We start from the raw sequence: 99,719 nt of genomic DNA, 5'->3' as shown, positions 1-99,719 counted from the left end.
CCGCCGTACCCCAGTAGGCGGTGGGCACGAAGCGCAGGGCTCCCAGTAGGAGCACCGGAGGGCGTCTTATGATGGTCCCGTAGCCGGACAGGCTCTGGGCCGAGTTGAGGCCGTGGGCCTGGCCTCGGGTGTCGGGCATGAAGAGGACGCCTGCCAGGAACACCATCGTGCCCAGCGCCGCCCCGGCCAGCCCCAGGACGCGGAAGCCGTGCCCCTCGAGGATCAGCCCGGAGAGGGAGTTGCCGGCGGCCCCGCCGAGGGTGGGACCGGTGAAGATGAGGGCCGCCGCCAGCCCCAGGTAGTGGGGCGGGACAGTGGCCAGGGTGTATGAATCGGCCCCCAGGTAGTAGGCACCGCCGGCGAACCCGGCGTAGACACTCAGCCCCAACAGAGCCACTGGCGAGCCGGTCAGGAACACCAGGCTGACCACCGGCAGGCCCGACAGCCCCAGCAGCACCACGCGCCTCTGGCCCAACGCGTCGCTCAGGGCACCACTGACGAAGGCGGCCACCCCGGCGGAGAGCAGCCGCGCCGACACCAGCAGGGAGGCGAAATCCGGCGCGCGCCCCAGGACGTCCTCATTGTAGACCGGCAGGAGGCTGCGGCCGGGAGCGGCCGAAAGGTCTCCGAAGAAGAACAGGGCCAGCAGGATGGCGAACGGCCGCAGCCAAGCTGATTGCGTCTGGGCGAACTCAAGCAGTCGGCGCGCCCGCCCGCCGAGGGCGCGACTCATCACCCTATCCTGCATTGCTGGCCTGCATGTTGCCTTTGGCTCTATTGAGGCGGCTGCAACTCGTACCAGAAGTCCGCCAGGAAGCCCTGAGCATCCACCTGGAAGACCTGCTCAATGATCTCGGGCTCGCCCTCGGTACAACGCCAGGAGTAGACGGTAGCCCGCCCGGTCACGGCGGCGGGGATGAACTCCGAGTCTGGTTCCTCTTGGCAGTACTTGATCATCGCCTCGGTGGGAGTCCGGCTGGTGTCGGCCTTCTCCTGGCAGGGCAAGTTCGCCCCTACGGTGCAGGCGTAGACCATGCCGTCCATGCAGCGCCACAATGAATTCTGGGCGATGGGTGGGGGTGGAGTCCCCGTCAACCCCAGCGCGGACTGGAGGCCTTGGGCCACGGAATCTGGGACCTCAGGACCGGTGTAGCGCTCATCTGGTGCGTCAATGGTACCCACCGCGGCGCAATACTCGAACGGATCGGTGAAGGTAACCTCGGCGGCTGCGGTGGGCTGCCCTGTGTGTAGGGTAGCGCTGGCTTCACCCGCCGCCGGGGCGGGCGTCGCCGCGCACGCCGACAGGGCCAGTGCCGCTACCAGTGCGGCAAGTGTCAGTAGGCAACGGTGGTTCCTCATATTGACCTTCCTCGGGCGGACCGCTCTTGCATGGCCCATGCTCATGACTGACGGCTAGCTCCGTCCACAGACGGACCTGCGCGCAGAGAAGCTACCGCCTGAACGGTTCCCCGTCAACCGGGCGGCGAGCGATCGCGTCTCAGGCTTCCGTCCGCACGAACCACTGAGCAGAGAGCGTGCCCGCGCACTCCCCAGTCCCCTACGCTGAAGGCGCCGTCCTCGCATCATGCTTCCTCCCCGTCATGCAATACCTTTCCGCATGACGCTTGAGGAAGCGAGCTGTCTCTAGACAGACGTCGCCCTCATCGTGGGCAATGTGGCAGGATCGGAATCCTGAGCTGTGGTATGCTGGGGCCTGGTGAGGCCAACCACAAGAAGAGAAGAGCTGGCTAGTGGAGCACCATACCTGATCTGTAGGATAGGAGGTGGCTTCAGACAGTATCAACATTAGCCTGGCCGAGCCGGGCTGGGCTGCTCTTCGCGGCCGCTGGGGGCACAGTGGCCCGCGATCTACCGGTGGGGTGAGACACGCTGGAGTCACTCCCGTGCGAGACGAACAGGCGCATCTGGAACGGCGACCGTCACGCCCGGGGCGACGAGGTTGGCGACGACCTTCTGCCCTACGCGGCTGCTGCCGGAGGATCATATGTACGTGACTCTGCTGTTCGACGTCGAGGACCTGGTGGATCCGCGCAGCGACGACGTTGTCCTCCGGGTCGCCGACATCTTCACTCAGGAGGACGCTCCTGGCACGATGATGATCGTGGGAGAGAAGGCACGCCTATGGGAGCGACGAGGCCGGCGCGACCTGATCGAGGCCATGCGGCCGCACGACGTGGGCCTGCACACCAACTACCACTCTGTGCATCCCACCGTGGCCGAGTACCTGGAGGGCAAGGGTTGGGAGGAGGGCATCGAGGAAGTGGTGCGGCGGGAGCGCAGCGGGGTGGAGGACCTGACTCGCATCCTAGGCCGGCAGCCTTCCTGCTGGGGCCGGGCCGGCTCCACCTGGGGGCCTCAGGTCGCCCCGGCCCTGCGGCGCTTAGGAGTGCCCTCGATGATGTACTCCTACACCCACCTGGGCGATGCTCGCTACCACGTACATCGCTTCTGCGGCACCCTCTCTTACTACTGGTACTTCGGCGGGTACGACCAGGTCTTCTGCGATGACGAGGCCTATGCCCGGGCGTGGGAGGAGCTGCTGAGGCACCTGGACCGCGAGGCGACTGCGGGCGTCCCCTGGCTGGGCCTGTTCGTCTGCCACCCGGTGACCGTGCGAGCCGAGGTGTTCTGGGACTTCCTCAACTACAACCGGGGCATGAACACCCCGGAGGGCGAATGGCGAATGCCCCCCTATCGGGGGGAGGAGGAGTGGCAGAGGGCCCAGCGCAATCTGCGCCGCTTCGCCAGGGACATCCGGGGCCTGCCCGGGGTGCAGCTGAAGACGGTGAGGGAGGTGAACCAGCTGGTGGCTCCCGAGCCCACCCTGATCCAGCCCAGTGATCTCCTGGATGCGGCCCGCACGGCCGCGGAAGATGGGGAGATCCGAGCCAGTGGGAGGCTGATGTCGCCGGCCGAGGCCCTGTATCTGTGGGCCGTCTGGCTGAACTCGGGTCGCCCGGAGGGTTCCCTCCCCTTCCGGTACGTGGAAGGCCCCATCGAGGAGCCGCCCCAACTGCCCGTGCCGGCAGTAGTGAAGGCGGATCAGGTGGTGGCCGCGGCGGCAGCGGTGGTGCACTCGGTGGAGGGGAGTGGGCGACTGCCGGGCCAGGTGAGGGTGGGGCAGCTGGAGGTGGGCATCGGCACCTTGTACCGGGCTCTAGCCAGCTTACGCGTGCGGCCTTCTGCGGACCGGGTGGAGCTGCTTCCCGGGCCTCAGGTGCCGGCGGTGGGGGAGACGCTGGCGCAGGAGGTGCGCCAGGGAGTCCCCGGGTGGATGCATAAGCCGGACCTGGATGTGAGCACCCACGCCGCCTACGCCCGGCTTCAGTCCTGGACCCTCAAGCCGGTGGCGCTGCGGTAGAGCCGTCTCACCGCAGAGACCGCCGAGTACGCAGAGAGGAACGCGAAAGGGCGAGCGTGTCCGCGCTCGCCATGAGTAACGGGCCTGGCGCCGCTCATGAGCACGGTCGGGTCAGCCCGGGCGTCCTCACAGCCCCGGAGCATGGCGTACTCGCTTGGGCCGACGTTACAGGGCCTCGGCGGCAGGACCGCCGTGGCCTGGGAGGGAATCAGGCTGCCGCGAGTGGGGGTCGGGTTCTGTGTTACCGGGGACCAGCCAGGATAGGAGGGGGAAATGGCGGTGCTTCTGGCGTTACTGGGGAGCGGGCGGGCGGCCGGCTACACTGCCGGGCTTCTAGACGCTGCCGTTGAGGGCGCGGCGGAGGTGAGTGGCGTGGCGGTAGAGCGGGCCCACCTGCGCCGCTACCGGTTCGGACCTTGCACCAGTTGCTTCTCCTGCATCCGCGCCCCCGGCTCCGGCTGTGTCCTGGACGATGACATGGGCCGACGAGGGGAGGGTGAGCTCTATCGCAAGGTGCTGGGCGCGCACGCCCTTCTTCTGGTGGATGCGGTGCACCTGTGGGGCCCTACGGCCTACGCTCATCTGTTCTTCGAGCGCCTGTACCCCACGCTGTGGACGGGCGAGCTCAACGGCATGCCCTTCGCCTCCATCTCCTGCGCCGGCAACCAGGGGATGCAGCTCCTGGCGCGGGAGGAGATCTGCAAGTGGGCCCGGGGGAAGGGCATGCGCTACGTGGGCGGGCTGGCGGAGCACGCGGTGGACTACCAAGCCGCGTTGGATCGGGCTCGGGAGCTGGGAAGCAAGCTGGCCCGGGCGGCGCTGGAAGACGAGCGCGGGCGCCGACCGTTCGGGGACGAGGTGGAGCGCTTCCTGGCCTACGCCGGGGAGCCCTTCGATCTGGCTCGGGCCTACCTAGAGAACCTGACCGGCGGCACTATGGACGCCAGCCAGAGCCTGCCGCTGTTGGGCCTCAGGAACGGTGCCTTCCCGGACGGTTCCGCGGCGGCGTCGGACGCCCACAAGGCTCAGGGCCACCTGGAAGCGGCGCTGGATGCCTACAAGAGCGGGGACCAGGCTACCTGCCTCAGGCGCCTGGCGGCGGCGTCATCGGCCTGGACCAGCGCCACCTGGCACGCCCTGCTGGAGGAGCGGGTGGTGGGAGCGGTCCAGCCTAGCGCCTACAAGCCGCCGGTGGAGGAGCCCTAGCGCGACATCCGCCTCCCACGGCGAGCCAGCACGCGACCGCTCTGCCTACGAGCGCGCTCTAGAGTTGCCGCCCTCGAATGGTGACCCGGCGCGGTGAGAGGCCAATTCTCGAAGGCCACACGGAGGAGTGTGGTGATCACCGCGTGCTATCCACCAGCCTCCCGGCGGCGTCGTAGAGCTCAGCGTCGTCGCCCTTGTTGTTCCACATGTTTCTGTCGGTCCAGAACAGACCATCGGGTGGATCCGGCGTGGCCCCTTCCCCGCTATAGACCTTGACGGTCGCCCCGGCGGGCAACACGTAGCCGCGGGGGAAGCGATACGTCTGCTCTTCGTCGCCGCGCACGACGCTCTCCAGCCGCCATCCGGTCAGGTCCACCGGCTCGGCGCCCGTGTTGGTGATGGCCACGTACTCGGGCTTCCCGCCACCGGCGTACTCGGAGATGACCACAGACGCCGCTCCAGCTGCGGGCTGAGCAGCGGCAGTCGCTGCAGGCAGGGCCCACAGACCACGACGGGCCTCACGAGCCTCGTGGGCAGCGGCCTCGAGTCGCTCCTGGTGCTTGACGTCGGGCGGATAGCTCACTGCCGAAGCGTATCCCAGGCGACACAGCTCCTCGTTCACCATCACCCCGGTGCCGAGCCACACATAGCGGAGGAGCCGTCCGTGGACGTCTCGATTGCTGGTGTCGGACTCCAGGTAGACCACCTGACTCCCGACCAGCTCGGCATTGGCGTCGGCAGCAGCGCCCCCTTCGGAACCGGGGTCGGTCCCCTCGGGGGCGTCTATGCCGATGTAGCGTACCGTCTCCGGCGCGCCCGCGATGAGGACGCGGATCGTGTCGCCATCAAGTACCTCGATCACTTGTGCCGCGGTCATGCCTGCTAGAGCGTCCGGGATGGGCGTGTTGGTTGGCAGTGGCTGGGGAGCGGAAGTCATGAGGGCCGGCGTGGCAGTGGTGGCGGGTGATGCGGTAGGGCTCGGGGCACAAGCGGCGAGGGCTATGGCGACGGTAGCCAGCGCGATGGCCACGGGGAGTAGTAGGAGAGAGCACCCCCTCAGGCTGCAGCCCCGTCGGGTGCTGTAAGACCAGCCCCTGCCCCGGTAGCTGGCGCTGATCCCGGACTTGGACACATTAACCCCCAGGCGCCCACCGACGCGTATCCGGGGCGCCTGATAGCGGAAGCCTTTGCTGGTAAAGCGCAACCGCCCCCTGGTCACAGAGACGGTGCCACGACGACGTGCCATGGTTCGTCTCCTCAGTTGGTGTGGGCGGAAGTATAAAGGAGGGCAAAGCAGGTCGTCCAGTGTGTTCGGCCGCGGCCCAGACCTCGAACGCTGCTCGGGCTTCAGCGCCCAGCGGCGAGTACTCGGCCCCCGAGCGTGTCCGTCTCACGTCCACCGGCGCGGACATCCCCTCGACAGCCCCGGCCGGCGCCGATGGGGACCTAGTCGCAGGGGCACCCGCTGACCACTGAGCCGTCGTCAGGGCCGGGCGCGGCCGGGTCGGTCTGTCCTCCGCCTTGCCTGGTTGCGGCTACGTGTGTGACCTCCAGCCTTACCCCCGCTTGAACTCCTCCCGATCTATCTCCTCAATCCGATACCCCAGGCCCACCTTGCCGAAGGTCTCCGTACACACCTTGCCGTCCACTGGCCACAGAGCGTGGGGATGTAACCTGGCCTCGGGTTCGCTCCAGGCGGGCCGGAACTGCCGCGAGTTGGCCTCCACTCCCATCATGGTGTCCAGCCGGGCGGCCAGTCCCACCGAGTGGATGAGGGAGAGACCGGTGTTGGTGAGGTCCTGGACCATGTAGGGCACGTTCTGCTCTTCGGCCTTGGCGGCGCATAGTAAGGCGTGAGAGTGACACTTGCAGGTCTTGAGGGCGACGCCGGTCCAGTTGAGCTCCAAGGCCAGGTCGAAGTCCTCGACGGTCATCAGGCTCTCGTCCACGATCACCGGCTTCAGCGCGGCGATGGGCGACATGTCGAAGCGGTGCCGGTTCAGGTCGCGTTCGGTGGGCTGCTCCACGTAGAGCAGGGCATCGAAGGCGGACGGCCTGCGCTCCCGCAGCTTGCGCAGGAACTCCACCACGTACTCCGGGCTCTCCGCCTGCTCATTCATGTCGGCGGACAGGTGGAGCTCGCTGACGCCTAGTCTACTCTGGACCTCGCGGGCCACCTGCTCCACCGCCAGGGTCCGTTCCAGGTCCCACGCCAGGTCGGTGCCGCAGAGTTTCACCTTGAGGCAGATGAGGCGGTCGTGCTCGATCCAGTCGTCCAGGGAGTTGGGGAGGCCGTCCTGGGGGTCGCTGTCGTCCACCTCGCTTCGGCGCAGCTTGTCCGCCCCGCCCACCAGGTGGAAGACGGGTATCCAGGGCTTATATCCCGGCTGGAGGTACTGCTCCAGGTATCTGCCCTGGAACTGTGGCCCCAGGTAGCGACTGAGGTCGGGCATGAAGTCGGGGCCGTAACCGTGGTAGGTGTCTATGCCGTTGACCATGCCGAAGGCATCGTGGATAGCTGCATCGAGAGGCGATAGCGAGATGAGGGCGGCCAGGTAGGGCATGTCCTCGTTCAGGCCCACGGTGGCGCAGGCCTTGCTCGAAAGAGAAGCCAGCTCGCCCTCCAGGTCGCCGAAGACGTCCAGCGGATGCCCAGACGGGTTGGTGTCGGTGGCCAGGCGGCAGAACTCCCGCATCAGTTGCACCATGGCGTCGGAGCGCATCTGATCGGTGGCCTGGCTGACGGGCCAGCTCCACTGCACGCCGATGGGGATAGCGCCCCAGCCATAGGCAGAGCGCCCGGCGCCGTTCTCCACCCGCACCCGCACATGGGGGATGAAGCCGCGCTGAGGTCTCGACGGCCTGTCCGAGCTACGGGTGGCGGCCCCGAACTTGAGCGTGGCTCGCGCCGGCGGCATCTCCACCAGGAACAGCTCGGCCTCTCTGACGCTAACGTCGGTCTTCCTCATGGCAGGCTCCTCTACTCGTCGGCGCCGTATTCCAGCACGACGCCCAATGCCTGATCCGGACGGTCAATGAGCAGGTCGGCCGCTTCCCTCGCCTGGTCCACCGGGAAGCGGTGGGTCAGCAGCGGCTCCACCCTCAGCCTACCGGTGGCCTGCAGGTGCAGTAGAGCCTCCAGGTTGTTCTGGGCGTCCCAGCGGACGAAGCGACGGGGGTAGTGCAAGCCCTGGGCGTACCAATCGCCCTCTCGACTGCCCGGGCCCCGGCCGTACACCCAGCGTAGGTCTATCTCCTTGATGTGGGGGCTGGCATCGGGCGGGGCGTCGGAGAAGTCCACGTTCACGGCGCCTCCGATCATGAGCACCACTCCGCTGTAGCGCACCGTCCTCACGGCCAGGTGGTTCACCGCCTTGTTGCGCCCGCCCACGCAGACGGCCACGTAGTCGGCCCCCAGCCCGCCCGTGAGAGCGGCCACCTCTGCCGCCAGGTCGCCTGTGTTGGCGTCTACCACCAGCTCGGCACCCAGGGCGGCGGCTTTCTGCCGCCGCAGGGGGTACAGGTCGGTGCCAATCGCTCGTCCGCCGCAGGAGTAGACGAGCTGGGTCAGGATCTGGCCCAGGACTCCCAGCCCGATCACCGCCATAGTCTCGCCGGGCCCCAGCCCGGCTCGGCGGATGCAGTGGAGAGCGGTGAGACCCACGTTGCAGGTGGCGGCCTCCGCCGGCGTGACGCCTTCCGGCACCCGGGCCATAGCATTCTTGGGGACGTAGCCGTACTCGGCGTGGTGCCCAAATCCAGCTCCAGCGCAGGCGACCACGTCTCCCACGGAGTACAGGTCCTTCAGGTCGTGGGACAGTTCTACAATGCGGCCGCAGGACTGGTAGGACATGGGACGTTCCTGGAGGGGTTCCTCCGGTGCCTGGCCGGCCTCGATGGCCCGCCTCATCTGGCGTACCCCGCCCAGCTCGGAACCCTCGCCGAACACGGAACAGATCGTCTGCACGATGGCTCCGCTGCCCTCGAGCCGGGGCATGGGGGCCTCTTTGACGTAGACTTGACCGCGGTTGTTGCGGAACACCTGCTTCATCAGGGTCTCCTCAATGTCCTCAACGTCCGGGCTGTCTCTCCGATGGTTCGGCCGCGCGTGCAGCCCGGGCCAGCCGGTCGAGACGATACGCGGCGGCGAAGGACGCCCCGTCGTAGCCCGGATCGTCCAGACGCAGGTCAGTCAGTGGCACGTAGTGGCCGCCGCTACGGAGCGACTCCCGGGCCGCCATGGCCGTCAGTTCCGGCTCGAGGAGGTCCCTGACCGAGAAGGGCGCTGGTGCCTCGCCGGCATAGTAGGGCAGCAGAGCCTCGAGCAGTGAGTTGTAGCCACCGGTGCCGCCCACGGTGAACTGGCTGATTGATCGGTTGCTGACGACGAGGGCGGCGCAGGGCAGGTGACGCTCGGTGCGTCCTACGGAGAGCAGCCCACGCCGGCCATCGGGCCAGCGCACCTCCACCTGCATCTGCTCGCTCGCCGTGCCAAGGGTCCGCACCCCGTGCACGCCCGGGCCCATGATAGCGACGAGGCCGGCATAGGCGTGAATGGCATAGTTGAACTCATCCACTCCGTTGGCCAGGAAGGCCACATGGGGCTCGCCTCGCTCTTCGACGTCTTGGGACAGATAGTCGCGTGCCTGGCGGGCGAAGCGGGCGGAGGATCCACCGCTGATCCGGGCGCCCTGGCGCTCCCAATCAAGCAGCGTGTACGCATCCCGGAGGTTACCTACGATGGGCTTGTCGATGAGGACGGCCTTGCCTGCCTGGACGAAGGGTTGAGCCCGCGACACATGCACGTCCCAGTTGACGCTGTGGATGATGGCTAGGTCCACGTCATCGACCATCTGCTCTGGCGAACCATGGACCCTGGGTATGGAGAAGCGCTCCGCGAACCTGGCAGCGTGGCCTTCAGGCCAGACCGTTCCTCCGTCGAAGACACCGACGAGTTGGTGTCCCAGCTCACGCAAGATGGGCACCCAGTTCTCCGGGTGCGAGGTATCGAGGTCTACGAGACCCACGCGCAGTGCTTTCATGTCTTGCTCAGCTCCTGCCTCTATGGATACGAACCTGCGCCGATGGCGCATTGCAGACAGCGACCGTGGCCCGGTTGGGCAGGCCACGGTCGCGCATGGGCTCAGGGCCACGCCGGGTGGCTAGGCGAGCGCCTCGTCAATGGCCGCCTGGAACTCGGCCTGGGCCGCCGCTAGCGCTTCCTCCACGCTCACCAGCCCCAGGGCGGAAGCTTGCCGATGAGGAGCGCAGATGACTTTGCCCTCCTGCCAGTAGTGCGTAGCGTCGCCGTTGAGCTCACCATAGGGCAGGTGCAGCTCGCTAAACTCCCTGATGGTCTCGTCAACTTCCCAATAGGGCATGGCAGAGAGCCTACCCGGAACGTTGTTGGTGACCGAGCAGTAGAATCCCTGTGGTTCCGGGCCGATAAGCCATAGCAGCCACTTCGCTACCGGATCAAGCGCCGGGCGGTTCTTGAATACACCCCAGCAAGCACCAGTAGAGAGAACGACTTGCCTCTTGTACTTAAGTGTGGGGCACAAGCCAAAATCGATCTCGGGCGCCTGGTTCCTTGTGTTCGTGGCGATCAGGGCGGTGCTAGCGTGACTCAGAATCTGCTTGCCGGTGATCCAGTAGTCGGTCGCCGCCACTCCGGATGCCTCAGCCTCGGAGCCGACTGCTCCCTCCTTGGGCACCCAGCCGTTTTGGAACATGTCCGCCTCGAACTTCCAGGTGTCGTAGGCGGCATCGGTGTCCAGCTGTACCTTGGTGAAGTCCTCGTTGAACAGGCGTCCGCCGGCCTGCCAGAGGGTGGTGATCATCTCGGTGTCCCAGGCGATAGTGCTGAGGTTGGTGAGGAAGTAGTCCTTGGTCTTGGCGGCCGCTCCATAGGCACGCATGTCATCCCAGGTGGCGGGCGGCGTATTCACGTCCAGCCCGACCTCCTCGAAGAGGCCCTTGTTGTAGAGACGCCCGTAGTAGTAGATGAAGCAGGGGAACATCAGGCGCTCCCCCTCCCAGGTGAGACCCTCGATCAGGTCGCCGGACATGTCGTCCCAGATCTCGGCTGGGATCATGTCGTCCAGGGGCATGAGCACGCCGTTGGTGCCGAAGAGAGACATGGTGTCAATGTTGACGTAGGCCATGTCGGGCGCTTCGCCGGCAGCGTAGGCGGTGAGCATCTTCTCCCGCCGGCCACCCCAGGGCAGTATTTCGATGTTGACCTCGATGTCCGGATACTCAGCGTTGAACTTCTCCAGCAAAGGATTCCAGATCTGGGCCATGTCGTCTTCGGTCATGGGGAATTCCCACATCCTGACCGTACCGCTGACCGCGGCGGCTGCCGGGGCTTTCTCCTCGGGGACGGCAGTAGCCTCGGGCACAGTAACGGCGGCGGGGGTGGCTCCGGCGCAGGCGGCCAGGACGGTGGCCCCGGTCATCAGGGCGCCAGTCTGCAAGAGAGATCGTCGGCTCCACAACTTGCTGGTGCGCATCTCCTTCCTCCTCGAACGTAGACGGAATGACCCAAGTCTGCAAGCTACCACGAACGGTTGGGAAGCGGGTCAGGCATATTGTAGCGTATTGGCCAGCTGCGTCAATGCCCGATGACAGGCCAGTATTGTAGGGACGAGCCCTGGTGCGAGAATCCCGGAGCGAGACTCCGCCGCACCGGCTCTGCAGCCGGCTGGCACAGCGAGACGCTGGCATCGCGGCGGGCTCGTCCCTCCCGAGGGGTTCCCCTGGCCCCCTAGATACCATCTTCAGTGTGAGCGCGGCGGAGGGGTGGGAGGAGCCATGGCACACGCCGCCCTGGCCAGCCTACCAGGGAATGCCCTTCTCCTTACTGGTCGAGCGCGACGAGGAGCTGTGGCTGGTTGGCGTAGGAACGGGCTGGGAGCGGCGTCTGCTGGCGCTACCCCAGGAGTACTACTGGACCCTGGAAGAGGTGGCTGTGTCGCCGGATGGGACGCGGCTGGCCTACTCCGTCCCCAACCGGTTCGGGCCTACCCTGTGGAGCGGGCAGGTCGGCGTCTTGGATCTGGACACCGGGGCCGACGGTAGGCCGGAGTGGGTCTCCCAGACCGGGTGGGTGACGAACCTGTCAGGCCATGTCAGTCGGAATACCCCGGGATGTACTGGTAAGGTACGGCCCAGGCCGCGTTCTGGATGAGCAGGCCCTCGTCGGGGTCTTCGGGCAGCCGGGGCTGGGGGTAATCCCTCCAGCTCCCGCCCTCCAGCGGCTCCTTGTACCCATCCTCTCGCAGACGACCTACGAGCCGCCTCCGCATCTCCTCCAGGGCCTCGTGGCAGAACACCAGGCCAGCGCGGTTGCGGGTCTCCTGCGGGTCCTGGATCCGATCGAAGAGGAAGTGACGCCGGTCGGGGACGGAGTAGAAGTACTTCCAGCGCCGGTCCAGGGCCATGTAAAGGCCCAGAGCGCGTCTTTGGTACTGGCTGTAGATGGTACGGTCGGCATAGCGCCCCGCAGCAACCTCCGCCAGGTCTACCCCATCCAAGCTAAGTCCATCAGCGGTTAGGCCGGCGGCCTCCAAGAGAGTGGGGAAGACGTCCACCAGGCTCACCGGTGTGTCACAGCACCGGCCCGGGGAGAACCGGGCCCGATAGCGGGCGACCAGGGGCACTCTGGCGGCGGCATCGAGCATGCTGCGCTTGCCGAAGCAGCCATAGTCGCCCAGGAACTCGCCATGATCGGAGGCGAACAGGATGATGGTGTCGTTCAGGCGATCCGTCTCCTCCAGGGTGGCGATGATCCGGCCCACCTGGTGGTCGACGAAGGAGACGCAAGCGTAGTAGTACGCTTTCATGGTCCGCAGGAGGTTCAGGTCCCTCCCCGCGTCACGGTACTTATACCGGTTCTGGTATCTGTTGGCGTAGGTGTGCAGGCTTTCGTCGTTCAAGGTGCTCTTGGGCAGCGGCATGAGCGCTGCCCGATAGAGCTTGTTCCAGGGAGTGGGGGGCGAGAAGGGCGGGTGCGGATGTATGAAGCTGACGAAGAGGAAGAAGGGCTGGCTGGCCTCGGCGCGGCGGAGGAAGTCCACCGCCCGATCCCCCACCCATTGAGTGCCGTGCAGGTGAGCCGGCATCTGGGCCGGTTGGGGGATGTAGTACATCTCTCCCCGCTGGCCGAAGGGGTCGTAGACGTGACCAAACCCATGGGCCTGGAGGAACTGGAGGTAGTCATCGTCCTCCACCCGGGCCCGCAGTTCCTCCTGGTGCTCGCGAGAGTGGAAGCCTCGGAGGGCCTGGGAGTCGGGGGTGAAGTGCATCTTGCCGATGCCGTGGGTGCGATAGCCGGCCTCGCTCAGGACGTCCATAAGAGAGGGGCGATCGTCGGGCATGGGGTCGGAGTTGTCCACGCAGCCGGTGCGATGGGGGTACTGCCCGTAGATCAGCGAGCAGCGGGCAGAGACGCACACGGGTGAAGGAGTGTAGGCAGAGGAGAAGATCACACCCTCCCTCGCCAGGCGGTCCAGGTGCGGAGTGCGGATGACTGGGTTGCCGGACGCCCCCAGCGCGTCGGCACGTTGCTGGTCGGTGAGGAGCAAGAGCAGGTTGGGTCGGCCCACGGGTCTCACCTCCTAAGCCAAGGACGTCGAGCCCCAAGTTAGCCCCAGTAGGACTCTGCGGCAATTGGCGCGGGGGCCAGGGTGCTGGCCTCTGGCAGGTGCTCGATCTACGTTTGGTGTGATTGGCCCATTGGCTCCCCTGCGTCTGCCGAAGAGGGGACCGAGAGGACCGCGCCTGTCGTCAAGCGCACCGAGGATGGGGCCAAGAAGGGGGCTAATGACCTAACCTCGCCGTCGGAACGGGTACAGGGGGCCGGCCTCTGATCAGAGACCGGCCAGCTCCATGTGCGATGCGCCCTACCGCGGGCGGCTCTACTCTACCCGATGCGGTTCCACCGAGCACCTCAGGGCCAGCTCTGTGTCCAGGTATGGGCTGACACGAGCCTCGGTACGGCGCAGGAAGTCCGCCGCCCGATCCAGCTCCAAGTTGGACAGGGCCGGCTTGCCCGCGGCGCGCACCTGGTAGGCGCCCACCAGGTGGAGGAGGAACTGAGCGTGATGGGAGAGCAGCTCCAGGGAACGCCGGTAGACCCGGTCGGGCTCGGCCTTACGGCGGTCCGTCAGGTCCTCCAGGACCCCCCTCAGGTAGGACTCCGCCTCCACCAGCGCCGGGCCACCGCAGTGGGAGAAGGGTGGCTGGCGCCGGTGCGGATCCTCGGTGGCGAGCATCTCCTCGGTGCGGCTGAGGTAGGCGTCCGCCAGGTCAGCATGCGGGCCGAAGGCAGCTTCCAGGTAGCCGCGTCTGAGTTCCTCCCAGGCGACGTCCGGGTTCCAGAGGGCATCGGCGAGGACGGTCATGGCCAGCCCCGAGGGGTAGAAGTTGCGGAAGGACTGGCAGCTGATGATCCCATCCAGCCCCAGGTCCTTCAGCTTCTGCAGGTCCTGGTAGTAGATGCGGGCGATGCCGGTGTCGGTGAGTTGCTGCCAGTTGGCCCACATGAGGTGGTAGTCGAAGTCGAAGCTGTCGCCCTGGAACGCCTTCCGCCAGTCGGCCAGGCGCTGGATGAAGTAGGCGTTGTTCCGGGAGGCCGAGAACTGGTTCAGAGGCGGCCGGGTCCATTCCTGGCCGTCGTCGCAGTCGGGATCGGGGAGAGCGTGGCCGTAGCAGCGGCTGATGGGGGCGAACATCATGATGGCGTTGCCCCGGCTCTCGTCTATCTCCACCTGCTCCGGTGGCCAGAGGAGCTCGAAGTAGCAGAGGAAGACGAACCGGGTATCGGGGGCCCGCTCGGCCAGCTTCTCCGACAGGGCGTTGATGATCCGGGCGTACCAGTCGGAGATGGTGAGGGGACGGCAGTTCTCGCACTCGCACTTGTTGTTGGGGGCGTCGGAGAGCCACACGTGCACCACGTCTAGCTCGGGGTGCTCCTCGGCGTACCGCACTACATTGTCCACGAAGCGGTCGAGGGCAGGTTGGTGGCTGTAGCAGAGTTCGGTGTTGATGGGGATGCCCTGGAAGAGCTTGCGTTCACCGTTCACTTCGGCCAGGAAGCGCCGGTACTGCTCGGGCACTTCGGCGTCGTCGGCCTTGACCCACCCGGAGCGAGGCATGTCGAAGGCGGCGCTGGTCCAGCTGTGGCCTACCCGGTGGAAGACGAGGCCGCGGCGCTTCATGGCGGCGATCACTCTCTCGTCCAGGGTCAGGGCCTGCGCTTCGCTGATGGGGTGACCGCGATACAGGGGGTTGTAGGAATGTTCGTACCAACGGTTGTAGAAGTACTGGCTAGAGAAGAACTGGAGGAAGATAGTGTTCATGCGCTTCTTGGCCGCCCAGTCTACCATGCCCAGGGCGTGCTTCACCGAGGGCGCGCCCTCGATGCACAGGCCCCGATGGCGGTAGCGGGGCTCCTCGACCAGCGGCTCCTCGGGTAGGTCGATCTCCTCCCGCTCAGGTACGACCTCCCCGCTGCGTCCGGGCCGGACGTAGCGCACCCCCTGCCTCTCCAGGAAGGCATACACGCCGAACAGGACGCTGCGGGCATTGCGACCGACGATGAAAAGGCCACCGTCCTGGGCCCACACGGCGAAGCCGTCGTCCCAAGGGGCCGGCGCCATCGGACCGGTGGGGGGCTCGGGCATGGTGTTGCACACTCCCAACCAGGCGGTCCCGGCAGCCGGCCCGACCTCTCTGGTCGGCCCTACGTCCCACTCGTCGCCGGTCATTCTCTCCACGTATCGCGCAAGCTGCCGAGCAGCATGGGACAGGGTCCGATCGTCCTCGCCCGAGCCCGATCGCATCCACCGTACCTGAGTCACACTCATAGTCAGTCTCCTTATCAGGTTACAGGTTCCAGGGGACAGGTTACAGGGCAATGAGCGGCCGCTCTATCCCTATTCCCTGTAACCTATTCCCTGTAACCTATTCCCTGTAACCTGCTCTCCGTATCTTCTCGATGGCGGTGGCAATGTCCTCCATGTCCTTCTCCGTGCCCAGGAGCAGGTTCTGGGTGAGCCAGCAGCTCTCCTGAGCGCAGACGCGCTCGGTCACCGGGCACCGCTCGATGTTGGTCTCCAGCGAGGCCACCGGCACCCCGGTCAGCTCCCCCAGAGTGCGGGAAGCGTTGATAATGGCGTTCATGTGATAGAGGGGATTGTAGCCGGCCGAAGCGGGCACTCCCTCGGCGACCAAAGCCCGCAGGAACTCGGCCCGGGGGCGGCCACCAAACTCGGAGGCGTCGTACCGGAAGATGAACAGGTGGTAGGCGTGATGGGTAACGCGCTCGTCCCGCTTGGTGGGCCGAATTCCCGGAATTCGCTCTAGCATATCGGAGAGGAGGGCAGCGTTTCTCTCCCTCACTGCCAACTGCTCTTCGGCCCGGGTCATCTGCGCCAGCAGGATGACGGCCTGCCAGGTGCTCATCCGGGCGTTGCCTCCCAGCACCTCGTGCTGGTACCAGGCGCCCTGGCGCACCCGCCCCACGTTGCGATAGGACCAGACCTGGTCCATGAGCCGCTCGTCGTTGCCCAGGATGGCCCCCCCTTCGCCGGCGGTGATGTTCTTGCTGGACTGGAAGGAGAAGGTGCCCAAGTCGCCGATGGCACCCACGCGCCGGCCTTTCCAGGCGGCCAGGTGGGCCTGGGCGCAGTCCTCGATGACGGTGAGGTTCGCCTCTCGGGCTAGGTCCAGGACGGCATCCATGTCCGCCGGGCCGCCGCCGATGTGGACGGGGATGATGGCCTTGGTGCGCTCGGTGACGAGAGTCCGGGCGCTCCGGGCATCTATCTGGTAGGTGTCCGGCTCGATGTCGGCGAAGACGGGGATGGCCCCGACGGTGAGGACGGCGGAGGCGGTGGCCACGAAGGTGTAGGGGGTGACGATGACCTCATCGCCGTAGGTGACGCCAGCGCCGCGCAGGGCGACCTCGATGGCGACGGTGCCGTTGGCCACGGAGATGCATTGCTTGGCGTCCTGCATGGCGGCGAACTTCTCTTCGAACTCGGCGATGATCTCGCTGCCGATGCCCCACTTGCCGCTGCGTAGGGCGCGCAGCAGGGCCTGCTCTTCCGCCTCATCCCACACGGGCCAAGTGGGGAAGGAGTCCTGTCGTACGGGCGTGCCGCCGTCGAGTGCCAGACGCTCTTGACTAGCCATAGAGGAAGCCTCCTGATGGTTGATGCTTTGCTCTGGACGCCCCGGGACGGCCGTGGTGTGTGCGGCACGATAGCCCCCGCCCAGTCGCCCTCGGAACTCCAGGGGCCATGGTGAGGTTGACTCCCACATCCGCCTGGACACTATACCAGGGGAATCCCGCTTGTGGTAGTGTGACATCTCACGGCGGAGATCGCCGAGACCGCGGAGAAGGAGCAGGGAAAGGAAGGAGCGCATTCAGGCCGCCCCCTCTACGTTGTCTCCGCGAGCTTCGCGTGAGATCTCTCTGACCTCATGCGTGGAGCGGGGCGAGCGGGGCCGGCTGCCCCTCTCTAGCCGGCAGGTCTGTCCCCTGCGGGCGCAGCGGTCGGGCGCGTCTGTACCGGGGGCAGGCACGGTTCTGCGGCATCCTACGGGCTCACGCCCCTCTCCCGCAGCAGCCGGGCGAAGTTGCCTCCCAGGATGAGGCGCTTGGCCTCGATGGGCACCCTGGCGTAGAGGATTGGCCCCAGGCCCCAGCCAATAGGATTCCACGACAGGTCCGAGCCAAACAGCAGGCGCTCTGGTCCCACGTCCTCCACCCATTGCGCCGTGGACTCGTACCCGAGCAGCGGGCAGGTCCCTACGTAGAGGTTGTCCACCTGGGACACGACCGGACGGGCTTCGGGTGCTGTGTGCCCGGTCATGAAGGTGGCGTCGGGGTAGCGGCGGCACAGATAAAGAAGGCGGTCCGTGTCTCCCCAGTGGTGGTTGAGGACGAAAGCCCGGTGCCGGTGGGCGAGGGCGCAGGCCACTTCCACCTTGTCGCCTTGGGTGTCGTAGCTGGCCAGATAAGGATGGATCTTGATGCCCAGCATCCCCATCCCCAGCCCTCGGCGGAACTCCCGCTCCATCTCGTCAACGGTGCGATTGGGATTCAGGGTGACCAGCCCCCGGAACCGGTCGGGGTAGGAGCGCATGGCCTGTGCCACCAGGTCGTTGCCGTAGACCTCGTCGCTGTTCAGGCCGGCGTTGGCGAAGATGAGGCTGCTTGCCACCCCCAGCCGATCCATCTCCTGAATGAGGTCCTCAGGCGAGGCGTCGGGGATGTGTAGGCGGGAATGGCGTCCCAGGTGTCCGTGGGCGCAGAGGAAGCCTTGGCCCCGAAGAGATCCGCCGTGCCGGGCGATGGCGTGCAATTCGTCCACTGGATCAGGGAAGGTGACCTCGACCTCGGGCAGGGGAGACTTGCGACTCCAGGAGAGCAGCCGGCGCAAGTTGCCGCCGGCGATGGCGGCCAGATCCTCGGGGCAGATGTCGGAGAAGATCAACTGGCCGAGAGTCGCTCCCGGGTCGCGCTCGGGAAGGTCGGAGCCGAAGAGCAAGCGGTGCACTCCCCACTCCCGGGCTACGAACTCCACCAGGTGGTGCAGCCAGAGTGCCGACATGTCAATGTGGAGGTTGGGGCAGGCGTCCAGGGCTTGGTACACCGTGCGTAGGGTGCGCAATATGCGCGTCTCGGTCACGATCACCGGCAGGTCAGGGAAGGCCCGGCAGAGGCGGACCACGCCCGGCCAGTCGGTCTGGTCGGGAGGCGAGCCGGCCACCATGTCGCTGGGGCAGATGAAGAGCGGCACCCGTCGTTCGGCCAGGGGCCCGAGCATCTCGTCTACGCCCCAGTCGTCTAGGGTGAGACGGTACTGGCGGGGGTACAGGAAGAGAGCGCGCACCCCGCGCTCCTCCATCTCGGCTACTAGGTCAGCTGCGGGGGGCAGCTCCCGGCTGCGCGGGGGCAGCCCGGCCCAGGCCGGGTGCAGCCGCGGCTGCCCTTCGACCAGGCGCATCACCTGCTCGTTGCCGTCCACCGGGTGATACTCACGGGCCAGGCTGGAGGTCACCAGGGCCTCATGGATGCCGTAGTGATCCAGGGCCCGGAGCAGCTCCTCCGGGGCGATGGGCTCACGTCCGGTCCAGCGGTTGAAGCGACCTACACGGCAGTTGGCGTCGAAGTAGCGCACCGAGTTCCACCCCCGGGTGATACTCAGGATGGCGCTGCGGCGGGATGACGGGGCGCTCCTCCCCGGCTGCGCCGCCGCTGGCCGGCGGCCTAGAGCAGCTCCTCGGCATTAGCCTTGATCTTGGCAATGGCCTCGGCCACGTCGTCCATGTCCTGTTTCGAGCCCAGGAACATGTTCTGGCCCATCCAGATGGTCTCCTCCCGGCAGAGGCGTTCCGCCTCCGGGCAGTGGACCTGGTTGTAGTCTATCTCGCGCCCGTAGTATCCCCCTTTGACCGGGAAGCCGGAGGGCAAGGCTGTCTCCGCCTCCAAGAAGATGGGGTGCTGGTACACGGTCTTGAGATACCCCAGGCTGTTGGGGATGCCCTCGGCTGCCAGTGCCTGGCTGAACCTCTCCCGCGAGAGGCCCTTGAAGCCCTCGCCCGTGTACTGGAAAGTGAGGATGTGGTAGACATTCCGGGTGACGTACGGGTCCACCCGCAGGGGCCGCACTCCCTCGATGTCATCGAGCAGGGTGTTGAGGTAGTCGCCGTTGCGGGAGCGCCGCTGGGCTTGGTCCTCGAGCTTGGCCAGTTGGGAGAGGAGCAAGGCCCCCTCGATCTCGTTGGCCCGGTCGTTGCCGGCCAGGACGGGGAAGCGCACTTCCCAACCCTTGGGCAGCTCGGACTCCACTGAGCCGGCGCGTACGGCGCCCCGCCAGAAGTCGTGGTAGAGGATGGACCAGCCGATGAGCTCGGAGCTGTCGGTGATGATGATGCCCGCCTCGCCAGCGGCCAGGTTCTTGCCCGACATCAGGCTGAAGGCCCCGGCGTCGCCGATGGTGCCTAGCCCCTTGTCCTTCCACTTGCCCCCATGGGCATGGGAGCAGTCCTCCAGGACCAGGAGGTCGTGCTTGCGGGCCACCTCCATGATGGAGTCCATGTCGCAGGCCAGCCCGCCAAAGTGCACTGGGATAATGGCTCGGGTGCGGTCGGTGATGGCCTCCTCGATCAGGGCAGGGTTGATGTTGTAGGTGCGGGGGTCTATGTCCACGAAGATGGGGATAGCTCCGACTTGGAGCACGGCCGTGGCGGTGGCCATGAAGGTGTAAGGCGGGACGATCACCTCGTCGCCCGGGGCGATCTTCATGGCCCGCAGGGCTATCTCCAGGGCGGCCGTGCCGGAGGACACGGTGAGGCCGTACTGGGCGCCCTGGTACTGGGCGAACTTCTGCTCGAACTCGGCCACCTTGGTGCCGCCCAGGCGGCCCCAGCGGCCGCTGCGGATCACCTCGGACACGGCCTGCACGTCGCCCTCGTCCACCTCGGGCCACCTGGGCCAGGGAGCGGTTCGTACCGGGGTACCGCCGTTGATTGCCAGTCTTGCCATGTTATGCCTCCGATGTCGTAACGGAAGAAGTACCGGGAGTGCCGGGAGATGCAGCGGGGGCTGAAGCCCCCGGCTACCTAGGCCAAGCCCGCCCTTCGGCGGGCTCACTCACTAGCCGGCCGGAGGGCCGGCTTTGCAGCTCTAGCACGTGGCTTCAGCCCGTGCGGGCCGTCGCTAACCGATGAACTGAGCCAACGCCTGCCCCACCATCTCGCCCGCCTCGGGGGCCAGGGGGCCAGGATAGCCATAGTACTTGTGGGCCCACTCCACCTCGTAGCCGCCCTTGGCGTAGCTCGAGGCCGTAGGGATGTAGCCGATGTCGGCGTTGGCGTAGGCCACCACCATGGCCCGCTTGCCTCCCTGGCGAGCTCGCCGCTTCGCCTCCAGCCCGAACTCCACGAACAGCTCCCCCGGGCTGGTCACGAGTAGGATGTCGCCCAGCCGCAGGCACTCGGCTTCGACGGTGACTTCGCCCTGCAGCAAGCCCGAGCACACTCCGCCGATGGTCAGGTCGGCCCAGTAGACCATGGCCCGGTGCATCTTCGCCCTGATGGCCTCGCCTGCGGCCTCGGCCGTCGCTGCGGCGGACGCATGCTCGCGCCGGAAGCTCAGCAGCTGCCCGTACGGTGGCGGGGCCATGAGGGGCAGGGCCAGAGTGGTGGACTGCACGGCCGGCTCACCGACTTCGATGGGCGTTCCGCCACCTCGTATGAGCTCTGCTGCGGCCCGGGCCAGCTTGGCCCCAGAGCCGTCCACCGCCTCGAAGGAGTGGCGATGGGCCGGGTTGATGTCGCCACAGGGGCCCTGCACGAACATGGCCGGCGCGCCGATGAGTTCCTCGAGTTGGCGGCAGGCGGCGCCAGGGTAGTCGGCGGAGATGAGGCGGTTGTCGGCGTCCATGACCACGGCGTGGCAGGTGAAGTGCATAAGCGCGCCCTTCACCCGGCCTGTGGCGTCCTGGAACCAGACGGCGGACAGCTCTTCGTCCACGGGGCCGTTCTCCGGATCGCGCCGGTTGATGGCCACGTCGGGCACGTCCACCGAGGCGAAGTGCACGCTGACCTCAGTGAGGCCGGCCTGAGCAGCCTGCACCGCTGACACGGCCTGGGCCGGGAAGCCTTCCAGCCAGTCGAGGGCCAGGTCGCCGCAGCCCTGGAGGAAGACGCTGGCCGGGCCGGCGTGGGTGTGGGTGGCGGCCAGGATGATGCGCTCGGGGGCGATGCCGGCGGCCTGGGCGATGGCGTCTTTGACTTGGCGGGTGTACTCGATGCCGAAGCCGAGGGTGTCGGCCACGATGAGGGCGGCCTGGTCCACGCCCTGGCCCAGGACGAGGGCTCGGCAGAAGAGGGGGTCGTGCACGCCCTCGGCGGGCCCGAGCCGGGCCAGGTAGCCGGTGAGGGTGGTGCCTGCGGGTGGGGTGATGTCGGTCTTGGCGAAGCCAGCGAGCATGGGACGGGCTCCAGAAAGGGATGGGGCTAGTCTACCCCTTGATGCCGCTCATGACCACGCCCTGGACGAAGTACTTCTGGGCGAAGATGTATAGGGCGATGATGGGGACGACGCTGAGGGTGGCTCCGGCCATGAGAAGGGCCCAGTTGGTGGTGTATTGCCCTCGGAAGAAAGCAAGTCCGACCGGCAGGGTCAGTTTCCTGTAGGTAGTAAGATACACAACCGGCTCTAGCAAGCTGTTCCAACTGCCCATGAAGGTGAACACGGCTAAGGTGGCTAAAGCCGGCTTGGCCAGCGGCATCATGATGTTCCAGTAGATGCGGAAGCGGGTGCAGCCGTCCACGATGGCGGCGTCTTCCAGTTCCATGGGAATGGTCATGAAGAACTGGCGCAGCAGGAACGTACCGAAGGCGGAGCCGAAAAAGCTGGGGATCACCAGAGGCAGGTGTGTATCCAGCCACCCGAAGGATCGGAAGAGGATGAACTGGGGGATGAGGGTCACCTGGCCGGGGATCATCATGCAGCCCAGCCAAGTGAGGAACATCACCTCCCGGCCCGGAAAACGGAGCCGGGCAAAGGCATACGCTGCCAGGGAGGCCGAAAGGATCTGTCCCAGGACGGTCAACACGGCGATCTTGAGGCTGTTGTAGGTGAACCAAGTGAAGGGCATGGCCTTGGTCACCTCAATGTAGTTGCTCCACAGAGGCGTCTTGGGGAGCCAGCGCGGCGGGAAAATGAAGATCTCGGGCTGAGCCTTGAGTGAGCTCAGTACCATCCAGATGAAGGGTAAGGCCATGATCAGGCTGGCCAGGATCAGGAACCCGTGCACCACCACCGGCCGGAGCACCTTGCGCAGCGTCTCCCAGGCCGAAGGTCCCTTGAGTGTCGCTCGTGGTCCGAGTTGGGCACGGGCGGTCATCGGCATGGTCCTCCTCTAGCCATAGAACACCCAGGCCTTCTGTAGGCGGAATTGGATCAGAGTCAGCACCATGATGATGAAGAAGAGGACATAGGCCAGGGCGCAGCCGAACCCCATGTGCAGCCACTGGAAGGCCTGGACGTAGATATACCAGGAGAGCGTGGTGGTGGAGTAAGCCGGCCCACCCTGAGTGAGAATGTAAGTTTGCTCGAAGACCTGCAGCGAGCCCATCACCGTGGTTACCACTACGAAGAAGATCGTGGGAGTCATGAGGGGCAGGGTAACGTGCAGATGACGGCGCCAGCGGGTAGCGCCGTCAATGGCGGCCGCTTCGCAGAGCTCGGCAGGTACCCCCTGAAGCCCGGCCAGGTAGATGACCATGGTGTAGCCGAGGCCCTTCCACACGCTCATGATAACGATGGAAATCATGGCGGTCCTGGGGCTCGCCAGCCACATAGGCCCCTTGATGCCCACCAGCGCCAGGAAGTAGTTGATGGCGCCAAACTCGGGATTGTACAGCCAGAACCACACCAGGGCTACCGCCACCGTGGAGGTGACTACGGGGAGGAAGAACACACTGCGATAGATGCTTATGGCACGGGCCCGCTGGTTCATGAAGATGGCCACCAGCAGCGGCAGAATGACTCCAGGAGCCAGGTAAAGAATCGTGTACTGGAATGTGTTGCGGACCGTCCTCCAGAACAGAGGCATCTGAGCCATCTGACCGTAGTTGCCCAGTCCCACCCAGGTGGGAGAGGTGAACAGGTCCCACTTGGTGAAGCCGAGGATGAAGGCGGCCAGCACCGGACCGGCGATGAAGACGAAGAAGCCGATCATAGTGGGCAGGAGGAACGGCAGCGCCGCCAGCAATTGGCTGAGCCCGCGGCGGCGGCCCTCAGCGCCAGGCGAACGAGTGAGGGCCCCGAGAGGGGCTGGCCCTGTTGCCACTAACTACCTCCAGTCGCCTAGGTAGGCATAGGGGCCCTTGGGGTCGAAGCCGACCCCAAGGGTAGTAGGTGCCGCCAATCAATCGGGCCACTCGATGCTTGCTAGCACCTGGTCGACGCCCACACAGGCCGCCTGCACCGACTCCTCAACTGAGCGCTCGCCTAGAAAGGCTAGGTCGAGTTCATTGCGCATGATCGTCGCGCGCCACTCCATCCACTGAGGTCCGTAATCTGAAGTAGAGTCAGGTGCCATGTCTAGAAGTGCCCTCAGACCACTCGGACTACCTGGGCGATCCAGAAACGCGGGCGACTCCGCTGCCTTGCGAAGGAAAGGCACGCAGCCCAGTGGCAGTTCGCCCATGCGCATCTGATTCTCCTCGGAGACCCAATACTCGACCAGCTTCCAGGCCGCTTCCTTGTTCGTGCTTGCCTTGTAAATCCCTAGGCTGTCTGGGCCGTCGCCCATCTTGCGGCTCACCTTGCCTTTGGGGATGTAGGTCACGTCCCATGCAAAGTCCGCCTCCCTCCACGTATCGCAATCCCAACTGCCCGAAACGGCCATCGCCACAACTTGAGAAGCAAAGGTGCCCTGGGCGAAGCCCTTCTTGGTTGCGGGCGAGGGCGCAACCTTGTGCGTTTGGATAGTATCGACGGACCACTGTATTGACTCGATCGCTACGGGCTCGGTTATAGTGCAGCGCCGATAGTCGTCGCTCACGACCGAGCCACCATTGGCCTTGATCATCGGGTCAAGCAGCATGTCGGTGACGAGCGGGTCCATGCCCCACTGTACCGTCTTGCCGCCCTCAACCTTGGTAAGCGTCTGTGCAGCATTGAGCATATCATCATAGGTCCAGGTGTCGTCGGGGTACGCGGCACCCACTGCATCGAAGATATCCTTGTTGTAGAAGAGCAGAGCCCCGACCCAACGGACTGGGAAGGCATAGAGGTCGCCGTGCAGCATGCTCGGGTATCGCAGACCGTTGAGATGCATCTCCATGTAGTAGTCGTCGGTATTGAGAGTAGCGTCGATGAAAGGCTGAAGGTTGAGGGCTATCCCCTGGTTGGCATGATCCCAGCCGTAAGCGATGCTTTCGCTATAGACATCAGGGAGGTCGCCCGATGCGGCGAGCGTCTGGAACTTCGTCCAATACTCGTCCCACGGTGGAGCCTCGAACTTGACCTTGATGGTCGGGTTATGGTCCATGAACGCCGGCAGAGTGATCTCGTTGATCTCCTTGGTGTTGCCAATACCGCCCTCCCAAGCCATCAGTCTCAGCGCGATCGCTTCTGCCGCCGCCGCCGGCTCGCCTGCGGCGGGAGTCTCAGCGGCGGTGCCAGTCGTCGACACCGTGCTCGTGGTGCCCGAGCAAGCCGTCATCAGGGCTGCTCCTCCCCCGATGGCCAGCATCCCACGAAGTGCCTGTCTCCGCGTCAGTCTGATAGTGCCCATCTCCGACCTCCTCCTCGCACAAGATGCGACGTCCAGTCGCGGTGTCTATCGGCGACCCTATCGGTGTCGGTGCTGCAGCCAACTCCGACTCTCCTGCAGCGCATCACAGTGACTGGCCGGCCCTGTTGAGCACGGCCATGTAGTCACGGCCACGGCTCACCAGATCTGGCGGCCGACCGTGCCGCCTTGCGCGGTAACGATATACCATCTCATACGGGGGTCCGACCCAGTACAGGCCCATCTCGAGTCGGCCGCTGAGGCCCCGCCTAGCCGCCTCCCGGATAGCCTCGCGCGCCGCGGCTGGACTGAGGTGCACGGCGGCTCCATTGTAGAGCCGGTTTTCGTCCTCTGTCAGACCGGAGGCAGACCCGCGCCTGATACCCACCTTCACGGCCGCCGTCTGGATCTCGGGTACGAGGCACGTTGCCTCGGCGCACGCGGCTGCATCCCCGGTCACCGTAACCACGGGCACGTCTAGACACGAGGCGCACATCATGAATTCGGCCAGCTCCCCGATGGCGATCCCGTTAAGGACTTGCTCCTCAATGGCAAAAGAGCCGGTGTGGCACAGGTGACCACCGTCGGTGTTGGACATGGCGTGCTGGCCGACGAACATGACAGCGTCGAAGTCACTAGTGAGGCCAAAGGGGTAGTCCAGAGGGCGGCCAGCGAGAAGCTGGGCCCGCGGGTGTATGAAACGCCAATCCAGACCGCCTACCCCGTGGCCATCCATCACCAGCACCTCCGTGGCCCCCGCCTCCAGTGCCCCCTCCACGGCTGCATTCACTTCCTGAGTGGCCAACCGGCGTGCCAGTGGCAGGTAGCATGAGCCCCTGAAGATATAGTCGTCGGCCGAGAGCACCCCTGCAGTGCCCTCAAGATCGGTCATCACATACACGCGCATACACGCATCCCCTTCTGTGCCGTGCTTAACAAGCTAACACCTAGCCCAACACGCGACCCGTGCGCACCGGCCATGCCCACCAACCGACTCCATCAGCTCAGTCCAAGAGTCTGTGCGAGCACCGCAGCCGCGGCAACCAGCATGTGCTCAGCGTAGAGTAGAAAGCCCAACGCCATGGGCCGGCCCGCTGCCCGACCCAGACACAGCCATACTACCCGTTCCCAGCACTACTCTCCATAGCCAGCCGTGCCACAGTTGTGCCATGCTTGTACCGCGGTCTCTTCGCTGCGGGACTCACTGCTCAAGACCGCGATCCGCCGTTCCTCCTTCATGTACTCCTATGCGCCCAGCTTCCACTATCCAGAGGTTGTTCTCGATTGGCATCGTGTCCAGAGCGTGCAGAAGCTGGCGCGTGAGTCCTTCCAGCAACGGTAGGCTTGGGTTCGTTGGTGGCCGTATGACCACGATGCTTCCTATCCGGCCTGGCGGAAAGCGCACTACATCGGCGAAGTCCCGGTCCAGAGTCACTAGACAACGTCGCTCGGCACGGCAGATGTCATAGAGGTACTGGTCAGGTGCTCCCTACAACCGCTCCTGCCATACAGTCTTGACATCGTGCCCGGCACGGCGGATGAGGGATTGCGTGCGCCTGCCCAGGTTCTCGTCGAGCTTGAGCCTCATGGAATGGTCTCGACCGGAATGTCAACGTACCTTTCCCGCGACATCTCTGCCCCGTAGGCGATGGCGGCACGGATGTCCTCCACCGTGAGCTGGGGATACTCCTCCAGGACCTCTTCCATGCTCATTCCGGAGGCGAGGAGGTCAAGAATGAGGGAAACCCAGATGCGGGTGCCACGAATGCACGGCTTCCCGAAGCACACGTTCGGGTCCACGGAGATGCGCTGCAACAGCAGTTTCACGACAATCGCCTCCCCCGGCAAAGCAGAAACTGTCTCTGACGCTCATGATATCCCACCCCGACACCAACCCGGAACCGGGATTGACGGCACGCCGGCGGCGGGGGCGACAACCAGAGCAGGAGGCGACCGTGGGTGAAGAGGTAAGCGAGCAGTTGCCGGAAGGGGCAGTGGAAGCGCTCGCTTGCCGAACATCGGCCAGAAGCGTATCATCATTGTAGATACGTCCTGTGGAGGTTTCCGTAGTGGAGACCCGGATCAAGAGGTGGGGCAACAGCTTGGCGTTGCGTATTCCGAAGCCGCTCGCCGATGAGGTCGGGCTGGAGGAGGACGCGCTTGTCGAGCTGTCCGTGGTGGACGGCGCTCTGGTGGCCGCTCCCGCCTCCGAGCTCTCCCTGGAGAAGCTCCTGGCGCAGGTGACCGATGAGAACCTGCACTCTGAGATTGACACCGGTCCTGCAGTCGGCAAGGAAGCGTGGTGAGCGCCAGCCCAGACGTCCCCGGCCGCGGCGACATCGTGTGGCTCAGCTTCAGCCCTCAGGCCGGGCACGAACAGGCAGGCAGGCGCCCCGCTGTGGTAATCTCGCCGGCGGCCTATAACGGTAGGGTCGGGCTGGCCCTCCTCTGCCCCATCACCAACCAAGTCAAGGGCTACCCGTTTGAGGTGGCCATACCTCCCGGCCTCCCAGTGACCGGAGTCATCTTGGCCGACCAGGTGAAGTGCCTGGACTGGCGAGCCCGACGGGCGGAGCGCATCGGTGTACTTCCGCCAGCGACGGTGGCCGAGGTACTGCGCAAGCTTGGAGCGCTGCTACGAGGCTAGGGCATCGTGGAAAGAGACGAGCCTCTCTCGCGAGACCAGGTTCACCAAGCCCTCGAGGCCCTCTACGACAATGTCCAGCTGGCCCACTGCGACCTGGTGACGCGCTTCTCCCGCCTGGCCGACATCGGCCGGCTGGACGAGCGGGCCGAGCGCGCCCGGGCCCTCTTCCTGGAGGCCATCGAGGTGCTCCGGCCCGCCCGCTCGGTCCCCTTCGGTTCCCCCGAGTCCCGCTTCTACGACCTCCTCTCCCTGCGCTACGTGGAGAACCTCACCCTGCCCCAGGTCATGCGCGAGCTCTCCCTCAGCCGCCGGCAGGTCTACCGGGACCTGGCCGAGGCAGAGGAGAAGCTGGCCCAGGTCCTGGCGTCCTGGCTGCAGGCTCAGGGCGAGGAGGCCGAGCCCTCCCGCCGGGGGCTGCTCAGCGACGAGCTGGCCGCCCTTCCCGCCGCCGCCGGCGAGGTGCAGCTGGGCGCTCTGCTGCAAGAGGTGGCGGATCTGGTGGGGGGCCTGGCGGACCGCCTGGGGGTGTCGCTCCACCTTCCGCAAGCCGAGGTCGAGCCCGGCCCGCTAGTCCTGGCCGACCGGGCCATCCTCAAGCAGGTCCTGGTGCAACTCCTGAGCGGTGCCGTGCAGAGCTCCCCCGGTGGCTTGGTCCGGGTGGAGGTGCAGAGCGACGAATCCACCTGCTCTCTCGGCCTGGTCTTCGCGCTAGGTGCGGGACAGGACATCGTGGATACGGCCTTGGTGATGGCAGCATCGCAGCGCCTGGCCCACCGCCTCGACCGCCGCGACGACGGGCAGGTAGAGGTGCGGCTGGAGCTGCGGCGGGGCCAACCGGCCTCGGTGCTCATCGTGGAGGACAACCCAGGCGCGGTGGAGCTGTACCGCCGCTATCTCTCCGGGGGCCGGTGGCGGGTCTCCTCGGTGCCCAACCCCACCCTAGCCCTCGAGATCGCCCGCCGCACCCGCCCCGACGTCATCGTGCTGGATATCCTCATGCCCGGCCTGGACGGCTGGAGCATCATCAAGGGCCTGCGGCAGCACGAGGACACCCGCGATATCCCCCTCCTGGTGTGCTCTGTTCTGGAGGACCCCAGCCTGGCTGGCTCGCTGGGGGCGAACGCCTACCTCACCAAGCCGGTCTCGCGGGCCCATCTGCTGCGGGCGCTGGGGGACTGCCTGGCGCCGCGTCCGGCTCCGGCAGATGACTGCTGAGGGCAGCTCCGAGCAGCCCCAACAAGTAGTCCTCCTGGAACTCGCTTCGACCCCACACGGAGAAGCTGGCCGGGGCTTGGGCCTCGTCTCCGGAGACGGCCGCGGTCACGGCCAGTATGCGAGTGTGCGCCAGCTCCGGCATCTCGCGCAGGGCGTGCAGCACTTCCAGCCCGCTCATGCCGGGCATCACCAGGTCGAGCAAGACTATGTCGGGGCAGTGCCTGCGGGCCAGCCGGATGGCCTCGGCGCCGCTATAGGCGGTGAGGACCTCGTCGGCGTCTCCCGATGCTTCCAGCATGCGGCGCACCAGCTGGACGAAGCCCCGGTCGTCGTCCACGATCAGGGTGCGTCTGCCGTTCGCTCCCCCATCCAACGCCTCCAGCAGCCTCTCGGACGTCATCGGCTTGGTGAGCACGGCGTCGAAGCCGGCCCCGTCCAGGACCTTGTGGGGCCCGGGCAGGGTGAAGCGGATGTGGGGCACGGGCTCTGGGAGGCTGAGGGTGAGTGGCTCCTGCAGACCCCCCGGCGCTACCGTCTCGATCACGGCGGCGGGGCGCAGCGCCTCCCACTGGTCCGCCAGCTGGGCGGCGCCCTCTACTGCCACCAGGTCGTACCCCTCCAGCCGGCGCCGAAGGTAGGTGAGGGCGGATTCGGCGTGGGCCAGCACCACCAACCTGGGCTTGAGGCGCGACCTGGGCAGAGGGAGGGCCTGCGCCCGACCCAGCCGCCCGCTGGGCAGGTCCTGGAGCGGAATGGTGAAGGAGATGGTGGCCCCGCCCTCGGGCCGGTTCTCCGCCCAGATGCGACCCCCGTGGAGGTGCACGAACTGGCGGGCGATGGCCAGCCCTAGGCCTTTGCCTCGCTCCGCCTGAACGGCGGAACCATCCAGCTGACGGTACTCGTCGAAGATCCACTCCAGGGCCTCAGCCGGTATTCCCGGGCCCTCGTCGCTCACCGAGACCACCACCTGCTGAGGCTGACGCCTGGCCGACACCAGAACCCGGCCGTGCGCGGTGACGCGGATGGCGTTGCTGAGCAGGTTGTAGAGCACTTGCCGGATGCGAGTCTCGTCTATGTAGACAGAAGGCAGCTGTGGCTCCCAGTCCCGCTCGATCAGGATATCCTTCTCCTCGGCCAGGCTCTCCACCCCTCGAAGGGCTCCCTCCAGCACCCGGGCGAGGTCGGAGTACTCCCGGCGAACTGGCATGGCGTTGGCATCCAGCCGGGCCAGGTCTAGGATGTCGTCCAGCAGGCTGGAGAGATAGCCGGCATTGCGCTGAATCTGGGCCAGGTCGCGTCGCAGGCCGTCGCTCCACTGGCCCATGCCGTAGAAGCCGGGATTGCGGTAGAGGAGCTCGCTGAAGCCCAGGATGATGTTCAGGGGAGTGCGGAGCTCGTGGCTGAGGCTGGCGGCGAAGCGGGACTTGAGCTGGCGCAGGTGCTCCGCCTCCTGGCGCGCCAGGGCCAGGGCGTGGTTGCTGCTCTCCAGCAGACGGTAGGCTGTGTCCAGGGCTCTAATGGTGCGGTTGAGCTTGCCCTGGTTGTCGCGCAGCTGCTCCACCAGGACTCTGGCCTCCGAGCCTCTCCGATAGGAGAGTTCGAGCAGCTCCTGCCAGGGCCGCAAGCCAACGCAGGTCAACACGCCGCCGCCGGCCGCCGTGTAGGCCATCCACGAGGCCGAATAGCCCTCAAAGGGCAGGAAAAGGAAGCCGGCAGCCAGGACGGCGCCCACGCCCAGCCCGGCGGCCGGGCCCAGGAGCAGGCCGGCGAGCAGAGGAGGGAAGAGCGGCAGGCTAGCCGTCGCCGGCTCGGGCAGGAGGTAGATGGCGGTCAACGAGGTGGCGGCCGATCCGGCGATCAGGGCTAGGGCCGACCCGCGAGGGCGGCGGTGGTGGAGGTAGGCGGCGGCCGCCAGCACCGCCGTGAAGGCGCTGGCGAGGACGATGAGCCTACCGTTGCCGATGTCGGAGCACAAGTGGAGCCAGACGCCGAGGATGAGAGCGGCCAGCGCCGGCAGCAAAGAGGCGAGCGACTGTGCCAGTCGCTCCTCCCGGCAGGCACCGGCAGCCAGGGCCGGCGCCCCAGGGGCCAAGTCGCCACTCGGGTTCATGTGTCCTCCTCGGGAGCGATGGCAGGCCATCCCCGAGCGCATTATACCTCACGACGGGGAGAAGGGGAGACAGGGAGACGCGGAGAGGGGGGGACACGGAGACACGGAGACGCGGAGAGGGGAGACAGGGCAGTGACTGACGAGTCTCCGCGTCTCCCCCTCTCCCCGTCTCCGCGTCTCCCCCTCTCCCCGTCTGGCCTCTGGCGTGCTCCCGGTCTGTGACGTATATTCGCAGTGGCGGCCCTCTCAGAGGGGCAGAGCAAGCAGATGGAGGGATGAGGTGCCAAGCGCCGAGACCCGGGTGGCCTCGAAGGCGGAGATGATCCGGGCCCTTCAGGACGAGATGCCGTGCCTGCGGGAACGGTTCGGAGTCGTGCGGCTGGCGCTGTATGGCTCCTTTGCCCGAGGAGAGCAGACCGAGGAGAGCGACGTGGATATCCTCGTGGAGCTATCCCGGCCGCTCGGGCTGGAGTTCGTGCAGCTGGCCTGCTACCTGGAAGAGAAGCTAGGGCGCCGCGTGGACTTAGCCACCTTCGACTCCCTGCACCGCACCAGCCGCAAGCCCTATCGCCAACTCGTGGCTGAAAGCATTCTGGAGGACCTGCTTGATGTCGAGACTGCGGCGAGATAGCAGCTATCTGGCCGACATCCTCGAGGCCTCTGAGCGAGTGGCCGCCTACACCGAGGGCCTCACTTACGAAGACTTCTTGGCGCGGCCTATGGTGCAAGATGCTGTGTTGCGCAACATCCAGGTGATCGGCGAGGCGACCAAGAAGCTGTCTAGCGGCCTCCGAACCGGTCACGCTCACATTCCCTGGCAGGCCATGGCCGGCATGCGGGACAGGATCGTGCACCACTACTTCGGCATCAACTACGAGGTAGTGTGGGACGTCGTACGCAAGGATCTCCCAAGAGTGGCATCACAGGTAAGGGCGGTTCTGGCCGAGGTGGCGCGAGGCGAGGGCGAGTAGTCGGGGCGCGCCTCGCGCCGGCGATCCGGGGCGAAACCTAGACCGGGGGAGAGGTTACGGGGGGATAGGTTCCAGGGTGTGGGGTACGGTCTCCAGGGGGGCGCCGGTGCCCTGGGCTTCCGGTGGTGCAGCTCGACCCTCGCTGGTGGCGCTCTCTGCCATGCGGTGTCACCGCATCGCGTGCCGCCATCTCACAGTCGCGGTGACGCGACTCACAGATGGTGGGAGCTGGCTCAAGATGGCTCGGTTGACGCCTGTCACGACGAGGTTCGCCAGGGTGGGAGGCACCATCACCGGGATCCGCGTGGTGGATCCCGCATCGGACCCCGCTCACGTCCTGGCAGCCCTGGTGAGCGAGGACCCGGAGGCGGTCTACTTCGCCGACTCGCAGGCCAAGCGGGCCGGCACCATGAGCAGCCTCCTGCACGGCGTGGGCATCTCCGCCGTGGCCTGGGACTCGATGGAGGCGGACGTCACCCTCTACCCCGCCGGGGCTGGCCCGGCCGCCGAAGGGGACTTCGTGGGGATCTGGGGACGGAGCACCGCCGGCATGCCGGGCTACGTGGAGTTCGACGCTCTGTATCAGGCAGCGGAGTTCGCCCACTTCGGGGACGAGGCGGACTCCTGGGGCGCCTTGGCCTACGACGCGGCCGACATAGTCGTCGCCGCCCTTGATCGGGCCGACAGCCTGGACTCCGAGGCCATCAGGGATGCCATCGCCGCCACCGCGAACTATCAGGGAGTGGTGGGCTTCCACGAGGGCTTCGACCAGAAGGGCGACGTCGTTCCGCAGTGGGTCTCGCTGAAGCACTACTACGATGGGGCGTGGCACCCCGTGCGGCCGGGCCTCGTGTACTTGCCGCTGGCGCTGACGGCCGGCTCCTAGCCTGCCAGGCACAGGAAAGGCCGCCTGAGGCCTCGCCCTGCCTCCAGCAATGGGCCCAGTGTCCTGCACGAGCGAGAGCCCGCAGGCGTCGCGCACCTCCCGGTCTCTTGCCACCGGTTACCTTGACAGCCCGCTGCGTTGGGCTATCTTGCCCTCACATCCCGCCCAGGAGGTCACTCATGGCACAGACGTCGCCCTCCGGCGCCGACACCGGCTGGTTCATCCACGACCGCTTCGGGCTCTTCATCCATTGGGGTATCTACTCCGCCGCTGCCCGCCACGAGTGGGTGAAGAACCGCGAGAAGATCAGCGACGAGGAGTACCAGAAGTACTTCGACCACTTCGACCCCGACCTCTACGACCCCGCGGTCTGGGCCCAGGAGGCCAAGAACGCGGGCATGAAGTACCTGGTGGTCACCAGCAAGCATCACGACGGCTTCTGCCTCTGGGATTCCGCCCTCACCGACTACAAGGCCACCAACACCCCCGCCAAGCGTGACCTGCTCCACCCCATGGTGAACGCCTTCCGCGAGCAGGGGCTCAAGGTGGGCTTCTACCACTCGCTCATAGACTGGCATCACCCCGAGTTCCCCATTGACGGACTGCACCCCATGCGAGACGACCTCGAGTTCCGGGAGGCCAACAAGGACCGCGACATCGCCAAGTACCGGGCCTACCTCCACGGCCAGACCCGCGAGCTCCTCACCCAGTTCGGCCCCATTGACATCATGTGGTTCGACTTCTCCTATTCCAGCCGAGACTGGGGCTGGTCCAGGGGCAAGGGCAAGGAGGACTGGGACTCGGAGCGCCTAATGAAGATGGTGCGCGAGCTGCAGCCGGGGATCATCGTCAACGACCGGCTGGAAATCGGGGGCGACATCAAGACCCCTGAGCAGTATCAGCCCCGGGGCTGGCTCACGGTGGACGGCAAGCCGGTGCTCTGGGAGGCGTGCCAGACACTGAACGGCAGTTGGGGCTACGATCGGGACAACCTGGACTGGAAGTCCACCGACATGCTGGTGCAGATGCTGGTGGACACCGTCTCTAAGGGGGGTAACCTGCTCCTCAACGTGGGTCCTAACGCCCGGGGCGAGTTCGAGCCCAAGGCCATTGACCGCCTGCGGGGCATCGGGGAGTGGACCCGGCTACACGGTCGGGCCATCTATGGCTGCACCGCCAGCGAGTTCACCCCACCGCCGGACTGCCGCTACACCCAGAACGGCAAGCGACTCTACCTGCACCTGTTCGCCTGGCCCTTCCGGCACGTGCACCTGGACGGGCTGGCGGGGCGGGTGGAGTATGCCCAATTGCTCAACGACGCCTCCGAGATCCGGATGGTGGAGATTGACCCCCACCAGCAAGCTCAGAACACCACCATGGGCGGAGTGGGCCGGGATACGCTCACCCTGCAGCTGCCGGTGCAGAAGCCGCCGGTTGTCGTGCCGGTGATCGAGTTGTTCCTGAAGTAGTGGGGGGTCCTCACCCGCCGGGATGCGAAGCTGGGCTCTTCCGCCTCTCTCCCACTCCGTGGGAGAAGGCTTGGGCTGAGGGCGTCGCCCACCGCGGCGACTCGCGCCATCAAGTAAAGGAGCACTCCATGGGATTCATCGAGTTAGCCCGGAAGCGTTACAGCGTACGGGCATACAAGCCCGACCCTGTGCCTGATGACGTGCTGCACCAGGTGTTGGAGGCAGCCCGCCTGGCCCCCACGGCGGCCAATCGGCAGCCCTTCCGCCTGGTGGTGATCCACACCCGAGGGCGAGAAGAGGAACTGCGCCGCGTCTACGGACGCGATTGGTTCGTCCAGGCACCTTTGGTCATCGCCATCTGCGGCGTGCCCGACAAGGGATGGACCCGGAGCAGCGACGGTAAGAGCTACACTGACGTGGATGCCGCCATCGCCTTCGACCATCTCACCCTGGCGGCGGCCGACCTGGGCCTGGGCACCTGCTGGATCGGCGCCTTTCACCCGGTAGAGGCCCGCCAGGTGCTGGGCCTGCCCGAGGGAGTGGAGCCCATCGCCTTCACTCCCCTGGGCTACCCGGCCGACAGCCCCAAGCCCAAGCAACGCAAGTCATTGGAGGAACTGGTCTCTTACGAGCGGTGGTGAAGGCGGGCTCTCGCGGCCGGGCGCGTCTCGATCGGGGGACAAGGTACGAGCCGGAGCCGAGGGCCACGCCATCGCGCCCAGTCCTCACCCGAGGAGTCCGCGTCCCCAGGCGCGGAGCCAACCCGACGAGCAGTGCGTCTCATCTGCGGGCCGAGGGCGAACGCGAGCGAGAGTCGAGGGCGAACACGAGGTTCGCCCCTACGCAGCGTTACCGTCCGAGATGCGCCGTTGGGCAGATCGGCATCACCCCGGCAACTGCGCTTCGATGCCTAGGACCGAGGGCGAACACGAGGTTCGCCCCTGCCATGTGGGTCCCACAATGGTCTCATTCTGAGATGCACCCCCCGCGGCCTTGTCGCTGGATGGACGCGGCCGAAAGCGCTACAATGGCGAGCAATGGCGGTACGCGGGCTCAATTCCGTCCCGGCGGGACCTCCGACCCCAGGGGTGGGTCCTGCCTCCAGTGACTGACCTAACAGCCTTCCGGATACCAGCAAGTGTGGACTGCTAGGGGCAAGGAGGTGCGGAATGGTCGCCGTCACGGTATCGCGCGAGCACGGAGCGTTGGGCACCGAGATCGGACATCGCGTCGCCGACCGGCTTGGTGGGCGCTACCTCGACCGTGAGCTGCTCGACATGGCCTTCCAGTTCGCTGGCTTGCCGGTCCCGGGGCCTGCTCCCCTCCGGCCCTCCCCGGCGCTGGAGCAGAAGGAGATGCCCGGCCTGGCCAGGCGCATCGTGGACGCCATCGCGGGACCCATCTCCGCTGGGCTGCAGCCGTGGCCCCGCTACGTCCCACCCCGTCCCGGTAGCGTAGGGGATGAGGACTCGCTGCTGCGTCAGGCGGTGGCCACCGACCAGGCCTACGTAGATCTGATGAGTCAGGTGCTGGAGCGAGTTCTGGAGCACTACCCGGATTCGGTGATCGTGGGCCGGGGGGCTCAGTGCGCTCTGGCGGGGCGCCCGGGCGTCCTGCACGTGCACATCTGCGCTACGGTAGCGGACCGCATACGACGTACGGCACAGGCGGAGGGGCTGAGCGAATCGGAGGCTGCCGACCGAGTGCACGCGCTAGACGAGGAGCGGGCTCACTACATCCGCCGCTACTACGCGGAGGACTGGCAGAAGCCCTGCCTGTATCACCTCACCCTGAATACCAGCTGGCTATCGGTGGATCAGGCGGTGGACATTATCCTGTACTCGGCAGGGGCTCTGGGGAGTGGGCAGGACTAGGTTGGGGCAAGCCCCGGCAGCGCGGCGCCGCCCCTCTCTGGTGATATTGGGTGCTGGAGCGGCGGAGGCACTGCTCGGTGCCGCAACCGTACTCTCAGGCAACCTGGCCGGCGGGTACCCGCAGGTGCTTCCCCCGGGTCGCGCGTTAGCCGGCCAGGGCGCGTGCCTGCTCGTAGTCCCGCATGAGTTGCCGGGCGCAGTCGGGGCAGACGCCGTGGCTGACGCCGGCGCGAGCGTAGCCTTTCCTTAAGCCCAGCTCTCGCCCGCACCAGGCACAGACCAGCATCACCAGGAACCCGGACTGCTCCTGGGCCAGGTGCCGGGCGATCACGTCCACGTCCTCTGCTGTGAACCGGGCCCCATCGGCGCCCGCCAGCGGGCTCAGCTGAGCCCGGCAAGCGTCGACGCAGCGAAGCACCACAGACGATGAGGCCCCAAGGAACTCGCCCACTTGTGCCGCTGTGAAGGTCATCCCGTTCCCCCTGACAATCGCCCCCTAGGGGTGACGCAAACACTCAAGCGCACGACCGGAGACGTCTGATGGCCGCTTGTGGCGCTGTCATCGCTCCGCCAGCCTTTCCGATCCCAATCGCGTCTTCGGGAACGCCAGCTCCGTCACCGAGCACGGACACACGGGCGAGATAGCGCGCTCCCTTGAGGCCACTGCATGACGTCGAGCCCAAGCTGGAATGTGAAAGCGGATAGAGCTAGCACGTACGGTGCAAGAATCGTGCCAGAGCTGGCGCAGGGGTCGGTTTGGAGAGCGGCCTGGGCAGGGCTATCATGGCGCCATCCGCACCGAGGAGGATTCTGGCTTGACCGATAGAGAGCGCTTCCTGGAGACCATGCGCTTCGGCTGCCCCGACCGCGTCCCCTATGCCTTTGGCGGTCCCCGTCAGGCCACCATGGCCGCCTGGTACTACCAGGGGCTGAAGCGAGATGCCGACCTGCACCGGGCCATGGAGTACGATGACTGGCGAGGCGTGCCCATAGATATGCTTCCACTGCCTCGGTTCGACGAGGTCACCCTCGAGGTGCGGGGCGACAAGCGCGTCTGGATAGACGAGCTGGGAACCACCCGGCTGGATCAAAAGAACCCGCTCACCCCCGGCTTCGTCACCCGCACCTGGCTCGACTTCCCGGTGAAGACCCGGGCCGACTTCAGGGAGATGACGAAGCGCTACCTGCCTGAAGCTCCGGGGCGCTTCGGCGACGACTGGCCGGGCTTCGTGGCCGCCAACCGGCCACCGCGCAGTCACGTGCTGCGCGCCACCGTCTACGGACCGTTCTGGCGGGTGCGCGACTGGGTGGGGTTCGAGGGCCTGTGCACCATGTTCCTGGATGACCCGGCCTTCGTGGAGGAGATGTTCGAGTTCGTGGCCGACTTCACCATCGCCACCTTCCAGCAGCCGGGCGTCGCCGAGCTGGAGATTGACTTCGTCATCATCAGCGAGGACATGGCCTACAAGACTGCCTCCATGATCTCGCCTGCCATGGTCCACCGTTTCATGGCTCCCCACTACCGCCGCATCAACGACGCCTTCCGCCGGGTGGGAGTGAAGAACATCGTGGTGGACAGCGATGGGCACGTGAGCGAGCTCATCCCCATCTGGATCGAGGTGGGCTTCGACGGCTCCTGGCCCACCGAGATTGCTGCCGGCAATGATCCCCTCGAGTACCGCAAGCGCTTCGGCAAGAACATCGTCCACTTCGGCGGCATCGACAAGCGCGAGTTGCGGTTCGACTTCGCTCGGGTGAAGGAGGAGGTCATGAGCAAGGTGCCGGAACTGCTGGAGCTGGGCGGCTACATCCCCATGGTGGATCACGGCGTCCCACCCGACATCCCGGTGCGCAACTTCCTCTACATGGCCGAACTCATCAAAGCGGTGGCCGAGGGCCGGGATGTGGATCGGGTCGCCATAGACAGGTACAACAATATCCTGGGACCGGTGCAGGAGGAGTGGAGCATGGACTTGGCGGAGAGGATCGTTATGCAGGACGTGATGGATGAGGCTTCGTAGAGGGTGCTTTCTTGGTGCAGGCATGGATTCTGCCTCTGCGAGGCGTCTCCAGGTGCCCGACGGCCGCCGGCTGAGTGACAGGCGGAGGCTTACACAAGCTCAGACTGGAGGAGAGCATCGTCTATGACCCCACGTGAGATGGTCATCGCCCAACTGCAGCATGAAGAGACGCCCTACGTTCCCTACACCCTGGACTTCGAGGGCGACGTCGCCGAGCGCCTCGACACCCACTACGGAAGTGCCCGTTGGCGTCAGTGGGTGGACAACCACCTGCGTGCCGTGCCGGGCGCTGACCTGGGCACGCCGGACCCCGCGAGCGGTCCCCTGGTCCGCGACTTGCACGGTACCCTGTGGAGGACGGACCGTCGTCCGGTGCACCTGGAGGAGCCGGCCCTGCGAGAGCCCAGCCTTGAAGGCTATCACTTTCCCACCATGGATCAGGTCTTCCCTCCGGGCCACCTCGAGGCGTCTCGCCGGGCGGCCGAGAGCCTCCGGGAACGTTACTTCGTCTACGCCGGAATCGGCTTCGGCCTCTTCGAGCGCACCTGGACCCTGCGGGGGTTCAACGACGCCCTCATGGACGCCGCCGCGGATCCGGACTTCTACGACGAGTTGGTGGAGCGCGTCGCTCGGCACCAGCTGGACTTGCTCGACCGGGTGCTGGAGCTGCCTATAGACGGTATCCGCTTCAGCGACGACTGGGGCTACCAACGGGGCGTGCTGCTGGGCGCCGAGCGTTGGCGCCGGTTCATCAAGCCGCGCCTGGCCCGGCTGTACCGCCGGGTTCACGATGCTGGCAAGTATGCCCTGAGCCACTGCTGCGGCAACGTGGCCGAGGTACTGCCCGACCTGATCGAGATCGGGCTCGACTGTCTGGAGAGCGTCCAGCCCGAGGCCATGGACCCCTATGAGCTCAAGCGGCAGTATGGCGACCGTATCGCTTTCTGGGGCGGCCTGGGCTCCCAGTCTACCATTCCTTTCGGCACCCCCGCCTCGATTCGGGCGGAAGTGAATCGCCTGTGTCATGAGATGGGACGCGGCGGGGGCTACATCCTTGGCCCGGCCAAAGCTCTCCAGCCAGAGACTCCCACTGCGAACGCCGCCGCCGTGGTGGAGAGCTTCCTGGCTCAGGCAGGGGTGGCGATCGCTTCCGCTTGCTGAGGGCGAGTTCCCAGCAGAAGGGCGTATTCAGACGCTGACAGCTATACTGACAATCCACATGCTGCTATGCTGTGGGTCTGATCGCGCACAGAGGCGGAGCGGGGTCGAGGCGATCCGGCTTGGTGTGAGGAGCCAGTTCAGTGAAGCACCCAACGTTAGGCGGTAGAACCCCCACCGACTCAGGGCTGCCTGAGGCGATTGAGCGGTCGTCCCAACCCAGTGCTGCCGGCCGAGTTGGCGGCGGGGCTGTTCGGGCGAATGCGGCCCTGATGAGGCTCCTGGGCTACGAGCCAGGTGAGATTAGCGGGGACCGCCTGGCGGAAGCGCTCACGCCGGGGGAGTATCGGGATGCCGAGGCCCGGGCTATGGCCGCATTCATCAGTGCCGGCCAGCCTCAGTGTTACCGGAAGGAAGTGACCCGGCGCGATGGATCTCGAGTGCGGGTGGAGGTGCTTCTGCACGCCTTGCGCGATGAGGCAGGCGTCGATGGGTATTGCGCTACCTACCTCGAGTTGGAGGCTCACAGGGAAGCCATCTTCGCCAGCATCACCGATGGCCTGGTGGTGGCGGACCTGGAGGGAAACATCCTGGAGATGAACCCCGCCGCGCTGCGCCTGCATGGGTTCGGCAGCGTGGACGAGGCCCGGAAGCACTTGAGCCGATATGTGGACCAGTTCGACCTCTTCTACGCTGACGGGCGACCCATGCCTCTGGAGGAATGGCCCCTGTCTCGAGCCATCCGTGGGGAGACTTTCCCCCGCTGCAAAGTCCTGCTAAAGGACCGCGTGACTGGCAGGGAGAAGGCTTACTCCTATGCGGGCACCCACGTGCGCGATTCCGCCGGGGTCCCTTACCTGGCCATCCTCACCATCCGCGACATCAGCGATAGGATGCAGGCAGAGCGCGAGATCGAAAGCCTGGCCCGTTTCCCCCGAGAGAACCCACAGCCGGTTCTGCGAGTGGGCTCCGATGGAACCATACTCTACGCGAACCCGGCCAGCCGGCCGATACTCTCGGCCTGGGGACGGGCGCAGGGTGAGGTACTCCCGGAGGAGTGGCGGGAACAGCTCAGCGCCTCTCTGGGGTCGGGACAGAACCGCATGCTGGAGATGCACGTCGAGGGCCGTCACTTCGAGCTGGAACTGGTGCCCTTCACCCGGGCTGGGTATGTCAACCTGTATGGGCGGGACGTTAGCGATCGCAAGGCGATCGAGCAGGCCCGAGAGCGGCACTTCGGCCGCCTGCAGGCCCTGGTGAGGATCTCCCGGCGGGTCCTGGCGGAGACCACGTTCGAGGGGCTGCTGCATCAGGTGACTTACGGGGCCTGTGAGCTTACCGGCGCCGGGGTGGGGGCAGCCGGTCACGGCTACCGGGATGGTACCTTCGGGGTTGGCGTTTCATCTCAGACTGGGGAGTTCACTCTCTGCTCCACCAGCAATGTCTTCTGCATGGAGAGGGGTGGGGTCTACCGGCGGTTGCTGACCGAGGTGCCGTCACTCCGGCTAACCGATCAGGAGCTGCGGTCACATCCAGACTGGTGGGGGCTGCCCGAGGGGCATCCGCCCCTGCGCGGGCTGTTGGGGGCGCGGACTGTGGACGCCTCCGGTCGGCCCAACGGCGTGATCCTGGTCTCGGATAGCCTGAATGGCGAGTTCACCGAAGAGGATGAGGCCGCCTTGTCACAGCTGGCAGCCGTGGCTTCGCTGGGCTTGCGCCACATCGAGGCGCGTGCTGAGGCAGAAGCCCGCACCCGCGAGACGGAGGCCATCCTGGAGTCTATCGCCGATGGCGTGTGGGTCTATGACCCTGAAGGCAGGATCGTGCGCATGAACGCCGCCGCCCGCCGACTCAGCGGATACTCCGAGGTGGAAGCGAGGCAGACCATAGCGGAGAGGGGCCCCGCGCTCAGGCTCAGGACGTCGGAGGGGCGCACCTTGACCCCGGAGGCCCTTCCTGCTGCTCGGGCTCTCCGGGAAGAGACGGTCAGATCCTTGGTCATGGGAATCGAGCAACCGGATGGCAGTACCGTCTGGGTCTCCAACAGCGCGGCCCCGATCCTCACTGCGGACGGCCGGCTCCTGGGGGCCGTGGCAACCTCTACTGACATCACCGAGCTGCGCCGGGTCAACGACCAGCTGGAGGCCCGGCGGACTGAACTCCTGGCGTTGGCCCAGGATTTGGAGTTGGAGCGGGAGCAGTTGGCGGTCACCTTGCGATCCATTGGCGATGCGGTGGTTGCGGCCGACCCGGAAGGCTTTGTAGTGCTGATGAACGCCGCCGCCGAGAGGTTGACCGGCTGGGACGAAGATAGCCTGAAGGAGAGGACTTTGGTCGAGCTTCTGGATCGGTCCTTCAGCCTCCACTACCCCTCCGGCGAGCCGCTTCCGCTGCAGGAATGGCCGTTGACCGATGCCCTCAAAGGGGAGGCTTTCTCCGGCCTAGAAGTCGAGCTGCGGGCACGGGATAGTGGAACGGTGACGGTGCTGGACTGTTCCTTGCAGCCCGTCCGGGACCAGGAAGGACGGCTGCTCCTCACGGTGATCGCTGCTCGGGACATTACGACGCAGAAGCTGGTGGAGTGGGAGCGCCGACGGCTGGAGAAGCTGAAGGTGGACTTCATCGCCAACACCTCCCACGAACTGCGCACCCCCCTGGCCTCGGTCATGGGATACACCGAGCTGCTCCTGTCCGGGGGCGCGGGCGCCCTCAGTCCGGTGCAGCAGGAGTTCTTGCAGACGGTCTACGACAGCGGTGAGCGGCTCCGTTGGCTCATCGACGACATTCTGGACGTCTCCCGGATGGAGGCGGACAAGCTGGACCTGGAGCACGCCCGAGTGGACTTGGTCAGACTAGCCCAGGGAGCGATGGAGCGGCTGCGGCCCAGGGCCGACCAACAGGGCGTGCACCTGGATGCGGACTTGCCTGCCGAGCTACCTGCCATGCTGGGCGACCCCCGGCGACTGGAGCAAGTTCTCGGCAATCTGCTCAGCAACGCCATCAAGTACACCCCTCAAGGTGGGTCGGTGACCTTGTCTGCCTCCCATGAGGGTGAGTGGCTGGAGGTTCTGGTGCGCGACACCGGCATCGGCATCGCCCCCGAGGATCTGCCTCACCTGTTCGAACGTTTTCATCGCGGTCGCAACGCCATCAACGAGAGCATCGGGGGAACGGGCCTGGGGCTATACATCAGCAAGACCATCGTGGAGGCGCATCGGGGGCGCATCGAGGTGGAGAGCCGACCGGGCGAGGGCACTGTGGTCCGCGTCTTGTTGCCCGTGCCGCCCAAGGAGCCAGTGCGTGGGGCATGAACGCCCCAGTCTAGGCGCGTCGGAACGGGCGCGCCTCAGACGTATCGCTCCTAGGAACTGGCTCGGTCCGGGGGGCCCCATTCGGCGTGTTCCTGCCGGTCGAGCTGGAGGGCTCATCCGGGCGGGATGAGCCCTCGGTTGATGCGCTCAGGTCTTCAGGTCGTCCCTCAGGCGCTCGTACTCCTCGCGGCTAATCTCGCCTCGGGCGTATCGCTCTCGCACGATGTCGAGCGGGGATGGCCGCCCTGCCGCGGCATCCCGATCCCGGGTGGAGCTGCCGGTCTGACGGCCCGCGCTTACCAGCCAGATCACCAGTGCTGCTAACAGAACGATGAAGAGCAATCCACCGAACATCATGATCAGACCTCCTAACCAACCCATGCCTCCCCAAGGCATCCCGTGCCACCACATCATGCTTTCTCCTCTTTGGCTATACTCTAGGCAGACCTAATGCCTAAATACTATATCACAGCCCTAGACTATACAATCTGCCTTAGCCGGGCGTGTGGGCCCCGCAGAGCCAGTGGGCGGACGATTGGGCTCCCAGGGAAGCGGCCCTGGGAGCCCAATCGGTTGGTGCCGACTTTCGCCTAGCTGGTGCTGGGCCGGCTCCAGCGGCCGCCGTAGGGTAGGCCGTCCTCGCCGGCGAAGGGGCACATGCCACCGTAGCGGCCGAACCCATGCCCACCCCAGGGGCCGGCGCCGCGCCCGGCCATCCAGTCGGCCTGCGCCTGGGTGATCAGCCCCTCAGCGACTGCCTTCTCCAGGGCCATGTCGCGAGCCTGCTGCATGAGGGCGGGGATGTCCTCCGGAGCCACGCCCTGCGCTAGAGCTATCTGCCAGAAGGTCTGGCCTTCGGCCTGGGCGGCCTCGAAGTCCGCCACTTCCATGCCCAGAACCTCGGCCATGCTCTCGACCATTACGTCGTGCAGGACGCCGGTGCCGGCCGGAGCGACCCCGTTTCCCCACACGCCCCGTCCGCCCATCATGCCGCGGCCGTAGCCGTAGGTTCCGGGCCCTTGGGCCTCCACCGCCAGAACCCCACCCAGGGCCAGAGCCAGGACGGACGCCACTGCTAGCACTGCTAATGCCTTTCTCATCTGTATCTCCTTCTATCGAGGGAGCTAGTCGCTCTCCCATCGCTATGGCCTGAGGATAGCGCAAGAATGTGGAGAACCGATGGAAATCGGATGGAACGCTGATGACGCTGATGAGGCACTGATTGCCGCAGATCGTCTCTTCGTTGTGTCTGATCAGCGTTGATCTGCGCAGCATCAGGCCAATCGACGCACCATGCGCTTTGGGCCTTTGCCGCGCCTTGCCGCGCGGTGTATCATCGGGCGGCTTGCGCCGGGAGGGGGACATATGATCGCTATCCGTCCCGAGGTGGTGATCGGCCGCATCGAGCCAAACATCTACGGGATGTTCATCGAGCATCTCGGTCGCTGCATCTACGGTGGCATCTTCGACGAGGGCTCGCCCTTGAGCGACGCCGAGGGCTACCGCAAGGACGTCCTCAAGGCTTGCCAGCGGTTGGCCCCTCCCGTCCTGCGCTGGCCCGGGGGCAACTTCGTCTCCGGCTACCACTGGCAGGATGGTGTAGGTCCTCGGGACAAGCGTCCCCGTCGGTTCGACCTGGCCTGGTTCGAGGAGGAAAGCAACCGCTTCGGCACCGACGAGTTCCTGGGCTTTTGCCGCCGCCTCAACACTCAGCCCTACATCTGCGCCAACGCCGGTAGCGGCACCATCGAGGAGGCGGCTGGCTGGGTGGAGTACTGCAACGGTTGGACCAACACTCACTACGCCAACCGGCGCCGCCGGCATGGCAACTCCGTCCCCTTCAATGTGCCCTACTGGGGCCTGGGCAACGAGGTGTACGGCTCCTGGCAGATCGGACACCTTGACGCCGAGGACTACGCCAAGAAGGCCCTGGAGATGGCCAAGGTCATGCGCTGGACCGACCCCAACGTGCGCCTAGTCGCCTGCGGCCTGGGCCGGGAGGAGTGGGACCTGCCCGTGCTGGAGAGGATGCGCGGCCAGGCCGAGTACCTCTCAGTACACTGCTACGTGGGCAGCCCGGACTACTACCGCAACGTCTGCGCCGTCTCCGCCATGGAGGAGATCCTGGAGCGGACCAAAGCTTCCATCCGACAGGTCTACGAGGTGGAGGACGCCGCCCAGGCCCCGGTGAAGATCGCTGTGGACGAGTGGAACGTGTGGTACCGGGCCCGGGGGAACGAGCGTTTCGCCGCGGCCGACAAGCTCCGCGAGGTGTACGACCTCTCCGACGCTCTCTGTGTGGCTACCTTTGTGCACCTCTTCCAGCGGGAGTGCCGTACGGTGACTATGGCCAACCTGGCCCAGATGGTGAACGTTATCGCTCCCATCCTCACCACGCCGGAGAGCATTCTGCTCCAGAGCATCTACTACCCACTGGTTCTGCTGCGACACCATTCGGGCCCCCTGGCCGTGCAGGTGGAGGCAGAGGGCGACTGTGTTCCCGAGGAACGGGCAGGCGCGGTAGCCTGCCCCTACCTCGATGTGGCCGCGAGCCTCAGCGAGGACGGCCGTAAGCTGTATCTCAGCGTGGTGAACAGGCACCAGACCGAGGACATCGAGGAACCGGTGCAGGTAAAGGGTGCCGCCCTTGGTGACGTTCGAGCGTGGGAATTGAACGGGCCGGACGTCCACGCCGTCAACACGTTCGAGTGCCCCGAGGTCGTGTCGGCCCGCGAAGTGCAGGCAAGTCTGGGGCAGGGCGTGTACGTCTTCCCTGCCCACTCACATACCGTGATGGAGGTGGCGCTGCATTGATCCGCGCCGACAACTCCGATCTGCACACTCACACCGGCTACTCCGATGGGCGCGGCAGCTTGGAAGACAACGTGCGCGCCGCCGAGGCGGCCGGCCTCGACGCGGTGGCCATTGCCGACCATCTCTTCCCTGAGAGTCACCCTCGCTTCGGCGATCGGGGCAGGCTGCGCCAGCGGCTGGAAGAGATGCGGCAGGTGCGCTCCTGGGCCGGCCTGACGGTAGTAATGGCCGTGGAGGCGACCGCCACCGACGTGGAGGGTACGCTCTCCGCTTCTCCCCAGGACCTCGAGGGGGTGGAACTGTCCCTGGTTGACGTCGGCTCCATCACCGCCGGCGTGGCGACCTCGGTATTGCCAGGACGAGCCCGTCAGCTGGCGAGCGTCTTGCGCTTGTACGAGCGCCTGGCCGGGAACGAGCTGGTGGACGGGCTGGCGCACCCTTTCGCCCTGGGTTGCTTCGGGCTGGATATCACGCTAGAGGACCTACCGGAGACTGCCCTGCGGGAGTTGGGCGCGAACTTGGCGGAGCACGGGACGGCCTTCGAGATCAATAACGGGTTCTGGTGGTGGTGGCCGCAGTTCCACCCCATGCAGGTGGCCGAGCTGTACGCGCGGGTAGTCGCCGCGGTGGCGGAGGGCGGGGCCCGCTTCACTCTGGGAAGCGATGCCCACTGCAATACAGGGGTGGGAAACTTGAGCTGGGCCAAGAGAGTGGCGCAGTTGGCTGGCCTGAGCAGCGACAGCTGGGCCGTCGTGCAGGACCTAGTCGGCGAACGAAGGTGAGCGCTGGATGGTCAGGGCACCGCTCCGCGGGCACATGCGGCCGGCAGCAGGCGGACTGTGCCAGCGAGACGGCGCTTGTGGAAGACTGGGGCGGCCCGAAGAGGATGAGGCGTTGGCCCGCTGGCAGCCACAGCGATCAGCTCGAAGGCGACGGGTGCCTGTGAGCGTTCTGCGCGTCCGTATCGCTCAGCGGTTGCATCCCGGTTGCCTGTGTGTTCTCTCGCCTGTCGCCTGAGTCTTTGGTCACGTGAAGGAAGTGGGAATGCCGAGAGAAGTGGTGGAAGAGACATTCGACGTCATCGTCATCGGTGGGGGCCTGGCGGGGGTGTGTGCCGCCGTGGCAGCAGCCCGCCACGGAGCCTACACCGCCCTGATCCAAGACCGCCCAGTTCTGGGGGGCAATTCCTCCAATGAAGTCCGGGTGAGCGTTACCGGGGCCTCGGCGGGAGGGCGCAACCCCTTTGCTCGAGAAACGGGAATCGTAGACGAGTTGCTCATCGAGGACCGCTTTCGCTCCTCCACCCCGTACCCGGTCAACGGCGAGCCGCGCCCTAACTGGGACTGGCTCCTGGCCGAGTGGGTGACGCGCGAGCCCAACCTGGTACTCTTCCTGAACACCCGGGCCGTAGAGCCGGTGATGGACCCGGATGCGAGCACCATTCGCTCCGTTCGCTGTCTGCAGACTAGCACCGAGCGGGAGTACTTGCTCCACGCCCACACCTTCGTGGACGCCAGCGGGGACGGGTCCATCGCGGCCCAGGCGGGCGCGGAATTCCGCTACGGCCGAGAGGGCAAGATGGATCAGCCGCGCGACAGGCGCGAATCGCTGGCACCTTTGCGGAGTGACGAGGAGGTGCTGGGGAGCAGCCTCATGTTCAGTGCCCGTGACGTGGGGCATCCGGTGAAGTTTACTCCGCCTCCCTGGGCTCACGATTACCCGAAGGAGGAAGACATCCCCTATCGGGAGCACAGCCACATCGCCGCCGGCTACTGGTGGATCGAGTGGGGCGGCAAGCAGGATACCATCGGCGACAATGAGCTCATTCGCGACGAGCTGCTCAAGATGGTGTACGGCATCTGGGACCACATCAAGAACCACGGCTCCCACAAGGCAGACAACTTGGAGCTTGACTGGGTGGGAAGCGTCGTGGGGAAGCGCGAGTCTCGCCGCTTCCTGGGCGATTACGTGCTGAGCCAGATGGACATCGAGGAGCGGCCTCAGTTCCCCGACGCGGTGGCGTACGGCGGCTGGCCCATGGACACCCACCCGGCGGATGGGCTCAAGGCGCGGGAGATGGCCTGCATCCAGATCTACCCACCTGGGCCCTATGCCATCCCCTTGCGCTGCCTGTATTCTAAGGACGTGCCCAACCTCTTCCTGGCAGGGCGCAACATCAGCGCCACTCACTTGGCCTTCGCCTCCGCCCGGGTGATGGGCACCTGCGCCGTAGAGGGGCAAGCGGTGGGGACAGCCGCCTGGCTCTGCGCCCAGTACGAGTGTTTCCCCCGAGACATCGCCACCACCCACATCCAGGAGCTGCAGCAGATACTGCTCAAAGACGGCTGCTACATCCCGGGGGTACGCAACCGAGACGAGGGCGATCTGTTGCGGGGAGCAACCGTGACCGAGACCTCGCACTACGGGCCCCTGGAGATGACCCATTTCGACCGTATGCTGACGCTCGATTCGGATCGGGCCCAGATGTTCACTGTCTCCGAGCCCTATCTGGAACGGGTCTCGGTATGGCTGGAGTCTGACGCCAAGGAGGACGTAGAGATTCGGGCTAGCCTGTACCGGGCTGAGCACCTGACCGACTTCTCCTCCACCGATCCCATCGCCGTGGCCGTGGCTACCCTTCCGCCCAAGCGACGGGTATGGGTTACCTTCCCCTTCGAGGCTACGGTGGAGCCGGGCGGCGTCTACTGGATCAAGCTCGACGAATCCCGCCGAGTGACGTGGGGGCTGGCGGACGAGTCCATTCCAGGGGCCCTGCGGGCGGAGCGCATGGAGTTCCGCAAGCTGTGGTTGCCGCGCCAGGGCTGTCACACGTTCCGCCTCATCCCCAAGTCCTATCCCTATCGAGGGAGCAATGTGGTTAGTGGCGGGACCCGGCCGGAGCGAGGGCCGGAGCTGTGGATCAGCGATCCGAGCGCCCGTCTTCCCCAGAGCGTAGAGCTCGAGCTGCCCGGCCGGCTGGAGGTGGATACGGTGTATCTCACCTTCGATACCGATCTGGACAAGCTAGTGTCTTTCGGGCCTGTGCCCGAATGCGTGCGGGACTACACCATCTCCTACCTGAACGACAAGGGGGAGTGGGAGGTCATCGTGCGAGAGACGAACAACCACCATCGCCTGCGTCGGCACGAGTTCCCTCCGGTGTATGCGTCCAGGCTTCGCCTCACCGTGACGGCCACCAATGGAGCTCCCTCCGCGCGCGTGTACGAGATACGTGCTTACCGAGAGCGCCCAGAAGAGCCGATTGAGGCTCCGGAGCAGGAAGAGGCAGCCGAGACGGAGGAGCAGTCGGAGCCGGCCGCGGAGGCGCCAGGACCCGCCGTCGGCCAGGCCGAGGCATCAGACGAGGCGTAAGGCCGGGGAGCGTCCGGACCTCGCTACGCCAACCGCCGCAGGCCGCCTTTTCGTCCTCCGGAAGTGCCTGGAGCACAGGGGTGTGGCCGGCCCTGGCGCGCGCCGCAGCTACCGGTACCAGGCCTCCCGAGTCCGGGGCATGGCGCTGGTGCCGTCCGCGGCCGGTTTCACCAGGAGGGTCTGGTACACGTTGGTGGTGGCGCGGTCGAAGCCGTGGGCCGAGCCGGCCAGGAAGAGCCGCCAGGTGCGGTAGGTGCGCTCGCCGGCTATGCGGCAGGCTGCCTCGGCCTGGGCCTCCAGCCTGGACAGCCAGTGGCGCAGGGTGAGGGCGTAGTGCTCGCGCCAGCTCTCCACGTCCCGCACCTCGAAGCCGGCCTCCTCGGCGAAAGCCAGTGCCTCGTTGATGTGCACGAGTTCGCCATCGGGGAAGATGTACCGCTCGGAGAAGGTCTTGCGCCGGAGCAGGCGGGAGGGCAAGGACGCTTTCCCGGGCTTGCCCTGGGTGGCGATCCCGTGATTGAGGAGAAGGCCCTGAGGCTTAAGTAGGCGGTAGGCGTTCTCGAAGTACTGGCGCAGCCGGGCACGGCCGACATGCTCGAACATGCCGACGCTCGCGATCTTGTCGAAGGGCCCCTCGGTCACGTCGCGATAGTCCCGCAATTCGACCCAGGCACGGTCTGCCAGACCGGCGGCACGGATGCGTTCGTTGCCGAGCTCGTACTGGCGCTGGCTAAGGGTGATGCCCAGGGCCTGCACTCCGTACTTCTCCGCAGCGTAGGTGACCAGGCCGCCCCAGCCGCAACCGATGTCGAGGAGCCTCTCGCCGGGGCGGAGGCCGAGCTTCCGGCAGATGATGTCGAGCTTGGCTTCCTGGGCCTCGTCGATGGACTCGGCCCCGGTGCGGAAGTAGCCGCACGAGTAGACCAGGCGGGAGTCCAACCAGAGGGAGTAGAAGTCGTTACCCACGTCGTAGTGGTACTGGATGGCGGCGCGATCGCGCTCCTGGGAATGCACGCGGCCGCGCATCCGGGCCCGTTGCCGACCGGGGATGGCGGCGGGCGGCTGGCCTGGCAGTGCCAGCACGTCGCGGGCCAGGGATAGCCAGTCGGTGAGGCTGCGCTCCGGTTGGAGCAGCATGTCGCCCAGCCCGATGGCGGCGATGATGTCCCCCTCGATGTCGAATTCGCCGTCTATGAAGGCTTCCCCCAGGGCCAGGTCGTCAGGGGGCCAGAACATGCGCCGCAGGGCTCCCTCGCGATTGATCACGATGGTGAAGCGGGGCTCTATGCCCTGATCGGGTGGGCTGACCTCTCCAGTCCAGAGCCGAAGAGCGAAGTCGCGCGGCTGGCAGGCGGCGAAGAGACGGTCCAGGATGGAGAGGCTGCGGGCCACCGCTGGATCGGGTGTTGCGGACGAAGCTGCGGATTCCACCGAAGTCTGCGCCATCTGCGGCCTCCTCTGGGTGGCGGGCCGATGGCCGGATTGTAGCACCGGAGAGCGGTCCCGGCGACCCATGCGAGTTGTGGGAAGGCGACTTAGGCGTGGCAGAGGCCTGTCCGAAGAAGCCGCTGCATCCGATGAACCCAGGTGGAAGTAGGTATGGTGGTCCTGGCTAGGAGCGCTGGCACACAGCCAGCTAGACTGGAGGCCTCGCGGTCTCCTCACGAGCAGTCAGCGATTCGCCCCTCCCTAGGAGACTAGGGGGCGACGACAACAGGTCACAGGAGCCGCTGCTCCAGGCGCTTGAGCAGCGCCAGTGTAGTGTAAGCCAAGATGGTGGCCGCCACCGCCAGCCAGTAGTAGCCCACCGCCACTGCCATTCCGATGGCCGCTGTCGCCCAGAGCCCGGCGGCGGTGGTCAGTCCTTTTACCTCTCGCGATGCCTCCCCGCCAATCCTGAGCACCGTGCCGGCGCCAATGAAGCTGATGCCGACGACCACCTGGGCTGCCACCCGGGACGTCTCCGAGCCGGGGAAGGCGGCGAAGCTCAGGATGGTGAAGAGGCAGGAGCCCAGCGAGACGAGCATGAACGTGCGCAGGCCGGCCGGAAGGTCCTTGCGCTCGCGCTCGAGACCGATGGCGCCGCCCAGCAGCAGAGCGAAGAAAAGCCGAAGGGCCCACTCGCCCTCGCGCAGGAACTGCATCCACGTCTGGTGCACGATCAGGTCCACAGTCGCTGCTCCTGTACCAAATATAGGAAGCACGAGGGCCCGCTGGTTAGCGGGCCCCGTAAGTCCATGCCGTGGCGAACCTTGCGGTGGCGCGGCGAGATCAGACGTCCTTGAAGGCCTTGACCGTCTCCCTGACCGAGGCCTGAGCGGCCGCCAGGCGGGCGATGGGCACCCGGAAGGGAGAGCAGGACACGTAGTCCAGACCCACCTGGTGGCAGAACTCGATGGACGAAGGGTCGCCACCGTGCTCGCCGCAGATGCCCACTTCCAGATCGGGCCGGGTCTGACGCCCTCGCTCGGTACCCATCCTGACCAGCTGCCCCACGCCCTCCCGGTCCAGGACCTGGAAGGGGTTCTCGGGCAGGATCTTGTCTTCGACGTACTGGAGGAGGAACTTGCCTTCGGCGTCGTCGCGGCTGATGCCGAAAGTGGTCTGGGTTAGGTCGTTAGTGCCGAAGGAGAAGAACTCGGCGTACTCGGCGATCTGATCGGCCGTGAGGCAGGCCCGCGGTATCTCGATCATGGTGCCGAACATGTAGTCCACCTCGGCGCCCTGCTCCTCGGTCACCTGCTTGGCCACCTTCTCTAGCCGGGAGCGGGTCTCGCTGAGCTCATTCACGTGGCTGATCAGCGGTATCATGATCTCGACGTGAGCCTCGACGCCTTCCTTGGTGACGTTCGCGGCCGCTTCCAAAACGGCCCGGGTTTGCATCTCGATAATGCCCGGGACGACCAGGCCCAGGCGGCAGCCACGCAGGCCCAGCATGGGGTTGGCCTCGCGCATGGCAGCCACGGCGCTGAGGAGCTCGCGCTTCTCGCGGATGGCCGCCACGTCGGCACCCTCACACTCCATGCGGGTGACCTCGACCAGCAGGTCTTCGTACGACGGCAGGAACTCATGCAGGGGCGGGTCAATGAGCCGGATGATGACCGGTAGACCGTCCATGGCCCGGAAGATGCCCTCGAAATCGCCTCGCTGGAAGGGCAGCAATTGGTCCAGGTATTGCTGCCGCTCATCGTCGGCCTCGGCGAGTATCATCTTCTGCACGATGGGCAGGCGCTCTTCCTCGAAGAACATGTGCTCGGTGCGGCAGAGGCCGATGCCCTCGGCGCCGAACTCGCGGGCGCGGGTGGCGTCCCGGGGGTAGTCTGCATTGGCGCGGACGCCCAGGCGCCTGAGCTCGTCAGCCCAGCTGAGCAACTCCACCAGCTGGTGCTGGTCCTCGTACTTGGTCTCGATCATGGCGATCTCGCCCTTGAAGACCTCTCCGGAGGTGCCATCTATGGAGATGACCTCGCCTTCACGGATCACCTGTCCATTGGCAGTGAAGGAGCGATCGCTCATGTTGATGCGGATGGCTTCGCAGCCGGCCACGCAGGGCAGGCCCAGCCCCCGGGCTACCACTGCCGCATGGCTGGTGGCTCCGCCGTGCTGAGTGAGGATGCCCTTCGAGCGCAGCATGCCGTGCACGTCGTCGGGGGAAGTCTCAGGGCGAACCAGAATGGTGGGTCTACCCGATAGCCCCCACTCCTCGGCGGTGTCGGCGTCCAGGGCCACCGCGCCGACAGCGGCGCCCGGCGAGGCGTTGAGGCCGCGAGCGAGAAGCCTGTTCTCGGCGGCGGCGGCCTCCTTGGCCACCATATCGAAGCTGGGCAGGAGCAGCTGGTTGACCTGTTCCGGCTCCACCCGCAGAATGGCCTCTTCCTTGCTGATGAGGCCCTCGTGCACCATGTCCACCGCGATCTTGACCGCCGCCGCGGCGGTGCGCTTGCCCGTACGGGTCTGGAGCATGTAGAGCGTACCGCGCTCGATGGTGAACTCCATGTCCTGCATGTCGCGGTAGTGCTTCTCGATCCTCTCGGCTATCTCGGCGAACTGGTCGTAGATGGCTGGCATGTCCTGCGCCAGCTGGGAAATCTTCTTCGGCGTGCGGATGCCCGCCACCACGTCCTCGCCCTGGGCGTTCTGCAGATACTCGCCGTACAGCTGCCTGGCGCCAGTCGCCGGGTCCCGGGTGAACGCGACTCCGGTACCAGAATCCTCGCCCATATTGCCGAAGACCATAGTCTGCACATTCACGGCGGTTCCCCAGTTATGGGGCAGCTTGTGGAAGTTGCGGTAGTCCACCGCACGCCGACCCATCCACGATTCGAAGACGGCGGCGATGGCCTGACGCAGTTGCTCGTAGGGATCGGTGGGAAAGTCCTCGCCGAGCTGTTCTTTGTAATGGTTCTTGAAGCGCTGAACGATCTCCTTCAACATGTCGGTGGTGAGATCGGTGTCGAGCTTGCCCTCGGTCTTCTCCTTGTACTCCGTCAGGATCTCTTCGAAGGGCTCAGGGTCCAAACGGCGCACGATGCGGGAGAACATTTGGATCAGACGTCGGTAAGCGTCATAAGCGAAGCGCTCGTTACCGGTGGCCTGGGCGATGCCCTTGAGGGTCTCGTCATTCAGGCCCAGGTTCAGGACCGTATCCATCATCCCCGGCATGGAAACCCGGGCGCCACTGCGCACCGAGACCAGGAGAGGGTTGCTCGGGTCCCCAAACCGCTTGCCCGTCTTCTCTTCGATCGTCCTCAGGCCTTCCAGGACTTGCTCCCACATCCCCTCTGGGAACTCGCCGCCCAGTTCTGTGTAAGCGTTGCAGGCTTCAGTGGTGATGGTAAAGCCGGGAGGAACCGGGAGCCCGATGCTGGCCATCTCGGCCAGACCTGCGCCCTTTCCGCCGAGGAGGTTGCGCATGGAAGCGTTACCTTCCTCAAAGAGATACACCCACTTCTTATCAGCCATCGTTCTCCAAGACCTCCTTGGGGTATGCACCGAATGTCAGAGTGAAGCGGCAACAGCCGCGCTGGTGGCTGGGGCGCTGCGGCCGAGCGGCCGCCGAACGCCGCACGCATTATAGGAGAGGGGTCACAGGCAGGCAAAGCGCCGGCTGATCGTCGCGGCGCGGCCACGCTCAGTCCTGGGCGTACAGAGTGCCCCAACAGCGGCCCCCGAACTCCGAGGGCACGGTTGGCGAGGCCGAGACCCTTGCCTAGAATGGGCTCGTGTAAGGGAGGTGCGATGGACAGACTGCTGAGGGCGGCCGAGGTCGAGGCCGATGGTCTGGTGTCGTTCGCCCGACGTCTAGTGCAGACTCCGAGCCTCTCCGGGCAAGAGGAGGAAGTAGCAGGCCTGGTGGAGACGGAGATGCGGGCCCTAGGATACGACGAAGTCCGGCGCGACGAGGCCGGAAACGTCATCGGCCGGCTGCGGGGATCGGGCGGAGGTCGAACGGTACTGCTCAATGGGCACATGGACACCGTGGATCCAGGGCCACTCTCTGCCTGGGCCCATCCGCCCTACGCCGCCGAGCTGGTGGATGGCCGCCTACATGGGCGCGGGGCGGCCGACATGAAGGGGCCCCTTGCTGCCCAGGTCTACTGCGTGGCCCTCCTGGGCCGGGCGGGCTTGCAGCCTGAGGGCGATGTCGTGGTGACGGCTGTGGTGCAGGAAGAGACGGGCGGGTTGGGGACGCAGTTCCTGCTTCAAGGCGGAGCCAATGCCGACTGCGCCATAGTGGGCGAAGCGAGCGGCCTGGAGCTGCGCCGAGGCCACCGGGGACGGTTGGAGCTAGTAGTCACCGTGCAGGGCCGCTCGGTGCACGCTAGCGCCCCGGAGCGCGGCGCCAACCCGCACTACACCTTGGCCGGCTTCGTCCAGCGGCTCCGCCAGCTGGAGCTGCCCACTGACCCGGACCTAGGGGGGGCAAGCGTGGCGCCCACGCTTTGCAGCGGCGACCAGACCAGCAGCAACGTCATCCCGGGGCGTCTAGTGCTCCGGCTGGACTACCGTACCCTGCCTGGGGAGAAGCCGGAAGACATTGTGGCCCGGTTCCAGAGCCTGCTGGACCAATCAGCCACCGACGGGTGCTCGGGTAAGGTGGAGATCGAGAGGCACCTCACAGCCACGTACACCGGTTGGGAGAAGGTGGTGCTCAACGCGTTCCCTGCTTTCATTCTGCCAGCGGATGCACCCGAACTCCGCGCCGCTCGATCAGCCCTGGCGCGCCTCACGGGAGAAGAACCGAAGGTAGGGCTCTGGCGCTTCTCCACCGACGGCGGCCACCTGGTGCAGGCGGGCATCCCCACCATCGGCTACGGCCCGGGAGAGGAGACGCTGGTGCACACGGTGAATGAGAGCATCGCCGTTGACGATTTGGTGCGCGGGGCGGCCGGCTATGCCGCGCTGTGCCTTGCCCTTTCCCAGCCGGAGACAGCCTGGTGATCGCCGTCCTCGAAGGGCTCCTGTAGCCAGCCCTCGGCGAGGCCGGCGGCCTCGAAGCAGGCGAGGGCTTGCTCCAGTTCGCCCTCAGTGAGCTTGCGGCCCAATAGCGGGTGCTGCAAGGCCCGGTGGGCGGGGAAGTACTGCGACATCAGGCTCACCGGGACCTGGGGCGATATCTCCCGGGCCAGCCACCTCAGCACCTCGGCTGTCCCGGCCAGGTCTCCCGGCAGCACCAGGTGGCGCACTATCATGCCCCGTTCCGCCAGCCCGCCGGGCCCCAGCACCAGCGCCGGGCCCACTTGGCGGGCCATCTCCTTCAGGGCGGCACGGTTGGCGGCCACGTAGCCAGGGAAGCCGGAGACCTCGAGGGCCACGGCATCGGAGGCGTACTTGGCGTCCGGCAGGTAGACGTCTATCACGCCCTCGAGGAGGGCCAGGGTCTCGAGCGATTCGAACCCACTGCTGTTGTACACCAGCGGGATGTTAAGGCCAGCCCGGGCGGCTACGTCCGTGGCCCGCAGGATAGCAGGGACGAAGTGGGTAGGGGTGACGAAGTTGATGTTATGACAGCCGCGCCGCTGCAGCTCCAGCATCATGCCTGCCAGTCGCTGCACGGTGACCGGGCGGCCCACGCCCAACTGGCTGATGGGGTAGTTCTGGCAGAATAGGCAGCGCCCGCTGCAGCCCGAGAAGAAGATAGTGCCGGAGCCCCGAGTGCCGCTGATGGGAGGTTCCTCGCCATGGTGGACGTTCCAAGAGGCCACCACGGGCTCGGCCCCTACGCCGCAGGCGCCTCGCTCACCCTGCAACCGGTTCACGCCGCAAGCACGAGGACAGAGCCGGCAACTGGCCAGCTCGGCCCAGGCAGCCCGGGCCCGACGGGCCAACTCCCCACACCGGTGCAGCAGGAGATAGGACATAGGGAACAGGTTATAGGGGATAGGTTATAGGGAACAGGTTACAGGTTACAGAGGGGAATGAGTGTCTCGTGCTTCCGGTTCTGGCCACAGCCTATCCCCTATAACCTGTTCCCTATAACCTATCCCCTATTGCTTCCCTCTGATCCTCCAGAGGCGTTCCCACTCGGGGACGTCGCCACCCTGGAGTTGACGCCGCATTTCTTGGATCTGGTCTCGCAGGATAGCCGCCTTCTCGAACTCCAGCTCCGCGGCCGCCGCCCTCATAGCCTTCTCTAGCTCCGCGATGGTCCGCTCCAGGTCGCCCTCTGGTACCTCGCCTAGGTCAACGCTGTACGCGGCTCTGTCCTCGGAGATCCGGACGCGCTCAGTGAGGTCGTGCACCGCCTTGACGATGCTGGTGGGCTCGATGCCGTGCTCCTCGTTGTAGGCCATCTGAATGGCCCGGCGACGATTAGTCTCGCCGATGGCCCGCTTCATGGAATCAGTCATGGTGTCGGCGTACAGGATGACCTGGCCGTTCACGTGGCGCGCCGCCCGGCCGATGGTCTGGATCAGCGATGACTCCGAGCGCAGGAAGCCTTCCTTGTCGGCGTCCAGGATGGCAACCAAGGAGACCTCGGGAAGGTCCAGTCCCTCGCGGAGGAGGTTGATGCCCACTACCACATCGTACTTGCCCAGGCGCAGGTCGCGCAGAATCTCCACGCGCTGGAGGGTGTCTATCTCGCTGTGCAGGTAGTGCACCTTGAAGTTCATCTCGGCCAGATAGTCGGAGAGGTCCTCTGCCATGCGCTTGGTTAGCGTGGTGACCAGGGTTCGCTGGCCCCGATCCACCCGCCGCCTAATCTCCCCGATGAGGTCGTCTATCTGCCCCTGGGTCGGGCGCACGACCACCTCCGGGTCTACCAAACCAGTGGGCCGGATGATCTGCTCCACCACCTGCTGCGACCGCTGCAGCTCGTAAGGTCCCGGGGTGGCCGAGGTATAGATGACCTGCTTGACCACCTGCTCGAACTCCTCGAACTTCAGGGGCCGGTTATCCAGCGCCGAAGGCAACCGGAAGCCGTAGTCTACCAGGACTTCCTTGCGGGACCGGTCGCCGTTGTACATGCCTCGGATCTGGGGGATGGTCATGTGCGACTCGTCCACGATGAGCAGGTAGTCGTCGGGGAAGTAGTCTATCAGGCACCAGGGACGGTCGCCCGGCTTTCGGCGGGCAAGATGACGGGAGTAGTTCTCGATGCCGGAGCAGTAGCCCATTTCGCGGATCATCTCGATATCGTAGCGGGTGCGCATCTCCAGCCGCTGGGCCTCGAGCAGCTTGTCCTGACAGCGCAGCTCCTCCAGGCGCTGTTCCAGCTCCTCCTCGATGTCGCGCAGGGCGTCGGCGAGGACGGCTTCACGGGTGATGAAATGGCGGGCGGGGAAGATGGTCACCGAGGGATGCTCTTGAAGGATCTCGCCCGTCAAGGGATCAATCTCGGTGATGCGGTCCACCTGGTCGCCCCAGAACTCGAGGCGCAGGGCCGTGTCACGGTACGCGGGGAAGACGTCCACGGTGTCGCCGCGCACGCGGAACTTGCCCCGAGACGGACTCATGTCGTTGCGGTCGTAGTAGATGGCCACGAGGCGGCGCAGGAGCGACTCGCGGCGGAGTGTCTGTCCGCGGGCTACTTCCACTACCGTCTGCCCGTACTCGTCCGGGTCGCCGATGTTGTAGATACAGGAGACGCTAGCGACGATGATGACGTCGTCGCGGGTGAGTAAGGCCTGGGTGGCCGCCAGTCGCAGCTTCTCGATCTCCTCGTTGATGGCGGCGTCCTTCTCGATGTAGGTGTCCGTGCGGGGGATGTAGGCCTCTGGCTGGTAGTAGTCGTAGTAGCTGACGAAGTACTCGACGGCATTGTCGGGGAAGAACTCCCTGAACTCGGAGTAGAGCTGGGCCGCCAGGGTCTTGTTGTGAGCGATGACCAGGGTCGGCCGTCCCCAACGGGCAATGACGCTGGCCATGGTGAAAGTCTTGCCGCTTCCGGTGACGCCCAGAAGCGTCTGGTCGCGATAGCCGGCCTCGAGCCCATGGAGGAGCTTGTCCACCGCCTGTGGCTGGTCGCCCGTAGGCTGGTAGGGGGCAACGAGGTTGAACTCTGCTCTCTGCATCAAGGTGCTGCACCTCTTCGCTAACGGGAAAGGGTCTATCTTCCCAGTATAGCACGCTCGCGCAGGGCGCGGGAATCGGCCGAGAGAAAGCTGATCAGTGTCGGAGGGCAAATGCGCTCGCGCAGCAGTCGGACGCGGCGGTACTTAGGCGACAACCTTGGGCGCTGGGGCCCTCTCGCGCCTGAGCGCGCTGACCCCTCGGGGGCTGTTGAGTCCCGGGCCCCGCAGGAGGCCAAGCTGGCCCATTGGCTTGGCGCAGAGCACGCTCCTGGGCGACCGACAAGGCTCGCGTTGGCTCGCCAGGCTTGCCGAGGCGAGTATTGGGCGTCTTCGGGGCGTGCTCCTACGCTGGCGGACCGATTATGCCCTCTGTCGCTGTTGTCAGATAGACAGTCTGCCGCTATTCTTGACCAAATCGTTATTGCGGGCGATGACCGGCAGTCGGGCCTGGCAACGGCCAGCGGGCAGAGCCAGTTCGCTTCATCGAAGCTCGTCGAGGTGTCGCGTCAAAGCTGTGTGACGGCATGGGAGGCTGGCGCAATGGACGTCATCAAGGTATCCGCCCGGTCTAGATCAACGTCAGTGGCAGGGGCGATCGCGGGTGTAATCAGGGAACAAAAGCGGGCCGAGGTACAGGCAATCGGGGCCGGGGCGGTCAACCAGGCGGTCAAGGCGGTGGCTATTGCCAGGGGCTATCTTGCTCTCGACGGGCTGGACGTGATATGCATACCGGCGTTCGCCGAAGTGGACATAGACGGGCAGGAGCGAACCGCCGTGAAGCTCATCGTCGAGCCTAGATGACGAGGCGGGCCGATCTGCATACGCATACCACTGCTTCCGACGGCATGCTCAGGCCGTCGGAGCTGGTTCTGGCGGCGGCGCAGGCGGGGCTGCAAGTCCTGGCAGTGACCGATCACGATAGCACCGATGGCGTGGCCGAGGCTCTAGCGCAGGCCGAAAGCCTCCCCCTGGTGATGGTGCCCGGGGTGGAACTGAACGCACGCACTCCTCACGGCGAGGCCCACATACTGGGGTACTTCGTGCAGTTCGACGACCGCCGACTCACCCGCCGGCTGGCGGAGCGACGCTCGGCGCGCGACCGCCGGGGCGAGGCCATCGTGCGCCGGCTGGGCGAGTTGGGCTACAAGCTGTCCTGGAGCCGGGTGCTCGACATCGCCGAGGGGGGAAGCGTCGGCCGGCCCCACGTGGCTCGAGCCTTGGTGGAGGCGGGCTACGCCGAAGACGTGGATGGCGCCTTCCGCGCTCTCATCGGCAAGGGGGCCCCGGCCTACATCCCCACCCCGTCGCTGGCCGCTGAGGTAGCTGTTCGCTGGATCCTGGAGGCAGGGGGAATACCCGTCTTCGCTCATCCGTTGCACGTGCTCCAGGCACTGCCGTCTCTGCGCAAAGAAGGGCTTGTGGGACTGGAGGTGTACTACGGCGCCTACAATGCCGAGGAGATGGCGCTGCTGGCCCGATTGGCAGAGAGCGAAGGGCTACTGCAGACGGGAGGCAGCGACTTCCACGGCAATGAGGTCATGGCTACGGCTGGTCTGGGCAGCGCACCTCTCCCCTGGGGGCATGTAGAGAGGCTCATGGAGTACGAACGGGCCCGACACCAGGTGGTTCGAGGCTGAGGCGGTCGAGGAGCGGCTTCGGCCCTATCGGCGCGAGCCTCGGGCAGACGTGCCGGCTCCTCTCGGCTCAAGTGCCGGCCTTTCGGTTCCGGGGGCTACATCCGCGGCTGGCAGCTCGATCGTCCGCTCGTCGGCCAGCCGGACGGAGATGGTTTCGCGGATGACATTCACATCGGTGACTACGCCCGGCCCCTCGGGCGTGGTCACCGGCTCTCCCTTCTTCGGCAGGGCTGCCCTCATCTTCACGTAGTAGTCGTCCTCATAGGCCAGGCAGCAAAGCAGCCGCCCGCAGGCTCCCGATATCTCCAGAGGGTTGAGGGACAGGTTCTGATGCTTGGCCATGCGGATCGAGACCTTGCTGAACTCCTGCAGCCAGTCCCTGCAGCAAAGGAGCCGACCGCAGATGCCCTGATCGCCCACTAGCTTGGCCTCGTCCCGCACACCCACCTGGTGCAGGTCTATCCGGGTACGGAAGGTACGGGCCAGCGCTCGCACCAGTTCGCGGAAGTCTACTCGGCCTTCGGCGGAGAAGTAGAACATCAGGCGGCTGCCGTCGTAGTTGTACTCGGCCTTGAGCACCTTCATGGGCAACTTGTACTCCGACACCAACTCGCGGCAGCGCTGAAGCGCCTCGGGCTCGCGCTCCCACAGGCAGTGCATCTGGAAGAGCTCCGGGCTGGTGGCCCGCCGAAGCACCGGCTTCAGCTCGCCGACGACGTCTCCCGGGGCAACCTCCATGGGGCCGGCCTTCACCACGCCTACATCCCGGCCCCGGCTGGTCTCCACTAGGACGCGATCTCCCACAGAGAGGTCAGGCAGGTGCTCGCAGCCGAAGTAGTAGGGTTTGGTCTTGGGTCGGAACTGGACCGCGACGATGAGAGGCATAGGCTGCTATCGTCCTCGAGCATCCGGTAGATGGGTGGCAGGCACGGGACGCGGCGGCCCGGGGAGCCGCAGCACCAGGACACTGAGCGCCAGGCGCAGGTTGACATTGCGCCGGATCATAGTCTCGATCTCGGCCACCCCCGCCAGGACGCGAGCCGCCTCGCAAGGCGACAGCCCCGGTAGAGGCGCCGGGCGTTCCGCCTCAGGCAGGAGGTAGCCCCCTCGGGCCCCGGCGCAGGCTAGCATCTGGTCGTGCCACCATAGCCGCCAGACGTCCAGCGCCTCAAGGACTGCTTCCCGAGGTTCCCGCCCCCACAATTCCGAGTAGCGCAGCCTCTCCGCTCGGCGTCTGTGGGGCAAGTCGGCCGCCGAAGCCAGAGCTTGCTCCCGACGCTGCTGCACCTGGGGATCCTCCAGTGCCCGGATCGCCCATCCGGGCCGGCCGGCCGCCTGGGCTGCCAGAACGGCCGCTTCCTCCGGGGCCAGGCCGCGCCGTACGAGTTCGTCCCCTATTTCGGACGCCGCCACTGGCCGCAGGGAGATGACCTGGCAGCGAGAGACGATGGTGGGAGCGAGCAAGTCGCGCTCGGTGGCTGTCAGGAGAAGGAGGACGCGCGGTGGAGGCTCCTCCAGGGTCTTGAGGAGGGCGTTCTGTGCCTCCCGGGTGGCTAGCTCGAACTGGGTGAGGATGCGGATCTTGTAGTGGCTTTCCTGAGGCGACAAGGGCAAGTCCGACTCGACTTCGCGGACCTGCTCGATGCCGAAGTTGCCGCCGACCGGCTCCACCACTGCCACGTCCTGGTGGGCGTTCCGGGTGATGCGGCGGCAGGGGAGGCAGCTACCGCAGGGCCGCGCGCCCTCGTCGGGAGACTGGCAGTTGAGAAACATGGCTAGAGAGAGCGCCAGGGTAGTCTTGCCCACCCCCGGCGGCCCCAGGAACAAGTACGATTGGCGCAGGCTCCCGGCCTGGTGCTGGCGCTTAAGGTAGTCGAGAGCCCACTGATGGCCTATCAGGGTCACATCCCGTAAGGAAGCTGTGTCAAATCATTGTCATTGTAGCATGGGCTTTCGGCGCGAGAAAGGTGACAGGCTCTGAGCGGAGATCTCGCCGCGGAGGCTGCTGAGAAGGACCGGGGTGGGCGCTTGCCCGAGACAGGCTACCAGCTAGAATTGCCCCAACCGATACAGGAGAAGGTGTCATGGAGCTACTCACCGTGCCCATCGAGAAGCCGGAGGAGTCGAACGTCATCCTGGGACAGAGCCACTTCATCAAGACGGTCGAGGACCTGTACGAGGCTCTGGTGAACGCGGTGCCGGGGATCAAGTTCGGGCTCGGTTTCTGCGAGGCATCGGGGCCGCGCTTGGTGCGGACCACCGGAACGGATCCGGAGTTGACCGAGCTAGCCGGGCGCAATGCCCTGGCGGTAGCGGCGGGGCACTTCTTCGTCATCGTGCTGGGCCAGGGAGTCTTTCCGGTAAACGTCCTCAACGCGGTGAAGATGGTACCTGAGGTGTGCCGCGTCTTCTGCGCCACCGCCAACCCGGTACAGGTGCTGGTGGCGGAGACGGACCAGGGTCGGGGCGTAGTGGGCGTGGTGGATGGTTTCACCAGCCTGGGAGTGGAGTCCGACCAGGACGTGGCCGAGCGGAAGGCGCTCCTGCGGCGCTTCGGTTACAAGCAATAGCCTTTGGCGCGGGTCATCTTCGTCTTCCTGGACGGCTTGGGGCTGGCCACCTCCCCGCCGGATTGTGGCTCCCGGGCCGCTGCGGACAACCCGGTCTGTCTCTACCGCTGGAGCTACCTGAAACCCCTGCTGAAGTCGGGGATCCTGCTTCCGTTGGACGCGACGCTTGGGGTGGAAGGCACCCCCCAGAGCGCCACGGGACAGGTGTCGCTGCTCACCGGGAGGAGTGCCCAGAGGGAACTGGGCCACCACCTGGCCGCTTACCCCAACGCCCAGTTGCAGGACATCCTGGGGAGAGACAACGTCCTCAAGCGGGTCGCCAGCGCTGGGCTCCAGGCGACCTTCGCCAATGCCTACACTCGACAGTACTTCGAGCTGGTGGAGGCCGGCAAGCTCCGGCACTCGGCCACCACCCTCTGCGTGCTCTCGGCCGGGCTGCCGTTCCGGCTGCTCGAAGACCTCCTGGCCGGCCGGGCAGTGTACTGGGACATCACTAACGTGCACCTGCGCCAGCGTGAGGGCTACGAGCACGTGCCGGAGATCGGCCCTCAGGAGGCGGGCCGGCGGTTAGCACGGCTGGCGTACGATCACGCCCTGGTGCTCTTCGAGTGCTTCGAGCCCGATCGGCTGGGCCACCAGAAGGACCGCGAGGGAGCCCTGGTGTTCCTCTCGGTGCTGGATCGTTTCCTGACCTCGTGTGCCGAGGCCATGCCCTTGGATGCCACCTTGGTTGTCTCGAGCGATCACGGGAACCTCGAGGATCTCTCCACTGGTGCCCACACCAGCAACCCAGTACCGCTGCTGGCCCTGGGGGCGGGGGTGGAGGAGTTCGCCGGGGCCACCAGAATCACCGACGTGGCCCCGGCCATCTACCGCCTGTTGCGGGTCTAGGCGAGGTGGTGCTCTGTCACTTGGGTTTGCCCTGGGGCCGGCGCTTCGGCTGGCGGTAGTCGCGTTGGCCACGGCTGAAAGCCTGGCTCACAAACGACATCTCCTTGGCGACATCAGGAGACATCGGGGTGCTCACCCTATCCGACAGGTCACGTAAGTCGCGCACTGCCTGCGTGAGTTCCGCATCATCGGCAGCCATGGCCGCGATCATGGCGCTGGTCTTCCTGAGCAGGTCGCCGGCCGCGTTGGTGTCGCCCTGCTGGTTGAGGTAGCTTGCCCTCTGACGAGCCCGGGCGCTCTCGTGCAACCCAGCCCAGTGGATGACTCCTCTGTCTCGCTGCTCCCTCTCGGCCTCCTGCTCGGAAGCGTAGGTGAAAGCCAGCTCCTGCCAGCTACCCTGCTGGGCGACCCCGCCTGAGGTCCAGGTGACACGGGCGCGGATGCGCTGGGCACTTCGCTGGCTTCCGGGCGGCAAGCGGAGCCTCGCCACGAGGTGGCGCTCCTCCCCCGCGGTCAAGTCTCCTACGGTCACCCTCCAGCCCCCTGTGGGAGAGGTCCGTTCGGCCCAGTAGGCGCTCACGACCTCGAAGTCGACCCCAGATCCAACCTCAACCTCGAGGCTGACGCCGGTGGCGACGGTGTGCAGCAGAGCGCCCAGTTCGCCGGCGAATGTGGACAGGATGTCGTCGGGGTGCCGCAAGTGGTGGAACTGCCCACCACCGGCCACCGCCATGGGTCCGAGTAGACCCTCATCGTAGTCAGAGCCAATGCCGAAAGTGCTGGTGGTGATGCCAGTTCGGACGTGAATCTGGGCGGCTTCGGAGGCGATGGTCTCAGGATCTGTCTGTCCCACATTGGCGAGCCCATCAGTGAGGAGGAAGACGCGGGCAGGCCGGCCGAGTGATCGCCCCGGATCATCATCGGCGATGGAGTGACAACCGGTGAGCCAGCCCTCGTGCAGGGCGGTTGAGCCCCGGGCATGGACTCTGGCCAGTTGCTGGCTCAAGTGCCACTTGAGGGCGTCGGTCGCAGCAGTAGATGGCTGGAGGACGTCAATGTGATCGTCGAATATGACCAGTGACACTCGGTCGTGCTCATTGAGCCTGGCGAGGACCTGCAGGACCGCCCGCTTGGCCGTTTCGATCTTTGCGCCCGACATGGACCCGCTGCGATCGAGCACCAGGCCTAGGCTCAAGGGCAGGCGCTGCCGATCGCGCTCCGTGACGGGGTGACGAGTGGCGTCGGCTCGGAGGTGAAAGTCTACGTACCGGCTGTCTCCACGTGACGGAACCAACGTGGCTTCGGGCGAGATGCTGAACCTGATGATGGAGTTACCAGCGGACATGGGAACCTCCTCGGAGTGACTTCAGAACAGCTGGTAGGGACGGACGCTTATGTATGTTAGCTCGAGGGCAGACAGCGGGATGGGCCCCTATGTCCCCCTCTTTGTTTCTTGTGGTGCCCCACGGGGCACGGGTTCTGCGTGAGAGCTGGGAGCGGTTCGGCGGGATGGCTCGTACCTTCTGGCCTGCTCGATCAAGCGGCGGATGAGGTTGGCGTAAGGTGTTTCGGCGTCGGACCGGATGTGCAATTCCAGTCCCGGACCCAACTCCACCCGACGCCAACAGTCGGACGGCGGTGGCGGCTCAGAGGCAGCAGGCGTGGTCCTTGCCAGCGGCTTGACGGCGCGCTGGGAGAGCGGGTGACCCACCTGGCCTTCGCCAAGAGCCTGCTCGCCGCCTTCGCCGCCCCTCGCTCGGGCCAGCAGATAGGAGATGAATTCACGTGGGGACGCGGCGCCCGAGGGGCGCAGTGCTCGCTCCTGCTGCTCCTCGCTCTCTAGCAGGGCCTGGGCCTCTTCCAGGGTCAGGTGGCAGAGCTGATCCTTGATGTCGGCGAGGAGCACGCGCCGCTCGGCCAGCTTCCGGGCCAGGAGCAGCTTGACCAAATGCTCCTGGCCATACGCGGCAGCCTTCCCTCGGGACTCAGCACCAGGGATGATCCCCTCGGCGATGTAGTAACGGACGGTGCGCACGGGCACGCCCGCGCGCTGGGCCAGCTCTTCAATGGTCAATTCCGTGCTCATGGCGCCATTATAGCCAGTGACAGTGTCACTGTCAATAGTGCGGCCCACTTCAGTGGCGGAGAGGGCGGGCGCCCCGGCGGGTCACTCGCGATAGAGGCGTATGTACTGGAGGTAGTTGGGCAGGACCGTCGCCAAGTACTTGCGCGTCTCGGAGAAGGCCACGGTCTCGTAGAAGAGATCAGGATCGGAGCCGGCGCGGGCGGCCCACTTGGCCGCGTTGCCTGGTCCGGCGTTGTAGGCGGCAAGGGCGGCGCAAGTGTCTCCACCCAAATAGTCGAGCTGGGTCTTGAGGTACCAGACTCCGTAACGGATGGATACGTGGGGACGGAGCAGGAGAGCGGCGCTGTAGCTCTGGTCCCCGAGCTGACCGGCGATCCAGTCTCCGGTGGCGGGCATGACCTGGGCCAGGCCCTGGGCCCCGGCCGAGGAACCGATGACGGCGTCGAACAGGCTCTCCTGCCGCATGAGGGCGAAGAAGAGCAGGGGATCAATGCCGTTGGCGGCCCCCTCCTGAATGACTAGGTCGGAGTAGTAGGTCGGGTAGACCAAGGACCAGATGAAACGGGGGACCTCGGTCTCGGCGTTGGGGGTAGTGTAGATGATGTTGGCAGCGCACTGGATGGACGGGCGGTAGAGGCCGTTATCCCGCAGCCAGAGGGCTAGCGAGTACTGGGCAATGCCATCGCGTGCCAGGTCACGGCTCAGGCTGAGGGCCAGCTCCACCACTCTAGAACGCAACCCCAGTTGGAGGAACTCCTGAGCGGTCCGGAATCGTGGGTCGTCCCGAACCGAGGCAGGCAGCTCTCCCGGATGCCACGCGGCGTCGTAGCGCGCTTGCAGCCAGGCTTCCGCCTCCGCTCGGCCGGCGTCAGCTTCCGGCAGAAGTAGGTTGCCGGCGCCGGGCTGGCGCAGGGGGTCCTGACCGGAGAGAAGGACACGGGCTCGGTAGGAGTAGTACCCGTCGGATGCGGCTGCCTCCTGCAAAGGGCCCGCCGCCCCGCCTGCGTCCCCCTGGGCCAGGAGGGTCCGGGCGAGCCAGAAGGCGTAGCGAGAGCGATCGTCGCAGCCCGCGCACAGGTCGGCGGCGGTCTGGAAGTAGCTCCGCGCTCCTTCCCAGTCGCCTTGGCGGAACCGGATGAGCCCGGCTAACAAGGCTCCTTCTCGGCCTTCGTTGATGTCGCCGTAGGTCTGGTAAAGCCTGGCGTACTCCTCCAGAGCTCGGTCGGTGCTGCCCACCTGCTCCAGCAAGCTGCCGGCTGCGAGCAGGGCCTTGGGCGCCAGCTCGTGGGTGGGATAGGAGTCGGCCAGCGACCGGTAGGCCAGGACGGCGTTCTCGAGATCTCCGGCACGGGCTAAGGTCTCGGCACGGGCGAACTGGGCCCGGGGTGCGTCGGGGCTTTCCGGTGAGGCCAGCGCGGCATCGAAGTGGGCCAAGGCGGCGACGGTATCTCCCAGGGAGCGGTAGCTGAGGCCGGCCAGGTAGTGGGCGCTGCCGGCGTTGTCGGGAGGGGCGCTGGCCAAGTAGCGTTCGAAGGCGGCCGCGGCCTGCTGGTAGGCTTTGGCATAGTAGTTCACCAGGCCCCGAAGGTACTCGTCCACCTCCTGCCCGGCGTTGAGGAGCTCGATCAGAGCCGGATGAGCCCACCGAGAGCGTGGGTGGTGCTGGATGAGGGCGCGCAGCCGTTCGATCCCGGCCTGCTCTTGCCCGGCAGCGCGCTCGGCCTGAGCCCAGCGATACTGGTAGCGGGCCAAATCCTCTTCTGGGACGGTGGCTGCCTCCGCGCGAAGCAATTCGAGCGCGACCGACTGCTGCTCAGAGAGGATGAGCGCCTCTGCGAGCTTGAGTGTCACCTCGAGGCGCGCGGGGCCGGCGGCGAGCCGGTCGTGCGCCATGCGGTAGTAGTGAGCAGCCACGCCCCACTCCCCGGAGGCGGCGAACGAGTCGGCAGCCCGGCTGAGGGCTTCCGCTTCAGCGGGGCTGCCGGGCCTGAGGTAGAAGAAGGCCACAAAGAGAGGCGCCGCCTGGCTGTGGTCGCCCGCGGCTTGCAGCGCCACCGCCTGGCGGAAGAGAGCCACCGACCGCGGGCCGCGATCGTAAGTGGAGAGGGCGAGGGAGTGCCAGACCTCGGCCGCCTGGGACCAGGCCTCCCGTAGCTCGTGGCACTCGGCCAGCTGGGCAAGGGTCTGCAACCGGTCCGGACCCTGGAGATGAGGCAGCAATGCCTGCAGTGCCCCTGCGGCCTCTTCGTACCGACCGTCGTGCTTGAGGGCGAGCGCCGAGGACAGGGCCACCTCCTGCGAGGGATCGGCCGCTGCCGATGGCGCTAGGACGAGAGCCCCGGCCAGCACCGCGGCGGTGGCTGCCAACCGCAGCGCCAGCGAAAGCAGCCGGCCCGGCAGGGCCGAGCGGCGTGAGGCGGGCACGGTGCTTAATCCGGGCACAGAATGCGGCCGCAGGAGGTGCAGGTGACCAGGTCCTGCCCCTGCTGGGCTCTCTGGATGACGTTAGTGGGAAGCTGGACGCCACAGGCGCCGCAGGTGCCGTGCCGCAGGCGGGCGACGGCTCGGCCTCCCTTGCGGGCCTTAAGTGAGTCGTAGCGGCTAAGGATGGCGGCCGGGAGCCGGTCTCGCTCTTGGGCGATGGCCTGCTGCAGCCGCCGGGCCTCCACTTCTAGCGCTTCCTGCTCTTGCCTGAGGCCGGCCGTGCGAATGGAGTGCTCTTGAGTCAGGAGCTGCGCCTCAGCTGCGATTTCGCGGTGCGCCTTGCTGTTCGACTCGATCTCTATCATCAGGTTCAGCATCTGGTCTTCTAGCTGGGATAGGCGGCGGGCCAGGGATTCGCCCTCCGCTTCCAGGCTGGCCAGCTCGCGGGGATTCCCCACGGTGCCACTGTACAGGCGCTGCTGGCCGGTCTCGCGCTTGGCTCGCACAGCCGTGGCCTCGGCCTCCATCTCCCGCAGGCGACGACGCAGCGCCTCGATCTCGCCCTCTAGGTGGGCGGCCTGCTCCCGCGCTCGCACGAGAGCCTCGGGCTCGGCATACTGCTCCTGGATGTCGCGCAGCCGGGCCAGGGCCTTAGCGCGGGCGTCCTCGGCGTCCTGGAGGTTGGCGAGGTCGTCCACCGTAGACATAAGCTCATCTCCTCGGGGCATTCTGCCATTGTACGATCACCGGTGGATCTGCTCAACCAACGGGCAAGCCAGCTGGGCCCGGCAGCGTCGACCGCGGGGCCGACCTGGCGGAGGCCATCAGGCCTGTGGCCGGGCCGCGACTGAGTCTGCTATAATGCCGACCGCATGTCACATGCCCCCGCGAGAATGGTGCCAATGAGCGTCCCGGACGTCAACCACATACTGGTGGATCGCCAGGAGGCTCTGGATGCCCTGGCGGAACGCCTGGGACGTGAGCCCGCCTTCGGATTGGACACCGAGTCCAACAGCCTTTATCGCTACTGCGAGCGCGTGTGCCTCATCCAGATCTCCGTGCCCGGAGCTGACTACGTCGTGGATCCTCTGGCGGTGGACCCCGGCCCGTTGCGGGCGGTGCTTGCCAGCGCCGAGGTGCAGAAGGTGATGCACGCGGGCGAATACGACATCATGTGTCTCCGGCGCGACTACGGCTTCGATTTCTGCAACGTGTTCGACACCATGATCGCCGCCCGGACCCTAGGCTTGGACGAGATTGGGCTGGCTCCGCTGCTCAAGCAGCACTTCGGCGTTGCCCTCAGCAAGCGGCTGCAGCGAGCCAACTGGGAACAGCGCCCTCTTCCGCCTCCGTTGCTCCAGTACGCTGCCCTGGACAGCCATTACCTGCTGCGATTGAGGGACCTCCTGTTGCGGCGCCTTCAGGCGGAGAGGAAGCTGGCGGAGGCGGAAGCCTCCTTCCAGGAGGTGTGCCGGGCCTGTTGGCGGCCCAAGGAGTTCGATCCTGAAGGGTACCTGCGGCTGTCAGGCGCCCGGAAGCTGGGGCCTCGGGAGCGCCTGGTCCTGCGTGAGTTGTACCGGTGGCGGGAGGAGGCGGCACAGCAGGTCGATCGCCCTCCCTTCCGGGTGGCCCGGTCGGACGTGTTGCTGCGTCTGTCCATGCTCCAGCCCAAGAGCGTGTCCGCGCTGGAGATGGTGGCGCCTCGGAACGATGGCTTGGTCCTGCAGCGGGCTCAGGAGGTACTGGAGTGCATCCGCCGGGGACAGGCAGCCGAGGCAGCGGAACCCGGGGACTCGCGCGCCCGTCGTCGCGGCCCCAGCCTGAGGCAGCGGGTGTACGACCGATTGCACCGGTGGCGTCGAGAGCAGGCGGAGCGGTTGGGCCTGCCCATGGAGAAGGTGCTGGCCTCGGAGGCCTTGAGCGAGTTGGCAGATCGCCGTCCTCGCACCCGGGGCGAGCTGGAGGCATTGGGCTGCCTGGCACCGGCGCAGTTGCAGCGACACGGCGGTGCCATCTTGGCCCTGCTCAACGCCGACGGCGGCAGCGAATGACTCTGGCGCAGCTCATCGAGCGCCTCCGGCTCGACCCCTCCTTCATGGCCAACGTCACGGCGTGGCACGTCTTCCCGGAGAGGGCGGCGTCTTACGCGCCCTTCCCGGAGATAGATCCGCGCCTCCGGTCCGCCCTGGAGCGCCGGGGGGTGCGACAGCTCTACTCCCACCAGGCGGAGGCCATCGAGGCCATCGGCCGAGGGGAGAACGTGGCCGTGGTCACTCCCACGGCGTCAGGCAAGACCCTCTGCTACAACTTGCCCGTCCTCAACCGGGTGCTGCAGGACCCAGAGGCGCGGGCGCTGTACCTGTTTCCCACCAAAGCCCTCTCCCAGGATCAGATGGACGAGGTACACGACCTCATCGGCCTGGCGGGGGCCGACATTCGCACGTACACCTACGACGGCGACACCCCGGGCGAGGTGAGGCGGCGGGTCCGGGAGGCGGGCCACATCGTGGTGACCAATCCGGACATGCTGCATACCGGGATACTCCCCCATCACACCAAGTGGGTGGACCTGTTCGAGAACCTGCGCTACGTGGTGATAGACGAGATACACACCTACCGCGGCATCTTCGGCAGCCACGTGACCAACGTGCTGCGTCGGCTCAGACGTGTCTGCCAGTTCTACGGCAGCAACCCCCAGTTCATCTGCTGCTCGGCCACCATCGCCAACCCAGGAGAACTGGCGGAGCGGTTGTTGGAGCTGCCCGTCACCCTCGTGCACCGGAACGGGGCGCCCGCGGGCGAGAAGCACTTCATCATCTACAACCCTCCGGTGGTGAACCGTGAGCTGGGCATCCGGCGCTCGGCAGTACTGGAAGCCAGGCGCATCGCCGGGCAGTTCCTCAGCCACGACGTGCAGACGATCGTCTTCGCTCGCACCCGATTGGTGACCGAGGTGCTGCTCACCTACTTGCAGGACTTCGTCGTCTCTCAGGGCAAGCCGCGGGACAGCGTCCGCGGGTATCGGGGTGGGTACCTGCCCCTGCAGCGGCGGGAGATCGAGCGCGGCTTGCGGGACGGCTCGGTCCGGGGAGTGGTAACCACCAATGCCCTGGAGCTGGGCATAGACATCGGTCAGTTGTCGGCATGCGTGATGACTGGCTACCCCGGGACTATCGCCAGCACCTTGCAGCAGGCGGGGAGGGCAGGGCGGAAGCGGGACATATCCATCGCGGTGATGGTGGCCAGCTCCAGCCCGCTCGATCAGTACGTGGCCCGGCACCCCTCCTACTTCTTCGGCAGGACTCCCGAGTCTGCCTTGATCAACCCGGACAACCTCCTGGTGGCGGCCAGCCACATCAAGTGTGCCGCCTTCGAGTTGCCCTTCCGGGAGGACGAGGAGTTCGGCCGCTTCCAGGGACTGCCTCAGATGCTGGAATACCTTCAGGGCGAGCAGGTCCTGCATCGGGTAGATAGGACCTGGTACTGGATGAGCGAGCAGTACCCTGCCAATGAGATCTCGCTTCGCACGGGAGTGACGGACAACTTCGTCATCATAGACACCACCGAGGGCAGTCGCGTCCTGGGTGAAGTGGATCGGTTCAGCGCCCCCATGCTCATTCACGAGGACGCCATCTACATCCATGAGGGTCGTCAGTTCCACGTGGATCGGCTGGACTGGGATGAGGCCAAGGCATACGTGCGCTCGGTGGACGTGGACTACTACACCGACGCTGACCTGGCGGTGAACGTCAAAGTAATTGACGTATTCGAGCAGGAAGACCGCGGCCGCACCCGAGCGGCGCATGGCGAGGTGCTGGTGGCGGCTCTGGCGACGGTGTACAAGAAGATCAAGCTCTACACCCATGAGAACGTGGGCTGGGGCCAGATTCACCTGCCCGAGCAGCAGATGCACACTTCGGCCTTTTGGTTTAGCCTGCCGGAGCCCACCGTTCAGGCTCTGATCGAGAGGAACCTGTGGCGAGTGCCCGTAGTGGACTACGGGCCCAACTGGCGCACCCAGAGGCGGCGGGCACGCGAAAGGGACGGGTTTCGCTGCCGCCACTGTGGGGCGCCCGAGCCACCGGGCCGCGAGCACGACGTCCACCACCTGCGGTCGCTGCGGGAGCTCGGCTATGGGCCCGAAGGCGGGGACTTCGAGCAAGCCAACGCGCTCGACAACCTGGTGACCCTGTGTCGCGCCTGTCACATGAAGGCAGAGGCCCCGCGGATGATGCAAGGAGCGCTTACTGGAGTCGCGAGCCTGGCCCGCCACGTGTCGGCGCTCTTCCTGATGTGCGACTCGCGCGACCTGGGCGTCTTTGCCGAGGTTCGCTCTGTGTTCACTCGGGAGCCCACGCTCTTCATCTACGACAGCGTGCCTGCAGGGATCGGGCTGAGCGAGCGACTATACCGGGGGCAGGCACAGGTGTTGCAGGCCGCTCTGGAACAGGTGGAGGCCTGCCCCTGTGAGTGTGGCTGCCCCTCTTGTGTCGGACCGGTGGGCGAGACGGATCAGGCGGCCAAGGCCAACACCATCGCCCTGTTGCGATACCTCACGGAGGCGGAGGATTGATGAGACATCGCTCCTTGCTGGGGCCGGCCCTGGCCCTGCTGTTGGCGGCATGCACTGCCCAGACGGCTCAGGAGGCCCGCACGCCCACTCCCACTATGACACCCCGGCCTACGTTCACCTCCACCCCGCGTGCTACAGCCACTCCGGTGGCCACCGCTACCCCTATGGCCACCCCTACGCCGGTGGCCACGGATACTCCGGAACCGGAGCCTACCCCAACGCCGCAGATACACGTGGTGAGAGCGGGGGAGACCCTCTCCGGCATCGCGGAGGCCTATGGGGTCAGCTTGAGCGCGCTGATCGAGGCCAACGACATCACCAACCCTTCGCTGGTTCTGGTGGGCCAGGAGCTGATCATTCCCTCATCGTAGGGGCTGCCGCATCTACAGGACGCCACAGAACGCGGTTGACGCTGATTCACGCCCATCAGAAGGAGAAGGACGAAGGCTAGTCAGCACTTAAGCAGCGGTATCAGCCTGCCACTCCCTCCCAAACTGGCGGGACGCCGAAAGAGGCGAAGGCCAGGTCGGCCGTCACCAGACGCACCTCATCGATGAGAGCTTGGGCGGCGAGCACGTGGTCTAAGGGATCGCAGTGATCACCTGGCTTCCTGCACGCTCACCACCTTGGGCATTCGGACCCTCCGGATGTAGGCTCCTGAACTCACTGCCCGACGGGACACGTCTCAAGTCAAGGTGTCCTCCCTTGGAGCGACCATGACCCTGACAGTGCCCCGATCCATGCCCACCTTCTTCGGAGCCTCCACTACCTCCTGACCAGCGGCAACCAACGTCATCCGCGTTCCCTTCCCCCGTGGTCCCAGCTAAAGCCTGTCGCCGAAATGCCGATATATTCACCAGACGCCAAGAGCTTTGACAGATCTGACAGGGGAGGTCGGCGGCGAGCGTGATGCAGACTGCTGAGGACGGGGCCATGCGGGTCCTCATCGTTGACGACCACCCGGTCTTCCGGGAGGGACTGCGGCACATACTGGAGGCCGACCCGTCTATAGACGTGGTAGGGGAGGCCGACACGGGCGATATGGCCCTGCGTGAGGCACGCCGGCACCTGCCCGACGTGGTAATCCTAGACGTCAACATGCCTGCCCTGGACGGGCTCCAGGCCGCGAGGCGTATCTGCCAGGAACTGGATGAGACGCGGGTGGTGCTGCTGACTGCCTTCCACGATGAAGAACAGATGATGCGCGCCTTCCGGGTGGGAGTGTCTGCCTACTACGCCAAGGACGTACCTCCGGGAGAGCTCCTTGCGGCCCTGCAGGAGGTACGGTCGGGCCGATACGTGGTTCAGGGGCGGTGCATGACTCGGGAGGAGCTGGGCGCGTGGCTCACTCGGAGGCTGAGAGGGGTGGCCGAGGAGGGGGAGCTACCGGAGGAGGCGTGTGTCCCGCTCACGGCGAGGGAGATGGAAGTACTAGTGAGCGTGGCGCATGGGATGAGCAATAAGGAGATCGCCCGGCATCTCAGCATAAGCGAGCAGACGGTCAAGAACCACATGAGTTCCATTCTGAGGAAGCTGAGAGCCGCGGACCGCACCCAGGCGGCCATGTACGCTGTGCGGCACGGCTGGGTGCGGCTTCAGGACCTGGTCGATGCCGGAGCGTGAGCCGGTCGGGGCCGTCAGAGGCGATCTTTACGAAAGCTTTACGCTGGTAGTACACCCGTCCTATTCATTGCAGGGGAGTATCTACCTATATTAAGGGCGAAAGCAGCCACGAACCTGATCCAGTGAAGATTTATCCGCCCCTATTCATGACTGGGCCAGGGGATGGCTGTAAGGACAGCTGAACGGGAAAGGGGGTGACGGGCGATGATGTGGACACTGATGCCGTACTGCTTGCAGGCACTCGAGTTCATCCGCAGGCCGTTCCGGCGGCAAGAGGGGCAGGGTCTGGTGGAGTACGCGCTGATCCTGGTTCTAGTGGCGCTCGTGGTGATCGCGGCGCTGATTCTGCTGGGCAACCGCATCGGCGGGGTATTCGGGACGGTCAATGACAGCCTGGATCCCGCGGCCATCGCGGCGACGGCGACGGCTCTCGCGGGCTCGTAGCGAGGGAAGTCAGCAGAGACAGGAGGCGTCACTCCAGCCACCCAGGCCGCTGAGTGACGGAGCAGCGACGGCCGAGCCTCACCAGACACGCAGTGGCAGGTGAGGCTCGGTTCTCTTTCCCGCGGTGAGTGGCCTCGATGAGGAAGACAGACAACCTGAGAGAGGAGCGGGGGAGTGCGCTGGTGGAGACGGCGTTTGCCAGCGTGTTCCTTACTCTGCTGGTGGTAGCCGTCTTCGAGTTTGGCATGGTGTTCTCCTCCTACGTCGCCGTGATCAGCGCTTCCCGAGCTGGAGCCAGCTACGCCTCCATGCACCCCAGCCCGGCCGACCCCGACTACAACCGCTACGCCGACGTGGCCCGCAACGAACTGCGGGCGGCCTTCCTGGACATGCGAGAGGTCTCCATCCTTCCACCGGAGACGCCCGAAGGTATGGCTCCAGGGCAACAGGTGCGGGTGACAGTCACTTACCGGCTGCGTACGTTCACCAGCGGCATCTCCTTGCCCATCATGGGGCGCCTGGGCCTTCCCGATTCGTACACCGTGAGCTGGACCACGGCCATGCCCATCCGATGAGCGCAGAGATGTCACCCAACCACTTCGCCAGAGAAGACGGGCAAGAAGCGGTCGAGTTCGCCCTGTCGGTCCCCTTGCTCATGGCCCTCATCGTGGGCTTCCTCTACATGGGGCTGATACTGTACAGCCAGGTCACCCTGACCAACGCCGCCCGAGTGGGCACCAGCTACCTGGTGCGCGAGCCGTTGGCGAGCGACGATGAAGTGGAGAACGTGATCCGGGCCAGGCTCGGCATCCTCGATCAGACAGCTGTCACGATCGAGATAAGCCCTCCGCGCGACGAGCGAGTCCCCTACGTCCAGGTGGACGTCAGCCTGAGATACAACGCGCCCGTTCCCACCATCTCGTTCCCCAACTTCGGGGGTGGGTCTCCCATTGCCGTGGTACGCCCCCTCCAGCTACGGGCGGACTCGACGCTGAACGTGGAGTGAAGGAGGGCATGTGAAGCATAGGCACAGCTTGTTATCGGCCCAGAGCGGGCAGTCGCTAGCCATCGTGGCCTTAGGGATGGTCGTGCTTCTGAGCGTAGCCGGCCTGGTGGTGGACGTGGGAAATGCTTACGCCCTGCAGAGAAAGGTGCGCAATGCCGCCGACGCCGCCGCGCTGGCCGGTGCCAGGGAGCTCGCCAGCCGCAACCTGACCACGAACGCCAACGTACTCAGTGCGGCGCGTCGCTACGCCGCGCTCAACTATGTATCGTCAGACAACCTCGAGGTGTGGTACGCCGACGTGGACGGGAACCCTCTCCAGCCAGTCAACAACGACGGCTTCGCCCCGCCCGCAGAGGTCGGCGGCGTGCCGGTGGAGAGCGTGCTGGTCGAGGCGCGTGGGTCAGTCATGGCTTACCTGGCTCACCTGGTCGGGGTGCACTCGTTTCGGGCGGCCGAGCGATCCCTGGGCAGGATCATGTGCGGCGCCTGTTCTGCCGGCGACCTCTTCCCGGCTGCGGTCTCCCTGGATACCTTCGCTCACAACGGGGGAGTCCCGCTAATTGGCCCCCCATACATTTTCTGGGGCGACCCCACCGCCCCCGGTAGCTTCGGCTGGCTGTCGTGGAACACCGATCCCGGCCACACCAGCAATACCACTCTCGTCTTCAACATCGCCAACCGTCACAGCAGCGGTCGGTGGCACGTAGGCGACTGGATCCCCACCGGCCCGGGCGTGATGCCCAGCCATGGCGTGAGCTCGGCCATTGACGCGCTCATCGCCAGCGGCGAGAACACAGTCACTGTCCCCGTGTACAACGCCGTGACCGGCACCGGGGAGGGAGTGCATTACCAGGTCGCGGGCTTCGTCAGGCTGGAGATCACGGGGTACAACTTCACTGGAAAGGACAAGTACCTGCAGGGCAACTTCGTCCGTTGGGTGGAGGGCGACGCCGAGGGCGGCTGCGCCGACATGGGCGTGTGCGTGGTCAAGCTGAGACCGCCGATGACGGAGGCCAGGAGCATCGCCGGAGTGGTTTCCATCTGGGAATCCCGGTTGGTGGTGCCACCGGGGGGCGACCGGTTCCCGGTTGATGTGGTCAACGTCGTAGACACGTCCGGCAGTATGAACGACCGCTGGAGTCCTGGGCAGGAGACCAGGCTAACCACGGCCAAGAGGGCCCTCAGCGAGTTCCACGACTACTTGATGCCGGACGTGGGCGACCGGGCCGGGCTGGTGACGTTCCCGGCGATCAGCAGCGGGGAGTGGTATTCCTTGCTCTGTGGCTCTGCCTGGAAGAACACCTACTACCTGGGTCAGCCGGTCTTGGGGCTGACCTCCACCGTGGGGAGTCTGCAGGCTGCCATAGAAGCTCTCTCGGCCACGGGGGGAACAGCGCTGGCTTCGGCGGTTCAGGTTGGCCGTCACACGGTCCTTCCCGAGGGCGCGGCCACGCCCGGGCGCACGCCTGTGCTTATCGTCGCCAGCGATGGCATACCGAACTGCACTATTGACGGGCGGTGGACGGGCTTCAGCGACGACGGAGCCACCTCCCTGCCCTGCAACGCCATGGCGGAGCAGCACGCCATAGAGCAAGCCAACATCGCCAAGCAGGCGGGCATAGAGATCTACACCATCGCTATCGGCGATCACTTCGACAGCAGCGTGCTCAGGGCCATGGCGAGCGAAGACACCGATCCGAGCCGGCCCCACTTCTACCAGGCCGACGATCCGGCGGAACTGGAGGAGATCTACCGCACCATCGCCCGACGCCTGTTCGGCGAGCGACCCACCTGCACTGTCGACGAGTTCGAGGCCACTGGCGAGGGTGCCACCGTATCCATCTACAAGGACGGGAGCCTCTACGCGACGACCACGGCGTCCGCAACGGGAAGCTATGTGTTCTCCAACGTCGAGCCTGGGCAATACGTCTTCGCCGTGAACCTGCAAAAGTACGGGTTGACGTATGATGTGCTCACCGAGGTCATCGGCGGCCCCGCGGCGAGCAGCCCCATCACGATCACGGTGGGTCAGGGTACCGGCACCTATCTTCGTGACCTCTACGTGAAGACTTCCACACCTCTAGTCTGTCCCTAAGGCAGAGGAGGTAGCTCTTGAGACTGCGACCTTCAGCCAGGCGCTTGGCAACCGGCGTCGGGGCGTTGCTGGCCGCCCTCTTGGTGGCGGTAGCGCCTGCGGGCGCTTTCGTAACCCAGACGGTGCTGGATTTGGTGCCCGACTTTGCCGACGGCGCCTTCCGGCGCACGGGGCTAATCAACATCCCGGCGGAGAACATCAGCGGGGTGCAGCTGATGCCCATCGGCCTCTCGGGCGAGTGGGTTCTGGATCAGACCTCCCTGCCGGTGCCTCTCCAGGAGATGGCGGCCCATGCCTGGGGAAACTGGATCTACGTGGTGGGCGGCCGGCTCAGCAACGGGCAGGCGAGCAACCGGGTGTTTCGGTTCACCGTGGCCGAGGACGGCAGGATCGCCAGCGTGACCGAGCACAGCCCTCTGCCCGTAGGCCTGATCGGGGCGCAGACGTTCCTACGCATGGCCTACGGGGCCTACGGCGACGCCTACCTCTACGTGGTGGGAGGGCTGATCGGCGGCACCCAGGTATCGCGTAAGGTGTATCGGGCACCCATCAGTATCTACACCGGCGCCCTCGGTCAGTGGACCGCCCTGCAGACTGAGCTTCCCTTCGGTCTCTTCTACTCGGCCATCGCCCAGAAGGTCAACGATGTCTACCTCATCGGTGGTATCGCCTACTCCGGCACCTACGCTACCGTCTCCAACGTGTTTCGGACGACCATCCTGATGAATGGGGAGATCACGCCTTGGGACTCCTACATCGGCCCGGGGGGGACGGTGGAGTCCGAGCTTCCGCCGAGCTTCTCCGCCGGCGTGGCGGCAGCCCGCGCCATCATCTACCAGGATGACGCACGGTCTACCATTTACCTCATGGGGGGACGGAGCCAAGCCTCGGGACAGGTGGACAGCAGCGCCCTGGTGGCGGTGGCCGCGGCCGACATAGACCGATACGGCAATCTGTCGGAGTGGAAGGAGTCCGGGGCTCACCTGCCGGTGCCCATCCATGGGCACGGTGCCGTCCTGGTAGGGAACAGCGAGATACTGCTGGCCGGCGGCCGGACCGACCCCAGTGATCCCGAGGCTGGGATACAGAGCAACGTCCAGGCGGCCCTCATAGACCCGGATAACCCCGAGTTTCCCCTGTACGACTGGAACCCCGATCCGGACGAGTGGAACGTGTGGCAGACCGGAGTTCCTTTCCCTGACGGGCAGGTACGCGCCTATCACGGTCTGGTGAAGGTGGGAGACTGGATCTACGCCCTGGGCGGCAGCAATGCCGCTAACACGCCCACCAGCACTATCTATCGGGGGCGCCTGTCAGGGGTGGGGGCGCTGTATGCCCCCGATGGAGTCTACGAGTCGCCCACCATGACTCTGTACGATGGCACCGACCCCAGTGCGGCTCCCGACCTGATGCGGGTGGAGTGGCAGGCGGTGCTACCCGTGGGTTCGCTACACATGGAGTACAGCTGGAAGCCGGTCGGCGGCGAGTGGACGGACTGGCTGGAGCTCGGGGATTCGGTGGCGGGCCAGAACGTGGCCACCTTCTCCCCTCGGCTGGAGAGCGTGGCCCAGTTCCGCTTCCGCGCCACCTTCAGCAGCGTCCACCCCTACGATCGCACTCCCAGGCTGGAGGCCGTGCGGGTGGTGTACGACGCGCCTCCCCCCGATCTGGCGGTCTCTCTCAGTTCCAGCAAGCCCCACGTGAGGCCGGGCGACACCGTCTCTTTCACCGCCCAGTACCAGAACGTAGGCGGCGTGACTGCCGAGGGGGTCGAGGTGGTCTGCACCCTGCCGCCGTACCTTACCAACCTGTCCAGCGGCTGGGTGGAGGTGGGACCCCATACCTACAGGTTCGCAGTGGGGACGGTGGCTGCCGGCGGGGCGGGCAGCGCCAAGATCACGGCGCAGGTAGGTCAGATCCCCGAGGGAGTAGAGACCCTGGAGACACGCGCCACCGTGTCCTTCCCGCCCATGCGGGATCTAGACGCTAACCTGGTCGCAGATCCAAATGCGGCCAACGACTCTGCCTCGGTGACTGTCTCGGCCACCCCTCTGGCCATCACCGGGACGCTCTCCGCCACTCCGGCCGCGGGGACGCCAGTCAGCCCGGGCGATGCCCTGGAGTACCGGCTCGACTACACCGTGAGTGGAGGCACGGGCACCAGCGGGATAGTGATCTCGGTGGCAGTGGACGCCAACAAGCTGGTGGAAGTACAGCCTCTGGACGGTGGGCTGATGGAGGGGAGCACCGTGCGCTGGTACTTCCCGGCTGCCGTCCCTGCCGGCTACCAGGGGACTGTGCGTCTCCAGGCGCGGGTGAAGCGGCCGCTGGCGAACGGGACTGAGATCGCCCTCACCTACGTGGCTTCCTCCAACGACCTGCCGGCGGCTGCGGTGGCCAGCATCAGCCACCCGGTGGCCTCTCAGCCTCGGGTGACACTGCAAGGGAGCGCCGATCCCGCGGCTGGCAGCAGCGTTCTGCGGGGCCAGACCATCACCTACCGGTTCGTCTGCCTGAACGACGGGGGAGAGAACGCGTCCGGGATAGCGGTTAGTGCTTCCTTGCCCCCGGAGGTGCAGGTCGTGTCGGTGGAGCCGGCGGGGACCATATCGGGTCAGTCGGTGGCCTGGAGCCTGGGAAACCTCCCGATAGATACCCCTCGGGAGCTAAAGATCGTGGGGCGTGTTGCCGATACAGCAGCACATGGCCGAATAGTCACGGTTGGGGCCCAGCTGACTGGTACTGGAGTACCAGCAGTCTCGGTCCAGGTGCAGCATACGGTGAGAGTGCCGGCGGCCCTCAGCATAGCGAAGACGGTGGATCCCGCTCAGGCGGTGCGCCCCGGGGACATGCTCACCTACCGGGTTGCCGTCACCAACCTGGGAGGAGAGCCATCGGGCCCGATATCAGTCACCGACCCGGTGCCATCGTACACCTCTGACGCGGATGGGTTGGCGGTGAACTCGATGGTCAACTGGTCGGCCCAGGGGCTGGCAGGAGGTCAGACTCTGGTGTTCGAGCACCGGGTGCGGGTGAACGATCCCATCAGTGAGAGCATCACTGACATAGTGGCCGGGGCGGCGTCAGCATCGCACGCGGGGGTAACGGTGCGCAGCGGAACCCTTCGCACACCCGTCCAGCACTGGCCCAACCTATGGGTAACGGTGAGCGATGGCCGCACCGTGGTCAAGCCTGGGGATGCGTTGACCTACTCGGTGCACTACGGGAACCGTGGAGGGGCCACCCAGGGTGTGGAACTGGTGGCGGATCTGGGTCCGGAGCTGGAATGGAAGGGCGGTAGCGGCTGGCAACCGGTGGGGGACGGGCGCTACCGGCTGATCGTGGGGGCACTGGGCACCGAAGAGCGGAGCGCCTCTTTCGAGGCCCGCGTGTCGCCCTCGATTGACGGCGACGACCCTACGCTGGGCCTGCGCGCGGAGGTCACCATCAGCGGGGCCGACCCGGACGCCGACCCTCATGACGACCGCAGCGTGGACGTGGACATCGTCTCCGGACCGGATCTGGCAGTGCTCTCGTTCACTGCTGTGCCTGCCTCGCCCTTCCGGGAGCAGTACCTGACCCTGCAGGTCGAGGTGGGCAACATCGGTCCGAGCCCTCTGGGGCCCCATGCTACACAGGCGGGTCAGGAGCAAGTCATCCTGGAGGTCTACGCTCGCAGGGCGGTGTCGGAGCCGCCCTCAGGGCCGCTGGACTCGATAGGGGGGTACTGCGCCGAAGCCGGCTGCCAAGTCACGCGTCCGAGCTTCCGCAGCGCCATACCAATCGGTTCGCTGACGCCGGGGGCTACCGTGACGGTCAACTTCGCTAACCTACTCCACCTGACCGAGGCGGGTCTTCTGGACCTCTATGCTCAGGTGGACGTAGGCGGCGATCCCGTATACGGGGGCTTTCGAGAGGGGAATGAGCTCAACAACCTGGCCAGCCTGAGGCGATTTGCCGTGTTCGACCTAGGGCCGGAGAGCGCGGCGTACTGCTTGCCCCTGGTGTTGAGGGGTTCGGAGTGGTGATCTGGCGGGCGACCGCCGATTTGCTTGACGCAGGAGGATCCCTTTGAAGGGAAAGGCGATCGTATTCATCGGCGTACTCATAGGTCTGGTGGCCGGCGCGATGGTGCTGGTCCTCGTCAGCCAGCAGACGCCGGTGACGGCGGCGGACCCTACTCCCGAGCCGATTCCGGTGGTGCGTGCCGCCCAGAACATCGCCAAAGGCGATGAGATCACGCTGGAGGCGATCCAACTGGTACACCTGGAGCGGGGTGAGGCCGTGCCTCCTACGGCGGTGCGCGACCCCATGAAGGTAGTGGGCATGATCGCCGCGATGGACATACCGCAGGGCACTATCATGCAGGAGGCTATGTACTTCGACCGAGAGTCGGCGTTGCTGACGGGGAGAAGCGCTTCCACGCTGTTCCAGCCGGGCAGAGTGGCTATGGCCTTCCCCATAGGCGACCTGGCCAGCGTGGGCGGGGCGCTCAAGCCCGGCGACAGGGTGAATGTCCTGGCATCCTTCGAGCTAATGGATGTGGACCGGCAGCTGCAGGTACGCATGCCGATGGACGGCTCAGGCATACAGATACCGCGCATGGCGGTGCAGATGGTGTTGCAGGACATCGAGGTGCTCCGCGTGGGCGCGTGGACCACCCCTACGTCCGTCACCGGTGACAAGCAGAGCCCGCCACCGGTGGTCAACACTGACCTGGTGACCCTGTTGGTCACTCCTCAGGACTCGCTCGTGCTGAAGTGGCTCATCGACAAGGTGGATGAAGGCCAAGCCAGGATCACTCTGGCGCTGCGCTCCGAAGACGAGGAGGAGACATCCACAACCGAAGCGGTGACGCTCGAGTACGTGATGCGGCGCTTCAACGTGCCCATACCTTCCAAGCTAGATGTCACCACCGACGAAATCCGGGTCAAGGGCAACCTGGAGATACGGTAATACCCGCCGGCCGACGCCTTGCGGCCAGCCGGACTCGAGGTTAGCGACCAATGATACGGATTGTCGTTGTGGACGACAGCCCGGAAGTCGTCAACGACATCGAGCGCCTGTTCCACTTCGAGCCTGACCTAGAGGTAGTGGGCACGGCAACCGATGGAGCGGTAGGGCTCCAGGTAGTGCGGGAGACTCGTCCGGACGTTGTGCTCCTGGATATCAACATGCCGGGCATGGACGGGCTGGCGGTGGCGGAGGCCATCACCGCCAACATGCCCGGGGTCCAGGTGATCATGATGTCCGTGCAGACGGAGATGGATTACCTGCGCAAGGCCATGCGGGCGGGAGCGCGGGACTACATCCTCAAGCCCTTCGACATTGATGAGGTGCCGGCCAAGATCCGGCAGGTGCACGAGTCACTCCGGGCCAAGTCGGAGGCGGCCGCGGTGGAGGATCCCACCGAAGGCAAGGTGATCACCGTGTTCAGCCCGCGGGGTGGCTCAGGTTGTACCACCCTGGCTGTCAATCTGGCGCTGGCCCTCCGGTCCTTCACCCGCCGCAAGGTGGCACTAGTGGACGCCGCCCTGCAGTTCGGCGACGTAGGCGTGATGCTGAACGTGCACAACCAACGTCACATCGGGGAGCTGGCCCGGCACATGGACGAGCTAGACCCCACCTTCGTGGGTGAGATGACGGTAACGCATCCCTCTGGGCTCCGAGTCCTGCTGGCGCCACCACGTCCGGAGATGGCCGAACTGGTCACGAGCGAGTGCATTCGCCGCACGCTGGCCTCCCTGAAGCAGAGCTTCGACTTCGTGGTGGTGGACGGTGGCCACTACTTGGGGGAGTCGCTTCTAGCGTCGGTGGACGAGTCCGATCGTCTGCTCCTTCTCACGACGCCGGACATCCCGTCCATCAAGAGCACGCGGCTGATGCTGGAAGTGCTCGACGCTCTTGGGGTGCCGGAGGAGCGCTGTGGTCTGGTGATAGGGCAGGCCGGTCGCCGGTACGGGGTAAAGACGGAGGATATCGAGAGATCGCTGGGGATGCGGGCAGTGGTTGCCCTCCCGTACGACGACGCGGGGCCGCTTCTGGCCGCCAACCAGGGACGGGCGCTGTACGAGATGGACCCGGAGGCACCGTTCTGTCAGGCGGTGCTCAAGCTCAGCCAGGAGGTGATCGGGGGTGGCGTGGCGGCGGAGGGAGAGCCGGTAGCGGAGGAACCGGCGAAGCCTCGGCGAAGGTTCGCATTTCTCGGGGGATAGCGCGGTGAGTCCGACATCTGCGATGGAGGTGTGGTAGTGTCGCTACTCAGGCGACTGGAAGGCAACGGTAGCAGCAGCGGGGCCGGCCCTCAGACGACGATGAGGCGGTTGCCCGCTACCGCCGGCCCCGATGTCCGCGATGCCTATAGAGAGCTCAGGGGTCGTATCCAGAGCCGACTGATCGCCGAGTTGGAGGACATAGACCTGAGCGAGCGGGAGGAAGTCGAGGCCAAGATCCAGGAGCTCTTTGACAGCCTGCTTGCCCAGGAGAACATCATCCTCAGCCGGGCCGAACGGGGGAGGATGTTCGAGCAGATCGTAAGCGAGATTCTAGGCCTAGGGCCCCTTGATCCCCTGCTGGAGGACACTTCCATCACTGAGATCATGGTCAATGGGCCCGCCAACATCTTTGTGGAGCGGAACGGCAAGATCGAACGCACTAAGCTCTCCTTCGAGAGTGCCCAACATGAGTTGCGCATCATTGAGCGCATCGTGTCGCGCATCGGGCGGCGCATTGACGAATCGTCGCCCATGGTAGACGCTCGCCTTCCGGACGGTTCCCGGGTCAATGCCGTCATCTCCCCTGTTTCGCTCGTGGGGCCGGTCCTCACCATCAGGAAGTTCTCCCACACACCCCTGTCTGCCGATGACCTGGTACGCTTCGGCTCATTGACCGCTGAGGCGATGGAGTTCCTGCACCTCTGTGTCAAGGGGCGGTTGAACATCCTCATCGCCGGGGGCACCGGCTCCGGCAAGACCACTCTCCTTAACGTGCTTTCGTCCTTTGTGCCCGAGGATGAGCGCATCATCACTATCGAGAACGTGGCCGAGCTGCAGCTGCAGCAGGAGCACGTAGTGACTCTGGAATCGCGCGAACGCAACATCGAGGGCCGGGGCGAGATCACCATCCGCGACTTGGTGGTGAATGCCCTGCGAATGAGGCCGGACCGGATCATCGTCGGGGAGGTGCGCGCCGGCGAGGCGCTGGACATGCTCCAGGCCATGAACACCGGACATGATGGATCCATGACCACCCTCCACGCCAACAGCCCCCGCGACGCCCTATCTCGCTTGGAGACGATGGTCCTGATGGCGGGAATGGATCTGCCCTTGCGGGCCATCAGGGAACAGATAGCGTCGGCCATCGACTTGGTGGTGCACCAGGAGCGCCTGCGAGACGGCTCCCGCCGGGTGGTAAACATATCTGAGGTGCAGGGGCTGGAGAGCGAGGTGATTGTGATGCAGGACCTCTTCCGCTTCCGGCGCAAGGGAGAGCGAGAGGGCAAGATCCTAGGCTCACTGGAGCCCACCGGTATCCGCCCACGATTTGCGGAGAAGTTGGAAGCCGCCGGCACGCCGGTGCCGCCCAGTCTGCTAGGCATCCGGGAGACCATTCGCGAACTGTAGCGGGGCCAAGCCATGCAGATAGCCATTCTCGTTGCCGTCGCCATAGCCCTGAGCATCAGCGCCACCGCCTGGCTGGTCTGGCGGTTGGTGCGCGGTCAGTCGGGCGTTATCCAGGAGCGGCTGGCGTCCTACGCGGCCCGGGGGGGCTCGGAGGTTGCGGAACGTCAGCATCGTCCTACTATCGCCGCCCAGATGGACCAGGCGCTCCGCAGGCGCCCCTTCGGCCAGCGACTGGCGGAGGACCTGGGACGGGCCGATCTGCAGCTGCGGGTATCCGAGTTCGTGGTTCTGCAGGTGCTGTGCGCCGTCCTGGGTGTGCTCTTTGGCCTCATCCTGTTCGCCACTCCGGCCCTGGCCCTGCTCATAGGGTTTGGGGCCTTCTTCCTTCCTCGCGTCTACCTCAAGCGCCGGCAGTCGGCCCGACTGCACGCCTTCAGCGACCAGCTGGGCGACGCGCTGAGGCTGCTGGTGAGTTCGCTGCGGTCGGGCTACAGCATGCTGCAGTCCATGGAGGTGGTGGCTTCGGAGTTGCCCGAACCCATCGCGGGCGAGTTCGGGCGGGTGGTGCGAGAGGTCGGGCTGGGGCTGACTCAGGAGCAAGCCTTCAACAACATGCTCCAACGCCTGCCGAGCGACGACCTGGACATGATGGTCACGGCCATCAACGTGCAGCACGAAGTCGGCGGCAACATGGCCGAGATCCTGGATACCATCAGCGGCACCATAGCGGAGCGGGTGCGTATCCAGGGCGAGATCCGGGTGCTGACGGCTCAGCAGATGCTCTCGGGCTACCTGCTAACGTTCCTTCCCCTGGCGGTGACCCTGGTGCTCTTCGCCATAAACCGACCCTACATGGTGCAGCTCTTCCAGGATACCTGCGGGCTGGCGATGGTTGGAACTGGAGTGACCATGGTCGCCACCGGATACCTGATCATCCGCCGAATCGTGAAGATCGAGGTCTGACGAGGTAGGGTGCTATGAACCCAGCTGCCTTGATGCTGGCTTTCATGGTGATGCTCAGCATCACCCTCATCTCCGTGGGCCTGTCCAACGCTCGAACCCAAAGCGTAGTGGAGGTGCGCCTGGCCCAGTACGGGTCCCGCACCGCTACTCTCGCCGATCTGGAGCTAGAGCGGAGCTTCGCCGAGCGCGTCATTCGCCCGGCCTTTGGACGGCTGGCCCGTGCCCTGGCGGCGATGGCGCCTCAGGCTAGTCTGGCCCGCACCCGGCGCCAGCTGGAGCTGGCCGGAAACCCGGCCGGCCTCCGTGCTGTAGACTTCATCGGCCTGCGCTTCCTGTCTGGCCTGGCTACGGGTGCCGTGGTGTTCCTTCTGACTCAAGCCCTGGCGCTGGGGATCGGAGCCGGGGTGGTGTTTGGCCTACTCCTGGGCACGCTGGGATACATGTTGCCGGTTATGTGGCTCGGTTCGCGTATCCGTCAGCGCAAGCAGGAGATCCTGCGCGCTCTCCCCGATGCTCTGGACCTCCTGACTATTAGCGTGGAGGCGGGATTGGGGTTCGATGCCGCCCTGGCCAAGGTGGTGGAGAAGTGGGACAATGCCCTCACCTACGAGTTCGGTCGAGTGCTGGCGGAGGTGCGAGTGGGCAAGCTCCGCCGAGAGGCTCTGCGCGATATGGCGGAGCGGGTGGAAGTCCCCGAGGTCAAGAGCTTCGTGGCGGCCATCATCCAGGCCGACCAGCTAGGAGCCAGCATAGGTCGCATCCTTCACGTTCAGGCGGCCCAGATGCGAATGAAGCGGCGTCAGCGAGCAGAAGAGGCGGCACAGAAAGCCCCCATAAAGATGCTCATCCCTCTAGCGTTCCTCATCATGCCGGCGCTATTCATAGTGCTCCTGGGGCCGGCGGTCATTACGGTCAAGAACTCCGGCGTCCTTTCCCTGATGTAGCGGCTTCACAGTGGCCCCGCCCCCGCGCCTGGCCCGCCTGAGAGACTGGCTGCTAGACCTGCTCTACCCTCCACACTGCCTGGGTTGCGGGGCAGGAGGCGCCTGGCTGTGCCATGCGTGCCTATCGAGCGTGGCGCGGCTGGACGATCCCCAAGTGGTATCGGTGCACGTGGGGGAGAGGACGTGGCTGCTCCCGGTGTACTCAGTCAGCCTGCACCAGGGACTGGCGCGCCGGGCCGTCCATGCCCTCAAGTACGAAGGGAAACGGGTGCTGGCCGAGCCCATGGCGGCGGAGATGGTCGGCTGTCTCGGTTCGACGGCAGCGAAGGTGGACTGGGTGATCCCGGTGCCCCTGCATCGGAGTCGGCAGCGGGAGCGGGGGTTCAATCAAGCGGAGCTTCTGGCGCGAGGGCTGACGGCCCACCTCCGACTTCCCCTGGTAGGTGATTGCCTGGTTAGGGTGCGTGATACTTCGCCGCAGGTGGGGTTATCGGTGGCGGAGAGGAAAGGCAACATGGAGGGAGCCTTCCGTGCCCATGCGCGCATGCGGGAACAGGCGTTGCTCCTGGTGGACGACGTGTGCACTACGGGCGCCACCATCGCTGCCTGTGCCGCGGCCGCAGCTGCTGCGGGGGGTGTGCCAGTCGCGGCGGTGACGTTCACCCGTGCCGGGCCGGGGATGGATATCTAGTCGCTGCGGCGATTGTAGATGGTGTAGGTATATACGAAGGTGATGGGCCGACGCTTCCAGGAGTTGGGCAGGCGCTTGGTGAGATCGAAGGGGGTAGGCGGGTCCTGAACTGCTGCCGGAGCCTCGGGCTGGCGCTCCTCGTCCGGGGCTGGTGCCCGCTCAGTCACCACGACCACGTTCACGGCCTGGTGGCCCTTGGGAGTGTCGCGCACCTCGAACTCCACTACGCGGCCCTTGGCGAGAGGCAGGTCGCTCGAGCCCAGGACGACGGCGCTCTCGTGGACGAAGACCTCGGTGCCGTCGTCGCACTGGATGAAACCGTAGCTGCGGCTACGGTTGAACCACTTGACGACTCCTCGCCTGACGTCGGAGCTGTCAGCTACCTGAGCCGGGGCTTGCCTGGGGGAGGAGCGGCGCGAACGCCGCCGCCTACCTCGGCGGGGTTCGCTATCGAGCATCTAGCGCACTGCTTCGGCACTGGGGTTGCGGTATCGATACACGATCCGCCCGCGTTCCAGGTCGTACGGGGTGAGAGCTACGCGCACGCGGTCGCCGAGGAGGACGCGGATGTAGAACTTGCGCATCTTCCCGCTCAGGTAGGCCAGTACTTCATGACCGCTGTCCAGCCTGACCCGGAAAGTGGTGTCGGGCAGGGTCTCGATCACGGTACCCTCTACTTCGATAGTGTCTTCTTGCTTTGGCATATGCCTCCTAGTCCTCGTTCTGATGTGACAATGATACGCGGTTGCTCAGGAAGTGGGCGAATCGGCGAGGCTTCCATCGAGGAGACTGGCTAGTTCCTCGAAGGCAGCCTCGGGCTCACAGCCTCGCACTGCGGCCAGCTCCGTGGCCACGAAGTTGCGGGCCTGCTCCAACACCCGGGCATCGGTACTGGTTAGCTGGCTGGCCCGACTGCGGTGAAACAAGTCCCGGCACACTTCAGCAATGAGCCGGGTGTCGCCGGAGCGCAGCTTGTCCATCAGCTCTTTCTGACGCGATTTGAACTCACTGGGCAGATTGCCCGGATCCTGGACCAGAATCTGCAGAGCCTCCTCCACCATGTTGCCATCTGCCAGGCGCAGGCCCAAGGAGTCCGCGTTGTTGACCGGTACAAGCATGGTGAGCCGGTTGGCGTACAGCTCAATGACGTAGTACTCGCCGCTGCCGTCGGTTCCCTCCGGGGTATCGAAGCCCTTGATGACGCCCGCCCCGTGGTTTGGATGCACGACCCGATCGCCCTCCCGGAACATGAAGAACCTCCTGCCTCTGGCTGCATCCCCGACGCGCCCGCTGCCAGGACCGCCATCCGTGGGCTGCGGGGCACACACGCTGCCCATCAGATCACCGTGCCGACATCAGGAATGGGTGACGGTGGTCCTGAGAAGGTGACGCCAAGCGCCAACACCGGACGCGAATGCGGATAACGGCCCATCAGCCTAGGCCGGAGTAGGTCTGACGAGCGCGTGGAGCCGCTTGCATAAAGTCGCACCGCTCCACACCTAAGTATACCAACCAAAGGAAGAGCGTACAAGGGCACCACGGACCGCGGATGCATGAGCTCGGCACCGGGGGGTCGGACGGTGGCCCCGGGTCGCCGGTCCGCCTCGGCCTTTCGTAACGACTCGCGATGAAGGGGGTAGAGCCTTGGGCAGCGGGATGGCTCAGGCTCTACGTAGGGCTGCTCATGGAGCAGGCGCGACCCATCCTCGCCAGGGTGCACGGCAGCGCGCCCAAGATCTCCGCGGGGTGACTGAGGTGCGCCCGTGCCAAAGCCTACGTCATGGCACCGCCTGCCGCCGCGCGGCGGCAGGCGGCACTCGGGAGAGCCCTGACCCTTTGGCCGGCTGGGCCGCGGTGCTTGTTGGCATGTACGCCGCGATTCCAGCAGGTTGCCCCATTCCCCATCCTGTGACGCCTGTGTTAGACTCGGTCCAGCCGTCCTCTACGAGAACGTATCGGTGGGCCACCCGGGGCCTGCCCGGAGGTGACCTGTGAGACAACCCGAAGACGGCCTTCGCGCTCTGGCTCTGACGGTCGTGCTGCTCTTGCTGGCGACCGGCGGCCTGCTGGCGTGCATGGCAGACCAGAACCGGAGCCCTGCCGCTGGTGGCGCCATTCCCTGGCAGGAGCAGCTCGGGACGCAGTTGGCGTTCGCTGTAGCCACCCAGCACGCTATGGCAACAGCCACTCGGCAGAGTGCAGGCTTGGCCACACAGCAAGCTGTGGGCTTGGCTACGCCCGGCGAGACGGGCGACGGGCCCGGCACTGCGACCCTGGAACCGGCGCTCTCGGCTTCGCCTTCGGCTCAGCCGGACGCAACAGCCACGGTGCAGGCGCAGGTCGTTCCTCCCAGTTCTACCCCGGTCCCGTCCGCCACCGCGACCCGGCCGCCCACATCGACGCCCACGATGACGCCCGTTCCGGCCACTCCGACGGCCACCGCTACCTTCACCCCTGTCCCGACCCCTACCCCGACGCCGACGCCCCGGCCCATGAGCTTGAGGGAGGACTTGCCTGCCATGGCGCTGGCGGACTGGCCGCGACCGGCGAACGACAACGGCTGGGGGATGCACTTCCTGGTTGATCCCTACCCTTCCGAGGAGGTAATAGATCTAAACATCCAGCGCATGCTGGACATGCACATGAAATGGGCTCTGGTCATCTATGGGGACGAGATCCAGCTGCAGAAGCTGGCGCCCCGCTTCCGCGACGCCGGCATCACCGTGGTCTGGCGCCGCATGCTCCGGCCTTACGACTTCTACTGGGAGTGGGAGAGGGACATACGTATCCTGCAGAGCCTAGGAGTGCCGCCCTACATGCAGATATACAACGAGCCCTCGGTAGCTCAGGAGTGGCCGGATGGTCGTGCCGACCAGGCGGTGTTCATTGAGAACCTGATCGCGGCCTGTGAGGCAGTGTACAACGCCGGGGGCTACGTGGGGCTGCAGTTCGTGTCGGAGAACTGGCTTCGGGATGCCATCGCCGAGATCAAGAAGCGCGATGGGGAGAGGCTGTTCGGTCGCACCTTCTTCATTCCGCACTCGTACGGCATGAACCACCCGCCCAGCTACACCGAGGACATCAACACCGTGCTCAGCTTCAGGAACTTCGCCCACATATTCGAGGAAGAGATCGGATTCGTGCCTCCCATGATCGTGGGCGAGGGCGGATGGAAGTATGGTGCCACCGACGATGGCCGCTATCCCAAGGTGTCGGAGGAGCTACACCGAGACTACTACGTGGAGCTCTACAACTGGTTCCGTACCGGTGTGCTCTCCAACGGGGAACCTCTGCCAGACTACCTCTTCGCCTTCTGTCCCTGGCTGCTGTCTCACAAGATGGACGACAACGCCTTCTACGACAGCTTCGCGGGCGACAGGGTGGTGACGATCGAAGCCATCCGGGCCATCCCGCCCTTCGTGCGCCGGTTCAGCTGGGAGTAACGACTAGCGGACAGGGGATAGCGCGACTGGCCGCTCGGATCTAGCCACTGTCCATTGTCAATACCACCTTGCGGGTGGCCTGGGGCTGCTCTTCGATCAGGGCGAAGGCGGCGCCGACGCGTTCGAAGGGGAAACGGTGGGAGATCAGCGGACGGGGATCCACCTGGCCGCTCTCTACCAGCCGGATGATGCGGCGGAACTGCTCGCGGCTGTTGCGGGAGGCGATCACGTCCAGCTCCTTTCGCACCAGGAGAGGCACGGGCAAGGGCACCTCTTGTGTGGTGATCCCTACGATGACCACCCGGCCGGCGGAGCCGACGTAATCGAGGGCGGCACGGGTGGTGCGCACTGTGCCCACCGCCTCGATCACCACTGTGGGACCCTCGCCGCCGGTCCAGTCCAGCACCGCTCTGGCCACGTCCTCATCCGCGGCGTTGATGGTCAGGTCGGCGCCCAAAGAGCGGGCAACCTCCAGCTTGTCCGGAATGAGGTCAACGCTGGCTACCCGGGCTCCCTCCTGCCGGGCCAAGAGAAGGGCCGCCAGGCCGATGGTCCCGGCACCGAGGATCAACACGCTGTCCTCAGCTGATACCCGTCCGCGGCTGACTGACTGCCCCCCGATGCAGAGGGGCTCGATCAGGGCGGCCGTCTCGAAGGGCACCTCGGGGGAGATGCGATGCAATTGCCCCTGGTCCACCGTCAGGTACTGACGGAAACCCCCGTCGGTGTGCACGCCCATCACCTGCAGGCGGGTGCAGCAGTTGTAGCGGCCCACGCGACAGGGATAGCATTGTCCGCAGCGGAGCATAGGGTCGAGGACCACGTGGTCACCCGGCGAGAGGCCGGTCACGTCGGCCCCCAGTCTTGTCACCTCTCCGGCGACCTCGTGGCCGGGAATGGCGGGGTAGACCTGGAAGGCGGAGGAGCCCCGATAGGCGTGCACGTCGGAGCCGCATATGCCCCCAGCTCGCACGCGCACCACGACCTGGCCTGGGCCCGGGTACGGTTGGTCCATCTCGACCAGCTCCAGTTCGCGGGGACCACGTAGCAGGGCTGCTTTCATAGCCGATCTCCTTGTCTCAGCCAATGCGTTCCACCCGTACCAGAGGCAGAAGCCGCTGCACATCCTCGCACCGGCAGTCGGCAGTACCAAGGGTGAGGAGCACGGCGCTGGCAGCCGCCGTGGCCCAGCGCAGTGCCTCCGGCAGGGGGAGGTCGTCCAGGAAGCCCTTGATGAGCCCGGCGGCGAAGGCATCGCCGGCGCCGGCAGTGTTCACCACCTCGACCGGCATGGGCGGGACTCGCCACGCCTGGTCGGGGGTGACGCAGATGCTACCCTCTTCTCCCAGGGTGACCACCACCAGCTTGACCCCGCGAGTCTGGCACAGCTCGCGGGCAGCCTCTACCGCGTCGGCGACTCCATCGAGCCGGCGGCCCAGGGCGGCGCCCAGCTCCACCTGGTTGGGTTTGACGATGGTCGGGCGGCCGGGAAGGCCGTCCATAAGGGTCTGGCCGCTGGCGTCGAGCAGGGACCTAACTCCGTGGGCGCGGGCCTCCACCAGCATGCGGGCGTACAGATCGGGGGCCACGCCCTCGGGGAGGCTCCCTCCTAGGATCAGCCACTCCCGCCCCGGAAGCAAGCGGCGCACGTGGTCGAGCAGCCGTTCGCCATCGGCGTAGGTGGGCTTGAGCGAGGGCACGGTGATGGTGCCCTGCTGGCCGGTTCCCTTCTTGATGATCACCACATTGACGCGGGTGTGACCGGGGCACCGGAGGAAGCGGCAGGTGACGCCTGCTCGGCGCAGCATGCGCACCATGCGGCGGCCGCTCTTGCCGCCAGCCAGTCCGGTGGCCACCGAGGGTACGCCCAGTTGGGCCAGGACTAGCGAGGCATCGGCCGGCTTGCCCGCCATGGCCAGCGTGGTGGCCTCGGCCACCACCGTCCGGCCCAGGGCGAAATCGGGCACCAGTAGGCAGCGATCCAGAGCCGTGTTGGGGGTGACGGTTAGGACCGGCTCCGCTAGCGAAGCGCCCGACGCGGTCACCGGGGCCCACCGGCCCGCAGGCAGGCCTGAGCCAGCAGACAGCGGGCATTGTTCTCCAGCCTTTCCAGGGTGTCGTAGGCCTCCAAGAGATTATGGGCGACGACCACGGCACCATGCCGAGGCAGCAGTGCCCCCAGGGCGTGCTGGTCGAACTGGTCCATGAGGGGCCGGAAGTAGGCCACCACGTTGACGGCCAGCTCGGGGGTATGGCTGCGGGCTGGTTGCACCAGGCCAATGGTGCCGAACTTCTCCGTGTACTCCACGGCCGACGGCATCTCCCAACCCAGGGCGGAGAAGACCATCAGGTTGGGGGCATGGGCGTGAATGACGCTGCCGATCTGGGGGAAGGCCTCGTAGAGCGCCAGGTGCATGTCACTCTCGCGGGAGATGGGGGTAGGGCCCTGGAGTACGTTCCGCTGTAGGTCCAGTACGTTGACCAATTCGGGCGTGAGGCGCCAGTGGTAGCGGGCCCCGGCGTAGCGGGGGCTGACGTAGATGCGTTCCCCCACCTTGGCGCTGACGTTGCCCCCGGCAGCGTCGGTGAGGAAGCGCTCGTAGAGCATGGCGCCGATGTAGATGATCTGGTCTATGGTGCTGGTGTCGGCCTGAACCTGATTCTCCACTCCGTCCTCCGCCATCGTCTTTGCCCCTGGGTGGGCCTGGATGCCCAAGGCCGGTCCTTCTTGACCGGGCCGGGACCGCTCCCCTATCATGGCCGCATGCACCGCGCACCTGCCCTCCCTGCCAGCAGCCTGGTCGAGCTCATGAAGACCATGCGCCCCAAGCAGTGGGCCAAGCAGGCCTTCGTGCTAGCGGCCCTGGTATTCGATGGCAAGCTGTTCCAGCCCTACTTTGTGGTCCGGACGCTTCTCGCGGTCCTGGTCTTCTCTCTGATATCCGGTGCGGTCTACGCCCTGAACGACCTGGCGGACGTAGAGAAGGACCGGACGCACCCATCTAAGCGCCACCGACCTCTGGCTTCCGGCCGTCTCTCGCCAGCTGTGGCCGGAGTGGCCGTGCTGGTGCTGGTAGCGGTATCCCTCGCGACTGCGTACCTGCTGAGCCCTGGCTTTCTCCTGGTCACTGCCCTCTATTTCGGGCTGAACGTCGCCTACTCCTATGTCCTGAAAGACCTGTTGATACTGGACCTGCTCGCCATAGCTGCTGGGTTCGTGCTGCGGGTAGTGGCAGGGGTGGTGGTGGTGGACGTGGCCCGCTTCTCTCCCTGGCTCTACGTGTGTACCACTCTGCTGGCCCTGTTCATCGCCATCAACAAGCGCCGGCACGAGTACGTGCTCCTGGCGGAGAACGCTGAGAACCACCGCTCCACCCTCGCCGGCTACACCCTTCCCCTGCTAGATCAGTTCAGCATGGTGGTCATATCGGCCACGCTGATGGCTTACTCGCTCTATACCTTCTCCGCTCCCAACCTGCCGGACAACCACTCCATGATGCTCACCATTCCCTTCGTCATCTACGGCCTGTTCCGCTACATGTACCTGGTGCAGGTCAAGGGAATGGGCGGCGCCCCGGAAGAGATCGTCTTGCGGGACAAGCCCCTGATACTGGACGTGCTGCTCTGGTCGCTGGCGGTAGGGCTGGTCCTGTATGTGTTCTCGTAGGGGACAGTGACTCATGGTACGTGGCGCCTCACGGGATGAACCACGTACATGATGGTCACGTGTCACGTTTCACGCATCACCATCCCTGCCTCCTCTAGGCCCTGACGGCGTCGGTGTTGGATGGCGGCCGAGATGAAGGCGCGAAATAGCGGATGAGGCCGGAGCGGCCGCGACTTGAACTCCGGATGGAACTGGCTACCCACCATCCAGGGGTGATCCACGATCTCGGCGATCTCGACCAGGCGGCCATCCGGTGAGAGGCCGCTGAAGGCCATGCCGGCCGAAGCGAGAAGAGCCCGGAAGTCGTTGTTCAGCTCAAAGCGATGCCGGTGCCGCTCGTGCACCAGGTCGGTGCCGTACGCGGCGGCAGCCCTGGTGCCCGGCACCAGCACGCAGGGGTAGGAGCCCAGCCGCATCGAGCCTCCCAGGTCCACGATCGAGCGTTGCTCCGGCAGCAAGTCTATCACCGGGTAGGCCGTGGTGAGGTCGAACTCGGTGCTATTGGGCTCGTCGGACCCGGTGGCAGCGCGGGCTAGCTCGATGACCATGGTCTGCATGCCTAGGCACAGGCCTAGGTAAGGCAGCCGGTTCAGGCGGGCATAGCGGGCGGCTGCGATCTTGCCCTCGATGCCTCGATCCCCAAAGCCGCCGGGAACTACGATGCCGTCCAGCCCCTCTAGGAGCTCCTCAGGGGGCCGACGTTCCAGCTCCTCCGACGGGATCCAGCGGATGTTCAGGTCGCGGCCGGCGTTCACCGCGGCGTGGAACAGGGCCTCGCGCACGCTCAGATAGGCGTCGTGCAGCTCGACGTACTTGCCGGCGATGCCGATGTTGACTGGGGGCTTGGGCCGATGGATTTCCTCCACCAGGCGGGCCCAGTCGCTCAAGTCGGCGGCGCTGGCGCCCAGGTTGAGCCGCTCCACCAGCAGGTCACCCAGGTTGCGCTGGGCCAGCATGAGCACCACTTCGTAGATGGTGTCGGCGGTGACGAGCGGGATCACCGCTTCGGTGTCCACATCGCAGAAGAGGGCTACCTTCTCTCTGAGCCCGTTCGGCACGGGGTAGTCGCTGCGGCAGACGATCACGTCCGGCTGGATGCCGATGCTCCGCAACTCCCGCACGCTGTGCTGGGTTGGCTTTGTCTTGAGCTCTCCCGTGCTGCCGATGTGGGGAAGAAGGGTGACGTGTATGTAGAGGGTATTCTCTCGCCCCACATCCTTGCGCATTTGCCGGATGGCTTCCAGGAAGGGCAGGCCCTCGATGTCGCCTACCGTGCCGCCGACCTCGACAATGACCACGTCGGCCCCGCTGACGCGGCCGACGGCCGCGATGCGGCGCTTGATCTCGTTGGTGACGTGAGGAATGACCTGGATGGTGCCGCCAAGGTAATCGCCCCGACGCTCCTTGGCGATGACGCTGGAGTAGATCTGCCCGGCAGTGACGTTGCTGTCGCGAGTGAGGTTGGTGTCAATGAAGCGCTCGTAGTGGCCCAGGTCGAGGTCGGTCTCGGCACCGTCCTCGGTAACGAACACCTCCCCATGCTGGTAGGGGCTCATGGTGCCGGGGTCTACGTTGAGGTAGGGGTCCAGCTTCTGAACCGAGACGCGCACCCCGCGGGCCTTGAGCAGGCGCCCCACGGCGGCGACGGTTACACCCTTTCCCACCGAACTGACCACACCGCCGGTACAGAAGATGTACTTCATGGCAGAGCTCCTCTCGCGCAAGGCAGGTCGGCAAGGGGCAAAGAATAAGGCAGGCCTGGGGTTGGCATCCCGGCCCGCCCAATTCAATGATAGCCACTGCCGCTTGCTGCTGCAAACCACGGTAAGCAGGACGATCGTCTCTTGCCGCCCAACCCCTGCCCCAATCAGGAGTTCGCGCGCCCACGCGCGTGCTCCTCTTGATAGGCGGCACGCCCGCGCCTGGGGGCGCGGACTCCTCGTGAGGGGTCCGGAAAGCGCATGCCAGGTGCCGCCGGCGGGGGAGGCGCTTCCCGAAGGACCCGCATCCTGCCGTCCAATCCCCGCCCCAATGAGGAGTTCGCGCGCCCACGCGCGTGCTCCTCTTGATAGGCGGCACGTCCGCGCCTGGGGGCGCGGACTCCTCGTGAGGGGTCCGAAAAGCGCATGCCAGGTGCCGCCGGCGGGGGAGGCGCCTCCCGAAGGACGCGCATCCTGCCGTCCAATCCCCGCCCCAATGAGGAGTTCGCGCGCCCACGCGCGAGCCCCTCCCGACAGGCGGCACGCCCGCGCCTGGGGGCGCGGACTCCTCGTGAGGGGTCCGGAAAGCGCATGGTCAGGTGCCGCCGGCGCGGGAGGCGCTCCCGAAGGACCCGCATCCTGCCGTCCAATCCCCGCCCCAATGAGGAGTTCGCGCGCCCACGCGCGAGCCCCTCTCGATGGGCGGCACGCCCGCGCCTGGGGGCGCGGACTCCTCGTGAGGGGTCCGGAAAGCGCATGCGTCAGGTGCGATCGTCGCGCGCCCCGAGCTACGGCATGGGGAATGCGGGAGTGGCGGGGCCAACTATCCCCGCCCCGGCCCCCCTCTCCCCACAACTCGGCCCTCGTCCGCCGCTCTTGCCCCCATTCCCTATCCCCTATAACCTAACCCCTGTACCCTGTAACCTCCACGGAGCGCATACGGCTTGAGCAGGCGGCTTCGGCCCACCATTGAGCCACTCATACTGATTGCCCTGGTTCTGGCCGGGCTCTACCTCCGCCTGCAGAAGGTGAACTGGGACCACGGGCACCTGGCGCACCCCGACGAGCGGCACGTGCTCATGGTCACCGATACCGTCGAGTGGCCAGAGAGCCTGGCCCAGGCTCTGGACGTGCGCTCCAGCCCCCTCAACCCTTTCTCCCGCCCTGGTGAGGGCGGCGTTCGCCGGCCCGAGACGTTCGCCTACGGGCACTTCCCGGTCTACCTGCTCAAAGGGACGGCGGCGGGGCTTCGGGCACTGGCAAGGCCGGCTGAGGCCCTGTTAGGGCGTGACTCCGAGGTGGTGCGGACGCTATCCCGTATGACGGGTCTGTGGGAGATGGCGCCGCTGGGTCGGGTTCTCAGCGCCCTGTTCGACGTCGGCACCATCGTTGTCACCTTTGCCCTGGCCAGGCGGCTCTTCGGGCAGCGCTCCGGCCTGCTGGCAGCGGGCTTACTCAGCTTCACCGTCCTGCACGTCCAGCTCTCCCACTTCTACGCTGTAGACACCATCTTGGGCTTCTTCGTTACCCTCACTCTGTACTGGCTGGTGCGTGTGGCGCAGGGCGACGGGGAGGGAGCGGCGACGTGGGCCGGTGCCAGCTTGGCGCTGGCAGTGGCCTCCAAGTCCAGTGCGGCGGCGCTGGGCTTGGCCTGGATCCTGGCCTTCGTCCTGTGGGAGGGTAGCGGAGGCCATGGCAGGAGGCTCAGGCTGGCCGGGCTGAGCGCGGTGGTGGGAGCGGCCGTGTTTCTCCTGGTCAGCCCGTACGCGGTGCTTGACTTGCCGATGTTCCTGGAGAGCTTCGCCAAGGAAAGCCGGATGGTGCGGGGCATCTACGACTTCCCTTACACCCGCCAGTACCGCAAGACACCGGCCTTCCTCTATACCGTGCTGCAGCAGTTGCGCTGGGGCATGGGCTGGCTCCCCGGCCTTCTGGCCTTCGCCGGACTGGGCTGGGGCGTCTACCGGGCAGTGAGGGGGCGTGTCGCCGCCGGCGTGGTCATACTGGTGGCCTGGGCGGTGCCCTACTTCCTCATCACCGGCAGCTTCATGGTGAAGTTCATGCGTTACATGGCGCCGCTCACCCCGGCGCTGTACGTATTGGGGGCCGGCCTGGTGGCCACCCTGGCCGGGCGCCGCCGCTGGCTGGCCTGGAGCCTTGCGGGCCTGGCCCTGGCCTACGCCGTGCTCTGGTCGCTGGCCTTCACCTCTATCTACCGCCGACCCTTCACCCGGCACCAAGCTTCGGAGTGGATCTACCGCAACGTGCCGCCTGGGAGCGTCATCACCAAGGAAGAGTGGGACGACCTCATCCCCTATGGCATGACGGTGGACGGGAAGCCTCTCTGGGCCGAGGGGCAGTACGAGGTGCTCTCTTTTCCCCTGCAGGAGCCGGACGACGCGGCCAAGGTGGACATGCTGGTGGATCGGCTCCTGCGCGCCGATTACATCGTGGTGAGCAGCAACCGCTTCTACGGCTGGTTGCCCCGGCTGCGCGACCGGTTCCCCATCTCCAACCGCTACTACGAGCTCCTCTTCGAGGGCCGGCTCGGGTTCGGGCTGATCCGCGAGTTCACCTCCTACCCTTCGCTCGGGCCTTTCACCTTCGTTGACGACCGGGCAGACGAGAGCTTCACCGTCTACGACCACCCCAAGGTGATGGTCTTCGGCCGCACGGCTACTCTGACGGAAGGCGAGCTGCGGAGCCTGTTCCAGCCCTATCTGACCCAGGCGGCCTCGGAGAGGCGGGACGAGGCGCTCTTGCTCCCCGTTCCCGTGGATCGGTACCCCTCAGTGGCCGACTTCGGCTGGAACGCCTGGGCCGACGACGGGCTGGCGGCGGCAGCCTGGTGGTGGCTGGTGGCCTCGGCGGTGGGACTGGCGGCCTGGCCCTTGACCCATCGGCTGCTGGGGAGGCTATGGGCCGGGGGATGGCCTCTGGCTCGGGTGGTGGGACTGGCCCTGACGGCCTATCCCGTCTGGCTGGGCGCGAGCCTGGGAGTGACGTCCAACACTGTGGGGGCCTCGTTACTCTCCCTGGGCTGCCTGACCCTGATAGGGCTGGTG

The 99,719-nt window shown here is 65.9% G+C and carries 80 protein-coding genes and 2 pseudogenes; 41 read left to right on the top strand and 41 right to left on the bottom strand.

The window, feature by feature from the left end; translation table 11 throughout:
• Both HPY83_05945 and HPY83_05940 read right to left on the bottom strand, forming a co-directional pair.
• The coding region (locus HPY83_05945) for an MFS transporter (protein ID NPV07494.1) at positions 1-733 on the bottom strand (733 nt) is incomplete at its 3' end.
• A gap of 41 nt (positions 734-774) precedes the next feature.
• Positions 775-1,359, bottom strand: coding sequence for a hypothetical protein (locus HPY83_05940; GenBank protein ID NPV07493.1), 585 nt, complete (start codon positions 1,357-1,359; stop codon positions 775-777).
• A 646-nt stretch (positions 1,360-2,005) separates the two neighbouring features.
• Here HPY83_05940 and HPY83_05935 point away from each other — a divergent pair.
• Together HPY83_05935 and HPY83_05930 are read left to right on the top strand one after the other, a co-directional pair.
• Positions 2,006-3,382 (top strand): hypothetical protein, encoded by a 1,377-nt coding sequence (locus HPY83_05935; protein NPV07492.1) that lies wholly within the window; start codon positions 2,006-2,008, stop codon positions 3,380-3,382.
• A gap of 273 nt (positions 3,383-3,655) precedes the next feature.
• Positions 3,656-4,588, top strand: coding sequence for a flavodoxin family protein (locus tag HPY83_05930; GenBank protein NPV07491.1), 933 nt, complete (start codon positions 3,656-3,658; stop codon positions 4,586-4,588).
• A 136-nt stretch (positions 4,589-4,724) separates the two neighbouring features.
• Here the strand turns inward: HPY83_05930 and HPY83_05925 are convergent, their stop codons facing one another.
• The 5 genes from HPY83_05925 to HPY83_05905 all read right to left on the bottom strand — a co-directional run bounded on the left by HPY83_05925 (position 4,725) and on the right by HPY83_05905 (position 11,100).
• Complete coding sequence (locus tag HPY83_05925; protein NPV07490.1) at positions 4,725-5,834, bottom strand: hypothetical protein; 1,110 nt, start codon at positions 5,832-5,834, stop codon at positions 4,725-4,727.
• Positions 5,835-6,144: 310 nt separating this feature from the next.
• Positions 6,145-7,557, bottom strand: coding sequence for a hypothetical protein (locus HPY83_05920; protein ID NPV07489.1), 1,413 nt, complete (start codon positions 7,555-7,557; stop codon positions 6,145-6,147).
• A gap of 11 nt (positions 7,558-7,568) precedes the next feature.
• Positions 7,569-8,639, bottom strand: coding sequence for a zinc-binding alcohol dehydrogenase (locus tag HPY83_05915; protein ID NPV07488.1), 1,071 nt, complete (start codon positions 8,637-8,639; stop codon positions 7,569-7,571).
• A gap of 19 nt (positions 8,640-8,658) precedes the next feature.
• Positions 8,659-9,630 carry a Gfo/Idh/MocA family oxidoreductase gene (locus HPY83_05910; GenBank protein ID NPV07487.1) on the bottom strand — a complete coding sequence of 324 codons (972 nt, stop codon included), beginning with the start codon at positions 9,628-9,630 and terminating at the stop codon, positions 8,659-8,661.
• 120 nt (positions 9,631-9,750) lie between these two features.
• Complete coding sequence (locus tag HPY83_05905; GenBank protein ID NPV07486.1) at positions 9,751-11,100, bottom strand: extracellular solute-binding protein; 1,350 nt, start codon at positions 11,098-11,100, stop codon at positions 9,751-9,753.
• A gap of 272 nt (positions 11,101-11,372) precedes the next feature.
• On the opposite strand from HPY83_05905, the gene HPY83_05900 reads away from it, so the two are divergent.
• A complete protein-coding gene (locus HPY83_05900; protein NPV07485.1) occupies positions 11,373-11,777 on the top strand; it encodes a hypothetical protein in 405 nt (134 codons plus the stop codon).
• Here the strand turns inward: HPY83_05900 and HPY83_05895 are convergent.
• From HPY83_05895 to HPY83_05840, 12 genes and pseudogenes are all read right to left on the bottom strand, one after another.
• On the bottom strand, positions 11,719-13,194 hold the full coding sequence (locus tag HPY83_05895; protein NPV07484.1) for a sulfatase-like hydrolase/transferase: 1,476 nt from the start codon (positions 13,192-13,194) through the stop codon (positions 11,719-11,721). The two genes, HPY83_05900 and HPY83_05895, sit on opposite strands and share 59 nt — an antisense overlap.
• Positions 13,195-13,506: 312 nt before the next feature.
• Positions 13,507-15,456: a DUF4838 domain-containing protein gene (locus HPY83_05890; protein ID NPV07483.1), complete on the bottom strand. Its 1,950-nt coding sequence runs from the start codon at positions 15,454-15,456 to the stop codon at positions 13,507-13,509.
• Positions 15,457-15,553: 97 nt separating this feature from the next.
• Entirely contained in the window at positions 15,554-16,786 is a 1,233-nt protein-coding gene (locus HPY83_05885; GenBank protein ID NPV07482.1) for a DegT/DnrJ/EryC1/StrS family aminotransferase, read from the bottom strand.
• Positions 16,787-17,193: 407 nt separating this feature from the next.
• Positions 17,194-18,780 carry an amidohydrolase family protein gene (locus HPY83_05880; GenBank protein ID NPV07481.1) on the bottom strand — a complete coding sequence of 529 codons (1,587 nt, stop codon included), beginning with the start codon at positions 18,778-18,780 and terminating at the stop codon, positions 17,194-17,196.
• 89 nt (positions 18,781-18,869) lie between these two features.
• Positions 18,870-20,147, bottom strand: a complete 1,278-nt coding sequence (locus HPY83_05875) for a DegT/DnrJ/EryC1/StrS family aminotransferase (protein ID NPV07480.1) — start codon at positions 20,145-20,147, stop codon at positions 18,870-18,872.
• Between the two features lie 174 nt (positions 20,148-20,321).
• Positions 20,322-21,596: a hypothetical protein gene (locus tag HPY83_05870; GenBank protein ID NPV07479.1), complete on the bottom strand. Its 1,275-nt coding sequence runs from the start codon at positions 21,594-21,596 to the stop codon at positions 20,322-20,324.
• Positions 21,597-21,627: 31 nt separating this feature from the next.
• Positions 21,628-22,515 (bottom strand): carbohydrate ABC transporter permease, encoded by an 888-nt coding sequence (locus tag HPY83_05865; protein ID NPV07478.1) that lies wholly within the window; start codon positions 22,513-22,515, stop codon positions 21,628-21,630.
• Positions 22,516-22,530: 15 nt separating this feature from the next.
• Positions 22,531-23,463, bottom strand: a complete 933-nt coding sequence (locus tag HPY83_05860) for a sugar ABC transporter permease (protein ID NPV07477.1) — start codon at positions 23,461-23,463, stop codon at positions 22,531-22,533.
• Positions 23,464-23,541: 78 nt separating this feature from the next.
• Positions 23,542-24,915, bottom strand: a complete 1,374-nt coding sequence (locus HPY83_05855; GenBank protein NPV07476.1) for a sugar ABC transporter substrate-binding protein — start codon at positions 24,913-24,915, stop codon at positions 23,542-23,544.
• Between the two features lie 103 nt (positions 24,916-25,018).
• Positions 25,019-25,819, bottom strand: coding sequence for a hypothetical protein (locus HPY83_05850; protein NPV07475.1), 801 nt, complete (start codon positions 25,817-25,819; stop codon positions 25,019-25,021).
• Positions 25,820-26,113: 294 nt separating this feature from the next.
• A pseudogene (locus HPY83_05845) lies at positions 26,114-26,500 on the bottom strand (DUF5615 family PIN-like protein).
• Complete coding sequence (locus HPY83_05840; GenBank protein NPV07474.1) at positions 26,497-26,745, bottom strand: DUF433 domain-containing protein; 249 nt, start codon at positions 26,743-26,745, stop codon at positions 26,497-26,499. The pseudogene HPY83_05845 and the gene HPY83_05840 overlap by 4 nt, the downstream one beginning before the upstream one ends.
• A gap of 236 nt (positions 26,746-26,981) precedes the next feature.
• On the opposite strand from HPY83_05840, the gene HPY83_05835 reads away from it, so the two are divergent.
• Genes HPY83_05835 through HPY83_05825 form a run of 3 tightly spaced genes read left to right on the top strand, consistent with a single transcriptional unit; the run spans position 26,982 to position 28,774 of the window.
• Complete coding sequence (locus HPY83_05835) at positions 26,982-27,218, top strand: AbrB/MazE/SpoVT family DNA-binding domain-containing protein (GenBank protein ID NPV07473.1); 237 nt, start codon at positions 26,982-26,984, stop codon at positions 27,216-27,218.
• Complete coding sequence (gene mazF, locus HPY83_05830) at positions 27,215-27,559, top strand: endoribonuclease MazF (GenBank protein NPV07472.1); 345 nt, start codon at positions 27,215-27,217, stop codon at positions 27,557-27,559. Before HPY83_05835 ends, mazF begins: the two co-directional genes overlap by 4 nt.
• Before the next feature lie 6 nt (positions 27,560-27,565).
• Complete coding sequence (locus HPY83_05825; GenBank protein ID NPV07471.1) at positions 27,566-28,774, top strand: response regulator; 1,209 nt, start codon at positions 27,566-27,568, stop codon at positions 28,772-28,774.
• On the opposite strand, the gene HPY83_05820 is transcribed toward HPY83_05825, so the two are convergent.
• Complete coding sequence (locus HPY83_05820; GenBank protein ID NPV07470.1) at positions 28,689-30,884, bottom strand: hybrid sensor histidine kinase/response regulator; 2,196 nt, start codon at positions 30,882-30,884, stop codon at positions 28,689-28,691. The genes HPY83_05825 and HPY83_05820 overlap by 86 nt on opposite strands.
• 319 nt (positions 30,885-31,203) lie before the next feature.
• Between HPY83_05820 and HPY83_05815 the strand changes: the two genes are divergently transcribed.
• The 6 genes from HPY83_05815 to HPY83_05790 all read left to right on the top strand — a co-directional run bounded on the left by HPY83_05815 (position 31,204) and on the right by HPY83_05790 (position 36,084).
• Positions 31,204-31,515 carry a nucleotidyltransferase family protein gene (locus HPY83_05815; GenBank protein ID NPV07469.1) on the top strand — a complete coding sequence of 104 codons (312 nt, stop codon included), beginning with the start codon at positions 31,204-31,206 and terminating at the stop codon, positions 31,513-31,515.
• Positions 31,493-31,855 carry a DUF86 domain-containing protein gene (locus tag HPY83_05810; GenBank protein NPV07468.1) on the top strand — a complete coding sequence of 121 codons (363 nt, stop codon included), beginning with the start codon at positions 31,493-31,495 and terminating at the stop codon, positions 31,853-31,855. Before HPY83_05815 ends, HPY83_05810 begins: the two co-directional genes overlap by 23 nt.
• A 238-nt stretch (positions 31,856-32,093) precedes the next feature.
• Complete coding sequence (locus tag HPY83_05805) at positions 32,094-32,741, top strand: ABC transporter substrate-binding protein (protein NPV07467.1); 648 nt, start codon at positions 32,094-32,096, stop codon at positions 32,739-32,741.
• Positions 32,742-32,920: 179 nt separating this feature from the next.
• Entirely contained in the window at positions 32,921-34,210 is a 1,290-nt protein-coding gene (locus tag HPY83_05800) for an alpha-L-fucosidase (protein NPV07466.1), read from the top strand.
• Positions 34,211-34,338: 128 nt separating this feature from the next.
• Positions 34,339-34,851, top strand: coding sequence for a nitroreductase (locus HPY83_05795; protein ID NPV07465.1), 513 nt, complete (start codon positions 34,339-34,341; stop codon positions 34,849-34,851).
• Positions 34,852-35,379: 528 nt separating this feature from the next.
• The gene (locus HPY83_05790; GenBank protein NPV07464.1) at positions 35,380-36,084 is read left to right on the top strand and encodes a cytidylate kinase-like family protein; all 705 of its coding nucleotides are present in this window, start codon (positions 35,380-35,382) and stop codon (positions 36,082-36,084) included.
• 145 nt (positions 36,085-36,229) lie between these two features.
• Here the strand turns inward: HPY83_05790 and HPY83_05785 are convergent, their stop codons facing one another.
• Positions 36,230-36,556 (bottom strand): hypothetical protein, encoded by a 327-nt coding sequence (locus HPY83_05785; GenBank protein ID NPV07463.1) that lies wholly within the window; start codon positions 36,554-36,556, stop codon positions 36,230-36,232.
• A 343-nt stretch (positions 36,557-36,899) separates the two neighbouring features.
• On the opposite strand from HPY83_05785, the gene HPY83_05780 reads away from it, so the two are divergent.
• The 3 genes from HPY83_05780 to HPY83_05770 all read left to right on the top strand — a co-directional run bounded on the left by HPY83_05780 (position 36,900) and on the right by HPY83_05770 (position 42,574).
• Positions 36,900-38,105, top strand: coding sequence for a hypothetical protein (locus HPY83_05780; protein NPV07462.1), 1,206 nt, complete (start codon positions 36,900-36,902; stop codon positions 38,103-38,105).
• Between the two features lie 123 nt (positions 38,106-38,228).
• A complete protein-coding gene (locus HPY83_05775; GenBank protein ID NPV07461.1) occupies positions 38,229-39,266 on the top strand; it encodes a hypothetical protein in 1,038 nt (345 codons plus the stop codon).
• A 140-nt stretch (positions 39,267-39,406) separates the two neighbouring features.
• The gene (locus HPY83_05770; GenBank protein ID NPV07460.1) at positions 39,407-42,574 is read left to right on the top strand and encodes a PAS domain S-box protein; all 3,168 of its coding nucleotides are present in this window, start codon (positions 39,407-39,409) and stop codon (positions 42,572-42,574) included.
• A 147-nt stretch (positions 42,575-42,721) separates the two neighbouring features.
• Here the strand turns inward: HPY83_05770 and HPY83_05765 are convergent, their stop codons facing one another.
• Positions 42,722-42,985, bottom strand: coding sequence for a hypothetical protein (locus tag HPY83_05765; protein NPV07459.1), 264 nt, complete (start codon positions 42,983-42,985; stop codon positions 42,722-42,724).
• 179 nt (positions 42,986-43,164) lie between these two features.
• Positions 43,165-43,674: a hypothetical protein gene (locus HPY83_05760; GenBank protein ID NPV07458.1), complete on the bottom strand. Its 510-nt coding sequence runs from the start codon at positions 43,672-43,674 to the stop codon at positions 43,165-43,167.
• 265 nt (positions 43,675-43,939) lie between these two features.
• Here HPY83_05760 and HPY83_05755 point away from each other — a divergent pair, with 265 nt between their 5' ends.
• From HPY83_05755 to HPY83_05745, 3 genes are all read left to right on the top strand, one after another.
• Positions 43,940-45,388, top strand: a complete 1,449-nt coding sequence (locus HPY83_05755; GenBank protein NPV07457.1) for an alpha-N-arabinofuranosidase — start codon at positions 43,940-43,942, stop codon at positions 45,386-45,388.
• Positions 45,385-46,170 carry a PHP domain-containing protein gene (locus HPY83_05750; GenBank protein NPV07456.1) on the top strand — a complete coding sequence of 262 codons (786 nt, stop codon included), beginning with the start codon at positions 45,385-45,387 and terminating at the stop codon, positions 46,168-46,170. Before HPY83_05755 ends, HPY83_05750 begins: the two co-directional genes overlap by 4 nt.
• 262 nt (positions 46,171-46,432) lie before the next feature.
• Complete coding sequence (locus tag HPY83_05745) at positions 46,433-48,760, top strand: FAD-dependent oxidoreductase (protein NPV07455.1); 2,328 nt, start codon at positions 46,433-46,435, stop codon at positions 48,758-48,760.
• A gap of 108 nt (positions 48,761-48,868) precedes the next feature.
• On the opposite strand, the gene HPY83_05740 is transcribed toward HPY83_05745, so the two are convergent.
• From HPY83_05740 to HPY83_05730, 3 genes are all read right to left on the bottom strand, one after another.
• Positions 48,869-50,206: a class I SAM-dependent methyltransferase gene (locus tag HPY83_05740; GenBank protein NPV07454.1), complete on the bottom strand. Its 1,338-nt coding sequence runs from the start codon at positions 50,204-50,206 to the stop codon at positions 48,869-48,871.
• Between the two features lie 272 nt (positions 50,207-50,478).
• Positions 50,479-50,904, bottom strand: coding sequence for an MgtC/SapB family protein (locus HPY83_05735; GenBank protein NPV07453.1), 426 nt, complete (start codon positions 50,902-50,904; stop codon positions 50,479-50,481).
• A 127-nt stretch (positions 50,905-51,031) separates the two neighbouring features.
• Positions 51,032-53,722, bottom strand: a complete 2,691-nt coding sequence (locus tag HPY83_05730) for a pyruvate, phosphate dikinase (protein ID NPV07452.1) — start codon at positions 53,720-53,722, stop codon at positions 51,032-51,034.
• Between the two features lie 276 nt (positions 53,723-53,998).
• Here HPY83_05730 and HPY83_05725 point away from each other — a divergent pair, with 276 nt between their 5' ends.
• Positions 53,999-55,201 (top strand): M20/M25/M40 family metallo-hydrolase, encoded by a 1,203-nt coding sequence (locus HPY83_05725; GenBank protein NPV07451.1) that lies wholly within the window; start codon positions 53,999-54,001, stop codon positions 55,199-55,201.
• On the opposite strand, the gene HPY83_05720 is transcribed toward HPY83_05725, so the two are convergent.
• Together HPY83_05720 and uvrB are read right to left on the bottom strand one after the other, a co-directional pair.
• Positions 55,153-56,121 carry a radical SAM protein gene (locus tag HPY83_05720; protein NPV07450.1) on the bottom strand — a complete coding sequence of 323 codons (969 nt, stop codon included), beginning with the start codon at positions 56,119-56,121 and terminating at the stop codon, positions 55,153-55,155. The two genes, HPY83_05725 and HPY83_05720, sit on opposite strands and share 49 nt — an antisense overlap.
• A gap of 126 nt (positions 56,122-56,247) precedes the next feature.
• Positions 56,248-58,275: an excinuclease ABC subunit UvrB gene (gene uvrB / locus HPY83_05715; GenBank protein NPV07449.1), complete on the bottom strand. Its 2,028-nt coding sequence runs from the start codon at positions 58,273-58,275 to the stop codon at positions 56,248-56,250.
• Between the two features lie 540 nt (positions 58,276-58,815).
• Here uvrB and HPY83_05710 point away from each other — a divergent pair.
• Together HPY83_05710 and HPY83_05705 are read left to right on the top strand one after the other, a co-directional pair.
• Positions 58,816-59,076: a stage V sporulation protein S gene (locus HPY83_05710; GenBank protein NPV07448.1), complete on the top strand. Its 261-nt coding sequence runs from the start codon at positions 58,816-58,818 to the stop codon at positions 59,074-59,076.
• On the top strand, positions 59,073-59,912 hold the full coding sequence (locus HPY83_05705) for a PHP domain-containing protein (protein NPV07447.1): 840 nt from the start codon (positions 59,073-59,075) through the stop codon (positions 59,910-59,912). Before HPY83_05710 ends, HPY83_05705 begins: the two co-directional genes overlap by 4 nt.
• Positions 59,913-59,936: 24 nt before the next feature.
• Here the strand turns inward: HPY83_05705 and HPY83_05700 are convergent, their stop codons facing one another.
• Both HPY83_05700 and HPY83_05695 read right to left on the bottom strand, forming a co-directional pair.
• A complete protein-coding gene (locus tag HPY83_05700; protein ID NPV07446.1) occupies positions 59,937-60,797 on the bottom strand; it encodes a stage 0 sporulation family protein in 861 nt (286 codons plus the stop codon).
• Positions 60,798-60,803: 6 nt separating this feature from the next.
• Positions 60,804-61,817: a DNA polymerase III subunit gene (locus HPY83_05695; GenBank protein ID NPV07445.1), complete on the bottom strand. Its 1,014-nt coding sequence runs from the start codon at positions 61,815-61,817 to the stop codon at positions 60,804-60,806.
• A gap of 179 nt (positions 61,818-61,996) precedes the next feature.
• On the opposite strand from HPY83_05695, the gene HPY83_05690 reads away from it, so the two are divergent.
• A complete protein-coding gene (locus tag HPY83_05690; protein ID NPV07444.1) occupies positions 61,997-62,482 on the top strand; it encodes a hypothetical protein in 486 nt (161 codons plus the stop codon).
• Positions 62,483-62,485: 3 nt separating this feature from the next.
• Positions 62,486-63,373, top strand: a complete 888-nt coding sequence (locus tag HPY83_05685; GenBank protein ID NPV07443.1) for a hypothetical protein — start codon at positions 62,486-62,488, stop codon at positions 63,371-63,373.
• A 16-nt stretch (positions 63,374-63,389) separates the two neighbouring features.
• Here the strand turns inward: HPY83_05685 and HPY83_05680 are convergent, their stop codons facing one another.
• The 4 genes from HPY83_05680 to HPY83_05665 all read right to left on the bottom strand — a co-directional run bounded on the left by HPY83_05680 (position 63,390) and on the right by HPY83_05665 (position 68,590).
• The gene (locus tag HPY83_05680; GenBank protein ID NPV07442.1) at positions 63,390-64,718 is read right to left on the bottom strand and encodes a VWA domain-containing protein; all 1,329 of its coding nucleotides are present in this window, start codon (positions 64,716-64,718) and stop codon (positions 63,390-63,392) included.
• An 87-nt stretch (positions 64,719-64,805) separates the two neighbouring features.
• The gene (locus HPY83_05675) at positions 64,806-65,447 is read right to left on the bottom strand and encodes a MerR family transcriptional regulator (GenBank protein NPV07441.1); all 642 of its coding nucleotides are present in this window, start codon (positions 65,445-65,447) and stop codon (positions 64,806-64,808) included.
• Positions 65,448-65,540: 93 nt separating this feature from the next.
• On the bottom strand, positions 65,541-67,883 hold the full coding sequence (locus tag HPY83_05670; GenBank protein NPV07440.1) for a transglycosylase SLT domain-containing protein: 2,343 nt from the start codon (positions 67,881-67,883) through the stop codon (positions 65,541-65,543).
• A gap of 5 nt (positions 67,884-67,888) precedes the next feature.
• On the bottom strand, positions 67,889-68,590 hold the full coding sequence (locus HPY83_05665) for a hypothetical protein (protein ID NPV07439.1): 702 nt from the start codon (positions 68,588-68,590) through the stop codon (positions 67,889-67,891).
• A 195-nt stretch (positions 68,591-68,785) separates the two neighbouring features.
• Between HPY83_05665 and HPY83_05660 the strand changes: the two genes are divergently transcribed.
• The 15 genes from HPY83_05660 (at position 68,786) to HPY83_05590 (ending at position 87,844) form a co-directional block, all read left to right on the top strand.
• Complete coding sequence (locus HPY83_05660) at positions 68,786-69,934, top strand: ribonuclease D (protein NPV07438.1); 1,149 nt, start codon at positions 68,786-68,788, stop codon at positions 69,932-69,934.
• Positions 69,931-72,456, top strand: coding sequence for a DEAD/DEAH box helicase (locus HPY83_05655; protein NPV07437.1), 2,526 nt, complete (start codon positions 69,931-69,933; stop codon positions 72,454-72,456). The genes HPY83_05660 and HPY83_05655 overlap by 4 nt, the downstream gene beginning before the upstream one ends.
• Positions 72,456-72,827 carry a LysM peptidoglycan-binding domain-containing protein gene (locus HPY83_05650; GenBank protein NPV07436.1) on the top strand — a complete coding sequence of 124 codons (372 nt, stop codon included), beginning with the start codon at positions 72,456-72,458 and terminating at the stop codon, positions 72,825-72,827. The genes HPY83_05655 and HPY83_05650 overlap by 1 nt, the downstream gene beginning before the upstream one ends.
• A 535-nt stretch (positions 72,828-73,362) precedes the next feature.
• Entirely contained in the window at positions 73,363-74,079 is a 717-nt protein-coding gene (locus HPY83_05645) for a response regulator transcription factor (protein ID NPV07435.1), read from the top strand.
• 219 nt (positions 74,080-74,298) lie between these two features.
• Positions 74,299-74,523, top strand: coding sequence for a Flp family type IVb pilin (locus tag HPY83_05640; protein NPV07434.1), 225 nt, complete (start codon positions 74,299-74,301; stop codon positions 74,521-74,523).
• Between the two features lie 137 nt (positions 74,524-74,660).
• Positions 74,661-75,098: a pilus assembly protein gene (locus tag HPY83_05635; protein ID NPV07433.1), complete on the top strand. Its 438-nt coding sequence runs from the start codon at positions 74,661-74,663 to the stop codon at positions 75,096-75,098.
• An 8-nt stretch (positions 75,099-75,106) separates the two neighbouring features.
• Entirely contained in the window at positions 75,107-75,529 is a 423-nt protein-coding gene (locus tag HPY83_05630) for a pilus assembly protein (GenBank protein ID NPV07432.1), read from the top strand.
• 10 nt (positions 75,530-75,539) lie between these two features.
• Positions 75,540-77,624 (top strand): VWA domain-containing protein, encoded by a 2,085-nt coding sequence (locus HPY83_05625; GenBank protein ID NPV07431.1) that lies wholly within the window; start codon positions 75,540-75,542, stop codon positions 77,622-77,624.
• Between the two features lie 17 nt (positions 77,625-77,641).
• Positions 77,642-81,652, top strand: a complete 4,011-nt coding sequence (locus HPY83_05620) for a DUF11 domain-containing protein (GenBank protein ID NPV07430.1) — start codon at positions 77,642-77,644, stop codon at positions 81,650-81,652.
• Between the two features lie 43 nt (positions 81,653-81,695).
• Complete coding sequence (gene cpaB / locus HPY83_05615) at positions 81,696-82,580, top strand: Flp pilus assembly protein CpaB (protein NPV07429.1); 885 nt, start codon at positions 81,696-81,698, stop codon at positions 82,578-82,580.
• Positions 82,581-82,630: 50 nt separating this feature from the next.
• The gene (locus HPY83_05610) at positions 82,631-83,839 is read left to right on the top strand and encodes a response regulator (GenBank protein ID NPV07428.1); all 1,209 of its coding nucleotides are present in this window, start codon (positions 82,631-82,633) and stop codon (positions 83,837-83,839) included.
• 36 nt (positions 83,840-83,875) lie between these two features.
• A complete protein-coding gene (locus tag HPY83_05605) occupies positions 83,876-85,246 on the top strand; it encodes a CpaF family protein (GenBank protein NPV07427.1) in 1,371 nt (456 codons plus the stop codon).
• A gap of 12 nt (positions 85,247-85,258) precedes the next feature.
• Positions 85,259-86,209: a secretion system protein gene (locus HPY83_05600; protein ID NPV07426.1), complete on the top strand. Its 951-nt coding sequence runs from the start codon at positions 85,259-85,261 to the stop codon at positions 86,207-86,209.
• Between the two features lie 14 nt (positions 86,210-86,223).
• A complete protein-coding gene (locus HPY83_05595; GenBank protein NPV07425.1) occupies positions 86,224-87,153 on the top strand; it encodes a type II secretion system F family protein in 930 nt (309 codons plus the stop codon).
• A gap of 154 nt (positions 87,154-87,307) precedes the next feature.
• Positions 87,308-87,844: a ComF family protein gene (locus HPY83_05590; protein NPV07424.1), complete on the top strand. Its 537-nt coding sequence runs from the start codon at positions 87,308-87,310 to the stop codon at positions 87,842-87,844.
• Here HPY83_05590 and HPY83_05585 read toward each other — a convergent pair.
• The 3 genes from HPY83_05585 to HPY83_05575 are packed head-to-tail and all read right to left on the bottom strand — an operon-like array spanning position 87,841 to position 89,094.
• On the bottom strand, positions 87,841-88,302 hold the full coding sequence (locus HPY83_05585) for a cold shock domain-containing protein (GenBank protein ID NPV07423.1): 462 nt from the start codon (positions 88,300-88,302) through the stop codon (positions 87,841-87,843). The two genes, HPY83_05590 and HPY83_05585, sit on opposite strands and share 4 nt — an antisense overlap.
• Positions 88,303-88,548, bottom strand: a complete 246-nt coding sequence (gene infA / locus HPY83_05580; GenBank protein ID NPV07422.1) for a translation initiation factor IF-1 — start codon at positions 88,546-88,548, stop codon at positions 88,303-88,305. It abuts the gene before it with no gap.
• Positions 88,549-88,593: 45 nt separating this feature from the next.
• On the bottom strand, positions 88,594-89,094 hold the full coding sequence (locus HPY83_05575; GenBank protein ID NPV07421.1) for a hypothetical protein: 501 nt from the start codon (positions 89,092-89,094) through the stop codon (positions 88,594-88,596).
• 1,149 nt (positions 89,095-90,243) lie between these two features.
• On the opposite strand from HPY83_05575, the pseudogene HPY83_05570 reads away from it, so the two are divergent.
• Positions 90,244-90,336, top strand: a pseudogene (locus tag HPY83_05570) (energy transducer TonB).
• 991 nt (positions 90,337-91,327) lie between these two features.
• Here the strand turns inward: HPY83_05570 and HPY83_05565 are convergent.
• Genes HPY83_05565 through HPY83_05555 form a run of 3 tightly spaced genes read right to left on the bottom strand, consistent with a single transcriptional unit; the run spans position 91,328 to position 93,970 of the window.
• Positions 91,328-92,350 (bottom strand): zinc-binding alcohol dehydrogenase family protein, encoded by a 1,023-nt coding sequence (locus HPY83_05565; GenBank protein ID NPV07420.1) that lies wholly within the window; start codon positions 92,348-92,350, stop codon positions 91,328-91,330.
• A gap of 16 nt (positions 92,351-92,366) precedes the next feature.
• A complete protein-coding gene (locus HPY83_05560) occupies positions 92,367-93,332 on the bottom strand; it encodes a hexose kinase (GenBank protein ID NPV07419.1) in 966 nt (321 codons plus the stop codon).
• Positions 93,329-93,970 carry a hypothetical protein gene (locus HPY83_05555; protein ID NPV07418.1) on the bottom strand — a complete coding sequence of 214 codons (642 nt, stop codon included), beginning with the start codon at positions 93,968-93,970 and terminating at the stop codon, positions 93,329-93,331. The genes HPY83_05560 and HPY83_05555 overlap by 4 nt, the downstream gene beginning before the upstream one ends.
• Before the next feature lie 81 nt (positions 93,971-94,051).
• On the opposite strand from HPY83_05555, the gene HPY83_05550 reads away from it, so the two are divergent.
• Entirely contained in the window at positions 94,052-94,954 is a 903-nt protein-coding gene (locus HPY83_05550; protein ID NPV07417.1) for a decaprenyl-phosphate phosphoribosyltransferase, read from the top strand.
• Positions 94,955-95,016: 62 nt separating this feature from the next.
• Here the strand turns inward: HPY83_05550 and HPY83_05545 are convergent, their stop codons facing one another.
• Entirely contained in the window at positions 95,017-96,657 is a 1,641-nt protein-coding gene (locus HPY83_05545) for a CTP synthase (protein ID NPV07416.1), read from the bottom strand.
• Positions 96,658-97,598: 941 nt separating this feature from the next.
• Between HPY83_05545 and HPY83_05540 the strand changes: the two genes are divergently transcribed.
• A partial coding sequence (locus HPY83_05540; GenBank protein ID NPV07415.1) for a phospholipid carrier-dependent glycosyltransferase occupies positions 97,599-99,719 on the top strand: 2,121 nt, incomplete at its 3' end.

The sequence above is a fragment of the Anaerolineae bacterium genome, assembly GCA_013178015.1.
In the GTDB taxonomy this organism is placed as follows: Bacteria; Chloroflexota; Anaerolineae; order DRVO01; family DRVO01; genus Ch71.
The sequence above is the reverse complement of the archived record's forward strand: the minus strand, read 5'-3'. Positions and strand labels throughout refer to the sequence as shown.

What these genes read in the sequence shown, in the direction of transcription:
- HPY83_05940 (NPV07493.1), bottom strand. Translation starts at nt 1,359, where the DNA reads ATGAGGAACCACCGTTGCCTACTGACACTTGCCGCACTGGTAGCGGCA.
- HPY83_05935 (NPV07492.1), top strand. Translation starts at nt 2,006, where the DNA reads ATGTACGTGACTCTGCTGTTCGACGTCGAGGACCTGGTGGATCCGCGC.
- HPY83_05930 (NPV07491.1), top strand. Translation starts at nt 3,656, where the DNA reads ATGGCGGTGCTTCTGGCGTTACTGGGGAGCGGGCGGGCGGCCGGCTAC.
- HPY83_05925 (NPV07490.1), bottom strand. Translation starts at nt 5,834, where the DNA reads ATGGCACGTCGTCGTGGCACCGTCTCTGTGACCAGGGGGCGGTTGCGC.
- HPY83_05920 (NPV07489.1), bottom strand. Translation starts at nt 7,557, where the DNA reads ATGAGGAAGACCGACGTTAGCGTCAGAGAGGCCGAGCTGTTCCTGGTG.
- HPY83_05915 (NPV07488.1), bottom strand. Translation starts at nt 8,639, where the DNA reads ATGAAGCAGGTGTTCCGCAACAACCGCGGTCAAGTCTACGTCAAAGAG.
- HPY83_05910 (NPV07487.1), bottom strand. Translation starts at nt 9,630, where the DNA reads ATGAAAGCACTGCGCGTGGGTCTCGTAGACCTCGATACCTCGCACCCG.
- HPY83_05905 (NPV07486.1), bottom strand. Translation starts at nt 11,100, where the DNA reads ATGCGCACCAGCAAGTTGTGGAGCCGACGATCTCTCTTGCAGACTGGC.
- HPY83_05890 (NPV07483.1), bottom strand. Translation starts at nt 15,456, where the DNA reads ATGAGTGTGACTCAGGTACGGTGGATGCGATCGGGCTCGGGCGAGGAC.
- HPY83_05885 (NPV07482.1), bottom strand. Translation starts at nt 16,786, where the DNA reads ATGGCTAGTCAAGAGCGTCTGGCACTCGACGGCGGCACGCCCGTACGA.
- HPY83_05875 (NPV07480.1), bottom strand. Translation starts at nt 20,147, where the DNA reads ATGGCAAGACTGGCAATCAACGGCGGTACCCCGGTACGAACCGCTCCC.
- HPY83_05870 (NPV07479.1), bottom strand. Translation starts at nt 21,596, where the DNA reads ATGCTCGCTGGCTTCGCCAAGACCGACATCACCCCACCCGCAGGCACC.
- HPY83_05865 (NPV07478.1), bottom strand. Translation starts at nt 22,515, where the DNA reads ATGACCGCCCGTGCCCAACTCGGACCACGAGCGACACTCAAGGGACCT.
- HPY83_05855 (NPV07476.1), bottom strand. Translation starts at nt 24,915, where the DNA reads ATGGGCACTATCAGACTGACGCGGAGACAGGCACTTCGTGGGATGCTG.
- HPY83_05850 (NPV07475.1), bottom strand. Translation starts at nt 25,819, where the DNA reads ATGCGCGTGTATGTGATGACCGATCTTGAGGGCACTGCAGGGGTGCTC.
- HPY83_05820 (NPV07470.1), bottom strand. Translation starts at nt 30,884, where the DNA reads ATGAACCCGAGTGGCGACTTGGCCCCTGGGGCGCCGGCCCTGGCTGCC.
- HPY83_05815 (NPV07469.1), top strand. Translation starts at nt 31,204, where the DNA reads ATGATCCGGGCCCTTCAGGACGAGATGCCGTGCCTGCGGGAACGGTTC.
- HPY83_05810 (NPV07468.1), top strand. Translation starts at nt 31,493, where the DNA reads ATGTCGAGACTGCGGCGAGATAGCAGCTATCTGGCCGACATCCTCGAG.
- HPY83_05805 (NPV07467.1), top strand. Translation starts at nt 32,094, where the DNA reads ATGGCTCGGTTGACGCCTGTCACGACGAGGTTCGCCAGGGTGGGAGGC.
- HPY83_05800 (NPV07466.1), top strand. Translation starts at nt 32,921, where the DNA reads ATGGCACAGACGTCGCCCTCCGGCGCCGACACCGGCTGGTTCATCCAC.
- HPY83_05795 (NPV07465.1), top strand. Translation starts at nt 34,339, where the DNA reads ATGGGATTCATCGAGTTAGCCCGGAAGCGTTACAGCGTACGGGCATAC.
- HPY83_05790 (NPV07464.1), top strand. Translation starts at nt 35,380, where the DNA reads ATGGTCGCCGTCACGGTATCGCGCGAGCACGGAGCGTTGGGCACCGAG.
- HPY83_05785 (NPV07463.1), bottom strand. Translation starts at nt 36,556, where the DNA reads ATGACCTTCACAGCGGCACAAGTGGGCGAGTTCCTTGGGGCCTCATCG.
- HPY83_05775 (NPV07461.1), top strand. Translation starts at nt 38,229, where the DNA reads ATGACCCCACGTGAGATGGTCATCGCCCAACTGCAGCATGAAGAGACG.
- HPY83_05765 (NPV07459.1), bottom strand. Translation starts at nt 42,985, where the DNA reads ATGTGGTGGCACGGGATGCCTTGGGGAGGCATGGGTTGGTTAGGAGGT.
- HPY83_05760 (NPV07458.1), bottom strand. Translation starts at nt 43,674, where the DNA reads ATGAGAAAGGCATTAGCAGTGCTAGCAGTGGCGTCCGTCCTGGCTCTG.
- HPY83_05755 (NPV07457.1), top strand. Translation starts at nt 43,940, where the DNA reads ATGATCGCTATCCGTCCCGAGGTGGTGATCGGCCGCATCGAGCCAAAC.
- HPY83_05745 (NPV07455.1), top strand. Translation starts at nt 46,433, where the DNA reads ATGCCGAGAGAAGTGGTGGAAGAGACATTCGACGTCATCGTCATCGGT.
- HPY83_05740 (NPV07454.1), bottom strand. Translation starts at nt 50,206, where the DNA reads ATGGCGCAGACTTCGGTGGAATCCGCAGCTTCGTCCGCAACACCCGAT.
- HPY83_05735 (NPV07453.1), bottom strand. Translation starts at nt 50,904, where the DNA reads ATGCAGTTCCTGCGCGAGGGCGAGTGGGCCCTTCGGCTTTTCTTCGCT.
- HPY83_05730 (NPV07452.1), bottom strand. Translation starts at nt 53,722, where the DNA reads ATGGCTGATAAGAAGTGGGTGTATCTCTTTGAGGAAGGTAACGCTTCC.
- HPY83_05725 (NPV07451.1), top strand. Translation starts at nt 53,999, where the DNA reads ATGGACAGACTGCTGAGGGCGGCCGAGGTCGAGGCCGATGGTCTGGTG.
- HPY83_05720 (NPV07450.1), bottom strand. Translation starts at nt 56,121, where the DNA reads ATGTCCTATCTCCTGCTGCACCGGTGTGGGGAGTTGGCCCGTCGGGCC.
- uvrB (NPV07449.1), bottom strand. Translation starts at nt 58,275, where the DNA reads ATGCAGAGAGCAGAGTTCAACCTCGTTGCCCCCTACCAGCCTACGGGC.
- HPY83_05710 (NPV07448.1), top strand. Translation starts at nt 58,816, where the DNA reads ATGGACGTCATCAAGGTATCCGCCCGGTCTAGATCAACGTCAGTGGCA.
- HPY83_05705 (NPV07447.1), top strand. Translation starts at nt 59,073, where the DNA reads ATGACGAGGCGGGCCGATCTGCATACGCATACCACTGCTTCCGACGGC.
- HPY83_05700 (NPV07446.1), bottom strand. Translation starts at nt 60,797, where the DNA reads ATGCCTCTCATCGTCGCGGTCCAGTTCCGACCCAAGACCAAACCCTAC.
- HPY83_05690 (NPV07444.1), top strand. Translation starts at nt 61,997, where the DNA reads ATGGAGCTACTCACCGTGCCCATCGAGAAGCCGGAGGAGTCGAACGTC.
- HPY83_05680 (NPV07442.1), bottom strand. Translation starts at nt 64,718, where the DNA reads ATGTCCGCTGGTAACTCCATCATCAGGTTCAGCATCTCGCCCGAAGCC.
- HPY83_05665 (NPV07439.1), bottom strand. Translation starts at nt 68,590, where the DNA reads ATGTCTACGGTGGACGACCTCGCCAACCTCCAGGACGCCGAGGACGCC.
- HPY83_05660 (NPV07438.1), top strand. Translation starts at nt 68,786, where the DNA reads ATGAGCGTCCCGGACGTCAACCACATACTGGTGGATCGCCAGGAGGCT.
- HPY83_05655 (NPV07437.1), top strand. Translation starts at nt 69,931, where the DNA reads ATGACTCTGGCGCAGCTCATCGAGCGCCTCCGGCTCGACCCCTCCTTC.
- HPY83_05650 (NPV07436.1), top strand. Translation starts at nt 72,456, where the DNA reads ATGAGACATCGCTCCTTGCTGGGGCCGGCCCTGGCCCTGCTGTTGGCG.
- HPY83_05640 (NPV07434.1), top strand. Translation starts at nt 74,299, where the DNA reads ATGCCGTACTGCTTGCAGGCACTCGAGTTCATCCGCAGGCCGTTCCGG.
- HPY83_05635 (NPV07433.1), top strand. Translation starts at nt 74,661, where the DNA reads ATGAGGAAGACAGACAACCTGAGAGAGGAGCGGGGGAGTGCGCTGGTG.
- HPY83_05630 (NPV07432.1), top strand. Translation starts at nt 75,107, where the DNA reads ATGTCACCCAACCACTTCGCCAGAGAAGACGGGCAAGAAGCGGTCGAG.
- HPY83_05610 (NPV07428.1), top strand. Translation starts at nt 82,631, where the DNA reads ATGATACGGATTGTCGTTGTGGACGACAGCCCGGAAGTCGTCAACGAC.
- HPY83_05600 (NPV07426.1), top strand. Translation starts at nt 85,259, where the DNA reads ATGCAGATAGCCATTCTCGTTGCCGTCGCCATAGCCCTGAGCATCAGC.
- HPY83_05595 (NPV07425.1), top strand. Translation starts at nt 86,224, where the DNA reads ATGAACCCAGCTGCCTTGATGCTGGCTTTCATGGTGATGCTCAGCATC.
- HPY83_05585 (NPV07423.1), bottom strand. Translation starts at nt 88,302, where the DNA reads ATGCTCGATAGCGAACCCCGCCGAGGTAGGCGGCGGCGTTCGCGCCGC.
- infA (NPV07422.1), bottom strand. Translation starts at nt 88,548, where the DNA reads ATGCCAAAGCAAGAAGACACTATCGAAGTAGAGGGTACCGTGATCGAG.
- HPY83_05575 (NPV07421.1), bottom strand. Translation starts at nt 89,094, where the DNA reads ATGTTCCGGGAGGGCGATCGGGTCGTGCATCCAAACCACGGGGCGGGC.
- HPY83_05565 (NPV07420.1), bottom strand. Translation starts at nt 92,350, where the DNA reads ATGAAAGCAGCCCTGCTACGTGGTCCCCGCGAACTGGAGCTGGTCGAG.
- HPY83_05555 (NPV07418.1), bottom strand. Translation starts at nt 93,970, where the DNA reads ATGGCGGAGGACGGAGTGGAGAATCAGGTTCAGGCCGACACCAGCACC.
- HPY83_05550 (NPV07417.1), top strand. Translation starts at nt 94,052, where the DNA reads ATGCACCGCGCACCTGCCCTCCCTGCCAGCAGCCTGGTCGAGCTCATG.
- HPY83_05545 (NPV07416.1), bottom strand. Translation starts at nt 96,657, where the DNA reads ATGAAGTACATCTTCTGTACCGGCGGTGTGGTCAGTTCGGTGGGAAAG.